The organism is Streptomyces sp. NPDC052910 (genome assembly GCF_055585605.1).
Window position 1 is genome coordinate 62,737 of sequence record NZ_JBVJJR010000006.1, and the last position, 115,343, is coordinate 178,079.

The 115,343-nt window shown below is 73.8% G+C and carries 97 protein-coding genes and 1 pseudogene (2 of these 98 only partly in view); 65 read left to right on the forward strand and 33 right to left on the reverse strand.

Annotation, left to right across the window (positions count from 1 at the left end):
* Positions 1-623 carry the 5' portion of an HAD family hydrolase gene (locus tag ACZ6X9_RS22115; protein WP_469779700.1) on the reverse strand. 58 nt of this gene lie to the left of the window's left edge, so only the first 623 of its 681 coding nucleotides appear in the window; its start codon is at positions 621-623; its stop codon lies off the left edge, out of view.
* Entirely contained in the window at positions 620-1,825 is a 1,206-nt protein-coding gene (locus ACZ6X9_RS22120; RefSeq protein WP_469779701.1) for a zinc-dependent alcohol dehydrogenase, read from the reverse strand. The genes ACZ6X9_RS22115 and ACZ6X9_RS22120 overlap by 4 nt, the downstream gene beginning before the upstream one ends.
* 278 nt (positions 1,826-2,103) lie before the next feature.
* Between ACZ6X9_RS22120 and ACZ6X9_RS22125 the strand changes: the two genes are divergently transcribed.
* From ACZ6X9_RS22125 to ACZ6X9_RS22135, 3 genes are all read left to right on the forward strand, one after another.
* Positions 2,104-3,672: an FAD-dependent oxidoreductase gene (locus tag ACZ6X9_RS22125; RefSeq protein ID WP_469780058.1), complete on the forward strand. Its 1,569-nt coding sequence runs from the start codon at positions 2,104-2,106 to the stop codon at positions 3,670-3,672.
* Positions 3,673-3,883: 211 nt separating this feature from the next.
* A complete protein-coding gene (locus ACZ6X9_RS22130) occupies positions 3,884-4,873 on the forward strand; it encodes a glycosyltransferase family 2 protein (protein ID WP_469779702.1) in 990 nt (329 codons plus the stop codon).
* Between the two features lie 123 nt (positions 4,874-4,996).
* A complete protein-coding gene (locus tag ACZ6X9_RS22135; RefSeq protein WP_469779703.1) occupies positions 4,997-5,764 on the forward strand; it encodes a 2OG-Fe dioxygenase family protein in 768 nt (255 codons plus the stop codon).
* A gap of 14 nt (positions 5,765-5,778) precedes the next feature.
* On the opposite strand, the gene ACZ6X9_RS22140 is transcribed toward ACZ6X9_RS22135, so the two are convergent.
* From ACZ6X9_RS22140 to ACZ6X9_RS22155, 4 genes are all read right to left on the reverse strand, one after another.
* Positions 5,779-6,900, reverse strand: coding sequence for a carboxylate-amine ligase (locus ACZ6X9_RS22140; protein WP_469779704.1), 1,122 nt, complete (start codon positions 6,898-6,900; stop codon positions 5,779-5,781).
* Between the two features lie 109 nt (positions 6,901-7,009).
* Positions 7,010-7,789, reverse strand: coding sequence for an SDR family NAD(P)-dependent oxidoreductase (locus ACZ6X9_RS22145; RefSeq protein WP_469779705.1), 780 nt, complete (start codon positions 7,787-7,789; stop codon positions 7,010-7,012).
* Between the two features lie 59 nt (positions 7,790-7,848).
* Positions 7,849-10,236 carry a glycoside hydrolase family 65 protein gene (locus ACZ6X9_RS22150; RefSeq protein ID WP_469779706.1) on the reverse strand — a complete coding sequence of 796 codons (2,388 nt, stop codon included), beginning with the start codon at positions 10,234-10,236 and terminating at the stop codon, positions 7,849-7,851.
* The gene (locus tag ACZ6X9_RS22155) at positions 10,233-10,976 is read right to left on the reverse strand and encodes an HAD family hydrolase (RefSeq protein ID WP_469779707.1); all 744 of its coding nucleotides are present in this window, start codon (positions 10,974-10,976) and stop codon (positions 10,233-10,235) included. The genes ACZ6X9_RS22150 and ACZ6X9_RS22155 overlap by 4 nt, the downstream gene beginning before the upstream one ends.
* 409 nt (positions 10,977-11,385) lie before the next feature.
* On the opposite strand from ACZ6X9_RS22155, the gene ACZ6X9_RS22160 reads away from it, so the two are divergent.
* From ACZ6X9_RS22160 to ACZ6X9_RS22235, 16 genes are all read left to right on the forward strand, one after another.
* Positions 11,386-12,228 carry an SDR family oxidoreductase gene (locus ACZ6X9_RS22160; protein WP_469779708.1) on the forward strand — a complete coding sequence of 281 codons (843 nt, stop codon included), beginning with the start codon at positions 11,386-11,388 and terminating at the stop codon, positions 12,226-12,228.
* Positions 12,225-13,322 carry a class I mannose-6-phosphate isomerase gene (locus ACZ6X9_RS22165; protein WP_469779709.1) on the forward strand — a complete coding sequence of 366 codons (1,098 nt, stop codon included), beginning with the start codon at positions 12,225-12,227 and terminating at the stop codon, positions 13,320-13,322. The genes ACZ6X9_RS22160 and ACZ6X9_RS22165 overlap by 4 nt, the downstream gene beginning before the upstream one ends.
* 519 nt (positions 13,323-13,841) lie before the next feature.
* Positions 13,842-15,083: a hydroxymethylcytosylglucuronate/cytosylglucuronate synthase gene (locus ACZ6X9_RS22170; RefSeq protein ID WP_469779710.1), complete on the forward strand. Its 1,242-nt coding sequence runs from the start codon at positions 13,842-13,844 to the stop codon at positions 15,081-15,083.
* A 36-nt stretch (positions 15,084-15,119) separates the two neighbouring features.
* Positions 15,120-16,112: a cytosylglucuronate decarboxylase gene (gene blsE / locus ACZ6X9_RS22175; RefSeq protein WP_469779711.1), complete on the forward strand. Its 993-nt coding sequence runs from the start codon at positions 15,120-15,122 to the stop codon at positions 16,110-16,112.
* Positions 16,100-17,044 (forward strand): CGA synthase-related protein, encoded by a 945-nt coding sequence (gene blsF, locus ACZ6X9_RS22180; RefSeq protein ID WP_469779712.1) that lies wholly within the window; start codon positions 16,100-16,102, stop codon positions 17,042-17,044. Before blsE ends, blsF begins: the two co-directional genes overlap by 13 nt.
* A gap of 83 nt (positions 17,045-17,127) precedes the next feature.
* The gene (gene blsG, locus ACZ6X9_RS22185) at positions 17,128-18,303 is read left to right on the forward strand and encodes an arginine 2,3-aminomutase (RefSeq protein ID WP_469779713.1); all 1,176 of its coding nucleotides are present in this window, start codon (positions 17,128-17,130) and stop codon (positions 18,301-18,303) included.
* Complete coding sequence (locus tag ACZ6X9_RS22190) at positions 18,300-19,478, forward strand: DegT/DnrJ/EryC1/StrS family aminotransferase (protein ID WP_469779714.1); 1,179 nt, start codon at positions 18,300-18,302, stop codon at positions 19,476-19,478. The genes blsG and ACZ6X9_RS22190 overlap by 4 nt, the downstream gene beginning before the upstream one ends.
* Entirely contained in the window at positions 19,475-20,734 is a 1,260-nt protein-coding gene (locus ACZ6X9_RS22195; RefSeq protein ID WP_469779715.1) for an ATP-grasp domain-containing protein, read from the forward strand. Before ACZ6X9_RS22190 ends, ACZ6X9_RS22195 begins: the two co-directional genes overlap by 4 nt.
* 46 nt (positions 20,735-20,780) lie before the next feature.
* Positions 20,781-22,016 carry an MFS transporter gene (locus ACZ6X9_RS22200; RefSeq protein ID WP_469779716.1) on the forward strand — a complete coding sequence of 412 codons (1,236 nt, stop codon included), beginning with the start codon at positions 20,781-20,783 and terminating at the stop codon, positions 22,014-22,016.
* A 490-nt stretch (positions 22,017-22,506) separates the two neighbouring features.
* A complete protein-coding gene (locus tag ACZ6X9_RS22205; RefSeq protein ID WP_469779717.1) occupies positions 22,507-24,396 on the forward strand; it encodes a hypothetical protein in 1,890 nt (629 codons plus the stop codon).
* 135 nt (positions 24,397-24,531) lie between these two features.
* Positions 24,532-25,149 carry a class I SAM-dependent methyltransferase gene (locus ACZ6X9_RS22210; RefSeq protein WP_469779718.1) on the forward strand — a complete coding sequence of 206 codons (618 nt, stop codon included), beginning with the start codon at positions 24,532-24,534 and terminating at the stop codon, positions 25,147-25,149.
* Between the two features lie 19 nt (positions 25,150-25,168).
* Positions 25,169-25,735, forward strand: a complete 567-nt coding sequence (locus ACZ6X9_RS22215) for a nucleoside 2-deoxyribosyltransferase (RefSeq protein WP_469779719.1) — start codon at positions 25,169-25,171, stop codon at positions 25,733-25,735.
* Positions 25,736-25,909: 174 nt separating this feature from the next.
* Positions 25,910-26,707, forward strand: coding sequence for a class I SAM-dependent methyltransferase (locus ACZ6X9_RS22220; protein ID WP_469779720.1), 798 nt, complete (start codon positions 25,910-25,912; stop codon positions 26,705-26,707).
* Between the two features lie 92 nt (positions 26,708-26,799).
* Entirely contained in the window at positions 26,800-27,888 is a 1,089-nt protein-coding gene (locus ACZ6X9_RS22225; RefSeq protein ID WP_469779721.1) for a glutamate--cysteine ligase, read from the forward strand.
* Positions 27,889-28,077: 189 nt separating this feature from the next.
* Positions 28,078-29,091: a CapA family protein gene (locus ACZ6X9_RS22230; protein ID WP_469779722.1), complete on the forward strand. Its 1,014-nt coding sequence runs from the start codon at positions 28,078-28,080 to the stop codon at positions 29,089-29,091.
* 285 nt (positions 29,092-29,376) lie between these two features.
* Entirely contained in the window at positions 29,377-30,006 is a 630-nt protein-coding gene (locus ACZ6X9_RS22235) for a DUF1345 domain-containing protein (RefSeq protein ID WP_469779723.1), read from the forward strand.
* Between the two features lie 324 nt (positions 30,007-30,330).
* Here ACZ6X9_RS22235 and ACZ6X9_RS22240 read toward each other — a convergent pair whose 3' ends face one another.
* Positions 30,331-31,902: an adenosine deaminase family protein gene (locus tag ACZ6X9_RS22240; protein WP_469779724.1), complete on the reverse strand. Its 1,572-nt coding sequence runs from the start codon at positions 31,900-31,902 to the stop codon at positions 30,331-30,333.
* A 376-nt stretch (positions 31,903-32,278) separates the two neighbouring features.
* Here ACZ6X9_RS22240 and ACZ6X9_RS22245 point away from each other — a divergent pair, with 376 nt between their 5' ends.
* Complete coding sequence (locus ACZ6X9_RS22245) at positions 32,279-32,566, forward strand: DUF1876 domain-containing protein (protein ID WP_469779725.1); 288 nt, start codon at positions 32,279-32,281, stop codon at positions 32,564-32,566.
* A 175-nt stretch (positions 32,567-32,741) separates the two neighbouring features.
* On the opposite strand, the gene ftsH is transcribed toward ACZ6X9_RS22245, so the two are convergent.
* Entirely contained in the window at positions 32,742-34,649 is a 1,908-nt protein-coding gene (ftsH, locus tag ACZ6X9_RS22250) for an ATP-dependent zinc metalloprotease FtsH (RefSeq protein ID WP_469779726.1), read from the reverse strand.
* Between the two features lie 314 nt (positions 34,650-34,963).
* Between ftsH and ACZ6X9_RS22255 the strand changes: the two genes are divergently transcribed.
* Positions 34,964-35,368 carry a hypothetical protein gene (locus ACZ6X9_RS22255; protein WP_469779727.1) on the forward strand — a complete coding sequence of 135 codons (405 nt, stop codon included), beginning with the start codon at positions 34,964-34,966 and terminating at the stop codon, positions 35,366-35,368.
* 76 nt (positions 35,369-35,444) lie between these two features.
* On the forward strand, positions 35,445-35,984 hold the full coding sequence (locus ACZ6X9_RS22260) for a hypothetical protein (protein WP_469779728.1): 540 nt from the start codon (positions 35,445-35,447) through the stop codon (positions 35,982-35,984).
* A gap of 43 nt (positions 35,985-36,027) precedes the next feature.
* Here ACZ6X9_RS22260 and ACZ6X9_RS22265 read toward each other — a convergent pair whose 3' ends face one another.
* Both ACZ6X9_RS22265 and ACZ6X9_RS22270 read right to left on the reverse strand, forming a co-directional pair.
* Entirely contained in the window at positions 36,028-37,113 is a 1,086-nt protein-coding gene (locus ACZ6X9_RS22265) for a branched-chain amino acid aminotransferase (RefSeq protein WP_469779729.1), read from the reverse strand.
* 74 nt (positions 37,114-37,187) lie between these two features.
* Positions 37,188-38,768: a M28 family peptidase gene (locus tag ACZ6X9_RS22270; RefSeq protein WP_469779730.1), complete on the reverse strand. Its 1,581-nt coding sequence runs from the start codon at positions 38,766-38,768 to the stop codon at positions 37,188-37,190.
* A gap of 459 nt (positions 38,769-39,227) precedes the next feature.
* Between ACZ6X9_RS22270 and ACZ6X9_RS22275 the strand changes: the two genes are divergently transcribed.
* Both ACZ6X9_RS22275 and ACZ6X9_RS22280 read left to right on the forward strand, forming a co-directional pair.
* Entirely contained in the window at positions 39,228-39,770 is a 543-nt protein-coding gene (locus tag ACZ6X9_RS22275) for a DUF4232 domain-containing protein (protein WP_469779731.1), read from the forward strand.
* A gap of 373 nt (positions 39,771-40,143) precedes the next feature.
* Positions 40,144-41,028 carry an isocitrate lyase/PEP mutase family protein gene (locus ACZ6X9_RS22280; protein ID WP_469779732.1) on the forward strand — a complete coding sequence of 295 codons (885 nt, stop codon included), beginning with the start codon at positions 40,144-40,146 and terminating at the stop codon, positions 41,026-41,028.
* A gap of 130 nt (positions 41,029-41,158) precedes the next feature.
* Here the strand turns inward: ACZ6X9_RS22280 and ACZ6X9_RS22285 are convergent, their stop codons facing one another.
* Together ACZ6X9_RS22285 and ACZ6X9_RS22290 are read right to left on the reverse strand one after the other, a co-directional pair.
* Entirely contained in the window at positions 41,159-42,385 is a 1,227-nt protein-coding gene (locus ACZ6X9_RS22285) for an FUSC family protein (protein WP_469779733.1), read from the reverse strand.
* 650 nt (positions 42,386-43,035) lie between these two features.
* Positions 43,036-45,159 (reverse strand): nSTAND1 domain-containing NTPase, encoded by a 2,124-nt coding sequence (locus tag ACZ6X9_RS22290; RefSeq protein WP_469779734.1) that lies wholly within the window; start codon positions 45,157-45,159, stop codon positions 43,036-43,038.
* 311 nt (positions 45,160-45,470) lie between these two features.
* Between ACZ6X9_RS22290 and ACZ6X9_RS22295 the strand changes: the two genes are divergently transcribed.
* The 7 genes from ACZ6X9_RS22295 (at position 45,471) to ACZ6X9_RS22325 (ending at position 52,431) form a co-directional block, all read left to right on the forward strand.
* Positions 45,471-46,604 carry an HpcH/HpaI aldolase/citrate lyase family protein gene (locus tag ACZ6X9_RS22295; protein ID WP_469779735.1) on the forward strand — a complete coding sequence of 378 codons (1,134 nt, stop codon included), beginning with the start codon at positions 45,471-45,473 and terminating at the stop codon, positions 46,602-46,604.
* Positions 46,601-47,845 carry an 8-amino-7-oxononanoate synthase family protein gene (locus ACZ6X9_RS22300; protein ID WP_469779736.1) on the forward strand — a complete coding sequence of 415 codons (1,245 nt, stop codon included), beginning with the start codon at positions 46,601-46,603 and terminating at the stop codon, positions 47,843-47,845. The genes ACZ6X9_RS22295 and ACZ6X9_RS22300 overlap by 4 nt, the downstream gene beginning before the upstream one ends.
* A 19-nt stretch (positions 47,846-47,864) precedes the next feature.
* Positions 47,865-48,449, forward strand: coding sequence for a MaoC family dehydratase (locus ACZ6X9_RS22305; protein ID WP_469779737.1), 585 nt, complete (start codon positions 47,865-47,867; stop codon positions 48,447-48,449).
* Positions 48,446-49,747, forward strand: a complete 1,302-nt coding sequence (locus ACZ6X9_RS22310) for a preATP grasp domain-containing protein (RefSeq protein WP_469779738.1) — start codon at positions 48,446-48,448, stop codon at positions 49,745-49,747. The genes ACZ6X9_RS22305 and ACZ6X9_RS22310 overlap by 4 nt, the downstream gene beginning before the upstream one ends.
* 45 nt (positions 49,748-49,792) lie before the next feature.
* Positions 49,793-50,947: a glycine amidinotransferase gene (locus ACZ6X9_RS22315; RefSeq protein ID WP_469779739.1), complete on the forward strand. Its 1,155-nt coding sequence runs from the start codon at positions 49,793-49,795 to the stop codon at positions 50,945-50,947.
* 17 nt (positions 50,948-50,964) lie between these two features.
* On the forward strand, positions 50,965-51,894 hold the full coding sequence (locus tag ACZ6X9_RS22320) for a quinone oxidoreductase family protein (protein ID WP_469779740.1): 930 nt from the start codon (positions 50,965-50,967) through the stop codon (positions 51,892-51,894).
* 117 nt (positions 51,895-52,011) lie between these two features.
* On the forward strand, positions 52,012-52,431 hold the full coding sequence (locus ACZ6X9_RS22325) for a cold-shock protein (RefSeq protein WP_469780059.1): 420 nt from the start codon (positions 52,012-52,014) through the stop codon (positions 52,429-52,431).
* A gap of 341 nt (positions 52,432-52,772) precedes the next feature.
* Here the strand turns inward: ACZ6X9_RS22325 and ACZ6X9_RS22330 are convergent, their stop codons facing one another.
* Complete coding sequence (locus tag ACZ6X9_RS22330; RefSeq protein ID WP_469779741.1) at positions 52,773-53,990, reverse strand: FAD-dependent monooxygenase; 1,218 nt, start codon at positions 53,988-53,990, stop codon at positions 52,773-52,775.
* A gap of 192 nt (positions 53,991-54,182) precedes the next feature.
* Between ACZ6X9_RS22330 and ACZ6X9_RS22335 the strand changes: the two genes are divergently transcribed.
* The 4 genes from ACZ6X9_RS22335 to ACZ6X9_RS22350 all read left to right on the forward strand — a co-directional run bounded on the left by ACZ6X9_RS22335 (position 54,183) and on the right by ACZ6X9_RS22350 (position 57,936).
* On the forward strand, positions 54,183-55,409 hold the full coding sequence (locus ACZ6X9_RS22335) for an MFS transporter (protein ID WP_469779742.1): 1,227 nt from the start codon (positions 54,183-54,185) through the stop codon (positions 55,407-55,409).
* A gap of 76 nt (positions 55,410-55,485) precedes the next feature.
* Complete coding sequence (locus ACZ6X9_RS22340) at positions 55,486-56,571, forward strand: S-(hydroxymethyl)mycothiol dehydrogenase (protein WP_469779743.1); 1,086 nt, start codon at positions 55,486-55,488, stop codon at positions 56,569-56,571.
* Positions 56,571-57,200 (forward strand): MBL fold metallo-hydrolase, encoded by a 630-nt coding sequence (locus ACZ6X9_RS22345; RefSeq protein ID WP_469779744.1) that lies wholly within the window; start codon positions 56,571-56,573, stop codon positions 57,198-57,200. Before ACZ6X9_RS22340 ends, ACZ6X9_RS22345 begins: the two co-directional genes overlap by 1 nt.
* 103 nt (positions 57,201-57,303) lie before the next feature.
* Positions 57,304-57,936 (forward strand): pyridoxamine 5'-phosphate oxidase family protein, encoded by a 633-nt coding sequence (locus tag ACZ6X9_RS22350; protein ID WP_469779745.1) that lies wholly within the window; start codon positions 57,304-57,306, stop codon positions 57,934-57,936.
* A 79-nt stretch (positions 57,937-58,015) separates the two neighbouring features.
* Here ACZ6X9_RS22350 and ACZ6X9_RS22355 read toward each other — a convergent pair.
* Together ACZ6X9_RS22355 and ACZ6X9_RS22360 are read right to left on the reverse strand one after the other, a co-directional pair.
* Positions 58,016-58,420 (reverse strand): annotated as a pseudogene (locus ACZ6X9_RS22355) (L,D-transpeptidase); the annotation flags it as partial.
* A 212-nt stretch (positions 58,421-58,632) separates the two neighbouring features.
* Positions 58,633-58,950: a hypothetical protein gene (locus ACZ6X9_RS22360; protein WP_469779746.1), complete on the reverse strand. Its 318-nt coding sequence runs from the start codon at positions 58,948-58,950 to the stop codon at positions 58,633-58,635.
* 667 nt (positions 58,951-59,617) lie between these two features.
* Here ACZ6X9_RS22360 and ACZ6X9_RS22365 point away from each other — a divergent pair.
* Entirely contained in the window at positions 59,618-60,022 is a 405-nt protein-coding gene (locus ACZ6X9_RS22365) for a tautomerase family protein (RefSeq protein WP_469779747.1), read from the forward strand.
* A gap of 55 nt (positions 60,023-60,077) precedes the next feature.
* Positions 60,078-60,473, forward strand: coding sequence for an NUDIX hydrolase (locus ACZ6X9_RS22370; RefSeq protein ID WP_469779748.1), 396 nt, complete (start codon positions 60,078-60,080; stop codon positions 60,471-60,473).
* A gap of 38 nt (positions 60,474-60,511) precedes the next feature.
* Here ACZ6X9_RS22370 and ACZ6X9_RS22375 read toward each other — a convergent pair whose 3' ends face one another.
* Complete coding sequence (locus ACZ6X9_RS22375) at positions 60,512-61,489, reverse strand: sporulation protein (RefSeq protein ID WP_469779749.1); 978 nt, start codon at positions 61,487-61,489, stop codon at positions 60,512-60,514.
* Positions 61,490-61,772: 283 nt separating this feature from the next.
* Here ACZ6X9_RS22375 and ACZ6X9_RS22380 point away from each other — a divergent pair, with 283 nt between their 5' ends.
* The 3 genes from ACZ6X9_RS22380 (at position 61,773) to ACZ6X9_RS22390 (ending at position 65,393) form a co-directional block, all read left to right on the forward strand.
* The gene (locus tag ACZ6X9_RS22380; protein WP_469779750.1) at positions 61,773-62,111 is read left to right on the forward strand and encodes a hypothetical protein; all 339 of its coding nucleotides are present in this window, start codon (positions 61,773-61,775) and stop codon (positions 62,109-62,111) included.
* Positions 62,112-62,237: 126 nt separating this feature from the next.
* Complete coding sequence (locus ACZ6X9_RS22385; protein WP_469779751.1) at positions 62,238-63,509, forward strand: wax ester/triacylglycerol synthase domain-containing protein; 1,272 nt, start codon at positions 62,238-62,240, stop codon at positions 63,507-63,509.
* A 318-nt stretch (positions 63,510-63,827) separates the two neighbouring features.
* Positions 63,828-65,393, forward strand: coding sequence for a GMC oxidoreductase (locus tag ACZ6X9_RS22390; protein ID WP_469779752.1), 1,566 nt, complete (start codon positions 63,828-63,830; stop codon positions 65,391-65,393).
* Here the strand turns inward: ACZ6X9_RS22390 and ACZ6X9_RS22395 are convergent.
* Positions 65,341-66,156 carry a DUF72 domain-containing protein gene (locus tag ACZ6X9_RS22395; protein ID WP_469779753.1) on the reverse strand — a complete coding sequence of 272 codons (816 nt, stop codon included), beginning with the start codon at positions 66,154-66,156 and terminating at the stop codon, positions 65,341-65,343. The two genes, ACZ6X9_RS22390 and ACZ6X9_RS22395, sit on opposite strands and share 53 nt — an antisense overlap.
* 90 nt (positions 66,157-66,246) lie before the next feature.
* A complete protein-coding gene (locus tag ACZ6X9_RS22400; protein ID WP_469779754.1) occupies positions 66,247-67,005 on the reverse strand; it encodes a restriction endonuclease in 759 nt (252 codons plus the stop codon).
* Between the two features lie 590 nt (positions 67,006-67,595).
* Between ACZ6X9_RS22400 and ACZ6X9_RS22405 the strand changes: the two genes are divergently transcribed.
* The 3 genes from ACZ6X9_RS22405 (at position 67,596) to ACZ6X9_RS22415 (ending at position 71,069) form a co-directional block, all read left to right on the forward strand.
* Positions 67,596-68,045 (forward strand): HIT family protein, encoded by a 450-nt coding sequence (locus tag ACZ6X9_RS22405; protein ID WP_469779755.1) that lies wholly within the window; start codon positions 67,596-67,598, stop codon positions 68,043-68,045.
* Positions 68,046-68,145: 100 nt separating this feature from the next.
* A complete protein-coding gene (locus ACZ6X9_RS22410; protein ID WP_469779756.1) occupies positions 68,146-69,447 on the forward strand; it encodes a phosphoribosyltransferase in 1,302 nt (433 codons plus the stop codon).
* Positions 69,448-70,037: 590 nt separating this feature from the next.
* Complete coding sequence (locus ACZ6X9_RS22415; RefSeq protein WP_469779757.1) at positions 70,038-71,069, forward strand: hypothetical protein; 1,032 nt, start codon at positions 70,038-70,040, stop codon at positions 71,067-71,069.
* A gap of 64 nt (positions 71,070-71,133) precedes the next feature.
* Here the strand turns inward: ACZ6X9_RS22415 and ACZ6X9_RS22420 are convergent, their stop codons facing one another.
* Positions 71,134-71,883 (reverse strand): dienelactone hydrolase family protein, encoded by a 750-nt coding sequence (locus ACZ6X9_RS22420; protein WP_469779758.1) that lies wholly within the window; start codon positions 71,881-71,883, stop codon positions 71,134-71,136.
* A 227-nt stretch (positions 71,884-72,110) separates the two neighbouring features.
* Positions 72,111-73,178, reverse strand: coding sequence for a hypothetical protein (locus tag ACZ6X9_RS22425; protein ID WP_469779759.1), 1,068 nt, complete (start codon positions 73,176-73,178; stop codon positions 72,111-72,113).
* Between the two features lie 277 nt (positions 73,179-73,455).
* On the opposite strand from ACZ6X9_RS22425, the gene solA reads away from it, so the two are divergent.
* Both solA and ACZ6X9_RS22435 read left to right on the forward strand, forming a co-directional pair.
* Positions 73,456-74,616, forward strand: coding sequence for an N-methyl-L-tryptophan oxidase (gene solA, locus ACZ6X9_RS22430; protein ID WP_469779760.1), 1,161 nt, complete (start codon positions 73,456-73,458; stop codon positions 74,614-74,616).
* Between the two features lie 101 nt (positions 74,617-74,717).
* Positions 74,718-75,962, forward strand: a complete 1,245-nt coding sequence (locus ACZ6X9_RS22435) for an MFS transporter (protein WP_469779761.1) — start codon at positions 74,718-74,720, stop codon at positions 75,960-75,962.
* On the opposite strand, the gene ACZ6X9_RS22440 is transcribed toward ACZ6X9_RS22435, so the two are convergent.
* Positions 75,924-76,574, reverse strand: a complete 651-nt coding sequence (locus ACZ6X9_RS22440) for a TetR/AcrR family transcriptional regulator (protein ID WP_469779762.1) — start codon at positions 76,572-76,574, stop codon at positions 75,924-75,926. The genes ACZ6X9_RS22435 and ACZ6X9_RS22440 overlap by 39 nt on opposite strands.
* Before the next feature lie 122 nt (positions 76,575-76,696).
* Here ACZ6X9_RS22440 and ACZ6X9_RS22445 point away from each other — a divergent pair, with 122 nt between their 5' ends.
* The 9 genes from ACZ6X9_RS22445 (at position 76,697) to ACZ6X9_RS22485 (ending at position 88,550) form a co-directional block, all read left to right on the forward strand.
* A complete protein-coding gene (locus ACZ6X9_RS22445; protein ID WP_469779763.1) occupies positions 76,697-78,187 on the forward strand; it encodes an MFS transporter in 1,491 nt (496 codons plus the stop codon).
* Positions 78,188-78,572: 385 nt separating this feature from the next.
* A complete protein-coding gene (locus ACZ6X9_RS22450) occupies positions 78,573-78,809 on the forward strand; it encodes a phosphopantetheine-binding protein (RefSeq protein ID WP_469780060.1) in 237 nt (78 codons plus the stop codon).
* Positions 78,725-83,293, forward strand: coding sequence for a non-ribosomal peptide synthetase (locus ACZ6X9_RS22455; protein ID WP_469779764.1), 4,569 nt, complete (start codon positions 78,725-78,727; stop codon positions 83,291-83,293). Before ACZ6X9_RS22450 ends, ACZ6X9_RS22455 begins: the two co-directional genes overlap by 85 nt.
* A 71-nt stretch (positions 83,294-83,364) precedes the next feature.
* A complete protein-coding gene (locus ACZ6X9_RS22460) occupies positions 83,365-84,054 on the forward strand; it encodes a thioesterase II family protein (RefSeq protein ID WP_469779765.1) in 690 nt (229 codons plus the stop codon).
* Positions 84,055-84,145: 91 nt separating this feature from the next.
* Positions 84,146-85,198 (forward strand): LLM class flavin-dependent oxidoreductase, encoded by a 1,053-nt coding sequence (locus ACZ6X9_RS22465; RefSeq protein ID WP_469779766.1) that lies wholly within the window; start codon positions 84,146-84,148, stop codon positions 85,196-85,198.
* Positions 85,195-86,859, forward strand: a complete 1,665-nt coding sequence (locus ACZ6X9_RS22470; protein WP_469779767.1) for a (2,3-dihydroxybenzoyl)adenylate synthase — start codon at positions 85,195-85,197, stop codon at positions 86,857-86,859. Before ACZ6X9_RS22465 ends, ACZ6X9_RS22470 begins: the two co-directional genes overlap by 4 nt.
* Positions 86,859-88,154, forward strand: a complete 1,296-nt coding sequence (locus ACZ6X9_RS22475) for a DegT/DnrJ/EryC1/StrS family aminotransferase (RefSeq protein WP_469779768.1) — start codon at positions 86,859-86,861, stop codon at positions 88,152-88,154. The genes ACZ6X9_RS22470 and ACZ6X9_RS22475 overlap by 1 nt, the downstream gene beginning before the upstream one ends.
* On the forward strand, positions 88,145-88,333 hold the full coding sequence (locus ACZ6X9_RS22480) for a tautomerase family protein (protein WP_469779769.1): 189 nt from the start codon (positions 88,145-88,147) through the stop codon (positions 88,331-88,333). The genes ACZ6X9_RS22475 and ACZ6X9_RS22480 overlap by 10 nt, the downstream gene beginning before the upstream one ends.
* A complete protein-coding gene (locus ACZ6X9_RS22485; RefSeq protein ID WP_469780061.1) occupies positions 88,320-88,550 on the forward strand; it encodes a flavin reductase in 231 nt (76 codons plus the stop codon). Before ACZ6X9_RS22480 ends, ACZ6X9_RS22485 begins: the two co-directional genes overlap by 14 nt.
* Positions 88,551-88,716: 166 nt before the next feature.
* On the opposite strand, the gene ACZ6X9_RS22490 is transcribed toward ACZ6X9_RS22485, so the two are convergent.
* From ACZ6X9_RS22490 to ACZ6X9_RS22500, 3 genes are all read right to left on the reverse strand, one after another.
* A complete protein-coding gene (locus tag ACZ6X9_RS22490) occupies positions 88,717-89,586 on the reverse strand; it encodes a hypothetical protein (RefSeq protein ID WP_469779770.1) in 870 nt (289 codons plus the stop codon).
* Between the two features lie 9 nt (positions 89,587-89,595).
* Positions 89,596-90,156 carry a papain-like cysteine protease family protein gene (locus ACZ6X9_RS22495; protein ID WP_469779771.1) on the reverse strand — a complete coding sequence of 187 codons (561 nt, stop codon included), beginning with the start codon at positions 90,154-90,156 and terminating at the stop codon, positions 89,596-89,598.
* Between the two features lie 537 nt (positions 90,157-90,693).
* The gene (locus ACZ6X9_RS22500; protein WP_469779772.1) at positions 90,694-91,386 is read right to left on the reverse strand and encodes a TetR/AcrR family transcriptional regulator; all 693 of its coding nucleotides are present in this window, start codon (positions 91,384-91,386) and stop codon (positions 90,694-90,696) included.
* A 102-nt stretch (positions 91,387-91,488) separates the two neighbouring features.
* Here ACZ6X9_RS22500 and ACZ6X9_RS22505 point away from each other — a divergent pair, with 102 nt between their 5' ends.
* Together ACZ6X9_RS22505 and ACZ6X9_RS22510 are read left to right on the forward strand one after the other, a co-directional pair.
* Positions 91,489-92,418, forward strand: a complete 930-nt coding sequence (locus ACZ6X9_RS22505; protein ID WP_469779773.1) for a zinc-binding dehydrogenase — start codon at positions 91,489-91,491, stop codon at positions 92,416-92,418.
* 195 nt (positions 92,419-92,613) lie between these two features.
* Positions 92,614-94,572 (forward strand): ABC transporter ATP-binding protein, encoded by a 1,959-nt coding sequence (locus ACZ6X9_RS22510; RefSeq protein ID WP_469779774.1) that lies wholly within the window; start codon positions 92,614-92,616, stop codon positions 94,570-94,572.
* A 364-nt stretch (positions 94,573-94,936) separates the two neighbouring features.
* Here the strand turns inward: ACZ6X9_RS22510 and ACZ6X9_RS22515 are convergent, their stop codons facing one another.
* Positions 94,937-96,196, reverse strand: a complete 1,260-nt coding sequence (locus tag ACZ6X9_RS22515; protein ID WP_469779775.1) for an MFS transporter — start codon at positions 96,194-96,196, stop codon at positions 94,937-94,939.
* Positions 96,197-96,242: 46 nt separating this feature from the next.
* On the opposite strand from ACZ6X9_RS22515, the gene ACZ6X9_RS22520 reads away from it, so the two are divergent.
* Entirely contained in the window at positions 96,243-96,641 is a 399-nt protein-coding gene (locus ACZ6X9_RS22520; protein WP_469779776.1) for a MerR family transcriptional regulator, read from the forward strand.
* Positions 96,642-97,321: 680 nt separating this feature from the next.
* On the opposite strand, the gene ACZ6X9_RS22525 is transcribed toward ACZ6X9_RS22520, so the two are convergent.
* Positions 97,322-98,407, reverse strand: a complete 1,086-nt coding sequence (locus ACZ6X9_RS22525; RefSeq protein WP_469779777.1) for a tyrosine-type recombinase/integrase — start codon at positions 98,405-98,407, stop codon at positions 97,322-97,324.
* Between the two features lie 64 nt (positions 98,408-98,471).
* On the opposite strand from ACZ6X9_RS22525, the gene ACZ6X9_RS22530 reads away from it, so the two are divergent.
* On the forward strand, positions 98,472-98,957 hold the full coding sequence (locus tag ACZ6X9_RS22530; protein ID WP_469779778.1) for an NUDIX domain-containing protein: 486 nt from the start codon (positions 98,472-98,474) through the stop codon (positions 98,955-98,957).
* Between the two features lie 122 nt (positions 98,958-99,079).
* The gene (locus ACZ6X9_RS22535) at positions 99,080-100,705 is read left to right on the forward strand and encodes a purple acid phosphatase family protein (RefSeq protein WP_469779779.1); all 1,626 of its coding nucleotides are present in this window, start codon (positions 99,080-99,082) and stop codon (positions 100,703-100,705) included.
* 176 nt (positions 100,706-100,881) lie between these two features.
* Here the strand turns inward: ACZ6X9_RS22535 and ACZ6X9_RS22540 are convergent, their stop codons facing one another.
* Entirely contained in the window at positions 100,882-101,559 is a 678-nt protein-coding gene (locus tag ACZ6X9_RS22540; protein WP_469779780.1) for an HAD family hydrolase, read from the reverse strand.
* Between the two features lie 497 nt (positions 101,560-102,056).
* On the opposite strand from ACZ6X9_RS22540, the gene ACZ6X9_RS22545 reads away from it, so the two are divergent.
* Positions 102,057-102,923 (forward strand): hypothetical protein, encoded by an 867-nt coding sequence (locus ACZ6X9_RS22545; protein ID WP_469779781.1) that lies wholly within the window; start codon positions 102,057-102,059, stop codon positions 102,921-102,923.
* 55 nt (positions 102,924-102,978) lie between these two features.
* Here the strand turns inward: ACZ6X9_RS22545 and ACZ6X9_RS22550 are convergent, their stop codons facing one another.
* On the reverse strand, positions 102,979-103,197 hold the full coding sequence (locus ACZ6X9_RS22550; protein ID WP_004941996.1) for a hypothetical protein: 219 nt from the start codon (positions 103,195-103,197) through the stop codon (positions 102,979-102,981).
* Between the two features lie 193 nt (positions 103,198-103,390).
* Here ACZ6X9_RS22550 and ACZ6X9_RS22555 point away from each other — a divergent pair, with 193 nt between their 5' ends.
* Both ACZ6X9_RS22555 and ACZ6X9_RS22560 read left to right on the forward strand, forming a co-directional pair.
* Positions 103,391-104,755: a cryptochrome/photolyase family protein gene (locus ACZ6X9_RS22555; protein WP_469779782.1), complete on the forward strand. Its 1,365-nt coding sequence runs from the start codon at positions 103,391-103,393 to the stop codon at positions 104,753-104,755.
* A 147-nt stretch (positions 104,756-104,902) separates the two neighbouring features.
* Positions 104,903-106,645: a pyruvate dehydrogenase gene (locus tag ACZ6X9_RS22560; protein ID WP_469779783.1), complete on the forward strand. Its 1,743-nt coding sequence runs from the start codon at positions 104,903-104,905 to the stop codon at positions 106,643-106,645.
* A gap of 122 nt (positions 106,646-106,767) precedes the next feature.
* Here the strand turns inward: ACZ6X9_RS22560 and ACZ6X9_RS22565 are convergent, their stop codons facing one another.
* Both ACZ6X9_RS22565 and ACZ6X9_RS22570 read right to left on the reverse strand, forming a co-directional pair.
* Positions 106,768-106,992 (reverse strand): hypothetical protein, encoded by a 225-nt coding sequence (locus ACZ6X9_RS22565; protein ID WP_469779784.1) that lies wholly within the window; start codon positions 106,990-106,992, stop codon positions 106,768-106,770.
* A 20-nt stretch (positions 106,993-107,012) separates the two neighbouring features.
* Positions 107,013-107,291: a hypothetical protein gene (locus ACZ6X9_RS22570; protein ID WP_469779785.1), complete on the reverse strand. Its 279-nt coding sequence runs from the start codon at positions 107,289-107,291 to the stop codon at positions 107,013-107,015.
* Positions 107,292-107,553: 262 nt separating this feature from the next.
* Here ACZ6X9_RS22570 and ACZ6X9_RS22575 point away from each other — a divergent pair, with 262 nt between their 5' ends.
* Entirely contained in the window at positions 107,554-108,234 is a 681-nt protein-coding gene (locus ACZ6X9_RS22575; RefSeq protein WP_436782766.1) for a response regulator, read from the forward strand.
* A 63-nt stretch (positions 108,235-108,297) separates the two neighbouring features.
* Here ACZ6X9_RS22575 and ACZ6X9_RS22580 read toward each other — a convergent pair whose 3' ends face one another.
* The 3 genes from ACZ6X9_RS22580 to ACZ6X9_RS22590 all read right to left on the reverse strand — a co-directional run bounded on the left by ACZ6X9_RS22580 (position 108,298) and on the right by ACZ6X9_RS22590 (position 113,537).
* Positions 108,298-110,739, reverse strand: coding sequence for a phosphoketolase family protein (locus tag ACZ6X9_RS22580; protein ID WP_469779786.1), 2,442 nt, complete (start codon positions 110,737-110,739; stop codon positions 108,298-108,300).
* Between the two features lie 340 nt (positions 110,740-111,079).
* Complete coding sequence (locus ACZ6X9_RS22585) at positions 111,080-111,550, reverse strand: hypothetical protein (protein ID WP_469779787.1); 471 nt, start codon at positions 111,548-111,550, stop codon at positions 111,080-111,082.
* 217 nt (positions 111,551-111,767) lie between these two features.
* Complete coding sequence (locus ACZ6X9_RS22590; protein ID WP_469779788.1) at positions 111,768-113,537, reverse strand: sensor histidine kinase; 1,770 nt, start codon at positions 113,535-113,537, stop codon at positions 111,768-111,770.
* Between the two features lie 298 nt (positions 113,538-113,835).
* Here ACZ6X9_RS22590 and ACZ6X9_RS22595 point away from each other — a divergent pair, with 298 nt between their 5' ends.
* On the forward strand, positions 113,836-114,516 hold the full coding sequence (locus tag ACZ6X9_RS22595; protein ID WP_469779789.1) for a vitamin K epoxide reductase family protein: 681 nt from the start codon (positions 113,836-113,838) through the stop codon (positions 114,514-114,516).
* A 331-nt stretch (positions 114,517-114,847) separates the two neighbouring features.
* Positions 114,848-115,343 carry the 5' end (the start) of an aa3-type cytochrome oxidase subunit I gene (ctaD, locus tag ACZ6X9_RS22600; protein ID WP_469780062.1) on the forward strand. Its footprint extends 1,208 nt past the window's final position, so only the first 496 of its 1,704 coding nucleotides appear in the window; the start codon lies at positions 114,848-114,850; its stop codon lies beyond the right edge, outside the window.

Genomic DNA, 115,343 nt, shown 5'->3' on the forward strand with positions numbered 1-115,343 from the left:
GGGTCGCGGTAGACCGCGATCGCGCCGGCCTCCTCCAGTTCCGCGCGCCCGATGCCGCCCGAGAGCAGGGCGACGCAGTCCACTCCGGCCTTCCGGGCCGCGTGGACGTCCCAGACGGTGTCTCCGAGGAACAGCGCGCGGTCGGGCTCCGCGCCGGCCTGTTCGAGGGCCTGCCGTACGGGGTCGGGGGCGGGTTTGCTCGCCTCGACGTCGTCCGCGCTGGTCGCGGCCGTGATGGCGTCGTCCGCGTCGATCGCCCGGCGCAGCGCGGTGAGCTCGGAGCCCTGGGCCGAGGTGGCGAGGACGACGCGCCAGCCGCGCCCGGCGAGGGCCCGGACCAGCTCCCGGGCGCCCTCGACGACCGGCAGCCGCTCGAACCACGTGGCGTAGAGGGTCTTGTGCGCGGCGCTGAGGGCCTCGTCGCCGTCGCGGTCGCGGTCCTCGCCGAGCAGCCGGTCGAGAAGCCGGCCGGAGCCCATGCCGATGGTGTGGTGGACGTCCGTCATCGCGACCCGGTGCCCGGCCTGGCGCAGCGCCTCGAACCAGCAGACGGTGTGCAGGTAGTTGGTGTCGACGAGGGTGCCGTCGACGTCGAGGAGGGCCGCGCGCGGCCGGCCGGTCACGCGGCGGCCCCGGGCTTGAGCAGGGTCTTGACCATGCCGTCCTCCTTGGCCTGGAACGTCCGGTAGGCCTTCGGCCCGTCCTCCAGCGGCAGTGTGTGGGTGGCGAAGCCCTCGACGCCGAGCGGGTCGGCGTCGTCGAGCAGCGGCAGGATGTCGTCCACCCAGCGGCGGACGTTGGCCTGGCCCATGCGCAACTGGATCTGCTTGTCGAACATGGTCATCATCGGCATGGGGTCGAGCATCCCGCCGTAGACGCCGGAGAGCGAGACGGTGCCGCCGCGCCGCACGGCCTGGATCGCCGTGTGCAGCGCGGCCAGCCGGTCGACGCCGGCCCGTTCCATCAGCTTCTGCGCCCAGGCGTCCGGGAGCAGCCCGACGAGCTGGTGGGCGGTCTTGCCCACGGGCGCGCCGTGCGCCTCCATGCCGACGGCGTCGATGACGGCGTCGGTGCCGCGGCCCTGGGTGAGGTCCCGGATGGCGGTGACGATGTCGTCGCCGCGCTCGGTGTGGGCGCGCAGGTCGAGGACGGTCACACCGCGGGCGGCGGCCCGGGCCAGCCGTTCGGGCACCAGGTCGACGCCGAGGACGAGACCGGCGCCGCGGTGCAGGGCGATGCGGGCGGCCATGTCGCCGATCGGCCCCAGGCCGAGGACGGTCACGGTGCCGCCGGGCGGGATCGCCGCGTACTCCACGGCCTGCCAGGCGGTGGGCAGGACGTCGGAGAGGTACACGTACCGCTCGTCGGGCGGCCCCTCCGGAACCTTGATCGGCAGGGTGTTGCCGAAGGGCACCCGCAGGAACTCCGCCTGCCCGCCGGGCACTTGCCCGTAGAGCTTGCTGTAGCCGAACAGCGCGGCGCCCATGCCGCGCTCACGTACCTGGGTGGTCTCGCACTGCGACTGGAGACCCTGTCCGCACATGTGGCAGGCGCCGCAGGAGACGTTGAAGGGCACCACGACCCGGTCGCCGGGCGCGAGGGCGGTGACGTCCGGGCCGGTCTCCTCGACGACGCCCATCGGCTCGTGGCCGAGGATGTCGCCCGGGTCCAGGTACGGTCCGAGTACCTCGTAGAGGTGGAGGTCGGATCCGCAGATGCCGGTGGAGGTGACGCGGACGATGACGTCCGTGGGCTCCTCCAGCCGGGGGTCGGGGACCGTGTCCACTCGGACGTCCCGCTTTCCGTGCCAGGTCAGGGCCCGCATGCCGTCTCCCTCGTGCTGCCGTTGCCGCCGTGTACTCCGGCGCGCCGCCTCGTGCGCGGGCCGCGCCCCACCCGGCCCTCCGCAACCCTCCGGAAGCCCCGGAAACCCCTGGAGCGACTCCGGGAGGCCGGGTTCCGGTTCCCCGGGTTCCCCGGCGCCGGGCGGGCAAACCGGGGCCCGGGCGGCTCGGCCGAACGGACGAACCGCGGACACGGGCCCGGGTACGTGCGCCGCGCGGGGGAATCCGTTCCTCCATGGCGCACCCTTCCGACCCCTCCATGAGCCCGTCCGGCGGCGGCCCCGCCGGCCCGCTCCTCCAGGGCGAGCCCGAGTCCTACTGGCTGTCCACCGCCCCCGCCTCCCCGGACTCCGCGTACCCCCCGCTCACCGGCACCGGTACGGACGTCGACGTGGCCGTGATCGGCGGCGGCATCGCGGGGCTCTCCACCGCGTGGGAACTGGCCCGCGCCGGGCGCTCCGTCGCCGTCCTGGAGGCGGACCGGATCGCCGCCGGGGTGACGGGCCACACCACCGCCAAGGTCACCGCCCTGCACGGCCTGGTCTACGCCCGGCTGCGGCGGACCCGCGGCCCGGAGGGCGCGCGGCTGTACGCGCGGTCGCAGTCGGAGGCGGTCGAGCACGTCGCGGAGGTGGCCGCGCTGCTGGAGGCCGACTGCGAGCTGGAACGCCGCCCGGCCTTCACCTACGTGACCCGCGCGGAGGGCCGCGGCGAGGTCCGCGAGGAGGCCAACGCCGCGGCCCAGGCCGGACTGGACGCCGCCTACGTGGAGCGGACCGGCCTGCCGTACCGGGTGGAGGCGGCCGTACGCCTCGACGACCAGGTGCAGTTCCACCCGCGCAAGTACCTGCTCGCCCTCGCCCGGGACCTGGTCGCGCGCGGCGGCGTCATCCACGAGCACACCCGCGTCACCGACCTGGACGAGGGCACGCCCTGCCGGGTGACGACCGCCGACGGCGCCGTGCTCACCGCCCGGGACGTGGTGGTCGCCACCCACTACCCCGTCTTCGACCGGGCGCTGCTGTTCGCCCGGCTGTCACCGCGCCGGGAACTGGTGGTCACCGGCACCGTCCCCGCCGACCAGGACCCCGGCGGGATGTACATCACCGAGGAGGGCGCCAAGCGGTCCGTCCGCAGCGCCCCGCACGCGGACGGCCGGCGGCTGCTGATCGTCACCGGCGAGAGCTTCAAACCCGGCACCGCCGACGTCGCGGCCCGCTTCGAACGGCTGGCCGCCTGGGCTCGTGACCACTTCCCCTCCCTCGCGTTCGACCGGCACTGGGCGACCCAGGACAACGACTCCACCGACACCGTCCCCCTGGTCGGCCCCTTCCACCCGCGGGCCCGGCACACCTGGGTCGCCACCGGCTTCGGCGGCTGGGGCATGAGCGGCGGCGTCATGGCGGCCCGGCTGCTCGCCGAGCTGATCGACGGGCGGCGGCCGCCGTGGGCCGACCTGTACGACCCGCGGCGGCTGTGGACCCAGGTCCGCGAGGCACCGCAGTTCCTCCGCCATCAGGCCGAGGTCGCCCGGCACTTCGTCGGCGACCGCCTCCGGCCCGGCGGCGCCGGCTGCGTCGCCGGCATCGCCCCCGGCACGGGCGAGGTGGTGCGCGTCAACGGCCGGCACTGCGCGGTGTACCGCGACGAGGACGGCGCCGCACACGCGGTGTCCGCCCGCTGTACGCACCTGGGGTGCCTGGTCGCCTTCAACGCGGCGGAGCGGGCGTGGGAGTGCCCTTGTCACGGCTCGCGCTTCGCGCCGGACGGCTCGGTGCTTCAGGGGCCGGCGGTGCGGCCGCTGGAACGGCGGGAGGTCGAGGAGTAGAGGCACCCCGGGCCCGCCCCTTCACCGCTACCGGAAGCGGCGGGCTCCCTTCCACGGATCCGCCGCTCGTCCTTTCACGGCTCCGCCGCTCGTCCTAGAACGCCGCTCGTCCCGTCCCTCGGGCGCCGGATGGCCGGAGGACCGGCCCGTCCGGGAGAGCGACCGGGGCACCCCACCGTTTGCGCCCCGGCGCAGCGGTTACCCAGGGACCGTGTGCCCCGCCCCCACCCCCCGCGCAGGCGTCGTCATCATCACCCGCGACCGGTGCGACCACCTGCTGCGCACCCTCCGCCATCTGGCCGAACTGCCGGAGCACCCCCCGATCGTCGTGGTCGACAACGGCTCCCGCGACGGCACCCCCGCCGCCGTGCGCGACCGGTACCCGCAGGTCCGCGTCCTGGAGACGGGCCGCAACCTGGGCGCCGTGGGCCGCAACCTCGGCGTCGCCGCGCTGGACACGCCCTACGTCGCGTTCGCGGACGACGACTCCTGGTGGGAGCCGGGCTCGCTCGCCGCGGCGGCCGAGCTGTTCGACGCCCATGCGCGCCTGGCGCTGATCGCGGCCACCATCCGGGTCGGTCCTGAGGGCCGGCCGGACCCCGTCAACCGGGTCCTCGCCGGCTCTCCCCTGGGCCGGGCGCCCGATCTGCCGGGGCCCTCCGTCCTCGGTTTCCTCGCCTGTTCGGCCGTCGTCCGGCGGGAGGCCTTTCTCGACGCGGGCGGTTTCGACCCGCTGCTGCACTTCGGCGGCGAGGAGACCCTGCTCGCCTGCGAACTGGCCCGCCGCGGCTGGGGGGTGGTCCACTGCCCGGCCCTGGTCGTCCGGCACCACCCGGACCCGGCGCCCCGCGCCGGCCGGCCGGCGCGGCTCCGGCGCAACGAGCTGCTGACCGCGTGGCTGTGCCGCCCCCTGCCGTACGCGCTGTCCCGCACCTGGGCGCTGGCGCGCGACTGCCCCGGGGACCGGGAGGCGCGCCGCGCGCTGGCCGGGGTGCTGCGCCGGCTCCCCGCCGCCGTGGCCCGCCGACGGCCCCTGCCGCCGGCCGTCGAGCGCGGCGCGCGCCTGGTCGAGGCGGGGTCAGGGCCCGGTTCCGCGCCCCGGCCGGCGCCGGAGCCCGCTCCGGGCGGCCCGCGCGGGGCGCCCGGGGGCGGGCCGCTGCCGACCGCCACCGCCCGCCGCGCGCGGGAGGACGAGCCGTGACCGACGCCCGCGCCTCGCGGGCCCGGCGCCACGCCGGCCGAGGACCGCGCGCCCTCACCCGAACGGCCGCTGTCGTGCCCCTCCCGGCTCGACCGCCCCCGGCCCGTCCCGCATCGTGAGTCCATGGACGATCTCGGCACCGACCTGCAGGCAACCGGGACCGCGCCCCTGGGCGGTGCGGCGGACGGAATGCCGGAGCACGTGCGCCGGACCCTCCCCGAGCGGGGTTTCTGCCTCGTCCCCTCGGCGGCCGTCCGGACGTGCCTGGGGGTGGACCCCCGGGGCTGGGCACGGTTCGCCGCCCACTGGGAGGACCTGGGGCCCGACCCGTACGCCGCCGAGACCGGCACCCGGCGTATGCGGCGCTACGGGCACCTGCTCCTGGCGCGCGGCGGCCGGCTGACGCCGCAGCCGCACGACGCCTTCGTACAGCCGGAGGACACCAACCGGCTCTACATCGGGACGGACCGCGCGTTCGAGCCGCTGACCGAGGCGTTCCTGGCCGATCCGCTGCTGACGTCCCTGATCCGCGTCCTGGGCGAGATCGCGGGCTGCCTGGCGGACCCGGACCGGTGGAGTGTGAAGGTGCACCCCTTCCGGGTCGTGGCCGCCGCGGACAGCGAGGGGCAGCCGACGCCGGAGGGCCGGCACCGCGACGGCGTGACGCTGGTGACCTCGCTGCTGGTGGACCGGCGGAACGTGACGGGCGGGACCAGCACGGTCTACGACGCCCAGGGCCGGGAACTGACCGCCACCACGCTCGGCGAGCCCGGTGAGCTGCTGCTCGGCGACGACCGCAACACGCTGCACAGCGTCTCCCCCCTGCGTCCCGTCGACGCCGGTCTGCCCGCCTACCGCGACGTCCTGGTGACGACCCTCACGGCGTGCTGATCACGGTGTGCTGATCACGGCGCACCGGTTCCGCCCCGCTCGGTGGCCTCCACCAGGCGGTCGACCACGCCCGTGAGCCCGCCGCCGGCCCGCGCCCACGACCGCTGCCGCCGCGCGCCGCCCCCGGTGTCCGCCAGCCGCCGCAGGAACGTTGACACCCGGGGCCAGTCCCCGTACGCCTCCAGGAGCGGGCGCGCCTGCCGCACCGCCCGGCGCGCCTGCTCGGCGACCGGCGCCACGTCCCCGGCCGGCACCTCGTCCCCGCCGTCCGGCCAGCCGTCCCTGGCCGCCCGCCAGCAGGCGGCCCGCAGGACCTCGGCGTCGACGCGCGGGCCGGGATCTCCCGCGGCCACCCGTTCGGCGGACAGCACGACCAGGGCCCTGACCAGGCCCGCGAGGGCGACGGTGTCCGCGATGTCCGGGGAGACGTCCATGCACCGCAATTCCAGGGTGGGGAGCCGGGGGTGCGGGCGCAGGTCCCAGAACGGCATCTCCGGTTCCAGCATCGCCCCCGTCTCCGCCACGGCGGCGGCCAGCCGCCGGTGGTCCTCCAGGGAGGCCGCGTAGGGCGGAGGGCCCAGGCACGGGAACCGCCCGCGGATGACGGCGCGCCAACTGGCGTAGCCGGTGTCCCGGCCCCGGTGGAACGGCGAGTTGGCGCCGGCCGCCACGAGCAGCGGCAGCCACGGGCGCAGGTGGTTGCCCGTCAGGACGGCCGGCTCGCGGTCGGGCAGGTGGACGTGGACGTAGAGGGCGCTGACGGAGAAGTCGTCCAGCATGGCCCGGTACTGTGCGAGCCCCGCCCGGTAGCGGGGGTGCTCGCCCGGCCGGGGCGGGCCGTCCGTCTCCAGCACCGGCGTCCCGGTGGCGCACAGCCGGACGCCCTCCTCCCGCGCCGCCGTCACGAGCGCGGCCCGTACGCGGGCGATCTCGTCGTGCAGTCGCGCCAGGTCCGTGCACGGCGGGGTGCGGCCTTCCACCTGGTGGGAGGCGAACTCCTGGGCGACGAGGTCTCCCACCGCCGCGGAAGCCCGCTCGACGACGCGTGCCCCGGCGGGCACGACGTCGCGCGTGACGGGGTCGACGAGGAAGTACTCCTCCTCGACCCCGATCGTCGGCGGATGCGAGCCGGTCACCCGTCCAGCGTGCCACTCCGGCCGGAAGCCGGCCCTCCGGCAGAGCCGCCGGGGGACGTGGCCGTCAGGAGACGCCAGGGGGCCTGCGGCCCGGCCCGGCGCACCGGCGTCAGTGGACCGAGAATCCCCCGTCCACGAACACCGACTGCCCGGTCACGTACGCGGAAGCGCGGCTCGCCAGGAAGACGACGGCCCCGGCGAAGTCCTCGGCGAGCCCGTTGCGGCCGGCCAGGGTGCGGTCGGCGAGGGCGGCCACCTTCTCCGGGTCGGCGGACAGGCGGGTGTTCAGCGGGGTCATGACGAAGCCCGGGACGAGGGTGTTGCAGGTGACGCCGTACGGCGACCAGGCCTCGGCCTGGGAGCGGGCGAGGGATTCCAGGGCGCCCTTGGAGACGCCGTACGCGCCGCTCCCCACGAACGCCCGGTGCGCCTGCTGCGAGGTGACGTGGATGATCCGCCCGTAGCCGCGCTCGGCCATGCCGGGGCCGAAGCGCTGCCCGAGCAGGAAGGGGGCTTCCAGGTTGACGGCCATGGTGGCGTCCCACACGTCCTCGCCGAGCTCGTTCATCGGCGGGCGCAGGTTGACGCCCGCGCTGTTGACGAGGATGTCGGGTTCGCCGAACGCCCGGGCGGCCTCCTCGGCGGCGGCCCGGACGCCGTCCCGGGTGCCGAGGTCGGCGCTGACCCGGGCCGCCCGGCCGCCGTGGTCGGCTATCTCGCGGACGGTGGCGTCGAGTCCCTCCTCCTTGCGGGCCACCACCACGACGCTCGCCCCGGCCCGGGCCAGGGCCACCGCCATGGCCCGGCCGATGCCGGAGCTGCCGCCGGTGACCACGGCGACCCGCCCGTCGAGCGAGAACAGTTCGGAAAGGTATGCGGATGTGCTCATGGCCGCACCCTAGGCGGCGGGGGCGCGGCGCCGCGCCCGCCCCGCGCCCCCGGGCCGTCTCACCGGTAGCCGGGAGGGGCCTCCGCCTCGGCGTGGGCGACCGCCCGGCGGCGCGCCGGGCTCCGGCCGGCCGGCTGGTCCGGTGCGGGCCGGACGGGCAGCTTCGGCACTTCGCGGGACTCGGACGAGGCGGGGGTGACGGTCAGCGGCTCGTCGCAGTGCCGGATGTCGATGGCCTCCCCTTCGAGGAGGGTGTACGTGGCCGTGGTGCCGGTGATCTCCACCCGGAGCCGGCGGCCCCTGACCTGCATGGTGAAGGCGAGCCTGCCCAGTTGCTCGGGCAGCCGGGGCGCGAAGGCGAGGACGTCGCCGTGGTCGCGCATCCCGCCGAACCCCATGACCAGGGCGAACCAGGTGCCCGCGAGGGAGGCGATGTGTATGCCGTCGCGGGTGTTCCCCTCCAGGTCGGACAGGTCCATCATGGCCGCTTCGCCCAAGTAGTCGTAGGCGAGCCGCATATGGCCCACCTCGGCCGCCATCACCGCCTGCCCGCAGGCGGACAGGGAGGAGTCGCGGACGGTCAGCGCCTCGTAGTAGGCGAAGTTGCGGGCCTTCTGCTCCGGGGTGAAGGCGTCGCCGCGCAGGCACATGGCGAGGACGAGGTCCGCCTGTTTGACGACCTGCTTGCGGTAGAGGTCGAAGTAGGGGAAGTGCAGCATCAGCGGGTACTGGTCCTCGCCCGTGTGCGCGAAGTCCCACATCTGGTGGCCGGTGAAGCCCACCGACTGTTCGTGGACGCCCAGTTCCTCGTTGTAGGGCAGGGTCATCCGGTGGGCGGCGTCGCGCCAGGCGGCGGTCTCCTCGTCGTCCACGCCGAGGGTGCCGGCGGCGTCCGGGTGGCGTTCGGCCGCGGCGGCGGCCGCGCGCAGGTTGTGCTGTGCCATCAGGTTCGTGTACAGGTTGTCGTCGCAGATGGCGCTGTACTCGTCGGGGCCGGTCACGCCGTCGATGTGGAAGTCGCCGTGGTGGTCGTGGTGGCCCAGCGACCGCCAGAGCCGGGCCGTCTCCACGAGCAGGGGAAGGCCGATCTCCCGCTCGAAGTCCTCGTCGTCGGTGGCGGACACGTAGCGCACCACCGCGTCCGCGATGTCGGCGTTGACGTGGAAGGCGGCCGTGCCGGCCGGCCAGTAGGCCGAGCACTCGTCGCCGTTGATGGTCCGCCAGGGGAACGCGGCTCCGCGCAGCCCGAGTTGGCGGGCGCGCGACTGGGCGGCCGGCAGGGTGCTGTGCCGCCAGCGCAGGGCCTGTTCGACGGCCTGGGGGGCGGTGTAGGTGAGGGCGGGCAGGACATAGGTCTCGGTGTCCCAGAAGCAGTGGCCGTCGTAGCCGGGGCCGGTCAGGCCCTTGGCGGGCAGGGCGCGGGCCTCGCCGCGGGCGCCCGCCTGGAGGACGTGGAAGAGGGCGAACCGGACGGCCTGCTGGATCTCGGCGTCCCCGTCCACCTCGACGTCGGCGCGGGCCCAGAAGTGGTCGAGGTAGGTGCGCTGTTCCTGGAGCAGCCCTCGCCAGCCGGTGCTGGTGGCGCCCGCGAGCGCGGCGTCCACCTGGTCGTGCACGGCGGACACCGAGCGGACGGCCGACCAGCCGTGGGCGACGAACTTCTCGACCCGCAGCCGCTCCCCCGAGCCCAGGCGCGCGGCCACGGTGAGCCGGCTGAGGTTCTCGCTGCTCTCGGACGACATCTCGGTCTTCTCGGGGCCGTCCACGACGTGGTCCGCCGAGACGGCGATCTTCAGGTCGCTGCGGGCGGTGCGGTGCAGCAGTCGCAGCCGCGAGCCGTGGGAGGCGCACTGCTCGGGGACGAGCGGGTCCTTGAGCTGGGACGCCGTCCGGGGGTCGCCGCCCAGGTCGGGCATCTCCTCGTTGGCCACCAGCTCCGACTGGACGACGATCCGCACGTCGCCGTCGAGGGGTTCGACCTCGAAGGCCACCGCCGCCACCGCGCGCTGGGTGAAGGAGACCAGCCGGGTGGAGCGGACGCGGACGCTCCGGCCGCTGGGCGAGGTCCATTCGGCGGTGCGGTGCAGCAGGCCGGTGCGGAAGTCCAGGACCCGTTCGTGCCGGTGCAGCTTGCCGTAGCGCAGGTCGAACGGCTCGTCGTCGACGAGCAGCCGGATGACCTTGCCGTTGGTGACGTTGATGACGGTCTGGCCGGACTCCGGGTAGCCGTAGCCGGCCTCGGCGTAGGGCAACGGCCGGAACTCGAAGACGCCGTTGAGGTAGCTGCCCGGCAGCCCGTGCGGCTCGCCCTCGTCGAGGTTGCCGCGCCAGCCGATGTGGCCGTTCGACAGGGCGAAGACCGACTCGCTCTGGGAGAGCACCCCCAGGTTGAGCTCGGTCTCGCGGAGGCACCAGGGCTCGACCAGAAAGGCCGGATGAGTGATCACGCCGTCTCCCCCAGAAGGTCCGAAAGATCGTCCACCACGACGTCCGCGCCGTGCCGGCGCAGCGCCTCCGCCTGGTCCGCCCGGTTGACGCCCACGACGTGGCCGAACTTCCCCGCCCGGCCGGCCTCCATGCCGGCCAGGGCGTCCTCGAAGACGGCCGCCTCGTCCGGGGCCACGCCGAGCGCCTCGGCGGCGGCGAGGAAGGTGTCGGGGTGCGGCTTGCCCGGCAGGTGCCGTTCCGCGGCCACGAGGCCGTCGATCCGCACCTCGAACAGGTCCTCGATGCCCGCCGCGATCAGGACGTCGCGGCAGTTGGCGCTGGACGAGACCACGGCCCGGCGCAGCCCGGCCGCGCGGACGGCCTCGAGGTAGCGGACGGAGCCCGGGTACGCCTCCACGCCCTCCTTCTTGATCTTCGCCAGGACCAGGGCGTTCTTGCGGTTGCCGAGACCGTGCACGGTCTCCCGTTCCGGCGGGTCGTCGTCGGTCCCCTCGGGGAGGGTGATGCCGCGTGAGGCGAGGAAGGAGCGGACGCCGTCGGCCCTGGGCATGCCGTCGACGTACGTGTCGTAGTCGGCCACCGGGTCGAACGGCCGGAAGTCCGGCCCGTCGCGTTCGGCGAGGTAGGCGTCGAACATCTCCTTCCAGGCCGCGGCGTGGACGGTCGCCGTCCGGGTGAGGACGCCGTCCAGGTCGAACAGGCAGGCGCGGACGGTGGCGGGCAGGCCGAGAGCGGTCACGGTGTTTCCCCTTTCCCTGGTCGCCGCACCGCCTGCCCACTAAGGAGACGAATCACTCGTTCGCCCGGGTCCGACGGGCGGGGCCGTCCTCCGCGCGGGCCGCGCGCGGTCCGCCGTGCGGTGCGCGCCGTCGCCCGCGAGGCGCGCGTCCGGTCGCCCGTACGGCGGTGCGCGCCGGTCCCGGGCCGCCTGCCCGGGGCCGCGCGCGCAGCGCCGTACGGGCCCCGGGCGTTCCCGGCCGCCGCCGGGGAGACCGGTCCCGACGTGGTGCGTTTGTCCCGTCCCGGGCGGGTACGCGGAGGCGGTACCGAGAACGATCCAGCCGACCCGCGGCCCCGCGGGCCCCGGCCGGGGCGGCCGAGCGCCGCGCCCGGCCGGGGACGCGGGGGCCGCGGAACGAGGAGGCAGCATGAGCAGCCAGCCGGCACAGCAGCAGGAGGTCCCGGGCGTCGAGAAGGAGCTGCGGCCCCGGGCGGACCACGGCGAGGAGAGCTACCGGGGGTCGGGGCGACTGAAGGGCAAGGTGGCGGTGGTCACCGGCGGCGACAGCGGCATCGGCAAGGCGGTGGCCATCGCCTACGCCCGGGAGGGCGCCGACGTCCTGATCTCCTACCTGGACGAGCACGAGGACGCCCGGGACACCGCGCGCTGGGTGGAGGAGGCCGGGCGGCGGGCCGTGCTGGTCCCCGGCGACCTCGCCCGGCCGGAGCACTGCCGGGCGGTGGTGGCCAAGGCCGTCGAGGAGTTCGGCCGGATCGACGTGCTGGTCTCCAACGCCGCGTTCCAGATGACCCACGAGACGCTGGAGGAGGTCTCGGACGAGGAGTGGGACCGCACCCTCGCCATCAACCTGAGCGCCATGTTCCACCTGTGCAAGGCCGCCTTGCCGCACATGGGTGCCGGGGCGTCGATCATCGGCAGCAGCTCGGTGAACTCCGACACGCCGGTGCCGACGCTGCTGCCGTACGACGTCACCAAGGCGGGCATCGCCAACTTCTGCGCCGCCCTCGCCCAGCTCGTCGGCGAGCGCGGCATCCGCGTCAACAGCGTGGCGCCGGGGCCCATCTGGACCCCGCTGATCCCCTCGACCATGCCGCCCGAGCAGGTGGAGAAGTTCGGGGAGGACACGCCGCTGGGCCGGCCGGGGCAGCCGGCCGAGGTGGCGCCGGTGTACGTGCTGCTCGCCTCCGACGAGGGCAGCTACGTCTCCGGCGCCCGTGTCGCGGTGACCGGTGGGAGGCCCATCCTGTGAGCGCGGCGCCCGGTGTCCCCTGGTATCCGCTGGAGCTGACGACGCCCGTCAAGCAGCACGTCTTCGGCGGTCGCGCCATCGCCGGCCTGCTGGGGCGCACCGGCCTGCCCTCGGGCCGGGTGGCGGAGACCTGGGAGGTCAGCGACGTGGACGGGGACATCGCCCGGGTCACCGACGGGCCGCTGGCCGGGCGGACGCTGCGCGCACTGTTCCTCGCGGACCCGGACGGTCTCGCCGGGCCGGGCCGGCACGGCCCGCACTTCCCGCTGCTCACCAAGTTCATCGACGCCCACGGCTCGCTCCCCGTGCACCTGCACGCCGACGACCGCACCGCCCGGCGGCTGGAGAACCAGCCGCACGGCAAGACCGAGGCGTGGCACATCCTGCACGCCGCCCCGGGCGCCACCGCGTACGTCGGCACCCGGGAGGGCGTCGGCCGGGACGCGCTGCGCCGGGCGCTGCTGCGCCAGGACTTCGACGCGGTGCTGCGCCGGCTTCCCGTCCGGGCCGGGGAGACGGTGTACGTGCCGGGCGGCACGGTGCACAGTTTCGGGCCGGGCACCCTCGTCTACGAGATCGAGCAGACCTCGGACGTCCAGCAGCACGCCATGCGCCACCGGATGGAGGACGGCTCGCCGCTCTCCGACGACGAGTGGCACGCCAACGTGGAGCGGATGCTGGAGCAGTGGGACCCCGCGCCGCGCCCCCGGTTCCTGCCCGGTCTGGTGCTGCCGGACCGGGGCGGGACGCGGACGCTGCTGACGGCGGGACCGTACTTCGCGCTCGAACGCTGGGCGGTCCCCGCCGGGGAGACGCTGCGGCACTCCTTCGCCGGCGCGCTGGTCGTCACCGTGCCGGGCGGTCCGGCGGAACTCCGCGTCCCGGGTCACACGCTGACCGTGGGCCGGGCCCGGACGGTCCTGCTGCCGGCGGCCCTCGGCGAGGTGGAGCTGCGGGGCCCCTGCTCGGCCCTGGTCGGATACCTCCCGGGCGATCTCGACCGGGACGTCCGCGCGCCCCTGCGGGCCGCCGGCCACGCGCCGGAGGCGGTGGCCGAACTGGTCGCCACCGGGCCGGAACCCGTGACGGACTGACGTCACCGGAGGCCCGGTCGCTCCGACCCGCCCGCGTGGCGGCGGGGATGGTGTGATCCTTCCCGGCTCGCGCATTCCGGCGCGTGCTGCCCTCGCGTCACGCGTTCGAGGCCCCGGCCCGCCGCCTCGAGCGCGTCCGGATCGCCGCTCCGGCCGGCCTCGCCTCCGCCGCCCGACGGCGGAATCCGGCCAGAGCGCACCCGACCGGGTGCGTTCACCGGCGCCGCGCGCCGGGAGCTCACCACCCGGGGGCGGCGGGCGCACCGCCGCCCCGGGAAAACCGTGCGTCCCCGGCGCCCCACCCGGCATTCCCCAAAGCCCCACACACCCCTAAAGACTGATTTAGCGTATATAGCTACTTTCCGACGGACTCTCCTTCTTGGCGGGAATCCCCCGGTTTCGGCCCTTGTGCTCGGTCGGCGGGGTGCGTGACCGTTGCCCCCGGCGCCGCCAACCGTCCGCCCCCCCCGGTCGCGCCGGCCGCAGTGCGGCCGGGGAACCCCGAGAAGGAACCAGTCGATGCGTTCTCTCCGCCCGCCGTCCCCGCCGCCCGCGACCGTCGCCGTCGCGGGCGTCGAGTTCGGCTGGGGCAGCGCGGGCAAGCTGAGCGCCGTCCTCGGCGCCCTCCGCCGGCCCGCCCACGAGTCGCCGCTGCGGTTCGTCGGCCTCGGGTCCGGTCTCGGCCGTCCCCTGCTGACGGCGCACGGCGTCGACGCGTGGTACGACCTGCCCGCCGGGGACGGTCTGCACCCGGCCGTCGCGGAACTCGCCCGGACCCAGCGACCGCGCGCCGCGCTGGTCGTCCTGGACGGGCGGCTCGCCTCGGCCCTGGAGGCCGCGGGCGTCCCCACGGTGTTCGTCGACAGCCTGCCGTTCCTGTGGACCGAGGGCGACCGGCCCTCGCTGCCGCTCGACGCGACGGCCTACTGTGCCCAGCGCTGCCCCGAACTGCCGCCCGAGTGCCGCGAGGTGCTCGCCTCCGTGCGCTCCCTGCGCTGGGTCGAGGCCATCGTCGGCGCCGGCCCGGACGGCCGGCCGGGCCGGCCCGGCGCCCGGCCGTGGCGCCGGGCGCTGGTCAGCCTCGGCGGCCTGCGCGCCCCGGGCCTGGCCGACTGGACGGCCTACCCCCGCGTCGTGGTGCCCGCCGTCCTGCGGGCGCTCGCCGCCCACGGCGTGCGCGAGGCGCGCCTGGCGGGCAACCTGCCGGCCGGCCTGCTCACCCGGCTCGCGGCGGACGCTCCCGCGGGCCCCCGGGTGACGGCCGGGCCGCTGCCGCACGCCGCCTTTCTCGCCGAACTGGCCCGCTGCGACGTCCTCGTGACCTCCCCGGGTCTGACGACGCTGCTGGAGGCCGGGACACTGCGGGTGCCGACGGTCTGCCTGCCGCCGCAGAACGTCAGCCAGATCCTGAACGCCCGGTTCCACACCCGGGCGGTCGGCGTGGACGTACGGGCCGGGTGGCCGGAGGACGTCCTGGACGAGGGCCGGGCGCTGGCCCTGCGCGCGGAGGGCGAGGAACACGCCCTGGCGCTCGTCTACGGCGCCGTGGCCGGGGCCGCCCGGTCCGGCGAAGGCGTGTCGGACGCCCTGGAGGAGGCCGTCCGCGCGGCGCTGCGGCGGGCCGGCGGCGTCACCGACTGGGGAGCCCTGGCCACCGCCGTCGGCACCGGAGGCGCCGCCCAAGTGGCGGACGTGGTACGGGAGATAGTGCGGCGGGGGTCCCGGCCCTGTCCGCCGGCCTCCGCGTCCCCCGGTTCGTGACGTCCCTCCCCGTACGGTCCGAAAGGTCGCGCGCCGATGCGCCAGCGTCACCGCTATCTGTTCATCAGGATCCTGGAAGCCTGCAACGCCGACTGTTTCATGTGCGAGTTCGCGCTGTCGCGCGACGCCTACCGCTTCTCTGTCGAGGACTTCGAGGAGTTGCTGCCGGAAGCCCGCCTGGCCGGGGTGCGGTACGTGCGCTTCACCGGCGGGGAGCCGCTGATGCACCGGGACGTGGTGGAGCTGGTGCGCATGGGCGCGGCGGCGGACCTGCGGATGTCCCTGATCACCAATGGGATGCTGCTGCCGAGGATGGCGCGCCGGCTGGCCGATGCCGGGCTGGCGCAGGTGATCGTCAGTCTGGACGGCGCCTCGGCGGCCACCCACGATGTCTACCGCCGGTCCCCTGGCATGTTCGACAACGGGCTGGAGGGCCTGCGCGCCGCAGCGGGGCTCGGCGTGCTGCCGCGGGTCAACACCGTCGTCGGGCCGCACAACTACACCGAGATGCCACTGTTGCAGAAGGTGCTCACGGACGCGGGGGTGCGGCAGTGGGAGCTGTCGGCGCTGAAACTGGACCGTTCCATCGCCTACCCGGACCCCGAGCACGTCCGGCAGGTGTGCGACCCGGTCTACGCCGCCGACCCGGCCGAACTGCTGGTGCCGCTGGGGAAGCGGTTCTACGGGGACACGCCGGAGGAACAGGAGCGGTACTTCGGGGAGTCGGTGACCCCGCGGGCGTCCCGGCCGCTGTGCCACGTCGTCGACGACGTCATCTACCTCGACGGGCGCGCCGGCCGGACGTACGCGTGCAGTTGCCTGCCGCACCGGGAGGGCGGCGAGGGCCCGTCGGCGGGCGCGCCGTTGCGTGAGGACGGCGCGGTGGCGCTGGACACGCCCGTCTTCCGCGCGCACGCGGACTTCTTCCGCGCGCACGGCCCCGAGCTGTGCGGGGGCTGTTCGACGACGGCGGCGGGGTACAGCGACGACGTCGCCCGACTGGGGGCGGTGCCGCCGTGGCGGTACTGACCCCGGCCGGCGGGGCGGTGTCACCCCCGCGGATGCGGGTGCGACTGGTGTGCCGGGAGCGGCAGTCGGACTCGGTCCTGGCCTGCCGCCGGATCGCCGCGCACCTGGGCGGGCTGACCACCGTCACCGGGGAACCCGACATGTCCGAGGCCCCCGGACCGCCCGCCGACGCCGCGCTGGTCTGCGACGACGAGGCGGCGACCGCGCGGCTGACCGCCCGGGGCGTCCCGGTGCTCCACCTGTACGCGGGCCACCTCACCGCCGTCCCGCCCCGCCCGGCCGGCCCGGCGCTGTACCGACTGCACCGGCCCGGCTGGCTGCCCGGCCCGGCCGGGACGGGGGACGGGAGCCCGGGCGTCCGCCCGACGGGCCTGCTGGCGCCCGCCCGTACGGCGAGGAGCCGGGAGCGCGCGGGCACCCTCGTCCTGCTCTCCCTGTGGGGCGTGCCCGACGAGGAGGCCGCGGCGTTCGCCCGGGGGCCGCTGGCCGCGCTGGTCCGTGCCGCGGCCGAGCGCACCGGCCGGTGCGACGTCGTCTGCGACACCGCCCTCACCGTGGTGCGCGCCGCGCTGGAAGGCGCGGCGGGCGGCCGCGCGGTGCCGGTGCACCGGGCGGCGGCGGTGGACGCGGACGGGCTGCACGCGGGCCGCGCGGTGCTCCTGGCGTCCCCGACGTACGGGGCGCTGGCCCTGGCGCAGGCGCGCCGGGCGCCGCTCGCGTTCCTGCCGCCGCTGGGAGGGGCCCAGACGGACCTGGCCGGACGGGTGGCACGGGCCGTCCCGGTGCCGGTGGCCGAGGACCCCGATGATCCCGCCCTGTGGGCGCCCCCGGAGCACGGCCCGTGGGACGCGCTCGCTCCGGGCGCGGACGACCTGCGGGGCGCCCAGCGCGTCGCCCGGAGCGTCCGTCAGCTCTCGCTCGCTCCCCCGTGACGCCGCCCGGCCGCCACCGGGATTTCACGCCCGCACCCACGCTCCCTCCCCGCCACCGACCGCCTGTCGTCACTGGAGCCGCCATGTCGGACGCCTCGGGCACGCCCCCGCCCCCCGCAGACACCGCAGATCCCGCCGGTTTTCGCCCCCGCGTCCCCGCGACGGAGTGGGACGACTGGCGCTGGCACATGCGCAAACGCATCAACACCGTCGAGAAGGCCCGGCGCTGGATCCGGCTGACGTCCGAGGAGGAGAAGGCCGTCGCGGGCGCGGCGGGAAAGTACCGCTGGAGCGTCACCCCGTACTACGCGTCCCTGATGGACCCCGACGACCCCTCGTGCCCGGTCCGGCTGCAGGCGGTGCCCGCGCCGGCGGAGCTGACGGAGTTCCCCGGCTCGGACGTCGATCCGGTCGGGGACATGTACTACCGCCGCACCAACCGGGTGGTGCACAAGTACCCGGACCGGGTGATCCTCCTGGTCACCGAGGCGTGCCCGGTCTACTGCCGGCACTGCACCCGCAAGTTCCACACCACCGACCTGTCCGGCACCTACTTCCGGGACGACGAGGGCGGGTCGTTCGAGGAGGATCTGAGGTACATCGCCGAACACCCGGAGATCCGGGACGTCCTGCTCACCGGCGGCGACCCGCTGTCGTACCAGGACGGCAAGCTGGAGGAGATCGTCTCGGGGCTGCGGGCCATCCCCAGCGTGGAGATCATCCGCATCGGCAGCCGGTTCCCGGTGCTGCTGCCGCAGCGCGTCACCGAGGGCCTGTGCGCCATGCTGGAGCGGTATCACCCGGTGTGGCTGAACACGCACTTCAACCACCCCAAGGAGATCACCCCGGAGTCCGCCGCCGCCGTGGACCGGCTGCTGCGGCACGGCATCCCGGTGGGCAACCAGACGGTGCTGCTGCGCGGGGTCAACGACGACGTCACCACCATGCGCACCCTGATGACGGAGCTGCTGCGCATCCGCGTCCGCCCGTACTACCTGTACCACTGCGACAACGTCACCGGCGTCTCGCACTTCATGACCTCCGTGGAGAAGGGCTGGGAGATCATGGAGGGCCTCCAGGGCCACATCACCGGCTTCGGCGTCCCGCAGTACGTGCTCACCACGAAGATCGGCAAAATCCCCGTCGCCAAGCCGTACTTCACCGTTCTCCCGGACGGCCTGCTGCTGCGCAACTACAAGGGGCAGGAGATGGTCGTCGACGCCGCCGCGTACCCGATCACGGAGTCTGATGCGTCATGAGCCTCGACAAGCGCCTGGGCCAGCGTTTCCTCCCCTACGGGGCCAACTACCTGGACTGGTCGGACCTGCACGAGCTGCGCGAGGCCGTCGGCCAGGGCGTGCTGTTCCGCTACCAGACCGAGGGCGAGTCCGTCGCCTCCCGGCTGGAGCGGCGGGTCGCCGAACGCCTGGGGGCCGGGCACGTGCTGGCCGTGCACAACGGCACCGAGGCACTGCGGCTGGTCCTGATCTCCACCCGGCCGCGCACCGGCGACCTGGTCCACATTCCGGCGGTGACCTTCGTGGCGGTCGCCGGGGCGGTGCTCGCCAGTGGGCTGGTCCCGGTGCTCGTGGACGTCGACGAGTCCCTCTCCCTGGACCCCACCCTGCTGCCGGCCGGCGCCGAGCGGGTGATCACCGCGCACATGGAGGGCACGGTGGCGCCCCTGCCGGAGGGCGTGCCCTTCGCCGTGGAGGACTGCGCCCAGGCCCTCGGGGCGCGGTTCCCTGACGGCCGGCACGTGGGGACGGCGGGGTACGCCGGAACGTTCAGCTTCCACCACAACAAGGTGCTCACCTCCGGCGAGGGCGGGCTGGTCACCACCAACGACCCGGCCGCCTGGGCCACCATGCGCCGTTACCACGACCACGGCTCCGCGCGGGTCCCCGGCCACTATCCGACGTGGGACCGGGACGCGCACTACGGGGAGAACTTCGTCACCAGCGAGGGGGTGGCGGCCATCCAGTTCCAGCAGTTCCGCCACCTCGACGAGCTGCTGGCCGGGCTGGAGCGGCACCACGCGATCGCCATGGACGGTCTGCCCTCCCGCACCGACCTGCGGGTGCTGCCGCGGGCGGCGGGTGATGTGAAGATCAGCCTACGGTTCCGCTGGGAGAGCCGGGAGTTGCGGGACGCGGCCGTCGCCGCGCTCACCGCCCGCTCCATCGCCAACTGGACACTCGGCAAGTACCTGCTGCCCGAACACCCCGTGCTCACCGGCCGGCGGTCGCTCTACACCGACGGCTTCCCCTGGAACCTGGCCCCCGAGGGCCCGCTCGCGCTCAGCCGCGACGGCTTCGCCCGCACCCGCGACCTGCTGGACCGCACCCTGTGCGTCCCCCTCTCCCCCGAACTGACCGAGGCCGAGCAGATCCTGGCCGTCAAGGACCTGCGGCAGACCCTGGAGGCGGTGTGAACGACCGGGAGCCGGTGCTGCTGCTGGCCGACGACCGGGCCTGCTCCTTCTCCCGGTACGCGGTGCGGGCGCTGCCCGGGCGGCTGGTGCTGCTGCGCTTCGCGGAGGCGCGCCGGGACCTGTCGGACGACTACCTGGACGAGACCGCGCACGTCCCGGCGTTCTGGGTGCGCGAGGGCGTCCCGCTGGAGGAGGAGGCCGTACGGTACCGGCGCTGGTCGGCCGGTCTGCCCGCCCGGCCGGACCGGTTCTGCAACCCGTCGGAGCCCCGGCAAGCCGTCGCCCAGCGGTTCGCGGAGCTCGTCGGGCTGCCGCACCTGACGCGGCGGCAGGTGGCGTGGGTACGGGACAAGCACGCCATGAAGAGCAGGTTCCGCGAACTGGGGCTGCGGACGGCCCGCTACGCGCGGGTGTCGGGACCGGCGGACGTCGAGCGGTTCGCCGAGCGCTGCGGCTGGCCGCTGGTGCTGAAGCCGGTGGACTCGTTCGCCTGTGTGGACACCCACCGGCTGACGGGTCCGGCGTCCCTGGCGGCGATCGACTTCGGCGCCCGGGAGTGGATGGCCGAGGAGTTCCTCGGCGGGACGGAGTGGGAGGTGTGCGCGCTGGTCCACGACGGGCTGGTGCCGGACGCCTGGCCCAGCGCGATGCCCTGCCGCCCGCTGGACATCGTCGACGGCGCCATGAACGCCAACATCAGCGTCGCCACGGACGAGGGCCCGCCGGTGGACCTGCGCGCCCTGGTGCAACGCGTCGTCACCGGCATGGAACTCGACCACGGCTATGTGCACATGGAGTTCTTCCTGGTGGACGGCGAGGTGTACGCGGGCGAGATCGGTGCGCGCCTGGCGGGCTGCGAGATCACCGCCAACCACGGTCACGCCTACGGTTTCGACGTCTTCGGGGCCACGCTGGACGTCTACCTGGGCCGCCGGCCCACCCTGCGGTACGGGCGGCGGCGCTGCGCGGGCGACCTGCTGCTGCCGCTGCCCGGCTCGGGGGTGGTGCGGTCCGTCACCTCCCCGGAGAAACTGGCGCGCATCCCCGGGGTCGTCGAAGCCGTTCTCAAGGTGGGCGTCGGCGAGGTGGTGACGGCCCGCCGCGCCTCGCACAACGCGTCGGGGTACGTCCATGTGACGGGCGCCTCGATCGGCGAGGTGGAGCGGCACATGCGCGCCGTCCTCGACGCCTTCGCCATCGACCTGGCGCCCGTGCCCGCGGCGGCCGGCCCGCGGGCCGGGGCCGTACACCCCTGACGCGCCGTCCGGCGCGGCGGGAGAGACCGGACGAGAGGCGAGGACAGTGACCAACGGGCTGCCGCACGGCTTCCGTGAGCTGATCAGGCGTCACCACGTCGCGGGCGCGGCCTGCTGGAGCGTCGTGGCCCGGCTGCCGGTGTACCTGATGTCGCTGGCCATGGTCCTCGTCGTCCGCGAACAGGGCGGCGGTTACGCCCGGGCCGGGTCGGTGGCCGCCCTGTACACCGTCGGGATGGCGGTCGGCAGTCCGCTGATCGCCCGGTTCGTGGACCGGAGGGGACGGCGGCCGGTGCTGCTGGCCACCGGGGTCGTCCACCCCGCGGCGCTCGCCCTGCTGGTGTGGGCGACCCGGCCCGGTGACTGGGCGCAGTTGGTGACGGCACTCGTCGCCGGTGTCGCGCTGCCGCCCGCCAACGCCTCGATCCGCTCCCTGTGGGCCCGACTGCCCCTCACGGAGGAGGAGCGCGAGACCGCCTATCTGTGGGAGGCGCTGCTTACCGAGGTGCTGATGGTGACCGCGCCGCTGCTGCTGGCCGCGCTGATGCTCCCGGGCTCCGCGGGGCTCGCCCTGACGACCGTGGCCGTCGTCGGCGGCGCGGGCGCGCTCGGCCTGGCCCTGGCCCGGTTCCCGGTGCCGGACGGCGGGGCGGCCGCCGCACCCGGCGGCGCGGCGGCGGGGCGGCGCCCGCTGGGACCGCTCGCGGAGCCCGCGATGCTGACGCTGATGGCGGTCATGGTGGTGTGTGCCGTGCCCGTCGGGCTGATGACGCTGGCCATTCCGGCGTTCGTCGCCGAGCACGGCTCACCCGGCGGGACGGGGCTGGTGTACGCCTGCTGGGGTGTCGGCAGCGGCGTCGGCGCGCTCTGGCTGGGCCGGTCGCAGTCGAAGGTCGCGGTGCACCGGAGGTTCCCGTGGCTGGTGACCGCGTACGCCGCCGGCACGGCGCTGCCGCTGCTCGCGGTGTCGCAACTGACGCTGGCGGCGGCGCTGGCCGTGGGCAGCGCGCCCATCGCCCTGGTGTCCGCCAGTGAGATGACCCTGGTCAGCAAAGTCGCCGACGGCCGGTACCTGGCGGAGGCGTTCACCTGGGCGTCGCTGGCCACGGTGGTGGGCGACGCGGCCGGCCAGCAGGCGGGCGGGCTCATGATGGACCCGCTCGGGCCGCAGGGGGTGTTCGCCGCCGCCGCGGGCGCGGCCGGGGTGGGCGCGGGCCTGGCGTTCGCCGGCCGGGGACTGCTGGGCCGGCGGTCGGTCGCGGTGCCGGAGCGGGCGGCATGACCGGGGGCGGGGGCGCGGAGGGGGCACGTGGACGGGGGCACCGGCGCGTGCCGTCGGCCACCGGCGTGCGCGGACGGGGTCGGCCACAGGGTGTGCGGACGGGAACGGGCGGGCGCGCCGCCGGCCGGAGGCACGCACCGGCGGAAACGGAGGTGCTCGCCGTCGGCTACAGACGTGCTCCCACGGGGGGCCCGCGGGCCACCGGCGGCGGGCCGAGGCGCGCCGTCCGGGAGCGGGCGCGCACGCGCCGGCGCGAGGGGCCGCCCGGCCCGCCGCGAGGCCGCGGGCGTCCGGACGCGGGCGTGGCCCACCCGCCGGCCGGTCCCGGTCCCGCACGGGGTCGCCGCGCTGCCGCCACCGCACCGGCCGCACCCGGGCGCGCCCCGCCCTTTTCCCCCGTCGGCCGCCCGGCGGCCACGGACCGGCCCCACGAACACCCGCCGTCCCGGCGCGGGACACGGATCACCGTACGAAGACGAGGTGCCCTCCCATGAACCCCACCGTCAGTGAACAGCGGCACGACCGGCCGTCCGCCGTGCCGGGCCCCGGAGTGTTCCGCCCGGTGGGCCCCGGGCGTTACCCCGAGGCCGTCACCGCGTTCCTGGCGGCCCCCGGCCGCACGCCCGTCCCCGTACCGGTCGACGGCCGTCCGGACCTCGCCGACGCCCTCGGCGCGGCCAACGGCCTGTACGCCGGCGTCCGTTCACCGGCGCCCCTGGACCTGGGCATCGTGCTCGGCCCCGGCGACCTGCCCCCCGGCACGGCCGAACTGGCCCGGCCGCTGGCCCGCCGGTGGCTGGACGAGCGGGAGCTCGCGGACGCCGCGGACTTCTCCGGCCGGCACCCCGGCGCCCTCCTCCTCGTCGGCGTCCACGGCCGGCTCCGCCTCTCCCCCGTCCGCGACCTGCTGCTGGCCACGTACCGGGGGGCCGAGCGCGCGCTCACCCTGCTGAGCGGGCGCGACGGGGCCTCGGTCGCCTGGAACGTCGCCAAGCAGTACGCCGCCCCGGCGCCGGACGTCGAGGCGCTGGGCCTGTTCACCGACACCGACCGGCCGCCCCGCCCGGCCGGCGTCCGGGTCTTCGACGACCGGGACTTCGAGCGCGCCGACATGCGGGGCGAGATCCTCGGCACCCGGTGGCGCCGGGTGGTCTTCCAGGGCCACGGCAAGGACGACAGCGTCAACCTGGGCGACTTCACCGTCTGCGGGCTCAACCCCGTCGCGCCCGCCGTCCCCGGCCTGCTGGGCCCGCGCTGCGCGTACGGCCTGCCCTGCTACAAGCCGGAGGACAAGCTGGTGCCGCTGCACCGGGTGGACGCCGTGGAGGTCGTGCTCAGCGCCTGCAACAGCGGCCCGCTCGCCGACCTGGCCCTCTACGACCCCAAGTACCAGTTGCTGCTCAGCGCCCTCGACGGGCCCGCGCGGACCGTCGTCTCCGCCGTCTCCGTCCACGACTCCGACCGCCCGGAGAACGTGGCCTGGATGCGGGCCGCCGTCACCGGCGCGGACTCGGTGGACACCCTCAACGCCAGCCTCGCCGGCTCCCACCCCTATCCGGCGTTCCTGCGCTTCGGCATGCCGGGCGCGCCGGACGCCACCCCGCCCGCGCCCCGGCCCGCCGACCACCGGCCCGACCCGCTCCTGCTCACCGCGGGCCGCCGGCTCACCGCCCTGCTCGCCTCCGGACTGCTGCCGCCCCGGCACCCGCTGCTGCCCCGGCTGACGAAGCTCGCCCGCAAGGTGGACCTGTGGGTGGCCCGCCCCACCCACCTCGCCGACCGTTCGCCGGCGGAGATCCGGGCCTCCCTCACGGCGGATCTGCAGTCCCTCGACCACGCCGTCGCCGAGCGGATCGCGGAACACCCAGAGGACGAGGTCATGAACTATCCGGCGCACTTCGGCGACCGCAGTTCCCTCGACCCCGCCGTGCGCGAGGTGCGGTGCCACTGCGGCCGCCCGGCCCAGGAGTTCACCCGGCGCGGGCTGCTCCCCCAGGTCCTCGACACCACGTGTGCGGTCTGCCTGCGCTGCGGCGACGTCACCTTCCGGGTGCCCGAGGCGCCCCGCCTGTGGGCGTACGCCGACGACGAGGCCGAGCAGGGCGGCGTCCTGGAGGTGCGGGCGGAGCTCACCGCCGCCCGGCCCGGGCCCGTGCGGCTCGGGCTGTTCGTCCCGACGTACCTGCGCGAGGACACCACCGTCGAGCCGCGCACCGTCAAGGTGCGCGGTGACGCGGGCGGGGCGCGCGAGGTCGCGTTCCGGGTGCGGTTCGCGCCCGGCTGCGCTCCGCAGGCGTACTACTTCACGGTCTACGCCGTGCAGGACCTGGCCGTCTCCACCGCCCGGCGCCACTTCGGGGTGGTGCCGCGGCGGGCTTGAACCCCGCGGTCTCCGGGACGGCCACACGACCCATCGACCGCACTGCTCACCGACCACACCGGCCATCACACCGGTCACCGCACCTCTCATCGCACACCCACCGCACCAGCCACCGCACGAAGGAAGGACGGACGCATGACCCAGCGGTCCAGCCCCGCCATCGAGCTCGTCGAGCAGGACGGCGAGGTGACGCTGAGCATCGACGGCGAACAGGCCATGCAGGCCTGGGAACGCGACCTGATGTGGGCGAGCGCCGACATGCTCTGCGAGTACGGCCACGACTTCTACGAGGTGGGCCTCGGCCTCGGGCTGTCCGCGCTGCGCATCGCGAACAACCCCGCCACCCGCAGTCACACGGTCCTGGAGCTCTTCGACGAGGTCGAGGACCTCTTCCGGGCCCGCCACCCCGAACTGCCCGGCAACCTGACCATCGAGCGCGGCGACTTCTTCCACCGCGTCTTCGAGCTGCCCTCGGAGAGCGTGGACGGCATGTTCTTCGACCCCGCCCTGGACATGGAGGTCTGGACCGACAAGGAGTTGTGGGCCGCCACCATGCCGCAGGTCGTCCGCGTACTGCGGCCAGGCGGCGTCTTCATCCCGTTCTTCAGCACCAAACCCGAGCTGCGGTGGCAGTACCTCCCGCACTTCCGCCGCATCCGGGTCGAGCGCCATCCCTACACGGCGTACGACACCACCACGTACACGCACGGCACCAGCGGTGACGCCTACATCCAGTGCTTCGTCAAGGACTGAAGGGCCGAGGACGACTGCCATGAGCGCTCCCCCGAACACGAGTGTGTCCCCGCCCGGCCCGCCGGAGGCCGGGACGGACATCCGCTCCGTCTTCCTCGCCGGTCCCTTCCTGCGGTTGCTGGACCGGACGACCGGCGAGATGCCGCCGGACGCGCGGACGCCCTTCGACGTCCTGATCAAGCACTTCGAGTCGCAGGGGCTGTCCGTGCACAACGCTCACCGCCGGGAGGCGTGGGGCGCCCGGCTGATGCGCCCCGAGGAGTGCACGCCCCTCGACCAGGAGGAGATCCGCAAGGCCGACGTCTTCGTCGCGTTCCCCGGCTCCCCCGCCTCGCCCGGCACGCACATCGAGGTGGGCTGGGCCAGCGCCTTCGGCAAGCCCGTGGTCCTGCTCCTGGAGCAGGGGCGCGAGTACACGTTCCTGATCCAGGGCCTGCACACGGTGGCCACGGTGGAGTACGTCGTCTGCGCGGACATCTGCGCGGACGTCGCCGCCGCCCTGCCCGCCGTCGACCGGGCCGTGCGCCGCGCGGTGGCCCGGTGCCGCGAGCGGGACCGGGCCGGCAGTCCCGTCCCGGCGGGCTGAGTCCGTACCCGCCCGGTCCCGCGGGGCGCCGTCCCGCGGGGCCGGGCGTGACGGGCGGACGGGCGCCGCGACACGCGGGCGGAAACGTGCCTGCGCGGCGGGGGCCGGAAGGCGCGGTGCCATGGCACGGGTGGGCGGACGGGTGGTGCGGGACATGGGAAGGGGTGACGCGTGATGTCGGTGCCGTCCGAGGACGCCGGCCGGGTGCGGGTGCTGGAGGTCGACAGCGCCGCGTACCGGCGGGCGTTCGAGCGCTTCCTGGCCGGAACGGACGAGAAGGAGGACATGGAGGCCCGCCTGGTCGCCCTCGTCGAGGGGCTCGGAAGGCGCCGGGTGTTCCTGGACGTGGGCGCGGGTGACGGGCGGACCACCGCCCGGCTGGCTCCGTACTTCGAGCGGACGGTCGCCGTGGAGCCCGGCGCCGCCATGCGGGAGGCGCTGCTGCGGGCGTGTCCCGGTGCCGAGGTGGTGGCGGAGCCCGTGGGCCGCGCCGATCCCGGCGTGCGGGCGGACCTGGTCCTCCTCTCGCACGTGCTGTACTACCTGCCCGAGGAGGAGTGGCCCGGCATCCTCGACCGGGTGTTCGACTGGGTGGCGCCCGGCGGCACTCTCGTCGTCCTGCTGCAGAACCCGGACAACGCGTGCATGCGTATGGTGCGGCACTTCACCCGGGCCCGGTTCGACCTGCGGCCCGCCACCCGGAGGCTGGTGGAGCGGCAGGGCGGGCGGGTGGCCGGCTGGTCCCTGGAGACGGTCGACAACCGGTACCGCACGGCCGACCCACGCGACGCCGTGGACACCGCCGAGTTCATGATCAACGTGCCGGGTCTGCGGGACGCCGACCCGCTTCCCGCCCGCGCGGACCTGGCCGCGTACGTGGAGAAGCACTTCGCCCGGCCCGACGGCACGTACGTCATCGGCCACGCCCACGACATCCTGCGCGTTCGCCGGGTGGCGGACCCGCGCGGCTGAGAGCCGCCGCGTTTCGTCGGCGCAATCCCGCCCGACCTGGGTATACGGGCTGCGAACGACAGGCGGAACCCTGGGAAGGGGCAGACGACAGCATGCGAAGCGTCGGAGTGGAAGAGGAGCTCCTCCTGGTGGATCCGGGCAGCGGCGAGCCGCGGGCCGTGGCCGGGACGGTGCTGGCACTGGAGGATCTGGCCCGCGGGGACGACCCGGAGCTGGAGAAGGAGCTCCAGCGGGAGCAACTGGAGACCGCCACGCGGCCGACGGCCGACATGACGGACCTGGCGGCGGAGATCCGGCGGCGGCGGGCCACGGCCATCGAGCGGGCCGGGGCCGTCGGTGCCGCGGTCGCGGCCCTGGCCACCTCACCGTTGCCGGTGGACCCGTCGCTGAGCGCGGGCCGGCGGTACCAGCAGGTGGCCGAGGAGTTCGGGCTCACGGCCCAGGAGCAGCTCACCTGCGGGTGTCATGTGCACGTGAGTGTCGAGTCCGACGAGGAGGGTGTGGCGGTCCTGGACCGGATCCGTCCCTGGCTGGCTCCCCTGCTGGCGCTGAGCGCCAACTCCCCGTTCTGGCAGGGCCACGACAGCGGGTACAGCAGTTACCGGAGTCAGGTGTGGGGGCGCTGGCCGTCGGCGGGGCCGGTCGAGGTGTTCGGCGGTCCCGAGCGGTACCACGCCCACGTCCGGCAGTTGCTCGACACCCGGACGCTGCTGGACAAGGGCATGATCTATTTCGACGCGCGGCTGTCGCGCAACTACCCCACCGTGGAGATCCGGGTGTCCGACGTGTGCCTGGACCCGGACGACACGGTGCTGGTGGCGGCGCTGGCCCGGGGCCTGGTGGACACCGCGGCCCGGGACTGGCGGGCCGGCCGCCCGCCGGAGCCGGTGTCCGTGGGGCTGCTGCGGCTGGCGTCGTGGCGGGCGTCGCGGTCCGGTGTGGCGGACGGGCTGGTGCACCCGGTGGACTGGACTCCGGCGCCGGCGGAGGCGGTGGTGCGGTCGCTGGTGGACCACGTCCGCGACGCGCTCTCGGACTCCGGGGACCTCGCCCTGGTGGAGGAGTCCCTTGACCGGCTGCTCGCCCGGGGCGGCGGCGCCGACCTCCAGCGCGCGACGCTGGCCCGTACCGGCGAGCTGCCGGCGGTCGTCAAGGAGGCGATCGAGCGGACGGCGTCGTGAGCGGCCGCTCCGCCGCCCCCGGGCGGTGAAGGTGCCCCTGCCCCGCTCCTCGTCACCGTTGTCACCGTTTCTCGCGGGAGCGCTTCTCGCGGGAGCGCACCCCAGTAACCCCGCTCCTCGCGGTCTTCCTTTTCGGTTTGCCCGGCGGCGGGCCCCGGCCGAGACTGAAGGGAGCGGGAGGTAACGCCGGTGACCGTGACCGTGGCCCTGGCCGGGGACACCATGCTGGGACGCGGCGTCGCCGAACGACTGGCGGCGGCGCCCGCCCCCGACACGCTGGTCTCCCCCGGAGTGCGGGAGGCCCTGGCCGAGGCCGACCTCTTCGTCCTCAACCTGGAATGCTGCGTCTCCGCGCGCGGGGAGCCCTGGCCCGCACCCGGCAAGCCCTTCTTCTTCCGGGCGCCCCCGGTGGCCGCGCGGGTTCTCGCCCGGCTCGGGGTGGACTGCGTCAACCTGGCCAACAACCACGCCCTCGACTACGGGGCCGACGCCCTCGCCGACACCCTGGAGCTGCTGGGCGAGGCGGGGATCGCGGTGGTGGGGGCGGGTGCCGACGCGGCCCGGGCCCGCGCGGGCGCGGTGCTGGAGGCGCGTGGGCGGCGGTTCGCCGTCCTCGGCGCCACCGACCACCCGGAGGACTTCGCCGCCGGCCCGGACCGCCCCGGCGTGGCCTGGGCCGACCTCCCTCACGGCCTGCCCGCCTGGCTGCGCGACGCGGTGGCGGCGGCCGCCCGGGACGCCGACGCGGTGCTCGTCACCCCGCACTGGGGGCCCAACATGACGTCGTCCCCGCCGGGTTACGTCCGCGAGGCCGCCGCCCGACTGCACGAGGCCGGCGCCGCCCTCGTCGCCGGGCACTCGGCCCACGTCTTCCACGGCGCCGGCCGGCGGACCCTGTACGACATGGGCGACTTCGTCGACGACTACGCCGTGGACCCGTTCCTCCGCAACGACCTCGGCCTCCTCTTCCTCGTCACCTTCGACGACGCCGTCCCGGTCCGCCTGGAGGCCGTCCCCCTCGAACTCGGCTACGGACACACGCAACTCGCCTCGGAGGGCGGACGGGCATGGGTCCACCACCGCTTCTCCCGGGCGTCGGCGGACTTGGGCACGACGGTCACCCTGGCGGAGGGCGGGCGACCGGCGGTCGACTGGGAAGCGCGCTCCGGTCCGCCCGGGGGCACCCCCTCCGGGGAAAGGTGAGGGCGACCGAGCGAGGCGGCTTCGCGCGCGGGCCACTCCGGCCGACGGCCCGGGATGGCGCCCGTCGTGTACCTGTGCGGCATCGGTGGAATCACCGCGAGACACGCCCTCGATGCCGCCGCCCGAACGCCTGAGCCCTCATACCATCGGCCGGGACCTTCCCCGCCGGGATCTTCCCCTGAGTCCCCTCAGCCCCCTCAGCCCCTCCGTCCCCCCTCCCCGACGACGACCGTCCAGAGAGGCCCGTCCGTGCACCGCTGGCTTTCCGAACGGCGACGATCGACGGTGAGCCTGGCCCTCGCGGCAGGCACGGCGGCGGTCCTCCCCCACCGCAGCGTGGCGGACGTCTCGGCGGCGGACACCGGCGTGTTCGTCCTCTTCGCCTACCTGCTCCCCTACCTCGTCATGACCTTGTCCGCCTTCTGGGGCGTCGACCCGGAACAGGTCCGGTCCTGGGCGCATCGCGAAGCTCGCGGCACGTTCATGCAGCGCTACGTCCTCGGAACCGCGCCCGGGCCCGGGGGGTCGCTCTTCATCGCGGCCTCCGCTCTGGTGGTGGCGGTGCTGTGGCTCCCCGGCCACCTCCCCACCGCCATCTCCGCCGTCCCCCGCACGCTGGTGGCGCTCGCGCTGGTCGTCGTCGCCTGGATCTGCGTGGTGCTGGCCTTCGCGGTCACCTTCCAGGCCGACAACCTCGTGGAGAACGAGCGGGCGCTCGACTTTCCCGGACAGGAGGCCCCGGCCTGGGCCGACTACGTCTACTTCGCCTTGGCGGCGATGACGACGTTCGGCACCACCGACGTCAACGTGACCTCGCGCGAAATGCGGCGGACCGTGGCGGCGAACACGGTCATCGCCTTCGTCTTCAACACCGTCACGGTGGCGAGCCTGGTGTCCGCCCTGGGCGGCCGCTAGCCACCGTGAACCACCGCGGCGGGAGCGCAGCGGCCGCCGGTACGACGGTCGGCGACGGGCCGCGCGGTCGGCGCCGGTGCGCGACCGCGTGGGTGGACGGGTCGCCGGCCGGCTCCGCGGTCTCCCGGCGATCCGCGGCCCGGCCGCCGGCAGGCCGGCGCTTCCCGCGGCCGCGCTCACCACCCGCGCCGGATACGCCCGGTGCCCGGCCGCGGTGTGCGCCGACGGCCGAACGAGCCCGGTCCGGACGCGGTGTCGCACCCGTGCGGACGCTCACACCGGCCGGCTCGGCCACGCGGGCCGCCGCGCGCGGACAAGCCTCGCTTACGGCAGCGTCCGCCCGCCGAAGCGCTCCTCGAAGCGGTTGAAAGCCGCTTCCTGTTTCCACTCCACCGCCGCCTTCGGACTGCCCGCGAGCAGCGCCGCGCAGGCCGGCCGCGGCCGGGCCGCACCGGGCCGGTCGTGCGCGCAGGCGGGCCCGACGGCGAACCCGCCCCGCGACCGCCACACGCTGCGCCCGGGCAGGAAGCCGTACTCCACCGAGGTCCGGGCGAGCTCCTTGAGCGCCCGGTACCCGAGCCCGTGAGCGGTCACGGCCCGCTCGTACTCGGCGGTGATGTCACTCCGTTCCACCCCCGCGTCGTCGGTGGCGAGAGCGACGGGCACCCCGTGCTCGCGGTACCGCGCGAAGGGGTGACGGTCCCCGTCCACGCCCAGGATCTGCGCGTTGCTGACGAGGGGGATCTCGACGAGGACGCGCCGTTCCGCCATCGTCGCCAGCAGTTCGTCGGAGGCGTCCTCCCAGCCGATGTCCACACCGTGCCCGATCCGCCGGGCGTATCCGGTGAGCACCGCCTGGCGGATGTGGGAGCGCAGGTCCTCCGGCCCGACCAGACCGGGGACCAGTTCGCCCGCGTGCAGGGTGACGGGAACGTCCGGGTACCAGTCGTGCAGCCGGCGCAGCATGCGCATGTGCAGCGCGTAGTCCCGCAGGGCCACGGCGCCGTCCTCGGGCGCCACGAGGTTGACGGAGACGAACCGCCGGTCGCGCCGGGCGAGTTCGAAGCCGAGCAGCAGCTCGGTGAAGACCTGCTCGGGGGCGGCGGAGCGGTCGACCTGGGTGATGAAGCGGACGGCCAGGCCGCAGCCCGGGTGGGGCCGCCGTGTCCCGCAGCGGGAGGCGGCGCGGAACTCGGCCCCGGCCCGGTCCATGGCGGCGCGGGCCCGCGCGACGAGCCGGCCGAGCCCGTCCCGGGCGAGCAGCCGGCCGCGCAGTCGGGCGAGGTCCGGGTCGAAGCCGGCCCGGGAGGCGAGCGCGGCCACCCCGGCGGTGGCATGGGTGACCATGGTCTCCAGGTAGAACTGGTGCTGGGCGGCGGCACGGTCGGCGACCTCGCTCAGCAGCCGGCCCATGTGCCCGGTCTCCACCGGCTCGAACTTCTCGAAGGTGGCGAAGAAGTGGTCGTGGCCGGACTCGCGGCCGCCGGGGCGGAAGTCCTGCATGGACCAGGCGCGGACGAGGTGCCGGTGGAACGCCCGGTCGGCGTGGACGTCGGCGGTCGGCCGGGCGCCCGCCGGGCAGGGCGGCGGCACGGCGCGCAGCCGCTCCTTCTCGATGCACAGCCCGTCCTGGGCGGCGAGGTCCACCAGCAGCTCGGTACCGGCGGCGCCGCCGAGGTGGTTGTGCAGGTCGGCGCCCTTGGGCAGGGCGCGGAGGAAGGCCCGCAGGGCACGCCGGTCGGTCCGTACGGCCTCCATGTAGGCGGCGGTCGCGGCCTCGGGGCCGGGCGGTGCGGCGGCCCGCCGGTCGCGGCCCGGAGGCCCCCAGGCGGGCAGCACGGCGGCGCAGAGGACGGCGGCCAGGGTGCCGCGCAGCAGCGTACGTCGTGAGCTCACGGAACCTCCTGGCGGCTGCCGTCGTCCGGTCCGGGTGATGACTCCGGCGATGACTCGGGGATGGCACTGGTCGTGACATGGGTGATGGCACTGGTCTACCGCCTGGTTACCGCCGTTCACCACGGCAACGCGGCATCACACGCACAACGGGCCTGACCGTCTTGCGCAGTTGACGTCCCGGACACCCGGCGTTCCACGAGAACGACGCTCCTCGGGTGAGGGTCACGGCCTGCCGCCGAACGATCCGCTCCGCACAGGGGACTGCCGCGCCGCGTACGCGAACCGTCACGCGCTGCGCCCGGACCGGTCGCGGACGGTCGCGTGGCCGCCGGTGGCGGCAGAATGGAAGCGGGGACACCCGAGCGAGGAGTGAGCCATGGAGCACACGACCGAGTGGCGGATCCGGCTGGACCTCTCCGAGGACGGCGGCACCACGAAGGCGCGCGCGGTCCTCGACACCGGCGCCGCCTCCCTCACGGGGCAGGGCGTCGCCCGCTGCGCACCGGGCGACCAGGACGTCCCGGTGATCGGTGACGAGTTCGCCGCGGGCCGCGCGCTGCGCGACCTCGGGGAGCGGCTGATCGGCACGGCGGAGCGGGACGTGGCGACGCGCGGGGCCGGGCCGGAGCCGCGGCGGTCGCCGATGTACGGCTGGGAGTTGTGAACGACTGGATCGGGGGGCACGGCGGTCCCGGCGCGGCCGGGCGGCTCGCGGACCGGGTGCGGGCACCCGTACGGCGTCCACGCGCTCCCGGAGCCGGCGGGGACCCGGCTCGCGCGCTCCCGCCCCCGCCCGTCACGCACGCCGCCACCGTCGGCGTCGCCGCCGCCGGACGACCTCACCCATGCTCCCGCCGGAGCACGTCCAGAACCACCGCGCCGTCCACGGTCTCCTTGGCGACCAGCAGGTCCGCCAGGTGGTCGAGGGCCGCGCGGTGCTCCCGGAGCAGGCCCAGCGCGCGTTCCTCGGCCTGCCCCAGCAGCCGGGCCACTTCCTGGTCGACGATCCGCTGGGTCTGCTCCGAGTAGGGCCTGCGCTGCAGCTCCTCGGCCGTCTCGCCGAGGAGTTGCTGCCCGGGCGCGGCGTAGCCGACCGGTCCCAGCACGCTGGACAGCCCGAACTCCCGCACCATGCGGGTGGCGATGAGGGTGGCGCCCGCCAGGTCGTTGGCGGCTCCGGTCGAGCCCTCGCCGAAGACGACCAGTTCCGCGGCCCGGCCGCCGAGCCGGACGGCGAGCAGGTCGGTGAGGTAGCCCTCGCTGTACAGGTGCCGTTCCGCCTCGGGGAGTTGCTCGGTGACGCCGAGGGACACCCCGGCGGGCAGGATGGTGACCTTGGCGACGGGGTCGGCGTGTTCGCAGAGGGCGGCGACGAGGGCGTGGCCGGACTCGTGGACGGCCACCGAGCGGCGTTCCTCGGGGAGCAGGGCGTTGGAGGTCTCCCGGCGGCCGAGGAGCACCCGGTCGCGGGCGGTGTCGAGGTCGTGGGCGGTGAGGACGGCGCGGTCCGCGCGGACGGCGTTGATGGCGGCCTCGTTGACGAGGTTGGCGAGGTCGGCACCGGAGAAGCCGGGGGTGGCGCGGGCGACGGTGTCGAGGTCGACGTCCGGGTCCAGGGTCTTGCCGCGGGCGTGCACGGCGAGGATGGCGGCCCGTTCCGTCTGGTTGGGCAGCGGCACGGTGACCTGCCGGTCGAAGCGGCCGGGGCGCAGCAGGGCGGGGTCGAGGGCGTCGGGCCGGTTGGTGGCGGCGAGGACGACGATGCCGGTGCTCTCGTCGAAGCCGTCCATCTCGGCGAGGAGCTGGTTGAGGGTCTGCTCGCGTTCGTCGTTGCCGCCGAGCCGGGTGCCGCCGCCGCGCCGGCCGCCGACGGCGTCGATCTCGTCGATGAAGATGATGGAGGGCGCCCGTTTGCGGGCCTCGTCGAAGAGGTCGCGGACCCGGGAGGCGCCGACGCCGACGAACATCTCGACGAACGCGGAGCCGGTCACGGAGAGAAACGGCACGTCGGCCTCGCCGGCGACGGCGCGGGCGAGGAGGGTCTTGCCGGTGCCGGGCGGCCCGACCATGATCACACCGCGTGGTCCCTTGGCGCCGGCCCGGGCGTACCGCTCGGGGCTGCGCAGGAAGTCGACGACCTCGCCGATCTCCTGTTTGACCCCGTCGTAGCCGGCGACGTCGGCGAAGCCGGTGGTGGGCCGCTCGGCCTCGATGATCTTCGCGCGGGAGCGGCCGATGGCGCTGATGCCGCCGGACAGCGAGCCGGCGGCACGGCGGGCGCCCCAGAGGAAGAAGGCGCCCAGGAACAGCAGCGGCAGGAACGCCAGCAGCACGGACAGCCAGGGGCTGCCCTGCCCGCTGCGGGAAGCGGTGATCTCCACGTGGTGGGCCTGGAGCCGCTGTTCGAGCTGCCCGGCGCCGAGGGCGGTCGGCAACTGGGTGGTGAACTCGGTGCCGTCCGTGAGCCGGCCGGTCACCGTGCCCTTGTCGCCGATGTCGACGCTCCGCACCCGCCCGGCGTCCACCGAGGCGACGAAGTCGCTGTAAGACCGTTCGCGGGTCTCCCCGCCGGGCAGGCCGCGGGCGAGCAGGACGATGATCACGAACAGCACCAGGACGAAGGCCAGCACCCAGCGGCCCCAGCTCGGCCCGGGCTGCGGCGGGGGGCGCCGGGGCGGCTCGGGCGGGGGCCCGGGGCGCCCGGGCGGCGCCAGGTGCCGGTGCGGCAGGCGAATACGTGTGATCACGGACCGCTCTCTCTCGTGGGCGGCACGGCCGGCGCCGTCCCGGTCGTCCCGGTTGTTCCGGTCATCCCATTCGTCCAGGATCGGGGATCGCAGCCCGACCCGGCAGGGCCGAACGGGGTCCCACTGGGCCACTCGGGGCATGCGCCCCAGCTCAGCGGGGTACTCGGCACGGACGCCGCGGGTGACCCGCCCGGACGGACCCGTCCCGGCGTGCCGGGCGCCCGGCCGTCCCGTACGGTCGAGCCGAGGCCCGGCGAGGCGGCAGCAGCCGACGGCGGACGACGGCACGACGGCACGACGCAAAGGAGCTCCCGGTGACCAACCCGGACAGCGCGGATCACGTCAGCGTCCATCTGACCAACTGCGGCCGGGAGACCGCCGACGCGGTCATCGCCGCCCTCGACGCCGCCTTCCCCACCTCCCCCGGCACCGTGCTCGCCGAGCGGAGCGAGGGCCGGGGGACGGCGCCGGGCAAGCCCGTCGTCTGGTGCACGGTGGTCGACACCCGCGCCCGCCGGCCGCGCACCGACCCCGGCCCCGTCCCGCTCGACGCCCCCGTGACCGTGGACCTCTTCGGCGCCGCCCAGCCCGTGCGGCAGGTGCGGGACGAGCTGGCCGGGGCCTTCGGCGTCGAGGAGCACGGCACCGTCCCGGGCGAGCACGAGCTGGAGGTCCGCCTCCTGCTGACGCCGGTCACCGGCGCCTCGTCCGCCGGCTGAACCGGCCCGCCGCGGGACGGCCGGAGCGGCGGACGCCCGGAGCGGCGGACGCCCGGAACCCCGTACCGTACGTCGCATGGCACAACAGACGGTTCCCGAGGACCGCCCCCCGGCTCCTCCCGCCCGGCGTCCGCGCCGGACACTGCCCGTTCTCCTGGTGTCGGTGGCCGCCTCCTCCCTCCTCCTGACGTCCTGCGGCACCGACCACGGCCCCCGCGACGACCTCCGGCGCCCCGGCACGACGGGCGGCGCGACCCCAAGCGCCGACGCGACACCCACCCACGCGGACGCGGACGAAGAGGCGGACGACACCCTCGACGAGGACGACGAGGGCGCCGGCGACGACATCCCCGACGACGCCGAGGACGACGAGGCGGCGGACCCCGACGCCGAGGACGAGGACGACGGAGAAGCCGACGAGGAGACCTCAGAGTCCGCCTACGACGACGGCTTCGACACCGGCCGGGACGTCCTGGAGGCCCGCGGCAAGGGCGCGGCCGTCCGCGAGGTCGTCTGGGGCGGCTGCGAGAAACGCGCCCACCAGGCCGGCACCGCCTACCCGGACGCCTGGACCCGCGGCTGCCGCAAGGGGGTACAGGCCGTCCGCGGGGAGTGACCCGGGCGCGCAGCGCCCCCGCTCGCGGCCCGTCGCGCGGGGGTCAGGTCACGCGGTGCAGCCAGCCGTGGCGGTCTTCCGTGCGGCCGAACTGGATGTCCAGGACGTGCTCGCGGAGGGCCAGGGTCTTCTTTCCCGGGGTGCCGTCGGCGATGGGGAAGGTGTGGTCGTCGCTCTTGAAGCCGACGATGGGGGTGACGACCGCGGCCGTGCCGGCGGCGAAGACCTCGGTGATGCGGCCGTCGGCGGCGGCGGTGCGGAGTTCGTCGAGGGTGACGGTCCGTTCGACGGGGGTGAGGCCGAGGTCCGGGGCGAGGGTGAGGACGGTGTCGCGGGTGACGCCTTCCAGGATGGTGCCGAGGGACGGGGTGACGAGTTCGTCGTCGGAGGTGATCAGGCAGAGGTTCATGGTGCCGGACTCCTCGAGGGTGCCCCGGCCCGCGCTGTCCAGGAACAGGACCTGGTCGCAGCCGTTGCGCTGGGCCTCGATCTGGGCGGCCAGGCCGCCGGCGTAGTTGCCGCCGCACTTGGCGGCGCCGGTGCCGCCCGGGGATGAGCGGGTGTAGCGGCTGCTGATCCAGAGGGTGACGCCGGTGACGCCGGAGGGGAAGTAGGGGCCCGCCGGACTGGCGATGACCGAGTAGCGGGCCTCCGCGGTGGGGCGCACGCCGAGGAACGCCTCGGAGGCGAACATGAAGGGGCGCAGGTAGAGGCTCTCCTCACCGGTGGGGACGGGGACCCAGGGTTCGTCGGCCCGGACCAGTTCCCCGACGCTCGCGAGGAAGTCCTCCTCGGGCAGTTCGGGCAGGGCGAGCCGCCGCGCGGAGCGGGCGAAGCGGCGGGCGTTGGCCTCCGGACGGAACAGCCAGACGCTGCCGTCGGCGTGCCGGTAGGCCTTCAGCCCCTCGAAGATCTCCTGCGCGTAGTGCAGGACGGCGGTGCTGGGGTGCAGGGTGAACGGCGTGAGCGGGCCGATGCCGCGGTCGTGCCAGCCGCCGTCCCGCGTCCACGTGGCGGTGGCCATGTGGTCGGTGAAGTACCGGCCGAAGCCCGGCGCCGCGAGCCGCGCGGCGCGCTCGGCCGCGGGGACGGGACGGGTCGTCCGGGTCAGGGGGAAGGCGGTGCTCATGGCCGGCTCCTCACGCTGGGCGGTCCCGCCATGGTAGGCGCGGTCGGGGGCGGGCGGACCGGGCGTGCGGTGGCTCAGCGGGCGCGGGCGGCCCCGACGTCGGAGACGTCCACGGCGAAGCGGCCCGTCGCCCAGGCCATCGCGTCGCCGAACTGGCCGAGGATCGTCCGGTCCAGGTGGGAGAGCGTGTCGCAGGTCTGGTGGTAGCAGGGGTCGGTGAGTTGTCCGGCGGTGCCGCCGAACAGCCGCTGCCACTCGGGGGACTTGAGGTGGTTGTAGCCGGCGGAGCCGCCCCCGGCGGGGATGCCGGCGGCCATGAACGGCGCGAAGTCGGACCGGCCGTCGAACTCCAGCGGGACGGTGGGCAGTCCGCGCCGGGCGAAGCGGTCGGTGAAGACCTTCTCGACGGTATCGGTACCGGGCGGCACGGCGCCGGTGCCGTGGTAGACCATCCGGGCGTAGTTGGGTGAGGCGATGGTCTCGAAGTTGAGGACGAGCGCGGTCTCCCGGCGCTCCTGGGCGCTCAGCCCGTCGACGTAGTGACCCGAGCCGATCATGCCCTCCTCTTCCGCGCCCCAGAAGGCGAACCGCACCCGGTTCCGGACCTCGCCGCTGTGCGGGGCGAGCCGCAGGGCGGTCTCCAGGACCATGGCCGCGCTGCTGCCGTTGTCGTTGAGGCCGGGGCCCTCGGTGGCGCTGTCCAGGTGCGAGCCGAGGACGACGGTGCGGTCGGCGCGGCCGGTGGGGGTGTCGGCGAGGAGGTTGTACGAGTCGGTGGTGACGGCCCGGCCGCGCAGGTCGAGGAAGAGCTCGACGGGCCCGCGGGCGGCGTCCGCGGCGAGCTGTTCCGCCTCGCCGCGCGGCAGGTTGGCGGTGGGGACACGGGCGACGGCGGGCGGCCGGACGGTGGAGCGGATGTTCATCTCCGCCGGCTGCTGGTCGACGTTCACCAGCAGGACGGCGGCGCCGGCCCCGGCGGCGAGTTCGGTCTTGCGGGCCAGGTCGCAGCCGCCGTACCGGGCGAGGACGGCGCGGCCGCGGACGTCCGCGGTGTAGTCCGCGGCGTCGCAGCCGGACGCGTTCCCCGGCAGGACGGCCAGGCGTCCGCGCCACCCGCCGTCCGGGGTGGCGGGCGAGAAGCGGGCGAGCAGCGGGTGCAGGGTGCGCCGGGCGGGGGCGGTGACCTCGGCCGTCTGGGCGACGGGCACGCTGTCGGGGAAGGAGAAGCGCTGGACGCGGACCCGGTAGCCGGCCTCGGTCAGCCGCCGGGTGACGTAGCGGGCCGACGCGTCGTACCCCTCGGTGCCGGCCGCGCGGACGCCGCCGTGGTCGTCGGCGGCGCGCTGGAACGCCTCCAGGTGGCGCCAGGCCCCGGCCGCGGTGACCTCCGCCGCTAGCCGTCCGGCCAGCCGCTCGGCGTCCGCCGCCGGTCCGGCCGGACGGCTGGCGGCGGCCGGACCGGCGGCGGACGCCGGGGCGGCGACGGCCTCGGGGGCGGCGGCGGTGGCCGCCAGGAGCGCGGCGCAGGCCAGGACGCGGGCCGGGGCCGTGGCCCGGAAGGGCGTGGGGAAGGGCGTACGAGCCAGGGCCGCGCGCCACCGGGCGCGCGCCGGGCGGTCGGGGACGGGACGGGCGCCGGACGCCTCGGGGGACACCGGGGCGGCGGGTGCTGTTCGTTGGGCACCGGGAACCGTCCGCCGCATCATCCGTCGCGATGACATCCGTCGCAAAGACATCTGGAGTCCCCCGATACCCGTCCGGTCCGCACCTGGTGTGGCGGGGCAGCCTAACGCGCCCGCCGGGGCGCGCAAGAGGACGAACGGCGGTTTCGGGCCGATGTCCGACAGGCCCGAACGGCCGCTCCGCGCCCTCCGTTTCGCCGATTGACCGCCTTCGGAAGGGCCGTGAGAATCGGAACATCCCGTTCACCTCGCGCCCGACCGTCGCCGGCCGTCGCTGGCCGTCCCCGGCCGGGCATGACCGAGCGGCGCCGGACGGTGCCGGGTGGCGCGTTCCGTACGCTCCGGCGCGTTCGGGGGGCGCAGGTGACGGGTAGGCGCAGCGAGCATGACAGCACGTGAAACTCAGGGGAAAACTCAAGGAGAGGACTGCTCGTGAAACGCCTCACCGCCACACGCCTCGTGGGGGTCGCCGCCGCCGCGGGGATCGCGCTCACCGCCGCCGGGACGGCCGGTGCCGTCCCGGACGGTACGGGGACGAAGACAGCGCCGGCCACACCGACGTGCGGCACCTCCGACCTGCGGATTTCATTCGCCGAGCGGCTCGGCGGCGGGATGAACCACGCCGGCGGCACGCTGGAGCTGAAGAACACCGGCCGCCGGACGTGCGCGCTGCGTGGTTACCCGGGCCTGGGCCTGGCGGACTCCCAGCGCAAGGCGCTGCCCTCGCGCACGGTGTGGGGCAGCACCTGGTACGCGGACGACCCGGGCAACAAGCTCATATACCTGAAGCCCGGCGAGGCCGGTCAGGCCAACGTCGCCTGGACGCACTCCGGCACGGACGCCCGCAAGGGTACGTACCTGCTGGTGACGCCGCCCGCCGCGCGGACCCATCAGGCGGTCCCCCTCGGCGACCTGGTGGACAAGGGCGAGCTGCACGTCACCGCCGTGGCGCACAAGGTGCCGGTCCGCGGCTGAACGCCACCCCAGGCGGGGGAGAACACATCGTCCCGGGCGATGCGCGCGCCGTTCGGCGCAAAAGCGTCGCATCACCCGGGACTTTACTTTTCCCTGATTGCTTCATGACCAACACTTGACTAGCCTCCGGACCGGAAGTGCGGGGCGCCACTCCGCCCGAGCGGGCCCCGACTCCCCTCCCCCGCACCGCCGTTCACTCCATGCGACGGACGCGACGGGACAGCGCCACCAGCACCAGCGGCAAACAGAAGACCCGGGGTACGCCGTCTTCCCACGGCGGACACCCGGGTCCTGGTCAGCGAACGCGCACAGCCGGTCACGAGCTTGGCGGCAGCGGTCGGCGGCGCGTTGCCCAACTCACCCGGAGGGTACCGTGAACCACCCGAATCGGCTACGCGCCGCGATAGCGGCCGACGGCACCACCCCGCTCATCGGCGTCTTCGACATGTTCTCCGCCTCCGTGGCGGCCCGGCACTACGACGGCATGTTCGTCTCCGGCTTCGGCTTCGCCGCCTCCCACTACGGGCTGCCCGACATCGGGTTCATCGCCTGGCCCGACCTCGTCGGCTTCGTCCAGCGGCTGCGCCAGGCGTTCCCCGCGCAGCACCTGCTCGTCGACATCGACGACGGCTACGTGGACCCCGAGACCGCCTGCCACGTGGTGCGTTCGCTGGAGCAGGTCGGCGCGTCCGGTGTGATCCTGGAGGACCAGAAGCGGCCCCGGCGCTGCGGGCACGTGGACGGCAAGCTGATCCTCCCGCTGGAGGAGTACCTGGAGAAACTCGCCATGGTGCTGGAGGCGCGCCGCGACATGGTGGTCGTGGCCCGCACCGACGCCACGGAGGAACCCGAGATCCTGCGGCGCGCCAAGGCGCTGGCGGCCACCGACTGCGACGTGATCCTGGTCGACGGGGTACGCAGCGTCGACCGGATCCGCAAGGTGCGCGACGTCATCGGCGACAAGCCGCTGCTGTTCAACCAGATCGCGGGCGGCAAGTCGCCGCGGCTGTCGCTGCCGGAGCTGTCGGCGCTGGGCGTGGACGTCGCCATCTACAGCACCCCCTGCCTGTTCGCCGCCCAGACGGCGATGGACGAGGCGCTGACCGGACTGAAGCGGGACGACGGGCGGCTGCCCGAGTTCACCCCGGAGTCGGTGGGGGTGGCCGACTGCCTGTCTCTGCTGGAGAGGAACATCTCCCGCCATCACGACCGGGAGCGGACCGGGGAGGCGGAGCCGGAGCCGGTGGCCGTCGGCTGACCCGGGCTCGCGGGACGCCGGGGTCCGTCGCGCCGCCGGGCGGCAGGACGGACCCCGGCCTGTATCCAGCATCCACGGGCCGGGCTTAAGGACTCCGGCGCCCGGCCCCCGGCCCCCAGCCCACGAACCGTCAGCCGCGGGTGCTGCGGCTGCCGAAGCGGCTGCGGACGATCCGCCGCTTGAGCCGGTGGAGGAGCGGCCAGCGGTCCCGGGACGCCCGGGAGTGCCGGTCCAGCTCCTCCGTCAGCCGCTCGGTGCGCTTCTCCACGTCGAGTTCGTCGAGGATGCGGTCGATCTCGGCGAGCAGCGAGCCGTGGAGCTGCCACTGTCCCGGGTGCTCGCGGACCTTGTCGAGCAGCAGGTGGGCGGCCCGGTCGCGGCTCTCCCGGCCGATGGCCAGATCCTCGACGAGCCGGGACTCGGCCTCCTCCGCGTTGGCGCTCACCTGGCTGGTGATCAGCACGGCGAAGCTCTCGAGGGCGCGGGCGAGGTGGTGCAGCACGTCGGTGAGCGCGGCGGCGACGTCCTCGGGGAAGAGGGGCTCGTCGGTGCGCTCACGCGCCAGGTCGGTCAGGGACCGGCACATCACCCGGACCACGACGGCGGAGATCTCCAGCGCGTCCAGCCCGGTGCGCAGCACGATCCGGGAGAGCAGGCCCTCCTTGACCCGGGGGTTGAGCCGGAGACTGTCCTCGGCCTGCCGGAGGGAGACGTCCACCTGGGCGACGTCGTGGTCGAGCCGGCGCGCCTCATGGAGCCGGGCGGCGGCCTCCGAGACGGGGGTGGGCCGGCCCACCTCGGAGCCGAGGTGGCGGAGGAGTCCGCTTATCCGGCGCGCCAGGTCCTGGATGGCGTCGCCGGCCGGCTCCACCCAGACGGGCGGTACCAGCAGCACGTTGAAGAGGAGTCCGACGACGGCTCCGATCACGGTCTCCAGGACCCGGTCCCAGGCGGTCTCCGCCACCCGGGTGACGCCGAGGACGAGCATGGCGCTGATCGCCACCTCGGGGACGAACTCCCCGACGTGGACGAAGCGCCCGATGACCAGTGACGCCAGGATGATCAGTCCCAGGCTCCACCAGGTGAGGCCGACCAGGACGCTGAAGCCGATGGCGATCATGACGCCGGCGACGACGGAGTTCACCCGGCGGATACCGGTGGTCAGGGTGGAGTACAGGGTCACCTGGACGACGAGCAGGGCGGTCAGCGGCGCGGTGAGCGGCGCCGGTTCCTTGCTGAGCGTCAGCGCCACCGCGTACGCGATGACGGCGGCGGCCGTGGACCGCACCGTCTGCGCGACGGCGGGCTCTCTGCCGCGTCGGACCAGGGTCGTCAGAGGTTCGGGAAGATCACGCACCGTAGACGCTTTCCCGATCACTCGCGCGGCAGACCCCGAGGTGAGGCACGCCACCCGGGTGGTCGCGGGGTGCTCTTGCGCCGTACGGCGGCGTGTGTCGCCGGTGGCGGGCGACCGGTACGGCGGGGGCCCGGCCGCGACCCGGCCCGGCCGTCACGAAGGGCGATGCGCCCGGGCGCGCTGCTCCGGCGGGTCCGGCATTCGGGACCTCGCGGCGGTGCGGCGGTGCGGCGGTGGCAGCTTGCCGTCGGCCGTCGTACGGCCCGGCCAGGGGGCCGCCGGACGGGTCCGTCGGTGAGGCTTCGTCAGACGGACGGGGCGGACGAGCCCAGACGAACCCAGACGAACGTTCGAGGCCTCGCGACGGTATCGCGGTGCCGGCGAGGCGGAACCCCTGGCCTGTCGCCGGTGGCCCCGCGGCCGGCCGGACGGCCGCCGGGCGGATCCTTCAGGGCGGATCCGTCAAGGCGGAACGGGATGGAAAAGCCCGCGTCCGAACAGGTGCGGGACGCGGCCACCCTCTGACGGGGCGTCCGGGCGGGCACAAGCCGTCCGGTGGTAACGGGCACGGCCGCCCCGGAGGCGCGGTGGCGCGGGCCGTTCGCAAGCGGACGACGACGGCCGTCGGACGCCCCACCGGGTTCCGTCCGTCAGCGGACCGCGAGCGGGAGGATCACGGCGGCCAGGGCGGAGACGGAGATCAGGAGGCCGGCCAGGAAGGCGATCAGGCGGCGCTGAGTGCGCAGTCGGGCGTCGCGGACCGCGTCCTGGAGGCGGCGGGCGCGTTCGGCCGACGCGCAGGCGGCGAGGAACTCGCGTTCCGGGCCGCTCGGCGGGTACGCCGTCGCCGGTCGGCCGGCCGGGACCTCCTGGGACCGGGACTCGGCAACGGGCACGGCTTCCCCGTCGGGCCCGCACCTGGCGCCCGTCACGGCCCCGGCCTCCATCCCGTCCTCGGCGCCGAGCGCGGTCCCGCCCCCGGCCTCGGCCCCGGCCGCGGTCCCGACCCTGATCCCGGCCGCACTTCCGTCCCCGACCTCGGCCTCAACGCCGACGGCGCCCCCGTCCCCGCCCCCGACCTCAGCCTCGACACCGCCCCCGGTCTTGACCACAGCCTCGACACCGACGGCACTCCCGTCCCCGAACCCGGCCACATCCCCGCCCTCGACCACAGCCCCGACACCGTCCCCGGTCCCGCCCTCACCTCCACCCCCGACCTCAACCTCGACACCGACAGCAGCCCCATCCCCAAACCCGGCCACACCCCCACCCCCGACCTCAACCTCGACACCGCCCCCGGTCCCGCCCTCACCCCGGGCCCCGATCTCAACCTCGGCGCCCACCCCGGCCCCGCCCTCACCCCCGGCGCTCTCACCGCCCCCGGCACCGGAGACGACGCCGGTCCCCGCCCCCGCGAGCCGTCGTCCTCGCCAGAGCGCCGCCGGGTCGCGGCCGGACTCCTTCCAGGCGCGGGCCGCCCGGGCCAGTCGGCGGGCGCGGTCGAGCGCCTCCGGGTTCTCGGCCGTCCAGGCGGCGAGCCGGGGCCAGCCCTGGAGGACGGCGGTGTGGGCGAGGACGGCCCGGTCGTGGTCGAGGGTGAGTACCCGGGCGGCGGCGAGCCGTTCGAGGACGGCGGCCGTGCCGGGGTCGTCGCCGAGTTCGCGGCGGTCGAGGGCGCGCGGCACGCCGTCGTCGCCGGGTTCGGTCAGGCGCAGCAGGATCTCCCGGGCGCGTCGCCGCGGGCCGTCGGCGAGTTCGGCCCAGACCGCCTCGGCGCCCTCGGTGACGGCCGCCTCGAAGCCGCCGGCGGCGTGGAAGCCGGCGAGGGTGAGCCGGTCGCCGTCCCGGTGCCGCCAGGTGGCGAGGAGGGCGGCGGAGAGCAGGGCGAGGCCGCCGGGTTGCCGGTGGGCGCCCGCGACGAGGACGGCGAGCAGGCGGTCCTCGACCGCGCAGTCGGCCGCGGCCGCCGGTTCGGTGACGACACGGGTGAGTTCCTCGGGGGACGGCGGGGCCACGGTCAGCGCCGGACGGGCCAGCAGGGGGTGGTCCGTGAGGCGGTGGTGGAGGTCGGTACGCAGGCCGATCGCCAGTCGGCAGGGAGCGGCGTGCAGGGCGTCGAGGAGGCGGCGGAGGTCCGGCGATGCGGCGGAGTGAAGACGTCCGGCCGGGGCCGGTCCCGGCGGGTGGAGCCGTTCCAACTGGTCGACGACGAGGACGGCGTCGGGGCCGGGGAGCCGGGCGAGGCAGCGGGCGAGTTCGGCGGCGGGGTCGGGACCGGGGACGAAGGTACCGACGGTGGGCGGATGCCCAGTGGTGGCGAGCCGGTGGCTGAGGCCGGCCTGGAGGAGCGAGGTGGTGCCCGCCCCGGAGGCGCCGGTGACGACGACGATGCGGTCCCGGCGTAACCGCTCCAGCGCCGCGTCCACCAGGCGCTCGCGGCCGAAGTAGCGGTCGCCGTCCGCCGCCGTGTACGCGGCGGGTCCGGTGTAGGGCGGCGGCCTGCGGCGGGCGAGGGCGGCGGCCACGGCGTGCCAGCGGTCCTCCCACTCGCCCACGTCGCCGCCGCAGGCACGGACGTACGCGCTGGTGACGGCGAGCGTCGGGAACCTGCGGCCGCCGGCGGCCACCGAGAGGCTGGCCGCCGAGGAGTGGGCGAGGAGGGCGAGCCGGCGGTAGGTGGGGCTGCCGGCCCGTTCGCGCAGGGCCCGCAGGTCCGCGGCGAAGCGCAGCAGGGGGCTGTCACCCGGGTCCAGGGGCCGTTCGCGCCGTGCCACTGCCCTGCCTTTCCAGCCGTGCCGCCCGGCGCCGGGCCGGGGGTGGGGCGGCGGCGCGAGCGAGCCGAACGAGCGGTGACCCTTACGGTAACGGCCCGGCAATGGCCAACAACACTCTGATTTCCGTCAATTCGACAGTGACAGTCCGGTCGGGAATGACCAATCCCGATTGTTCGGCGTTGTTCGGAGTTGTTGTTCGCAGCACGGGGAACGGTCTTGAACAGCCCGGGTGCGGTAGGCATGGAACCGCGGGGGCGGATCACGACGCCGCCGTGCCCTGCTCTCTTCCGCCGGCCCTCGTCGGAGATCCCATGAAGTACTCGCGGTACTGCAGGTCCCTGCTCTCCACTCCCGCCACCGCCGTCCACCGCTACGCCGCCGGCCACCGCTCCGGCGCCGACATCTCCATGGTTGATCTGGAGGATTCCGTTCCGCCGGCGCGCAAGGAGGAGGCGAGGAGACGGGCCGAGGGCTTCTTCACCCTCCCGACCGCCGCCGCGACCCGGTGCGCGATACGCATCAACTCCATCAGCGGGCCGGACGGCCTGCGCGACCTGCTGGCCCTGCGCCAGTACGCGGTCAAGCCGCCGCTCGTCCTGATCCCCATGGTGGAGTCGCGCCGTGACGTCGAGATAGTGGAGCACGTGCTGGGGCCGGAGTGCCCCCACACCGAGTTCATCGCCGTCGTGGAGACGCCGCGCGGCCTGGAGCACGCGTCCGGCATCGCCGCGTCCTCGCCCAGGCTGCGGGCCCTGGTCTTCGGTTCGGCCGACTACGCCTTCGCCACCGGCGCCCGGCTGACCTGGGAGGCCCTGGCCCACGCGCGGGGCGTGCTGGTCAACAGCGCACGGGCGGCGGGGATCGAGGTGATGGACGCGCCGTTCTTCGAGGTACACGACGACGGCGCGCTGCGCGGCGAGGCGGCGCGCGCCAAGGACATGGGCTTCAGCGGCAAGATCGCCGTGCATCCCCGCCAAGTCCCGCTGATCAACGAGGCGTTCTCCCCGGACGCCGTCACCCTCGGCCGCGCCCGCCGGATCGTGGCCGCCGGCCGGGAGAACGGCCGGGACATCACCGTGGTCGACGGCATGATGATCGGCATCCCGTTCTTCGAGGCGGCGCAGCGGCTGGTCGAGGAGTTCGGCGACGGATCGCCGCGCCCGTCCGGACCGCCGCCGGGACGGCACGGCGCACCCAACCCGTCGGAACCGCCGCCGGGAGGGAACCGCACGCCGGACCCGTCCGGTCCGCCGCCGGGAGGAAACGATACGCCGGGCTCGTCCGCGCCGCCCGCGAGGCCGGTGGGAGCGACCGCCCCGGCCGTCCGGCCGCCGGTCGTCCCCGCCACCCGGCCGCCGGCCGTTCCGGCCCCCGCCCGGGCCGCCCCCCACCCGTACCCCGACGCCCCGCGCTCCACCACCGCGACGCAGGAGAGGGAACAGTGACCGAGAACCCCCCGCCCGGCATCACCGGACCGCACCGCTACCGCAACAGCGCCACCATGATCCGCGCGGCCGACCCGGCCTGGCTGGGCGCCGCCCAGGCCGGGCTGATCGGCGTCGTCGCCGACTCCCCCGACGCCAACAACCACCTCGTCACCCCGGACGGGCACGCGTTCGTCAACATGTGCTCGTGCTCCTACCTGGGGCTCAACCACCATCCCGCCGTGGTGGAGGGAGCGATCGAGGCCCTCCGGGAGACCGGCGCCACCTCCCTCGTCATGCCCACCACCCGGGTCCGGCACCGGCTGCTCGCCCGACTGGAGGAGGAGCTCGGCGACCTCTTCGGCTGCCACGCCCTGCCCGGTGCCTCGTGCAGCGCCCTCACCGCCGGCATCCTGCCGCTGATCGCGTCGGGCCATCTGTCCGACGGACAGCCGCGCGTGATGGTCTTCGACCGGTTCTGCCACTTCTGCATGTCGTACATGAAGCCCGTCTGCGGTGACGAGAGCCTGGTCCTGACCTGCGACCACAACGACCTCGACCGGCTGGAGGAGATCTGCCGGACGTATCCGCGGGTCGCCTACGTCGCCGACGGCGCGTACTCCATGGGTGGCGCGGCGGCCCTGGACGGGCTGCGGCGGCTCCAGGAGCGGTACGGCCTCTTCCTCTACCTGGACGACTCGCACTCGCTCTCCATCCTCGGCGAGCACGGAGAGGGCTTCGCCCGCTCCCAGTTGGAGATGAACGAGCTGACCGTCATCACCGCCAGCCTCGGCAAGGCCTTCGGCACTGCCGGTGGCATCGCGATGCTGGGCAGCCGGGAGATGTTCGAGTTCCTGCACCGGCACGCGGGCCCGGTCGGCTGGTCGCAGAACATGTCCTTCCCCGTCGTCGGCGCCTCGCTGGCGTCGGCCGCCATCCACCGCTCCCCCGAACTCGGCGTCCTCCAGCGCCGTCTCCAGGAGAACATCGACCACTTCGACCGCGCCTTCCCCACCTCCTTCGCCGGAAACGGGCTGCCCGTGCGCCGCATCACCGTCGGCGAGCCGGAGGCGGCCGTGAAGCTGTCCGGCGAGATGTTCCAACGCGGTTTCTACTGCTCGGCGGTGTTCTTCCCCATCGTCCCCAAGGGCGAGGCCGGCCTGCGCATCATGATCCGCGCCGACCTGTCCCGGGAAAAACTGGACGAGTTCATCGGCCACATCAAGGACCTCACCGCCACGGACCTCACCACCACGCACTGAGAACGGACGGTACGCACCCATGGCGGACGACGCCCCGCCCAGCGGCTACGAGCGGCTGGGACCACAGCACTACCGGGAAGTGGTGGGCTTCCTCTACGAGGAGTTCACCGTCGGCGACGTGATCGAGCACCGGCCCGGCCGGACGGTCACCGAGATGGACAACGTCCTGATGAGCACGTTGTCGATGAACGACGCGCCCCTGCACATCGACGCCGCCTACTGCGCGGACACCCCCTGGGGCCGGCCGCTGGTCTCCAGCCTGGTCACCCTGAGCATCGTCGGCGGGATGACGGCCCGTTCCACCAGCGGCAAGGCCCTGGCCAACCTGGGCTGGGACCGCATCCGGCTGCCCAACCCGGTGTTCGCCGGCGACACCCTGTACGCCAGTACGGAGATCCTCGGCAAACGGCTCTCCCGCAGCCGGGCGGGCGAGGGCATCGTCTCCTGCCGGACGACCGGCACCAAGTCCACCGGCGAGGTCGTGCTCGTCTTCGAGCGCAGCTTCCTGGTGCCCTGCCGCGACCACGAGCCCGACGCCCCCGCCGCCGCGCCGCGGGCCGTTCCGCGGGCCGTACCCCGGGCCGTTCCGCGGAGGGACGGATGACGGCCCTGCTCGTCGGCAACAACCGGGCCGCCGAGATGGCCGGCGGCCCGGACGGCACCCCGGAGAGGCGGCGGCGGGCGGCCCGGGGCGCCCAGCGCCTGCTCTGGTGGGCCCGGGACGGCGACGTCCTGCTGCTGCCCGAGGCGCCCGACGCCGCCTACGCCGACCACGTCACCGGCCTCACCGGCACCGGCCGGACCACCCTCACCGTCGTCACCGCCGACCTCCCGCCCACCGGCACCCTGCCCGACGCGACGGTGGCCGCCGTCCGCGCGGCCCTGGCCGGCCGGGCCGTCGACCGGCTGGTGCCGGTGTACGCCGACACCGGCGTGACCGACCTGGCCCGCCGGCTCGGCGCCGAACGGGCGCTGCCCGGCTGGGCGTTCCACGCCCAGGGGGGCAGCGCCCTGGTCAACAGCAAGGCCGCCTTCCGCGCGGTGGCGGCGGGCACCGGTACGCCGGTCGCGGCCGGCACGGTGGCGGGCGACGCGGTGACGGCGGGACGAGCGGCGGCGGACCTGCTCGCCGCGGGCCACTGTGCCGTCCTCAAGCAGGCGTTCCACTCCGGCGGGCTCGGCAACGAGATCCTCACCACCGACCCGGCCGTCCGCCCCCTGGGCGCGCCCCGCGCCGTCGTCCTGACCGGACCGGACGCCGCCGGGGAGCACGTGGCCGGCCGCTGGGACCACCTGTCGTCGGGCGGACGGCACCCGGTGGTCGTCGAGCGGTACCACCCCGAATCGACGCCGGTGTACGCCGAGTTCGAGGTGGGCGACGACGGGGTCGCCCTGTCGGGCCACGGCGAGATGCTGATGGACCCCGTGGTGGTCGGCGAGACGGTGCCCGCCGCGCTGCCGCCGGCCGTCCTCGACCGGCTGATCACCGGCGGCCGGCGCCTGTGCGAGGCGTACCGGGCCCTCGGCTACCGGGGGACGCTGAGCGCCGACGCCGTCCGCACTCCGGCGGGCGAGCTGCTGTTCACCGAGGCCAACGGCCGGCTCACCGGCTCGTCGCATCTGCACACCGCGCTCGCCGGCCGGCTGGTCGGCGCGCCTCTGAGATCCCGGCGGGTCCTCCTGGAGACCGGCTCCTGGCCCGTGCCGTCGTTCGCCGCCGCCCTCGGCGCGCTGGAGCGCGCGGGGCTCGCCTTCGACCCCGTCTCCCGCACGGGCGTCGTCCTCGTCGGCGACTTCGTCCCGGCCGACGGCACGGTGGTCCCCTGCGTGATCGCCCCCGACCGGGCCGCCGCGCACGCCGTCCGGGCGTCCCTGCCGGCGTTCGCCGGCGCCCGCGTCTGACCCTCCCGCACCCCTGCCCCCTCGCCCGGACCGAAAGGCCGCAGCATGTCCCTGAACAGCTATGACAGTTGGTCCCCGTTGCGTGAAGTGGTCGTCGGCTCGGCCGAGAACTACTCCTCCCACGAGCGTGAGCTGTCCTTCGACCTGTTCTTCCACGACGAGATGCCGTACAGCCGGATGTACTACCCGCGCCACCGGGCGCCCGGTGAGGACGACAGCACCGACACGGGTGCCCGGCGCAGCCCGATCAAGCGGCGCTACATCGAGGAGCTCCAGGAGGACGTCGAGGGGATCGTGGAGACCCTCGTCTCCCTCGGCGTCACCGTGCACCGGCCCGCGCCGCTCGCGGAGAACGTCGAGGTGCGCACGCCCACCTTCCGCGCGGCCGTCATCCCGGCGCTCAACGTCCGTGACAACAGCATCGTCTTCGGCGACGAGGTCATCGAGACGGCCCCGCAGGTGCGCGCCCGCTACTTCGAGACGCAGTTGCTCAAGCCGGTCTTCGCCCACTACTTCCGGCGCGGCGCGCGCTGGACGGTGATGCCCCGGCCGCTGATGACCGACGCCTCCTTCGACCTGTCCTACGTCACGGCGCACACCGCGCCCGGCGAGCTGATGGAGCCCATCACCGATCCGCGGCCGTCGCCGTACGACGTCGGGTACGAGATGATGATCGACGGGGCGCAGTGCCTGCGGCTGGGCCGGGACGTCTTCGTCAACGTCTCCACCGCCAACCACGCCCTCGGCTGCGACTGGCTGGAGCGCCACCTGGAGGGGCGGTTCCGGGTGCACCGGCTGGACTCGCTGTGCGACAGCCACATCGACAGCACCGTGCTGGCGCTCCGCCCCGGGCTGCTGCTGGTGCGCACCCCGCAGATCGCCGAGCGGCTGCCGAAGCAGCTCCGCTCCTGGGACATGATCTTCCCGCCCGAGCCGGAGGACAACCAGTTCCCCGTGTACGACGACGAGGACCTGCTGCTCACCAGCCGCTACATCGACCTCAACGTGCTCTCCGTCGCCCCCGACACCGTCCTCGTCAACTCCGCCTGCCCGGAGCTGATCCGGACGCTGGAGGCGCACCGCTTCACCGTGGTGCCGGTGCGCCACCGCCACCGCCGCCTCTTCGGCGGCGGCCTGCACTGCTTCACCCTCGACACGGTCCGGGAGGGCTCCGCGCCCGAGGACTACCTGGGGGGCTGAGCGGTATGCGGGCGGTGGTGCTGCGTCGCTTCGGCGGGCCGGAGGTGCTGGAGACGGCGGAACTCCCGGAGCCGGCCGCCGGTCCGGGCGAGTCGGTGGTCGACGTGGTCCTGGCCGGGGTCAACTACGGCGACCTGGAGGTACGGGCGGGGATCTACCGGCCGCCGCGGCTGCCGGCGGTCCTCGGCGCGGAGGTCGTCGGCGTCCGCCGGCGGGACGGGCGGCGGGTGGCCGCGCTGCTGCGCGACGGGGGCGGTTACGCGGAGGTGGCCGTGGCCAGGGACGCGTACACCGTGGAGCTCCCGGACGGCATCGACGATCCTACGGCGGCGGCCCTGGTCGAGCAGGGCTGCACGGCGTACGCCGCCCTGGTCACGGCCGGCCGGCTGCGGCCGGGGGAACGGGTGGCGGTGGCGTCCGCCGCCGGCGGCGTCGGGCATCTGGCGGTCCAACTGGCCCGCGTCCTCGGCGCGTCGGTCGTCGCCGGGACGGCGTCGTCGGCGGCCAAGCGGGACTTCGTCCGGCGGCTCGGCGCGGACCACGCGGTCGAGGGCCCCGAGGAGTTGCCGGCGCTCCTTCCGGACGGTGTGGACTTCTACCTGGACTCGCTGGGCGGCCCGCGCGTGGCGGCGGCGCTCGCCGCCCTGGCCCCGTTCGGCCGGCTGGTCTCCATCGGCCACCGCGAGGAACCGGCCGTCGTCGCGGTGGACGCGCTCACCCGGCGCTCCCTCGGCGTGGTGACGCTGTGGATGCAGCAAGTCCTCGACACGCCCGGCCTGTTCGCGGAGGTGGCCGGGCGGGTCCTCGCCCTCGCCGGCGAGGGGCGGCTGGTCCCGCACGTCGACCGGGTCGTGCCGCCGGCCGGTGTGGCCCGCGCGCACGAGGCCGTCGCGGCCCGGGAGACGGCCGGGAAGGTGCTGGTCGACGTCCGGGCGGCGGAGTGGTGACCTGGGGACGGGGTGCGGTGTTGACACGGGGATTGTGTCGCGCTCCGGCGCTGGGTAAGGTCCCGACGGGCCCGCGACAGGGCCGTGATGGCACGCGGTGTAGGTGGGGAATTGTCTGTGGTCACGGGTAGGATAATCCGCTTCGACGAATTCCGGGGGTACGGGTTCGTCGCCCCGGACACCGGTGGTGAGGACGTGTTCGTGCACGTCAACGACGTTCAGGCGGACAAGCGCCTGATCGTCCCCGGTGCTGTCGTCGAATTCGCCGTGGAAGAGGGCGAGCGGGGGCTCAAGGCGTCCCGCGTCCGCCTGCTGGACCGGGCGTCCGGCCGCCCGGCCGAGGCTCCGGCGGAGGACTCCGTGCCCGGCCCGGCGGCTGACGACGGCGACTGCGACGTGCTGTCCGCCAAGGAGTTCACGGACGAGGTCACCGAACTCCTCCTAACCGCCGCCCCCGCCATGACCGCGGAACAGATCCTCCTCGTCCGCCGCCGCCTCGTCCGCCTCGCCGCCCACCACGGCTGGGTCGAGGCCTGATCACGGACCGGGCCGCGTCACCGGAAAGGCGGCGCCGGCCCACCCGTACCGCCGAAGGAACCAGCGCCACCAGTACCTCGCCCCACCCCGGCGCCCCTGCCGTCCACACCGTCACGGCCTTCGCGAAGGGGGACGACGTTCCGGCCGCCGACAGGGAACTCCCGGACGCGGACCCGGGGTTCCTCGCCGCTCCGTTCGGGATCCCGGTCGAGCGGTTCGTGGGCGTGCAGCCCTTGGAGGAGGCGCACCGGGCCGCGCTGGAGCGCACGGCCGGGCTCGTCTTCGACCCGGCCGCGTACGACTGCTTCCTCCACGTCACGGCCGCCGGGTAGCGGACGGGCTCAGCCCGGCGCCGGAGCGGCGTCCTCCCGCGCGGTGACCGCCGCCCCGACGGGGTCGTGCCCGTGGATCCAGGCGAGGCGGTCGGGCAGCCCGGCGAGGTCCGCGTCGCGCGCGGCGGCCCGGGGGCCGTCGGGGAGGTGGAGGCAGGCCGCGTTCTGCCGCGAACCGGCCTGGATGGCGCGGGTCCTGGGGCGGCGCGCCAGTTCGTAACGGCGCAGGGCGGCGGGCACCTCGTCCGGTGCCGCCCCGGCCAGCAGCGCGGCGAGGACGGCCGCGTCCTCCAGCGCCTGGTTCGCCCCCTGCCCGTGGTGGGGCAGCATGGGGTGCGCGGCGTCGCCGAGCAGGGTCACCCGGCCGTGCGTCCAGACGCGCCGCGGCTCGCGGTCGTAGAGCGCCCAGCGGCCGGGGCGGTCGACGGCGGCCAGCAGACGGGTGAGGGCCGGGTGCCAGCCGTCGAAGGCGGCGAGCAGGTCGGCCGTCCGGCCCTCGGTGACCCAGGACTCGACGGTCCACGCGGGGTCCGGGACGACCGCCAGGAGGTTGAGCAGGCGTCCGCCCGCGACCGGGTAGACCACCACGTGCCGGCCCGGTCCGACCCACAGCCACAGGACGGGTTCGGCGAGTTCGGGGAGGCCGGACAGGTGGCCGAGGGGGACGAGGGCGCGGTAGCCGCTGGTGCCGGAGAAGACCGCCTCGTCGGGGCCGAAGACGGCGTCCCGGACGACGGAGTGGATGCCGTCCGCGCCGACCACGGCGTCCGCCTCGGCCGCCGAGCCGTCGGCGAACCGGACGACGGCGCCGTCGGGGGTCTGCTCCACGCCGGCGCAGCGGGCGCCGAAGCGCACCGGTACCCCGTCGGCGGCGGCGAGCAGCGCGTCCTGGAGGGCGGAGCGTTCCAGGTGCCAGAAGGGGGCGCCGAACCGGCGCTCGTAGCTGCCGGCGATCCCGAGCCGGGCGACCGTCCGGCCCGTGGACCAGTGCCGGAACTCGACGCGCAGCGGGGCGACGGCCGTCGCCACGAGCGGCCCGTCGACGCCCAGGGAGCGAAGTACGCGGTGGCCGTTGGCGCCGATCGCGACTCCGGCGCCGGTGGCCGTCGGTTCCGGCGCCTGTTCGTGGACGACGGCGTCGACGCCGCTCCTCCGCAGTGCGACGGCGGCGGCCAGCCCGCCGATCCCTCCGCCGACGACGGCGATCCGGAGCCGTCTTCCGGCCATGGTCCCCCCTCCCGCCCGGCGGTCCGGTCCGCGTCCCGCCCGGACGCCGAGCCTACCCAGGGGTCCGGGGGACGCGCACGGGTCGGGTTCCGGACGATCAGCCGCCGGACCGGTCCGAACGTGGCGGGTTTCCGACAGGAGTTGGCACATTATCGGAAGCGGGACGTGTGAGGGAGCCGTCACGATCGGGGGGTGCCGAAGAATCGATCCGTCATCCCTCGCAACCGCCCGATCGCCCTGCTGTCCTCGGGGCACGCCTGCGTGGACGTCTACCAGGGAGCGGTGGCCGCCCTGGTGCCGTTCTTCGTCTCCGAGCGGGCCTACACCTACGCCGCCGCCTCGGGCGTCGTGCTGGCCGCCTCGCTGCTGTCGTCGGTGGTGCAGCCGCTGTTCGGGGCGCTCACCGACCGGTGGGCCATGCCGTGGCTGCTGCCGGTGAGCACCCTGCTGGCCGGGTCGGGCGTCGCCCTCAGCGGCCTCGGCGGCTCGTACGCGCTGACGCTGGCCGCCGTCGCCGTGTCCGGGATCGGGGTGGCCGCCTACCACCCCGAGTCCGCCCGGGTGGCGCGCCGGGCGAGCGCGGGCAGCCATGTGGCGATGGGCTGGTTCTCCCTCGGCGGCAACCTCGGCTTCGCCGCGGCCCCCTTGCTGGTCTCCGCCGTCGTCGCCACCGGCGGCCTGCGGGCGACGCCCCTGCTGGTCCTCCCGGCCGTCGTCGGCGCGGTCCTGTGCGCGGCGGCGCTGCGCACGGCCCGCGCGCCGGGGGACGCGGCGGGGCCCCGGAACGCGTCCCGCCCGGCCGGCCGGGACGACTGGGCGTCGTTCGGCCGGCTGACCGGGGCCGTCATGTGCCGTTCGGTCGTCTTCGTCGGCCTGAGCGCGTTCGTCTCGCTGCATGTGCGCCAGCGCACCGGCTGGGGGCAACTGGCCGGTACGGCCGCGCTGTTCGTGCTGTACGCCGGCGGCTCGGTGGGCACGGTGGCGGGCGGGAGACTGGCCGGGCGGTACGGCCGGGTCACGGTCGTCCGCTGGTCCTACGCCCTGGCGGTCCCGGCGGTGGCCGGCGTGGTCCTCGTCCCCGGCCCGGCGCTCTACCTGTTCGTGGCCCTGACCTCGGCCGCGCTGTACGTCCCGTTCTCCCTGCACGTCACGCTCGGCCAGGACTACCTGCCGCGCCGGGTGGGCACCGCGAGCGGCGTCACCCTCGGGCTGGCGGTCAGCGTCGGCGGTGTCGCGAGCCCACTCGTCGGCACCCTCGCCGACGCCGCGTCGCTGCGGGTCGCCCTGGCGCCGCTGATCGCGCTGCCCGCCGTCGGCTGGCTGCTGCTGCGCCGACTGCGCGAGCCCGACGCGCCGGAGGCGCCCCGCGCGTCCGGCGGGGCACCCGACGCGGCACGCCGCCTGCCTCGCGAGGCGTGAGCCGCGTCGTTGGACGCCGGGCGCCGTGGTGCGCGAGAGTGGTCCGAGACGTAATGATCAAGGAAGGGACAGTGCCGTGGCACAGGAAGTCCGGGGCGTGGTGGCGCCGGGGAAGAACCAGCCGGTGCGGGTCGAGACCATCGTGGTGCCGGACCCGGGGCCCGGCGAGGCCGTGGTGAAGGTGCAGGCGTGCGGCGTCTGCCACACCGACCTGCACTACAAGCAGGGCGGCATCAACGACGACTTCCCGTTCCTGCTGGGCCACGAGGCGGCCGGCGTGGTCGAGGCGGTCGGCGAGGGCGTGACCGAGGTGGCGCCGGGTGACTTCGTCGTCCTCAACTGGCGTGCCGTCTGCGGACAGTGCCGGGCCTGTCGGCGCGGCCGCCCGCAGTACTGCTTCGCCACGCACAACGCCCGCCAGAAGATGACCCTCACCGACGGCACCGAGCTGACGCCCGCCCTGGGCATCGGCGCGTTCGCGGAGAAGACGCTGGTCGCCGCCGGCCAGTGCACCAAGGTGAACCCCGAGGTCTCCCCGGCCGTCGCCGGGCTGCTCGGCTGCGGCGTGATGGCGGGCATCGGCGCCGCCATCAACACCGGCGGGGTGGGCCGCGGCGACTCGGTGGCCGTCATCGGCTGCGGCGGCGTCGGCGACGCGGCCATCGCCGGCTCGCGGCTCGCCGGGGCGGCGCGCATCATCGCCGTCGACATCGACGACCGCAAGCTGGAGACGGCCCTGCGCATGGGCGCCACCCACACCGTCAACTCGCGCACGGCGGACCCGGTCGAGGCGATCCGCGAGTTGACCGGCGGGTTCGGCGCCGACGTGGTCATCGAGGCGGTCGGCCGCCCGGAGACGTACGAGCAGGCGTTCTACGCCCGCGACCTGGCCGGCACGGTCGTCCTGGTGGGCGTCCCGACCCCCGAGATGCGCATCGACCTGCCGCTGCTCGACGTCTTCGGCCGCGGCGGCGCCCTGAAGTCCTCCTGGTACGGCGACTGCCTGCCCTCCCGGGACTTCCCCATGCTCGTCGACCTGCACCTCCAGGGCCGGCTCGACCTGGCGGCCTTCGTGACCGAGACCATCGGCCTGGGCGACGTCGAGCAGGCCTTCGACCGGATGCACCAGGGCGACGTGCTGCGCTCGGTGGTGGTGTTCTGATGGCGGCCCGGATCGACCACCTCGTCACCTCGGGGACGTTCTCCCTCGACGGGGGCACGTGGGACGTCGACAACAACGTGTGGATCGTGGGCGACGACCGGGAGGCGATCGTCATCGACGCGGCACACGACGCCGACGCCATCGCCCGTGCGCTGGGCGACCGCCGGCTGCTCGCCGTCGTCTGCACCCACGCGCACGACGACCACGTCAACGCGGCCCCCGCCCTGGCCGACCGCGCCGGCGCCCCCGTCCTGCTCCACCCCGGCGACCGGCCGCTGTGGGACCGCACCCACCCGGACCGCGCCCCGGACGGCGAGCTGGCGGACGGGCAGGTGCTGCGGGTGGCGGGCACGGAGCTCACCGTGCTGCACACGCCGGGGCACGCGCCGGGCGCGGTCTGCCTGCACGCGCCGGAGCTGGACACGGTGTTCACCGGGGACACCCTGTTCCAGGGCGGCCCGGGCGCCACCGGCCGGTCGTTCTCCGACTTCCCGACCATCGTCGCGTCGATCCGCGACCGGCTGCTGCCCCTGGACGCGGCAACGGTCGTCCGGACGGGCCACGGCGACACGACGACGATCGGCGCGGAGGCGCCCCATCTGGAGGAGTGGATCGCCCGCGGCCACTGAGCGGCGGGGTGCGGGGTGTGTGCGGCCGTCCGGTCCCGAAGGCCGGCCGCACGCCCGGGAAATCGAAGACGTCGCGGGCTGCCGCGGAACAGGGGGAACCACCATGGACATGACGGACTTGGTCGAGATCACCGAACCCGGTGAACTCACCGACCTGCTCGGGGAACCGCTCCCGCGCGTCCGCGACAAGGCCCGCGACCGACTGGGCGACATCGACCGGCGATGGCTGGAACGGTCGCCGTTCTGCCTGGTGGCGACCTCCGACGCGGACGGCCACTGCGACGTCTCCCCCAAGGGCGACCCGGCCGGCGGCCTGGCGCTCGTCCTGGACGACACCACGCTCGCGATCGCCGAACGCCCGGGCAACCGGCGGGCGGACGGCTTCCGCAACATCCTGGCCAACCCGCACGTCGGCCTGATCTTCCTGGTGCCCGGCCGCGGCGACACCCTGCGCGTCAACGGCCGGGCCCGGCTGGTGCGGGAGGCGCCCTTCCTCGACCGGATGACGGTCAAGGGACACCGCCCGGTCCTCGCCCTGCTGGTCGAGGTCGAGGAGGTCTTCTTCCACTGCACGAAGGCGTTCCTCCGCTCCGACCTGTGGAAGCCCGAGACCTGGCGGCCGGACGAGGTGCCGTCCCGGGCGCGCATCGCCCAGGCCCTGGAGCGGCCCGAGGACTCCCTGGAGGAACTGGAACGCTACTACGGGCCGCGATACGCCGACCACCTCTACGGCTGAGACGGCCGAGACGGCCGCCGGCGGGCGCGCCGCCGGGCCGGGGGTGTCCCGCGGCCCGGCCCGGCGGCGCGCCGGTCCGTCAGGTGCCGGGCTTGCGGCCGTAGACGAAGACGTCGTCGCCCTTGTGCAGCAGGTTCCAGTACGCCTGGGCGTCCTTCATCCGCATGTTGACACAGCCGTGCGAGCCGGGCGGCGAGTAGACGCTGCCGCTGATGGCGTGGAACGCCTGGCCCCCGTCGAAGAACTGGCTGTACGGCATGCTGACGTCGTACAGCGAGGAGCGGTGGTTCTTGTCGCGCCAGTAGACCTTCTTGAGGCCGGTGCGCGTGGCGAAGCCCTTTCTGCCCGAACGTATGTGAACCGGGCCGTACTTGATCTTCTTGCCGTCCTGTATCCAGCTCACCTGCCGGGTCAGGTCGACGCAGGCGATGCGGCCCTTGTCGGTCGGGCAGGAGACCTTGGCGGGCGCCTTGGCCGGGGCCTTGGCGGGAGCCGCCTCGGCGGCCCCGCCGGTGGCCACGGCCAGCGGGACGGCCAGCCCGGCGGCGCCCAGCACGACCCCGAGCCGGGTCCGCAGAGAGGTGCGTTTCATTGTCATGAACCGTAAGACCACCGACGGCCTCACTTGGTTGCATATCCCACGCGTCACTTCCGGCGGAAACCGGTTCTCCCGCGCCCTCGTTCGGCGGCCTCCGGTCAGCGGCCCCCGAAGCGGACGCTGGAGAACGTCGCCTTGTGCTCCGCCCGCTGCCCCGGGGCGAGCCGCACGGCCGTGCCCGTGCACTTCTTGCCGCTGTAGATCGTGGCCGGGGAACCCGTCCCGTTGTGCGCGCCGTGCACTTCCTGACTCATGGTGTAGCAGCGGTTGTCCGGCGGGTTCTCGACGTAGAACGGCCTGTCCCCGGGGCCCAGGAAGGTGAAGGGGCCCTTCGCGGCCACCGCCGCGTCCACGGGTCCGGCCATGGCGAGCGCGAGTCCGGCGAGTGCGACGACGATCGGGCGGAAGAGACGCATCTGCGGTCCTTGCTCCTGATAGTGGGTGATGAGTCCGGAATGACTTCACCGCCCTCAACGACGCCGCCGGGCACACGACACGTCCGGTGTCAACGGCCCGCCGCGCGGGGGACGGGCGCCGGCGTCGCGTTCACCGCCGCACCCGGTTGCGGACGGCGACCGTGGCGAGGCCCCGCAGGACGGGCGCGACCAGCCGGAACGTCCCGTCGACGCAGGTGCCGACGAGGTGAGGTCCGCGGGGGCGGAGCGCAGGGCGACGGTGTTCAGGACCGTCCGTACGGAGGTCTCCAGCCGGTCGCCCACCACCGGCCGCTCCGGTGCGGCCCGGACGGCGGCGGCCCGAGCGGCGGACGCGGCCCCGACGGCGGGCCGCTGCGGCCGCGGTGGGATGCCCCACAGGGCCGCCGCCGCGACGGTGGCCACCGCCGTGGCCACCGGCCGGAGCAGGGTCCGACCGGCGCGCGGCGCGTAGCCGGAGACGGCCCGGCAGAGGAGGAGCAGGGCGCGCCGGCCGTCCGTCCGTTCCCGGCGTGGCGGCGCATCTCCATCTCGCCGTGGTGGAAGTCGCCCGCGCCCGGGTGGTTCTTGCCGACACCCCGTCAGCCCACTGTACCTACTGGTATGTACACTCGCCGGGCAAGCAGCTCCCCGGCGAGAGGAACCCGCCATGCCCCTGGTCCGCATCGACGCCCTGGGAACCGACCGCGACCGGCTGGACGCGCTCGGCCGCGCCGTGCACGACGCCCTCCGGGAGACCCTCGGCATCCCGGACGACGACCTGTTCCAGATCCTCACCGGCCACGACGGCACCACCAGTACGCTCCGCTACGGCAGTTACCCGGGCGTGCGCCGGGACGAGGGCATCGTGTACATCGCGATCACCATGCGCGCCGGCCGTTCCCCCGAGCGGAAACGGGCGCTCTACCGGCGCATCGCCGACCTCGCGCACGCCTACGCCGGTACCGAGCCGCGGAACGTCTTCGTCACCGTGACCGAGAACGCGCCGGCCGACTGGTCGCTGGGCGAAGGGGAGGCGCAGTACGTGCCCGGGCCCGGCCCTGTGGTTGCATGACCCCTTCGCGCGGCACACCGGCCGCCGGACGGGAACGGAGAGGGAGCGGAGCGTCGTGCTGATCGACACGGTGGCCTGGGTGCGGATCGAGGACGGACGGGTCCTCTGCGCCCGGCCGCGGGGGAAGGACGTCTTCTACGTGCCCGGCGGGAAGCGGGAGGGCACGGAGAGCGATCTGGAGACCCTGCTGCGGGAGGTCGAGGAGGAGTTGACGGTCCTCCTCGACCCCGCGACCGTCGCCCATGTGGGCACCTACGAAGCGGCGGTACCGGAGCTGCCGGCCGGCACGGTGGTCCGGATGAGCTGTTACACGGGCGAGTACGGCGGGACGCTGACGGCCAGTGCGGAGATCGAGGAGGTGGCCTGGTTCTCGTACGCGGACCGGCCGCTCGTCCCGCCGGTCGACCGACTGCTGTTCGACGACCTCAGGGCGGCGGGCCTGCTGCGCTGACGCGCCGGGGCCCGTCGTCGGAACCCCGGCGCGCCGCCTCAGTCCTCGCCGCCGCCGTCCTCGTCCTCGCCCTCGAAGAAGTCGCCGATCTCGTCGACGACCTCGGCCGCCACCAGACCGCCGACCACACCGGCCGCGACGCCCGCCGCGCCGGCGGCGACGACGGTGCCCATGCCGGGCCCGGAGCGGTGGCAGCGGTCCTGGATACGGCCGTCCTGATGGATGCCGTGGTGCGCCCGCCGGGCACCGTGGTGCTCGATCATGCGCTGCACCCAGGACTCGACCTCCGCCGTCAGGTCGTGTCCCGCCGCCTCGTGGTGGGAGACGTGGAAGCGGGTGACGACGTCGTGTCCGCCGGAGAAGAGACCGCCGCGCTTGTCGGCCTCCAGCACGACCTCCATGCCGTCCGGCGCGGCCAGGAAGGTCACCTCGATCTCGTTGACGGCGTAGGCGTACTGCGGCGCCGGGGCGAACTCGATCTCCTGGTAGAAGGGCAGCCGCTGGCCGCTGCCGTGGATGTGGCCGAGCTCGAGGTCGGCCGAGCGGAGGGCGAAGCCGAGCCGGCCGAACGCCTCAAGGACCGCCTCCTGCGCGGGCAGCGGGCGCACGGTCAGCGGGTCGAGGTCGCCCTTGTCCCGCGCGCCGGCGATGGCGAGTCCGGTGCGCACGCCGAGGACGGTGCCCAGGGGGCGCCCGTACAGCTCGGTGACCGGCGTCTCCCAGGGCACCGGCGCCGCGAACGGGACGTCCCGCTCCTCGCCGGCGGCGAGGCGGAAGCCGCCGGTGACCGTGTGCCGGTCGAAGACCACGGTGCCGTGGTGCTCCTCGTCGCCCCGCTCGGCCTCGACGCGCGCCTCGAACTCCAGCGTGACGTGCTCGACGTCGAAGTCCGCCTTGCCGCCGCGCAGCCGGACGTGACCGGTCAGGTCGGCGCCGGGCAGCACCGGGCCGTCCAGGACCGTGTCGACCGTGGGGCCGCCCACTCCGAGCGACCCGAGCAGCTTCTTGAACACCATCGCGGCGTCCCCTACCTTCTGTTCCCTCTGTGTTTCCGTACCTCGTACGGCACCACCTTGCCCTGCCCGGGCGGGCCGGCGGAACACGGGGTGCCGGCCGGGGCCCGGCACCGCGCGCGCCGGGCCGGATCAGCCCGTTCCGCCGGCCGTCCGGCCGGACCGCCGGATTCCCCTGATCAGATGACCTTCCCGGGAAACGCCCTCCTTCCCTCCCGCCGGCCGGTCTACTGGCCGGCGACGGCCGCGTCATCGGGGCGCGGCGCACGGACGACGGGGAAGACCCATGGGACTCAAGAAGAAGGCCGGGACCGTACTCGCGGCCCTCGCTCTCGGCCTGGTGGCGGCGGCGCCCGCGCAGGCGGGGGTCGACGGGCACTGCGGCAAGTACCTGTGTGTGCTGACGGCCCATCACAACCGGTTCGTGCAGGACATCACCGTACGGACGAAGGACGGGCTGCCGGGCACGATCCGCGCCTACTGGGGCGACTACCGCTCGCCGAAGGTGAACGCGGCCTCCCACCGCTGGGCGGTGGGCCGGGAGCAGAAGGGCGCCAAGCTGGTCTGCGCCGGGCTGGAGCGTGACGGCCGGACCATCGAGGACGGTGTCTGCGTCACCATCTGACGGACGGGGCCCCGGGAGGCCTGTGTTCCTACCGGCCCGCGGCCGGGCCGGGCGCCATAGTGGCGGGACGGGCGGTGTCCCGCCCGCGACCGGCCACAGCGCAGGAACCGGAAAGGGTCTCCCGGCATGCTCGTGCTTCCCGCGGACCGCGGCCACGTCCCCGTCCCGTTCGGCCCGTCGGACAGGTACCAGTACCTGCGCGTCCGGACGACGGCGGACCCGGCCCGTACCCATGTCTGCATCGCGGCCCGGATGACGGGCGCGCCGCCGACCCGGGAGGAGCTGGAGCGGCTGGTGGCCGACCTGGTCACGCGGGTGCCCGCGCTGGGGTACCGGGTGGGCGGGTCGGGCCGCCGGGCGCGTTTCGAGCCGGTGGCCGGGCTGGACGTCTCGCGGCACGTCGAGGAGGTCGAGGTGCCCGCCGGGTGGCCGGTGGGCCGCTGCGCGCTGGACGCGCTGGCGGCTCCGCTGCCGGCCGGGCGGCCGCTGTGGGGCGTCCGGCTGGTCCGGGGTCACCGGGCGGACGAGTACCTGCTGGTGTACCGGGCGGCCCATCTGTTCCAGGACGGCCTGGCGATGGCTCAGGCCATGGGCGCCGCCCTGTCGGGGGCCCGGTTGCCGGCGCCCGCGCCCCGGCCCGCGCCCCGGGCGCCGTCGCTGCGGACGGTGCGTTTCTGCGCGCGTTTCCTCCCGCATCTGTTCGGGCGTACGGCGCGCTGGCTGCCGCCGTGCTCCGCCGTGACCGGCGAGCGGACGCTGCACACGGTGACGCTGGACCGGTCCGGGCTGGACGAGGTCACCCGCCGTACGGGCGCGTCGGCCGCCCAGGTGGCGCTGGCCGCGCTGGCCAGCGCCCTCCGGGCGTGGACGCCGGAGCACTGGTGCGGCGCGGCCGGCCGGCGGCAGCGCCGGGGGCTGCGCGTCTATCTGCCCGTCAGTCTGCGGCATCCCGGTGACCGGGCGGCCCTGGGCAGTGCGCTGGGCGTCATGCCGCTGACCCTGCCCTGCGCGGAGCCCTCCCCCGCGCGGCGCCTGGCGGCGGTCGTCCGGGACACCGGCCCGATGACGCTGTACCGGTTCCGGGAGCTGTTCGGTTATCTGCTGCGGGCGCCGGGGCCGGTGGCGTGGCTCGCCCACCGGGTCGTGCACCACTGCTCGCCGCCCCGGCTGGGGGTCACCGTCATCCCGGCGGACCTGCACGACGGCGGTCCGGGCATCACGGGGCTCGTCCCGGTGTCCCCGCCGCTCGGTTCGTCCCCGGGCGGCTGCGTCTTCGTCCTGGAGAAGACGCGGGTGTCCGTCTCGTTCCTGTTCGACGCCGGTGTGCCCGGCACGGACCAACTGCCGGAGCTGCTCGGCGCCGCGCTGGAGGAGCTGCGCGCGGCGGTCGCGGACTGACGGCCTGTCGGACGGCACGCGGACACGGTCGGCGAGTCGGCCGTGGCCGCGGCGGACGGGGGCGCGCCCGGACGTGCCGTCCGGCCCGTCCGGCGGCCGGCGGTGCGCGGGCTCGGGACGGCGATCCCGGGAAGCGGCGCAGCGGCTGCGCCGGGACACCCGTCGGGAGGCCGTCCGCCCGGGTACTCCGGGCGCGAGGCCGCTCGGCCGGGCAGGTCGTCCCGGGCGCTCGGCCGGGCGCGTCCCCCGCGCGGGTGCCGCCGGACGGCCGATGGTGTGGACGGAGTGAGACGCGGCGTGGACGAGCGGGAGGCAAGGATGGCGGGACGGAGCCGGCGCGAGGTGCTGGGCCTGGCGGCCCGGGGCGGTCTGGCGGGGCTGGGGGCGGTGGCCCTGGGGAGCCGGGCAGCGGCGGCGGCCGGGCGGACTCACTTCCGGGCGCTGGTGGTCGGTTCGGGGTTCGGCGGGGCGGTGGCGGCGCTGCGGCTGGGGCGGGCGGGGGTGGACACGGTGGTGCTGGAGCGGGGCCGGGAGTGGCCGGTGGCCCCGGCGAGACCGCTGTTCGGGTCGGCGCACGCGGTGACGGACACGATGTTCTGGTTCCGTCACACCGCCCGCTATCCGGGGATGCTGCCGGTGCCGGTGCGGCCGGCGCCCGGGGTGCTGGAGGTGGCGGAGGAGCCGGGACTGGACGTCTGGTGCGGGGCGGGTGTCGGCGGCGGTTCGCTGGTCTACACGGGGGTGACGGTGGCGCCGCCGCGCCGGTGTTTCGAGCGGTTCTACCCGTCCGGGCTGCGCTACGAGGAGTTCGCCCGCACCTGGTTCCCGCGGGCCCGGGCGATGCTGGGCGCCTCGCCGATGCCGCGTGACGTCTACGCGTCCTCACCGTTCCTCCACTCGCGGGTGTGGGACCGGCAGGTGACGCGGGCGGGGTTCCGGCCGGCGCCCCTGGACTCGACGTTCGACTGGGACGTGGTGCGCGGTGAACTGGCGCACCGGCTGCCGCTGTCCACGACGGTCGGCGAGTCGGACTTCGGCTGCGGCAACGGGGCGAAGAAGTCCCTGACGCGCAGTTACCTGCCCGCGGCCCTGGCCACAGGGAACGTGCAGGTGCGGCCGTTGCACGAGGTGCGGTCCGTCGGCCGGCGGCGGGACGGCCGGTTCCGGGTGGAGGTCCGCCGGCTGACGCCCGGCGGCGCGGTGCTGGACACCGAGGAGTTCACCTGCGATCTGCTGTTCGTGGCGGCGGGCACGCTCAACACCAACCGGCTGCTGGTCGCCGCCCGGGACCGGGGTGACCTGCCCGACCTGCCGGCGGCCCTCGGGGAGGGCGTCGGCGACAACGGCGACCAGGTGACCGTCCGTTCGCAGCCGCTGGTCCAGCACGGGGCGACGCAGGGATCGCCGTGCGCGTCGGGGGTGTTCGTCCCGGACGGCCTGGGACTGCCGCTGCGCGCGGAGAGCTGGGTGCTGCCGGAGTTCCAGGGGCTGCCGGCGGTCGTCACGCTGAGCGTGACGGCGGACGGCGATCACCGGGGCGCGTTCCGCTCCGATCCCCGGACCGGCCGGGTGCGGCTGACGGGCTGGGGCGGCGGGTCGACGGCGTCGGCGCGCGCCGCGCTGGCGTTCAGCCGGCGCGTCATCGCCGCCAACCCGGGCACCCTGCCGCTGACCGTGCGGCTCTCGCCCTTCACCGCGCATCCGGTGGGCGGGTGTGCGATCGGCCGGGTGACGGACCTGGAGGGGCGGGTCCGGGGCGTGCCGGGGCTGTACGTCGTCGACGGTTCGTTGCTGCCGGGGACGGTGGGCGGCGCCAATCCGTCGCTGACCATCACGGCGCTCGCCGAGCGCGCGCTGGCGGGGATCGTCGCGCGGGCGGGGTGACGGCCGGGGCGTCCGGGACCTCGGCGACGTCCAGCCCGGCGCGGGTGGCCGCGCGGGTGAAGACGGCCGCGTCGAGGACGGCGGCGCCGCCGGGGTCGTTGTTGAAGTAGGCGTGGACGACGGCCGGTCCTGGCCAGGTGCCGGCCACCCGCCCGGCCCAGGTGGCGAGGGCCTGCCGGCCGTAGCGGGGCCAGGGCCGGGCCCGGCCGCCGTGGAAGCGCAGGTAGCCCCAGTCGGCGGTGCGCCAGAGCGGGCCCGCGGGCCGGGAGCCAGCGTCGGCCCAGCACAGGGCCGCGCCCCGGCGTTCGAGGACGGCCCGTACCTCGTCCGTCCACCAGGTGGGGTGGCGGGGTTCGACGGCCACGCGGACGCCGGGTGGGAACGCGGCGAGGGCGGCGTCGAGCGTCGCCGGGTCGGCGCGCAGGGTGGGCGGCAGTTGGAGCAGGACGGGGCCGAGCCGGTCGCCGAGGCCGGCCGCGTGGCGCAGCAGCCGGGCGACGGGTTCGGCGGGGTCGCGGAGCCGTTTGATGTGGGTGAGGAAGCGGCTGGCCTTGACGGCCATCACGAATCCGTCGGGGGTCCGGTCGCGCCAGTCGGCGAAGGTCTCCGGGGAGGGCAGCCGGTAGAAGGCGTTGTTGTTCTCGACGGTGGCGAAGTGGCGGACGTACTCCTCCAGCCACAGTCGTTGGGGCAGTCCGTCCGGGTAGAGGCCGCCGCGCCAGTCTGCGTACTGCCAGCCGGATGTTCCGACGAGGAGGGGCATGGGGGGATGCCTGCCCGGAGCGGGCCGGTGGATCACCGAGGGGCGGGCACTTCAGCCCGTCCGGCGTTCGAGGACGAGCGGCGAAGCCGCTTACGGGCGCTCCCCGGGCGCCGGCCCGTACGCGTACCCCGCGTCCCCGCCGTCCGGCTCCGCGAGCGCACCCGCCTGCCGCCACGGGGGTGCGGCCCCGCCGTCCGTCCACGCCGCGAGCGCCCGGGCGTCGAGGCAGAGGATGCCGCTGCGGGCGGCGTACTCGAGGGCGGGGGTGGTGAAGTCGCTGGTGGTGACGAGGGCGGCGAGGTGGGCGCCGTGAATGGTGAAGCAGGTGCCGCCGAAGCGTTGCAGGTCCTGGGAGCCGACCTTGTGGTCGGGCCCGTACCGCTTGCACTGGACGACGAGGCGCCGCCCGTCGGGCGCGGTGGCGAGCACGTCGGCCCCGAGGTCGCCGGCGCCTCCGACGACCTGTACGTCCGTGCAGCCGTCGCGCTCGCACAGCCCGGCGATGGCCTGCTCGAACTCCGCGGGGTCCATGGCCGCGTAGTCCACCTCCACCACCGGAGGCACGGTGTCCGGTGGGAGCTCCGGCCGCTCCGCCGTCGCCCGGAAGGCAGCGCGCAGGTGGTGGCGGCCGCGATAGGCCACCGTTCCGGCGCAGCCGAGCGCGAGCAGGGCGACCAGGGCACCGGCCGGGTGCTCGGCGGCGTGGGCGGCGGCGGTCCGCAGCGTCAGACCGGCGCCGCAGACCACGATGGCGAGCAGCGCGAAGGCGAAGGCGGTCCGGCGGAGGGCGAAGGCCGTACGGTGGCCGGCACGGCCGCGCCGGGGGACGGAGGTCTCGGGCATCGACATCTTCGGCGGCTCCCCCCACGTCGGCTTTCAAGATCACCTGAGGGTGCGCTTGCCCCCGCGCGGGGGTTTCATGGGCCCTTCGCTGCCCTCCCGCCGATACACGCCTCGTCGGCTCTCGGCGCTAGGGCCCCATGGGCGCGGGCAGCGGGGGCGGCCGGGTCCGGAACGGGCCGTCGCGCCGCGTCCGGAAGAGGTCGTTCCAGGCGGTGGTGGCGGCGTGCTCGTGCGACGTGCGTCCCTTCGGGGGCGACGAGAGCCTCACCCCCGGCGTGGCCGAGCGGCAGCGCCGCCACGGCGATCGCCACGATCAGCAGCGCCGCGTGGGCCTCACGGCGCGGGCACAGGCGCGGGCACGGGCACGGACGTCGGGTCATCGTGTTTTCCCCGCTCCCCCGGCGACCCCCGTCGTTGTCCCCCGCCGGAATGGCCTGCGGCGGGCTGCTGCCCGTGGGGAGGGCCGCGGCGCCTCGTCCGCCGGGAGTCGGGGGCCTCGGGGGACGCGTGGCCGGAGAGGCATCACGACGGCCCGGACGGCGGGAGCGGGCGGGTCGCCGGCCCACCGGCCGAAGATCCCGTGGAGACTCGTCACCATGCGGGAATCACAGGGTCCCTCGGCGTCGGAGTGCGTCTTCTGCGCGATCGTGGCGGGCGGTTCGGCGGCCCACCGCGTGCTGGCGGACGAGGTGGCGGTGGCGTTCCTGGACGTCCGGCCGCTGTTCCCGGGGCATGTGCTGGTGGTGCCCCGGCGGCACGTGGTGACGCTGACCGACCTGCCGGAGACGGACATCGGGCCGTTCTTCGTACGGGTGCGGCGGGTCGCCGGGGCGGTGGAACGGGCGATGGGGGCGGCGGGGTCGTTCGTCGCGGCGAACAACAAGGTGAGCCAGTCGGTACCGCACCTGCATGTGCACGTGGTGCCGCGCAACCGGCGGGACGGGCTGCGGGGCTTCTTCTGGCCGCGCACGCGGTACGCCTCGGAGGACGAGGCCGGGGAGGTCGCGGCGCGGGTCCGGGCGGCCCTGGCCGACGGCGGCGGGTGAGCGCCGGGGCCGGGTTGGAGCGCACGGGCGGGGGTCGCATAGTGGAAGGGAGACCTTTCCCGCCCGCCGGCCGGGTGCGCCCCGGCTGCCGGAGGTGGACATGCGATTCGACGACCGAGTGGACGCGGGCCGGCGGCTGGCCGAGCGGCTGGAGCACCTGCGTGGGGACGATCCCGTCGTGCTGGGCCTGCCGCGCGGCGGCGTGCCGGTGGCCTACCAGGTCGCCCGGGCGCTGCGCGCACCGCTGGACGTGATCCTGGTGCGCAAGCTGGGGGTGCCCGCGCACCGGGAACTGGGTTTCGGGGCGCTCGGGGAGGGCGGCGTGCGGGTGGTGCGCGACGACATCATGCGGATGGGCCGGGTGGACGAGGACGACCTGGCGGAGGTCCAGCGGGCGGAGGAGCGGCATCTGCGGGAGCAGGCGGACCGGTTTCGCGGCGGGCGGCCCCGGGTGCCGCTGGAGGGCCGGACGGCCGTGGTGGTGGACGACGGGATCGCCACCGGTTCCACGGCCGCGGCGGCGTGCAAGGTGGCCCGGGCACAGGGTGCCCGGCGGGTGGTGCTGGCGGTGCCGGTGACCTCGCCGGACGCGGTGCAGTCGCTGCGCGGCGAGGCCGACGAGCTGGTGTACCTGTCGGCACCGGCCGGGTTCTCGGCGGTGGGCGAGTGGTACCGGGACTTCTCCCAGACGGCGGACGAGGAGGTGGTGGCGTTGCTGCGGCACGACACGGCGTCCGCGCCGCCCCGCGCGGGGGCGCACATCCACGGCCCGGCGCCGGTGATGCTGCCGGTGGACGACCGCACGGTCACGCTGGACGGTGATCTGACGATGCCGCCGGGCGCGCCGGCCGTGGTCCTGTTCGCGCACGGCAGCGGCAGCAGCCGGCACAGTCCGCGCAACCGTGCCGTGGCGGGGGTGCTCAACCGGGCGGGCCTGGGGACGCTGCTCTTCGATCTGCTGACGCCGGAGGAGGCGGAGGACCGGGCGAAGGTCTTCGACATCGGCCTGCTGGCCGGCCGGCTGGGCCAGGTGACGGAGTGGATGCGCCGCGAGTCCGTCCCGTTGTGCTACTTCGGTGCCAGCACAGGGGCCGCGGCGGCCCTGTGGGCGGCTGCGGAGGAGGGCCGGGAGGGCCCGGCCGCCGTGGTGTCGCGGGGTGGCCGCCCGGACTTGGCCATGGACCGGCTGGCGGGTGTCCGGGCGCCGACGCTGTTCCTGGTGGGCGGCCTGGACGAGGCGGTCCTGGATCTGAACCGGCGGGCGGCGGAGCGGCTGCGGTGCGAGAACCGGCTGGTGGTGGTGGACGGCGCCACGCATCTGTTCGAGGAGCCGGGGGCGCTCGACACGGTGGCGGAGCTGGCCTGCGAGTGGTTCACCGACCATCTCGCCACGACGGGCTGACGCGTCCGACCCGCGACGGCGGCTTGACGCGCATGACTCGCCACGGCGGTTGGCGCGCACGTCTCGCCACGGCGGCCTGACGCGGCGCCCGGCTGCGGCGACCCGGCGCGTCCGACCGGCTGCGGCGACCCGACGTGTTCCTGAGGGGCGGTGGCCTGCGCGTGCGCCTCGCCCTCGCTCCGACGGGCCGGCTCCCGTGCGCCTCGCCCCGCCACCGCCGCTTCCACGGGCGCGTCTCCGACCCGCCTCCGTCACGGGGGCAGGACCCGGCGGAGCCAACCGGTCGGCAGCCCTCGCTCCTCGCTCACAGCTCGCTCCTCGGTCCCGCCGCGACGGCCGGTGAGGCGTACCGCGCGGGACGGGCAGGGGCTCGGCTCCCGTCGGCCCACGCGCCGCACGGAACGGGCGGCGGTCCGACGGGCTCGCGTCCCCCGGTGACCGGGGTGCGGCCGGGATCCGACGGACCCGCGTCGGCCGGGACGCCTCGGCCGGATTCGCGCTTGTGCGCCCCCGCCGCGCACGGGAACGCTGTTGGCCCTCACCGGTGGCATATGCCCAACCGCCACACCACACCCTCAGGAGGAAACAGCATGCGCTTAAGACACACCGCCGTCGGCGCGTTCGTCGCGGGTCTCGTGCTCCTCGCCGCGCCCACCGCGACGGCCGCGACGGCCGCGACGGCACCCGCCACGGTGCTTCCGTCGGGTTGCACCAGCGTCCGACTGCCGGGCGGCGGCGTCCACATCGTCTGCACGGAGGGGCTCCGTTCCTCCGACGGGCCCCTCAACGGCACCGACAAGGCGGACGTCATCGAGGTCAGGGGCGGCGACGCCGACAGCGGTCACCTGTCCGGCACGGTCGACGGCCTCGGCGGGGACGACGTCATCATCGTCGACCGGATCCTCGCCGGCGGCGGGGACGTCCGCGGATCCGTCGACGGTGGCGACGGCGACGACGAGATCACCGTGACCGACAAGGACAAGTGGAGCGTCCAGGGCGCCGTCCTCGGTGGGGCGGGCAACGACACCATCACCACCGGCGAGGTGTCGTACCAAGGGCGCGTCGACGGCGGCGCGGGGGACGACGCGATCACCACGGGCCGCGTGTTCGGCGCCACGATCGACGGCGGCGACGGGAACGACACCCTCCACGTCGCCGCCTTCCGCGTGGCCGGATACGACAGGACACACCGACTCGACGGCGGGCCCGGCGACGACACGGTGACGGTCGGGGCGCTGGCGGGCCCGGTCCACGGCGGCCCCGGCGAGGACGAGATCACGGTGGACGGGACGCTCCCCGTGGAGTCCCGCCTGCCCAAGCCCGCGACCGTGGACGGCGACGAGGGCGACGACGTCATCCGCGTCCGAGGAATCAGCGCCGGCTCCGAAGCCCGCGCGACCTACGTCAGCGGGGGCGCCGGAGGCGATCTCATCGAGGTGCCGTCCGCCGGGCAGGACGGGTACGCCACGCTCTCCGGGGACGCCGATGACGACGTCATCCAGGGCCCGGGCGGCACGGCGGTCGTCCTCGGCCCGTACGCGACGGTCGACGGCGGCACGGGCGACAACCTCTGCCGCACCGACAACAGCGCGGGCGGCACGGTCACCAACTGCCGGGCGTGACAGGCGCCCTGCCCCCCTGCCCCCGCACGCCGCGCGCCGCACGCCGTCTTCCGCCGGCCCGGCCTCAGGCCAGGTGACGGGCGAAGAACCGGGCCGCGGCGTCGAGTTCGTACGCTGGGACGCCGGCGTGTCCGCCGAGATTGGCGTGCAGGGTCTTCTCCTCGGAGCCCAGGGCGTCGAACAGGCGCAGTGCGGCCTGCCGGTCGTTCCCTTCGTCGTCCCACTGCAGGAGGACCTGCAGCGGAACGGCGACCCGGCGGGCCTCCTCGAACATGGCGGCCGGCACGAGGCTCCCGGCGAAGAGGACGGCGGCCATGACGCGTGGCTCGGCCGACGCGAGGCGGATCCCGATGGAGATGATTCCGCCCTCGTACCCGACCGGGCCGCCGATTTCGGGCAGGGCCTGGAGGGCGTCCAGGGCGGTCCGCCATTCGGGGACCGCCTTTTCGACCAGGGGGAGGACGAGGGCGTCGATGATCTCTTCGCCGACCGGCTCGCCGGCCCGCGTCGCCCGGCGCAGGTCGGCGCGGGCCTGTTCGAGGGCGGCCCATCGGGGCCGTTCACCGCTTCCGGGGAGTTCGATGGTGGCCGCGGCGAAGCCGTACCGTGCCGCGTAGTGCCGGGCCCGCCCCGCCAGCCGTGGGTACATCGTGCGCAGTCCGAGCGGGGGGTGGCCGATCAGGATCAGCGGCACCGGTGCGGAAGCGGACGCGGTCGCGGGTGTCCAGAGAATGCCGGGGATCTCGTCGCGGGTGAACTCGCGCTCGACGACATCGTCGTCGAGACGCCGTTCGGACGTGACGGTGAGATACATGGTCGTGCCTTTCGGGAGCGCTCGTGATCGGCGCTCCCGGACGACCTATCGCCCGACCGTGACCCCGGAGGGGAGCACCCATGTCGATACTGCGTTCACGGGTACCACCTCCTCGTTCTCCTGCACGGTCGCCGGAAACGTACCAGGGGTGGCGCGGGGTCGCCAAACGGTTTTTCGCTCGGCCTCCCGGCCGGAGGGGGCCGGGAGCCGGGCCACGGCGCGGGGCGCTACTGGATGCTCCGGCGGTGCGGATGCCCGGGATCGTCCGGGCAGGCGAATATGTTGAGCCCGCCCCAGCGGCCGACGACGACCTGTGTGGGAGAGGCCCAGCGGTGGGCGGGCCGGTCCCGGTCCTCCAGCGGTCTCCAACTGCCGTTGCCGCCGTCCCATTCGGAGCTGTCGACGGTGAGGAGCAGGTGCATGGGTGTCGCGCAGGCCGGGCAGTTCACGGGGTACGGGTCCGTCGAGTGCCAGGAGGCGTAGCCGCCCACACGCCAGCCGGGCGGGATGGACAGGTCGTACTGGTAGCCCGGCGGCTCTGCCGTCCTTCCGTCGCCCCCAGTCCGCTCCGCTTCCTCTCCGAGGGCCTCCTCCTCCGCGAGGGCCTCCTCCTCACGTTCCCGCTCCCAGGCGTCGATCCGGGCGCACAGTTCCTCGGGCAGTTCGCCGGCGAACGGGTAGGTGACCACCTGTTCCGGGTACAGCACACAGGCCTCGGGCACGAAACCGTCGGCCCCGACGACCTGCGGCCGCGGTGGCGTGGCGAGTACCTCGCCGACCTCCCCCGACCGCCGCCAGCGCAGGCGGAGTTCCAGGTCGTACCGGCCCGGGCCGTGCGCGTCGAAGGGACACCAGAACACCTGCAGCAGGTCGCAGCCGTCCGGTCCCGCCGGCAGGTCGGGTACGTCCCGTCGGTACACCTGCGCGAGGCCGATCATCGGGAGCGGCTCGGTCGCGGACATCCCGGGGATCGGGTGTTCCCGGTGCAGTTCTTCCAGCAGCGCCCGTTCCTCGTCCGTCGGCCCGGGAGTCTCCTCGCGATCCCACGCGGCGGCCAGTACCCGCCGGTAGCGGCGGATGTCGTCCGGGCGCCGGCCCCGCGCGCGGCCGTGGGGTTCGGTGCAGACCGGCCACGGCTCGTCCGCGGGCCAGAGCATGGGACCGCCCACGGAACTGTCCGCCGCGCCCGGTGCGCCCGGGCGCGGGTGGAGACGGGTGGTCGTCCCCCGGAAGGCCGCCAGTTCCGGGAAGAGCGCCTCGACGTCAAGGGGGCGCGGGGGCGTGGTCCTCGTCATGGACGTGACCTTAAAGGCATGCCGGCTCCGTCCGTCGAGCGCCTCCGGGCGCCGCGCCCGCGCCGAGAGCGGAGGCGGGTCACGTCAGGACAATCGTGGAAACAGGTGACCGGCGACCGGAGGTTGCGGCCGGCTCGCGGCAGGGGATCGTACGCATCGCTCCGGGGAGCCCGCGGCCGTTTCCTGGCTTGATCGCGCCGTCAAGGCCACTGCGCCTGTGCGAGCCCTGGCTACGGTTGCCGGGTACTCGCAAGCCTTCACGGAGGTGGTGGGTGGGATGACGGTGAGCGGTTGGGACGCCGACGTCGCGGTGATCGGTCTGGGCGCCTGGGGGTCCGCCGCGCTGTGGCAACTCGCGGTGCGTGGCGTGGACGTGGTGGGGGTCGAGAGGTTCGCTCCGGGACACGCCTGGGGTGCCTCACATGGCGGGTCGCGGATGTACCGGACCACCTGCCTGGAGCATCCGGGCCTGGTACCGCTGGCCCGGCGCTCCGGCGAACTGTGGTGCGATCTGGAGGAGGCGTCCGGTGAGGATCTGTTCGTACGCTCGGGCGGGCTGCTGATCGGGCCGCCGGACGGCCCGATAGCCGGGGGGACACTGCGCGCGGCCGAGGCGCACGGGATCGAAGTGGAGACCATACCCGCCGCCGAGTTGGGTGACCGGTACCCGCTGCACGCGGCGGTCCCGGAAGGACACATCGGTGTTCTGGAGCCGAGCGCGGGCATCGTCCGGCCGGAGGCATCGATACGGGCCGCTGTCGGACTGGCCCGGTCGGCGGGTGCACGTGTGCTGACGGGCAGTCAGGTCATCGGTGTGTCGGCGGTGCACGGCGGTGCGGAGGTGGTGACCGCCACAGGCAGGCTGCGGGTCCGACGAGCCGTGGTCAGCGTGGGGGCGTGGCTGCAGACCCTCGTCGCGGGGCTGCCGCTGGAGACTGTCCGCATGCCGATCTGCTGGTTCCGTCCCGTCGACGGGAGCGGGGACGGCGGAAGGGAATTCGGTCTCGACCGCTTCCCGGTGTTCATGCGGGAGGTCGACGGCGGCCGGGTGCTGTGGGGCAACGGTTGCGAGAACGGACACGGCGTCAAACTCGGTTTGGAGTACGGCGGAAGCGGATTCCGGCCGGTGGATCCGGAGGACACCGACCGGTCCGTCGGTGCCGAGGACTGGTCGGATCTCGCGCGGCTGCTCGAGGTGTGCGTTCCGGGACTCGACCCGGTACCCGCCCGGGTGGCGGTCGGCATGTTCTCCCGCACGCCCGACGGCCAGTTCGTGATCGGCAGCCCTGGCGGAGACCCCCGCCTGGTCGTCGCGGGAGGATGCAACGCGCACGGCGGCAAGCACGCACTGGGGATCGGGGAAGCGCTGGCCGACCTGGTGACCGAGGGTGAAACCCGGATACCGCTCGCCTTCGCCCGGGTGGATCGCCTCTGCTGATCCGATGGCCCGCGCCTGGTGGGACGTACGATTCCGGTCACATTAGCGACCGCCGTTCCCAAATAGGTTAGCCTACCCTCACCTAGGTTTTGGGAGGGTGGATGACCCGGCGTGCGCGGCTGCTGGTTCTGACGGCACTCTATGCCGGCCAGTACCTGGCGATGAGTCCCCTGACCACCCTTCCGGCGATCCTGCGGAACGACGGAGCGTCGCTCCGTCAGGTCGGCGCGGTCTCTCTGGTGAACTTCATGATCATCGCGAAGGTGCTGTGGGCCCCGCTCGTCGACCGCTACGGCCGTCGCCCCAGTGGTCACTACCGCACCTGGCTGACTGTCACCCAGCCCTCCATCGTGGTGGTGCTGCTGGCGCTGGCCGCCGTGGACGTCCGCGCGGACTTCACCCTGCTGCTGATCGCAGCGTGTCTGCTGGGCGCGCTCATCGGCACCCAGGACATAGCCGCCGACGGGCTCGCGGTCCGCCTGATCGCCCCCGCCGACCGCGGTCGGGTCAACGCCGTGCAGGTCGGTGCGGGTTTCGCCGGCGCCGCCGTGGGTGGCGTGGGTCTGCTCACTCTCGTCGAGTACGCCGGATGGTCGTGGGCGGTCGTCGCCGTGGCCGGGCTCTGTCTGGTGCCCTTGGCCGCACTGCGCCACGTCGACGAGCCCGTGGTGCCGTTGCCCGGGACCGACGCGCCCGCCGGCCTTCCGGGGCCGCGGAGCGTACGGGAGTTGATGCGTCGGCCGGGTGTGGCCGCGTGGGCGGGTGTCCTGGTGCCGCTGGTATGGATGGGCATCATGCTGCCGCAGTCGCTCATCGGTCCACTGCTGGTGGACCGGGGCTGGCCGCTCGGGCGGATCGGACTGCTGACCGTTCTCCTCGGAGGGGCGGCCGGGATCGTCGGCGCGTCCGGCACCGGGCGGCTGGTCGGGCGGCACGGGCGCATTCGAGTGCTGGCCGGGGCCTGCCTGGTGCAACTGGCGGCGACCGGTGCGCTGTTGGCCGTCGCCGCCGGGGCCGGGAACACGGTGGCGGCGGTCGTGGTCGCTCCGCTGGGCCTTGCGCGAGGCGCACTCAATACCGTGATCTTCACGGTGTTCATGGACTTCTGCCGGCCGGAGACCGCGGGCACCGACTTCACCCTCCTGTCGGCGTGGGGGTTCGCGGTCGCGGTCGCGGCGCAGGCCCTGGGGCCGGCGCTCGCCGGAGCCGTCGGTTACGGGGCGGCCGTCGTGGTCGCGGGGGCGTTGACAGCGGCCGCGCTGGTGGGGCTGCGCGTGCTGTACGCCCGCCGGTCGCCGGCCGTCCTGTCAGTGCGGCCCGAGCATGCCGTTCAGGACGCGCGGTAGGGCCCAGACGAAGTCGTCCCGGGAGGTACCGGTGCCGTGAAGGCCGGAGACTCCCCCGGTGTCCGTGTCCTCGGCGTTCTCGGCGTCCTCGGCGGTGTTCCCGGTGCGCGCGTGGCCCACCGGGTGGACGTTGAGTACGTAGCCGAGCAGCAGGTGCCACAGAACGCGGTAGACGCGGGCAGGATCTGTGCGAAGTGCGTCCGTGCCGCCGGGGCCGGCGCCGGCCAGTGCGCCGAGCGCGTCGAGGGCGCTGTCGGTGAAGGACGACGCGCTGTCCGCCACGTGCTCGCCTTCGGCGATGATCCGGGCCGCCCAGCGGTGCCGGGACAGGTAGTCGTACGCGTCCAGCCACTGGCCGATGACCTGCTCGGCGGGGTCCGGGTGGTCCCGCGGCCCGGGAAGGTTGACCGCGACGTCCTCGGCGAGGAGGCGAAGCAGTTCGTCCCGGTCCCGGATGTGTCGGTACAAGGACGCCTGCCCGGTGCCGAGCCGCTGTGCGACGCGGCGCACCGTCAGCGCGTCAAGCCCCTCGTCGTCCGCTATCCGCCGCGCGATCGTGACGATGCGGGCACGGGAGAGGACGCGCGGTCGGCCGGGAGCACGTGCGTTCACGCGATCACCCTACCCGCACGGCCGCGGGGCAGGGCTTGTGGCCCGGGCGGGGGATCCCTATGCTCGCAATTAGCGAACAGCGGTCGCAAATTCGGGACCCCATCGACACACCGAGGTGATCATTGCCCGCCCCCGCCGCCCGGTCAGGCACGAAGGCCCTGGTCGCCCTCATCCTGGCCGTCCTGTCCTACTCCCTCGTCCAGACGATGCTGGTCCCCACGCTGGGCATCCTGCAGACCGCACTCGACACGAGCGCCGTCGGCGCCTCCTGGGCGGTGCTCAGCGCCACCCTGCTGGCCAGCGCGGTCTTCACGCCGCTCATCAGCCGCCTCGGCGACAGTCACGGCAAGCGGAGAGTGCTGCTGGTCACGCTGATGGTGCACCTGGCGGGCAACGTGGGCGCGGCGGCCGCGTGGAACGTCGGCTCGCTCATCGCCTTCCGCGCCGTCCAAGGCGTCAGCCTCGCCCTGCTGCCGCTCGCCCTGGGGCTGATCAGGGAAGTACTGCCCCCTCATCGAGTGGCGTTCGGCCTGGGCCTCACGTCAGGCCTGGTCGGCGGCGCGGCCGGCGCCGGCCTGCTGGTCGGCGGCCTGATCGTCGATCACACCTCGTGGCGGTGGCTGTTTGTCGCGGGAGCCGGCCTGGTCCTGCTGGCCCTGGTCTCGGTGGTGCGGTACGTGCCCGAGAGCCGCTCGACCTCGCCGACACCGCTGGACCTGCCCGGGGCGGCGCTGCTGGGTTCGGCCCTGGTGTGCGTACTGCTGGCGCTGACCGAGGGGCCGGTCTGGGGCTGGACCTCCGGCCGGGTTCTCGGGCTGTTCGCGGGCGGTGTCCTGTTCGCCGCCGTGTTCCTACGGTGGGAGCGCCGAGTGCCGCATCCGCTGATCGATCCGGCCCTGCTGCTCGGCCGCCCGATCGCGGGGGCCCACATCGGAGCCTTCCTGCTGGGCGCCACGCAGTTCGTCTTCTACGTCCTGGTCCCCAAGCTCGCCGAACTGCCGGCGGGGCTGCCTCCTCGGGCAGCTCGCCTCGTCGACTACGGCTTCGGGGCGTCCGTCACGGTGGCGGGACTGATTCTGATCCCCGGGACCCTCCTCGGCCTCCCCGCCAGCTCGGCGGTCGGGAGGGTGGAGAGGCGGCTGGGGCCCCGCGCTCCCCTGGCGCTCGGGCTCGCGGTGAGCGCGGCCGGCGGGGTGTCGATGGCCCTCTTCCACGCCCGGGAGTGGCAGGCCGTGACGGCCTACGGGGTGATCGGCACCGGGTTCGGGTTCGCCATGGGTGCGCTGCCGAAACTGATCCATGACGTCACCGAGCCGCGTTCCATCGCCACGGCCAACGGCATCAACACGGTGGCACGGACCGTGGGCGGAGCCGTCGGCAGCCAACTGGCCGCCGCGCTGCTGGCCTCACGCGCGATCCACGGCACGTCGCTGCCCGCCGACACGGGCTTCACGCTCGCGTTCTGGATCGCTGCCGGCATAGCCATGACGGGCGCCGTATATACCCTGGTCGGCAGCGGTCGCTCCCTTGCCGGAACGGAAATGCGACAGGAATTCATTGACGACCGAAAAGGAGCTTCCGATAGGGGAATGAAAGAAGAGAAAATGAGTTGACCAACGGCTCCACCGAGGGTTGACGGCGTCCTCAACTGAACATTCGACATCGAGGAAGTTGCAGGTGGAAGGCCCTACCCTGATCAAGTAAGGGCACCCTACCTTGCCATGGTCCAACTGTGATGTCAACCACCTCGACCGGTTCGTCCGAGCGAGAGGAATGCCGACGAGCAGGGCAACGCGAACGACGGTCGCAAACGATCTTTATCGTCTCTTGTCAGGCCCAGGATCTGTGTGCTGATACTTGGGTGCCCCGGGAAATTTCTTGCGCGCCGTAATCCCGGGATGCTCGAAAACACCGCACGGAAGCCTCTGGCCTGGAGGGATCTTGTCTGATTCCGTCCGCAGTACCGCGCTGTCCGCTCTTCCCGCGAGCCTCGACGAGTTGCGCGGCCTCGTCGCCCGCAAGCTTCGGGTGGACCCCTCGGAGATCGGTGACGGCGACGATCTCGTCGGCCTCGGTCTGGACTCCGTGACCACCATGGCGATGGTCGGGGCCTGGCGGCCACCTACCGCGAGTTCACCGAAAGCCCGACCGTGTCCGACTGGTGGACTCTGCTGGCCGGCCGCCTGTCCGACGGGTCGCCCACGATCGGCGGCCCCGTCGAGTCGGCCGTCGTGACCGAGGCCGGGGCTCCTTTCCCGTTGACGCCCGTCCAGCACGCGTATTGGATCGGCCGGAACGCCGGCCAGGTATTGGGCGGCGTCGCGTGCCACGGATACTTCGAGTTCGACGGGCCCGGTGCCGAACCGGAACGGCTGGAGAAGGCCGTCCACCGGCTGGTCGAGCGCCACGGGATGCTCAGAGCCGTGATCCGGGACGACGGCCGCCAGCAGATCATGGACCGGTCCCCCTGGCCCGGGCTGACCTGCCACGACCTGCGTGCTCTGCGCCCGGACGCCGCGGAGGAGCGTCTGCGGAGCATCCGGGACGAGCTGTCCCACCGCCTGCTCGACATCCGCTCAGGCGAGGTGTTCGACATCCGGCTGTCCCTGCTGCCCGGCGGGGGCGCGCGACTGCACCTCAACGTGGACCTGATCATCGCCGACGTCATGAGCGTCCAGGTTCTTCTCTCGGACCTCGCCGCCCTCTATCAGGGCGCCGTCCTCCCGCCGCTGACGCTGAGCTTCTCCGCATACCTGGCGGACGTCGCGGTCCGTCGCGGTGAGGAGTGGGAGCAGGCACGGGCCCACTGGCGCCGGCGAGCGGAGAATCTGAGGGTCGGCGGCCCGCGGCTGCCACTCGCCACCGACCCGGCCCGTGTGACCCGCCCCCGCTTCCGGCGCCGCTCCCACCTCGTGGAACAACGTCTCTTCGACCAGCTCAAGAGGCGCGCCCGCGCCCACCGCGTGACGCCCTCGATGGTGCTGGCGACGGCGTTCGCGCAGACCCTCGGCCAGTGGAGCGAGAACCGGCGGTTTCTGCTGAACGTCCCGCTGTTCGACCGGCAGCCCGGCCATCCCGATACCGAGCGTATGATCGCGGACTTCACGAACCTGCTGCTGCTGGAGGTGGACACCGGTGGCCCCGGCGCGTTCGTCGACCGCGTGCGCGCGGTGCAGGAACGATTCCGTCAGGACGCGTCGTACGCGGCCTACTCCGCGGTGGAGGTACTCCGGGACCTCGCCCGAGACCGGCCGGGGGAACCGATTTCCGCGCCCGTGGTCTTCGCCAGCAGTATCGGCGGACTCTTCGTGGACGACGACTTCCGCGACTGCTTCGGCGACCTGAGCTGGATGCTCTCGCAGACCCCGCAGGTATGGCTGGATCACCAGTTGTACGAGACACCGGACGGCCTGCTGCTCACGTGGGACACGGTGGATGCCTTGTTCCCCGACGGTGTGGTCGACGCGATGTTCGCGCGCTACACCGACCTGGTCCGGCGGCTGGCGGCCCCAGGCCCGGAAGGCGATGCGGCCTGGGGCGACCCCGTGCCGCGCACGCTGCCGCCCGCCCAGGCCGAGCGTCGCGCGCAGGTCAATGCCACCGCCGTGCCGGTACCGGAGGGACTTCTCCACGACGGCGTGGTCGCCCAGGCCCGGCGCGTACCCGACCGCGTCGCCGTCATCGCCGCCGACCGCAGCCTCACCTACGCCGAACTCCTCGGGCGCTCGGCGGCCGTCGCGCACCTGCTGCGGGAGCGATGTCGATGTACCACCGGCGAGATCGTGGCCATAGCCATGCCCAAGGGATGGCAGCAGATCGTCGGCGTACTCGGCACCCTGCTGGCCGGCTGTGCCTACCTCCCGCTCGACACCGCTCAGCCGCCCGCACGCCGCGACCGCATACTCCGTGACGCGGGCGTCCGCCAGGTCCTCGCCTGCGCCGACGGCCCCGGCCCGGGCGGCCTGCCCGAGGGAATCCGCGTCGAAACGGTTAACGACCCGGCCCCAGACGACGGTCTCGTCACCGGCTCCGCCCTCCCTGACGACGCACGGCCGCGGCCCGAGGACCTGGCGTACGTCATCTACACCTCCGGTTCCACCGGCGCGCCCAAGGGCGTGATGATCAGCCACCGCAGCGCGCTCAACACGGTCGCCGACATCAACACCCGTCACGGTGTGGCCGAGGACGACCGGGTGCTGGGTCTCGCCGGCCTCGGTTTCGACCTCTCCGTCTACGACATCTTCGGTCCCCTGGCCCGGGGCGGCGCACTGGTACTGCCCGACCCCGACCGGCGGGGCGACCCCTCTCACTGGGCGGCGCTGATCCACGAGCACCGCGTCACGCTGTGGAACTCCGTCCCCGCACAGCTACAGATGCTCGACGACTGCCTGGGCCCCGGCTACCACGCCACCGACGCGGAGTGGGACGTGTCCTCGCTGCGACTGGCCCTGCTCAGCGGCGACTGGATACCGGTCACACTGCCCGGCTCGGTGCGGGACAAGCTGCCCGGTGTGCGACTGGTCAGTCTGGGCGGCGCCACCGAGGCGGCGATCTGGTCCATCCACCACCCAATCGACAGCGTCGACAAGGAGTGGACCAGCATTCCGTACGGCACCCCGCTGAGCAACCAGACCTTCCATGTCCTGGACCCCGAGGACCCCGGGCTGGGCCCGTGCCCCGACTGGGTCACCGGCGAGCTGTACATCGGGGGCGCCGGAGTGGCCATGGGCTACCTGGGGGACCCGGAGCGCACGGCCGAGCGGTTCGTCCGCCACCCTGACACCGGCGAACGGCTCTACCGGACCGGCGACCTGGGGCGCTACCACCCGAGCGGGGTCATCGAGTTCCTCGGCCGGGCGGACTCCCAGGTCAAGGTGCTCGGACACCGCATCGAGCCGGGCGAAATCGAGTCGGCGCTGGAACGGCACCCCTCGGTCGGGAGCGCCTGCGTACTGGCCGAAGGCGAGCGTACCGACCGTCGGCTGATCGCCTTCGTCACGGGCAGCCGCCGTAGTCCGGCCGACGAGACCGCGAAGGACCTGGCGGCAGCCTCCGACACCGCCGGACGCTCGTCCGCGCAGCCGCCCGACGCGGACCGCATGCGGGCCTTCCACGCCGCGCTCGACGAAGCCGTACTGCTTACCGTCGGCCGGACGCTGCGCACAGCGGGGGCCTTCGCCGTCCGAGGACGCGGGTACACCGCGGACGAGGTACTGCGGCTGACCTGTGCCGTGCCCCGGCACCGGTGGATAGTGCGCCGCTGGCTCGGTCTGCTGCGTGACGCGGGCCGGCTGACCCATGACACGGCAACCGGTGCGTACACGGCCGTCGCCCCGTTGCCGGACGACGTATGCGAGGTCGAAGCCGCCTGGCGGCGGGTGCGGGAACTGCACGTCCTCGGTCACGACCAGTGGTCACCGGCGGCGGTGTCGCTGTTCGAACGCAGCGGAGCCCGTCTGCCCGACCTGGTCAGCGGTGCCGAGGACGAGGTTCACCTGCTGTTTCCCGAGGCCCGCGCGGACACCGCGGTGTCGCTGTTCACCGACAGCCTGATCGCCCGTTATACGAACGCCGCCGCGGCCGGAGCCCTGCGGGAGATCGCACGGGGGTACGGTCCGGACGATGGTCCGCTGCGCGTGCTGGAGGTGGGAGCGGGCGTGGGCGGCACCAGTACGGGCGCCTTCGAGGCGCTGGCCGACCAGGACGTGGAGTACCTCTTCACGGACGTGTCGCCGTTCTTCCTCAACGGAGCGCGGGAACGTTTCGCCGAGATCCCTTTCGTGGATTACGGCCTGTTCGACATGAACGCCGATCCGCGCCCCCAGGGCCTGTCCCCGAACTCCTTCGACGTGATCCTCGCCGCGAACGTGCTGCACAACGCGCACGACGCGGCCATGATGCTCGGACGGCTGCGGGAACTCCTCGCTCCCGGCGGGTGGCTGCTGTTCACGGAGCCTACGCGGGAGAGCCCGGAACTCATGATCTTCATGGCTTTCCTCATGGACGTGGGCGAGACGGGCGTCGGCTTCACGGACCTCCGGCGCGGCCGGGACCGCATGCTGCTGGACCGGCAGGAGTGGACGGACCTGCTGCGGCGGGCGGGGGCGGCCGAGACGTGGCACCTGACCGCGGTCACCGGACCGGACGCCGGTCGCCTCCCGCCGTCCCTCGGCCAGACGCTGCTCGCGGCCCGGTTCAAGACCGACCACGCCCGCGTGCGCCCCGGCCCCCTGGGCGCTTATCTCGCCGGGCAGTTGCCGGCCTACATGGTGCCCGCCCGCATCCACGTACTGGACACCCTGCCGCTGACCGCCAACGGCAAGGTGGACCGAGGGGCGCTGGCCTCCTGGCTGCGCGCGGCCCCCGAGCCGGAAGCCGCCGGCAAGGAGGTGCTCCTGCCCCGTGACGCGCTGGAGGCGATCATCGCCGAGCTGTGGGCACAGGTACTCGGCGTCGACGGACAGACCGGCGTCGACCAGGATTTCTTCGCGGTCGGCGGAGACTCCCTCCTCGCCGCTCAATTGACGGGCAGGATACGCGACCAGGTGCCGGGAGCCGACGCGCACGGCTTCGACGCGCTGTTGCGCTGCTTGATCGAACACCGCACCATCGCCGCCCTCGCCACGGCCGTACGACAGTCTCCCGCCCCGCTCGCCCCGGCCGAACCAGCGTCCGTCCCGCCCCGGCACACCGCCCCCGGCGCGGAGCCGAACCGGTGAGCGCCGTTCCTCCGAGCCGCTCAGGACTGCTGAAACGCCATACGTCCGGGCCTCGTTCCCGAGCCCGCCTGGTGTGCCTGCCGCACGCCGGAGCCGCACCCGGCATGTTCGTGCCCTGGGCCGGCGGTCTCGGCTCCGACGTCGAGCTCGTCTCGGTGCGGTACGCGAGCCCCGACTACGCCCCCGGCAGCGTGAGTGACCTCGCCGATCGCGTCGTCGCCGAGCTGGAGCGCCTTCCCCGGCGTGCGACCACACTGTTCGGCCACAGCATGGGCGGCATCGTCGCCTACGAGGTGGCCCGCCGCTGTACCCCCAGGGCAGGCCTGGTGCGACTGGTCGTGTCGGGGACGGTGGCGCCCGCCGATCACCTCCCGGGAGACACCCACCGGCTCGACGACGACGCGTTCGCAGCCGCGGTCATCGGTCTCGGTGGTACCGCCCCCGAACTGTTCGCGGATCCCGCGGCGCGAGCGGTCTGGCTGCCACCGATCCGCCGGGACTTCCATCTGATCGACACCTACCGGCACCGCTCCGGGCCGCCGCTGGCCTGCCCTGTCACCGCACTGGCCGGGCAGCACGACCACGAGGCACCGCCGGACCTCATGCGTCCTTGGCGGAACACCACGTCCGGCGATTTCGACCTGCGGGTCTTCCCCGGCGGTCACTTCTACCTGCTGGACGGCCGGCAGGCGGTCTTGGCCGAACTGCGGCGGCGCCTGGAGCAGCCGAGCGCCGCGCCGTCCGCTCCCGCCCTGCCCTGAACGGGCACCGGCACCGGCACCGACACCGACACCGACACCGACTTCAGGGCATCAGGCCACTCGATTCCCGCACCGCAAGGAGCTGTTTTCCGTGGACTTCGGCCTGAACTTCTTCCCCGTCATCGACCCGGCGCTCAAGAGCGCCCCGGAGTACTACCAGGAAACGATCAAACTGGCCGTGGCCGCCGAATCCCTCGGCTTCGAGCACGTACAGACAGTGGAGCACTACGGCTCCCCGTACGGCGGCTACTGCCCCGACCCGGTCACCCTCCTCAGCGCCATCGCCGCCAGGACCAGCGGTATCCGCCTCACCACGGGCGCCGTCATAGCCGCGTTCAACCATCCGTTGAAGACCGCGGCCAAGTTGTCCATGCTCGACAATCTCTCGGGAGGACGGCTCGACGCCGGCTTCGGACGGGGATTCCTGCCCGACGAGTTCGGCTGGTTCCAGGTGCCCATGGCCGAGAGCCGGGCCAGGGTCGCCGAGATGGTCGACGCGTGCACGGCCCTGTGGTCCCAGGACAGCGTCACCTGGACCGGGGAGTTCTACCGGTTCGGTCCGGTGTCGCTGCTGCCCCGCCCCGTGCAGCGACCGCATCCGCCGGTGTTCGTCGCATCCGCCACCAGCCCCGAGTCCTGCGCGGCCGCCGGCAAGGCGGGCCGTCATCTCCAGGTCGTGCCGTCCGTCACCTCGCGCGGGCAACTGCGGGAGATGCTCGCGGCCTACCGCGAGGCATGGGCGGCGAGCGGCCGTCCGAACCGGCCCCGCATCCAGATCAAGTACACCTGCTACCTGTCCGAGGACCGGGCCGAGGCCCTGGAGACGGCCGAGCGGTTCGAGCGCAACTACATCGATCACATGATGGGCGCCGTGGCAGGCTGGGCGGGCAACCGCAGCGACCAGTACCCCGGTTACGAGAAGTTCGTCGACAAGGTGCGCGGCTACGACTTCGACGCCGCGCTGGCCGCCACGAAGGTGCTGGCCGGCACGCCGGCCGAGGTCCGCGACCAACTCGCCGCCATCGCGGGGTGGTACGGCGACGACCTCACGGTCAGCATTCAGGTCAGCCCCGGCCACATGCCATACGAACGGAGCGAACGCACCCTGCGGCTGTTCGCGGACCAGGTGATGGGGGAGGTATGACGATGCTCGACGGATGTGTCGCCAGGCCGCAGGAGGAGATCGACCGCTACCGCGCGGCAGGCCACTGGACCGGCGAACCGCTCGGCGCCGCGCTGCGCCGGTGGGCCGCGGCCCACCGGGACCGCACCGCACTGGTCGGTGCGGGGCGACGGATCACCTACGCCGAACTCGACGCCTGGGCGGACCGGCTGGCCGCGGGGCTACGCCGGCTCGGGATCGGGCCCGGCGAGCGCGTGGTCGTGCAGTTGCCGAACGCCCCTGATTTCGTGGCCGTCTGCTTCGCCCTCTTCCGGATCGGCGCGGTGCCGGTGTTCTCGCTGCCGGCCCACCGGTCGTACGAGGTACGCCACCTGTGCGAGTCGTCCGAGGCGGTCGCCCACGTGGTGCCCGGATCGCAGCGGGGCTTCGATCACGTCGAGATGTCCGCGGCACTGCGCAAGGAGATTCCGTCCGTCCGGCACACCCTGGTGGTGGGCGCACCACGGCCCGGGGCACCGTCGGACATCGTCCTGCTGGACGCGCTCGTGGCGGACGCCGTACCGCGGCCCCCCGACATCGCGTTCCTGCCGGACACCACGGACGTGGCGTTCTTCCTGCTCTCCGGCGGTACGACCGCCCTGCCCAAGCTGATCCCCCGGACCCATGACGACTACGGCTACCAGGTCCGTGCCACCGCCGAGGTGTGCGGCCTCGGACCGGACACCGTCTATCTGGCGGTGCTGCCGGTGGAGTTCAACTTCACCTGGGGCTGCCCCGGGATACTGGGGACCCTGCACGCCGGAGGCACCGTGGTGTTCGCTCCCGATCCCTCTCCCGACACCTGCTTTCCCCTGATCGCCGCGGAGCGGGTCACCCTGACGTCCGTGGTGCCCACCGTCGCCCACCTGTGGATGAGCGGGGTCGAGCACGAGCGTCACGACCTCTCGAGCCTGGAGTGCCTGCAGATCGGCAGCGCCAAGCTGCACCGGCATCTCGCCGAACAGGTGCGCCCGGTACTCGGATGCGCGCTCCAGCAGGTCTTCGGAATGGCCGAGGGACTGCTCACCATGACCCGGCGCGACGACCCGGAAGACGTCGTTCTCGCCACCCAGGGCCGGCCCGTCTCACCGGACGACGAAATTCGCGTCGCCGACCCGGTGACCGGTGCGCCGGTCGCACCGGGCGAGGTGGGCGAACTCGTCACGCGGGGCCCGTACACGCTGCGCGGCTATTACAAGGCGCCGGAGCACAACCGCTGCGCGTTCACCGACGACGGCTTCTTCCGCTCCGGCGATCTGGTCCGGCTCACCGCACGAGGTGACCTGGTGGTCGAGGGCCGGGTGAAGGACGTGGTGATCCGCGGCGGCGACAAGATCTCCGCGACCGAGCTCGAAGGGCATCTGACCCACCACCCCCGGGTCGGTCAGGCAGCGGTCGTAGCCGTTCCCGATCCGTTGCTGGGTGAGGCGATCTGTGCCTGCGTCATGCCCGCCGGCGACCCGCCGAGCATCGCGGAACTGCGGCGTGTGCTGAAGGACCGGGGGGTGGCCGACTTCAAGCTCCCCGACCTGCTGGAGATCTACGACGCCTTCCCCCTCACCGGCCTGGGGAAGGTCGACAAGAAGGCACTCGCGGCCGACGCCGCCGGCCGGCGGACCGCGCGCGGTGAGGAGGACCACTGATGCGGGGCGACCGAAATCCGCCGGCGCGGGGCGAGCGGGTGTACGACGTGCCCTTCGCACGCCGGGGAAGCGTTCTCGACGATGCCGAGATACGGGCACTGGCCGAGGTCCTGGGTTCCGATGCCCCGCTGTCCATGGGAGCGTGGCGGACCGCGTTCGAGGAGAGGTTCCGTACCCTCGTCGGCGCCCGGCACGCACTCTCGGTCACGAGCGGGACCGTCGCCCTGGAGATCGCGATCGGGCTGCTTGACCTGCGGCCCGGTGACGAGGTCGTGGCCAGCCCGCAGACCTTCCAGGCAACCATCCAGCCCCTGCTCGACCTCGACGTCCGAGTGCGGTTCTGCGATGTCGACCCGTACTCGCTCAACATGGACCCGAACCGGCTGGCCGACCTGCTCAACGACCGGACCCGCGCCATCCTGCTCGTGCACTACGGCGGCTGGCCCGCCGACATGGAGGCGGTGACGGAGCTGGCGCGTGCCCGGGGGATCGCCGTCCTGGAGGACTGCGCGCACGCCCTCGGCGCCGACTTCCGGGGCCGGCGCCCCGGAGCCCTGGCCGACATCGCCTGCTTCAGCTTCCACTCGTCGAAGAACATCACCACTCTCGGTGAGGGCGGCATGATCACCACCGACCGGGACGACTGGGCGGAACGCGTCGAGCGGCGACGCTCCAACCAGATCGACGGCGTGTTCACCCGGTCCCCCGCCCCGGCCGGGGAGGTCCCCCCCTTGCTGCCCTGGATGCAGTTCTCCGCCCACGTCTACGGGCACCAGTGTCAGACGGTGCGCAGGGCGGGAACCAACGCCACCATGTCCGAAGCGGCAGCCGCCGTCGGCTCCGTCCAACTGGACAAGCTGGACGACTTCGTCGCCCGCCGCAGGGAGATCGCCGCCCGGCTGGACGAGGCGGCGGCGGCACACCCCGGAGTCCGCCTCCAGCGGCCCGGCCCCGGTGTCCGGCATGCGTACCACCTCTACACGTGCTTCGTTCCGGGCGGGCCCGAAACACGCACCCGGCTGGTACGGGCCCTGGACCGGCGCGGCGTGGAGATCCAGCTCCGGTATTTCCCGCTCCACCTCGTTCCGGAGTGGCGGGCCAGGGGCCACGGCCCGGGTGAGTGCCCGGTCGCGGAGCATCTCTGGTTCTCGGAGCAACTGAACCTGCCCTGCCACCCGGGCCTGACAGACCGGCAGGTGGACCGGATGGTCGAGTCGTTCGCGGACAGCCTGAACGACGTCATGCCTGTCGACGCCGTTTCCACACCACCAGGAGGTCGCCTCCGATGCCCCTGATCGAGGCCAAGTTGTACGAGAAGCGGCTCACCCCTCAGACCCGCCGACGGCTGATCGAGCGCCTGACCGACGCCGCGGTGGAAGTGCTGGGGGACGAGGTCCGGGAGCACACGTGGGTCGTCCTGTATCCGGTGCCGGAGAACGAGTGGGGAATCGGCGGCCGCCCTGGCGGCGACTGAACGCGCACCGAAGCCGTCCGCACTCGGCAGCCCCTTGCTCCCGGGGGCCGTGCTGTGGATCGATTGCCGGCTCCGGGAGACCCGAGTGCTTGGCGATCACGTCCTGGTGGTCGGCCGGATCGCAGCCCTGGAAGAACCCGCCCGGACGACGAACGCGCCTCTGGTCTTTCACGGTAACGCCCTCCACGCCCTTGCGACCGGAGCGGACACCGAGTGACGGGATCCCACTCGGCGGCACGTGCACGGCACCTGGCCGCGTGGGCGTCGGCGTGACGCGTCGGGGCCGGCGTGCCGTCCGGGACAGGGCTTCGCCCCGGTTCCGGCCGTGGGCGGCCGGGGACCGGGGCGAAACCTGGAGGGGAAGTACGGGTGCGTGCGCCGCGTCAGCGGAGACGGGCGCGCCTGCGGCGGCGGAGGCCGAAGGCGCCGCCGGCGAGGGCGAGTGCCGCGGCGCCCGAGCCGCCGACGATCAGCGGGGCCGAGGACGGCGAGGAGGGCCGGCGGCCGGTGTCGAAGCCGCTGGAGAAGCCCTTGGTGTCGTATTCGGAGCCGGGCTGCTTGTCGGCGTAGCGGGCCTTGACCAGCTTCTGGTAGTCGGCCAGCGACACCGACGGCTGACCGTTGAGCCCCTGCCGGGCGGCGTCGTTCAGCGGCTCGACGGTGGTGAGCTTGAGCTGGTAGTAGCCGTGGATCTGCGGCTCGCTGAACACCGTCGTCGCGAGGTCGGCCTTCCCGGCGTAGGTGGCGTCCGTGTCGCCTTCGCGGACGGCGGCCAGGTGCCAGCCGGTGGTGCCGGTGGGGGCGAGCAGGACGGTCGCGGTGCGGCCGCCGGAGGTGGTCACGCCGGCGACGGCGTAGGCGAGCTTGACCGCGTCGGCGAGGGTGGGCTGGGCGGTCCCCGCCGCGAAGGCGGGTGCGATCTCGTTCAGGGCCACCGGGTCCTTGATGGTGAAGGACGGCACGCCCTCGCACGGGTCGGCCTTGGCGGGGAGCGTCACCGCCGCGCCGGGCGACGCGCCGTTGGGCACCGGTGCGCTGAGGAAGCGGCAGACGGCGTTGTGGGTGGCGGTCGACTTCAGGGTGTCCAGCGCCGCCTGGAGGTTGGGCAGGTCGGCCGGGCCCTTGGCCGCGCCGGCCGGGCCGGCTCCCACCGACAGCAGGGCGGCCGCGCCGACGGCCAGGGCGACGGGGAGCCGGGAGATGCGGGAGAGCCGGGCGGCCCGCCGCGTCGTGGACGTTCTTTGGTCGCGCATGTCACGCTCCTAGCGGGAGATGCCGGTCCGGGAGTGGGTCCACTTGAACGAGCTGTTGCTCACGTAGTCGTTGTAGTTCCACCACGTGTACGTCGTCGTGTCGGGCCAGGGGTCGCCCACGCCGATGGTGTTGTTCGACGTGTCGTAGCCGTAGACGACGTTCATGTGCCCGCCGCCGGAGGTCCAGCCGATGCGTGCTCCGATGGGCCGGGCGGCCTTCACCTCGGTCTGGGCCTCGCTGAAGGTGGCCGCCCGGCTCAGCCCGGTTCCCGTGTGGGTCATGCCGAGGCTGCCCCAGCCCCTGGCCATGTCGTCGAGCGTGGCCGGCTGGTTGTTGCAGCCGTAGTACGGATTGGCCCGGGTGCAGAAGTCGCTCTGGGTCGAGCCGAATCCCTGGTACTTGGCGATCGTCAGCCCGGAGGCCACCCAGCACCACTGGGTCTTCTCCTGCTTGAGCATGGTGATGTCGTCGTACGCGGCGTCCGCGTGTGCCGCGGTGGCGGTTCCGAGGAGCCCGCACACGGCCAGTGCCAGGGACGATGCCGTGGTGGCGCGCTTGAGTCTGCTCATTTTCCTGCCTTCCCGTCGTGATGTGCGACGAGCGGATGGTCGGATCACCCGACCCCCTCCGAGGAGGGCAGTCATATGACAGCTCGCGTTGCCAAGGCTGACTAGCATCTATCGATTAGTTCAACCCCAAAGAGTGCTATATCTGCTTATCGCACTTCCCAAGAGTCTTTGCTTTCCCTTACACCGCGTTCCGCCACCCGGAAGTGATTCAGCCTGCCGAGACCCTCCTTCCCGCACTCCCCCAAGCAGCCCCTTCCCGAATGTGAACTCAACTAAAGATCGGGAGGGTTGCCCGCGACAGGGTGTTGTCGAAAACCGGATATCTGTCTTCCGCAGGCGCTTCGATCTTGATCGCACAATGATCGGGAAGGACGTGATCCGGCCGAGCCGGTCAGCCGCTTTTCCGCGAATACCGGCGACCCTTCGCCCACATCGACTGCCTACGGATCTCGCGCACGTCGAACAACCCGGTCCGGCGCCGGAGCGGCCGCCCCCGCTCCGGCTGCCGCCCGGGCCCGGCCGGTGCCGCTCGCCCGTCTACGCGGGCCTCGGCTCCGCCGAGAAAGCCAAGGCGCCCGGGACCGCTTCGAACGCGCGCCGCAGCTCGTCCGCCAGGGCGTCGCGGCCCGGCTCGCCGGGGAGGACGACCCACGCCTCCAGCGCGTGGCGGTGGGCGGCGACGAAGAAGTCGAGGGCCAGCCGGAGGCGGAGGACGTCGCCGGGCTCGTCGACGCGCATCCGCCGCCGCAGGATGTCGGCGGCCCCGCGTACCGTGCGGTCGCAGAAGTGCAGGCCGTGGGCGTCCATGGACGGCGTCTCGGCGGCCAGTCGGCGGCTGAGGCGGACGCGCCGCGCCCATCCCGCGTCGGTCATCCGCGCCAACGCGGCGCTCAGTGACGCCCGCAGCAGTTCCAGGACCGTTCCGCCGCCCGGCTCGCGGGTCTCCAGGTCGTCGAGGAACCCCGCCCACAGGTCCTGGGTGGGCGCCATCGCCACGTCTTCCTTGCTGGTGAAGTAGCGGAAGAAGGTGCGCTTGGACACCTCGACGGCGTCGCAGAGTTCGTCCAGCGTCGCCCCGTCGAAGCCGCGTTCCGTGAAGAGCTCCAGGGCCGTGTCGATCAGCGCCTGACGGGTGCGCAACTTCTTGCGTTCGCGCAGCGGGAGACGTTCCGGGGAGGCGCCGGCGGGGGTCCCCGCGGGGAGGCCGGTGCGTGCGTCGGTGGCGGTCATCACCCTCAGTGTAGCGAGGGCGCTTATGCCCCTTGTAGGTTTATGCCACTGAGAGGCACAATCGGTTTCCGCACCGACGACCCCACGAAGGGCAGCCCCGCCATGCGCGCACTCCTCGTCGACCCCACCGCCCCCGCCCGCCTGCGCCTCGGCGAGGCGCCGGACCCCGAGCCCGCGCCTCACCAGGCACTCGTCCGCACCACCGCGACCTCGCTCAACTTCGGCGAGGTCAAGCACGTCCTGGCCGAGGCGCCCGCCGGTGCCGTACTCGGCTGGGACGCGGCGGGCGTCGTCGAACGGGCGGCGGCCGACGGCTCCGGCCCCGCCGCCGGCACCCCGGTCGTCACCCTGTCCGACGACGGGGCCTGGGCGGAGCTGCGCGCGGTCGACACCGACCTCATCGGCACCGTGCCCGAGGGCGCGGACCCCGGCGCGATCAGCACCGTCCCCGTGGCCGGCGCCGGCGCCCTGCGCGCGCTGCGGCGCCTCGGGCCGGTCCTCGGCAACCGCGTCCTCATCACGGGAGCCACCGGCGGAACCGGCCGGTACGCCGTCCAACTCGCCCGCCGCGCCGGGGCGTACGTCGTCGCGTCGACGGGCGACCCCCGCGCGCACGGCGACAGCCTGCGCGCACTCGGTGCGCACGAGGTCGTGACCGGCCCCGAGGACCTCACCGAACCGGTGCACGGCATCGTCGACATGGTCGGCGGACGGCACCTGGTCGAGGGGTACGCCCGGCTCGCCGAGCACGGCACCCTCGTCTCCGTCGGCCGGGCGGCGCACGAACCCGACGTCTTCCCGGCCGGCGCCTTCCTCGGCGCCCCGTCCGGTCACGACCGGGCCCTCGTCAGCTTCTACCTGATGCGCTGCACGGGCCTCGGCGCGGATCTGACCCTGCTGGCCGGCCTGGTGGCCACCGGCGAGCTGGACGCGCGGATCGCCTGGCGGGGCGCGTGGGACAGGGCGGCGGACGCCATCGACCTGCTCCTCGGCCGCCGTCTGCACGGCAAGGCGGTCCTGGACCTCTCCTGACCTCCCCGCCCGGCGCCGCCCTGAGCTCCTCCCGGCCCCCTCCCTGCTCCTTCCCGGTTCCCTCGACCCCGCCTCCCGGCTCGCGTACGCCCGAAAAAAGTCTCCCGGCAGGCCGTGTCCCTCCGGATGCGCGACCGGTTAGGCACCGGGTGCTCTCGACCGGGCGCTCTTTACCCAGGGGAGGGAGAACGAAAGGTGGAGAAATCATCCGGCGGTAAACCGGGCAGCGAACGGGCAGTCGGCAGGCAGGCGGGCAGCGAACCGGCGGGCGGCAAAGCGGCCCGCACCCTGGAACGCCCCCCGATGCCGGAGCCGGCGGCGCTCACCTACCAGGGGCCGAACCAGCGGAACGTGCTGGAGGAGCACGGACTGCTCGAACTGCTGCGCAGGGTTCCGTTCCTGCTGGCGCGGTTCCTGCGCATGGCGTGGGCGGCGGACCGGAGGGCCGTCGTCGTCCTGTTCGCCGCCGAGATCGCGGGCGGGGCCGGCGCCGCGGTGCTCCTGACCATGACGGCCAAGGCCATGGGGCCGCTCGTCGGCACCGGCACCGTGTCCTTCCGCGTGCACACGGCCATGCCGTACCTCATCGGCGCCGGCTGCGCGGCGGCCTTCGCGCGCGGCGCGCACGCCTTCGGCCAGTGGGCCGAGGACCGGCTCCGTCCGCAACTGCTCACGGCGGCGGACCGGGCACTCATCGACGCCGCCCTGTCGGTACGGCTGGAGGTCTACAACGACCCGTCGTTCACCGAGGACCGCGAGAAGGCCGAGACGGGGGTGGTGCGCTCCGAGCGGCTGGTGACCGAAGTCCAGGTCTTCCTCGGCTCGTTCATCCGGCTGGTCGCGGCCGGCGGGGTCCTCGCCGGGCTGCATCCGCTGATGCTGGGCGTCCTGCTGCTCGCCGTGCTCCCCTCCGGCGTCGGGGCCGTGGTGCGGGCGCGGATCGAGTACCGCACCCACCTGGCCGTCGCGGCCGGCCGCACGGTCAAACAGATGATGCGCGGCTACACCACCAACCGGTACTTCGGCGACGAGATGCACGGCAACGGCATGATCCCGTACCTGAAGTTCTGGTACGACCGGCTCACCGACACCATCGACGAGAAGATCCTCGCGCAGACGCCGAAGCAGCTCCGCACGGACCTGCTGTCCTACACGGCCGGCGGCGTGTGCCTCGCCGGAGCGTACGGGGTCCTGGCCTGGCTGACGGTGTCCGGCCGGGTCTCCCTCGCGGTGTCGGCGACGGTGATCGTGGCCGTCCGGCAGGCCCTGGCGTCCATCCGCGACCTGCTGGCCTACACCGTCGGCCTCTTCCGGCACTGCCTCTACCTCGCGGACTGGGAACGGTTCGTGGCCAACGGCCGCGCCCCGGAGCGGACGCCGCGCGCGCACGGCAGGACGGTGCCGCCGGTGGTGGAGCGGGTGCGCGTGGAGAAGGTCTCCTACTGGTACCCCAACAAGACGGCCCCCGCCCTGGACGACGTGTCGCTGACGTTCCGGCGGGGCGACGTCGTGGCCGTCGTCGGGGAGAACGGCTCGGGCAAGTCCACCCTCGTCCGGCTCCTCCTCGGCCTGTACACGGCCGAGAAGGGGACCGTCTCCTGGGACGACGTCGACCTGGCCGAGGCCAACCAGAAAACGCTCTCGGACCGGACGGCGGTGGTCCCGCAGAGCTTCGCCTGCTGGCCGCTGTCGGTACGCGAGAACGTCACCCTGGGCCAGCCCCGCACCTGGGACGACGACGCGGTGTGGGAGGCCCTGGACCGCGTCGGCATGACCGACGCCGTCCGGGAACTCCCCCGGGGACTCGACACGCTCCTGGCCCGCGAGCTGTGGGGCGGAGTCACCCTCTCCGGCGGCCAGTGGCAGCGCATCGCCTGCGCCCGCGCCCTGTACCGGCAGCCGGCGCTCCTGGTGCTGGACGAGCCCACGTCCGAGATGGACGCCCGCGGCGAACACCAGATCTTCACCGAACTGAAGAAGGTCGCCCGCGACCGCATCACCGTCGTCGTCACCCACCGGCTCGACAACACCCGGATCGCGGACCGCATCGTCGTCATGGAGCACGGCCGGGTCACCGAGCACGGCACTTTCGACCAACTGGTGGTGGGTGGCGGGCTCTTCCAGGAACTGTACGAACTGTCGCAGGACCGATGAGGGGAGGTCGGCCATGTCGCGTCTTCGCGGCGGCGAACACCGGGCCGAGCCGGAACCGCAGGGCACGGCGGCCCTGATCGTCAACGCGCGCGGAGAGTACCTGCTGCACCTCCGCGACAACATCCCCGGCATCTGCTGTTCTGTGGGGGTTCTGCGTACGACTGCCTGTATCGCCGTCATCTTCGCAGCTCAGAAGGTTGTTGCACGCACCGTAGCGACTGCAACACATGTGGTGCAAGTGGACGGGCCGCGACTCCCTGGGCGGTGGGCAGTCAGCGTCGCCGGACACAGCCTGGGTGCCGTGGTCCAAGGACGATCTGCCTGCGGGCGATGCCCGCGCCGGACCGCAGTGGAGAGCCGTTTCTCAATCGGCTCTCGAATCCGCCCGGTGCTTGCCCCAGAGCCTCACCACGATGGCGACGACGGCAAGGGCGAGCGTCGCGCCTCCCGAAGCAGCGAGCACCTGCCGGGGCCCCATGGCTGCGACGAGGGGGCCGCCGAGCGCAGTGCCCACCGGAGAGGCGGTGAGAAGGGCGGCACCTCGAGCGGCCAGGACCGTGGTCAGCCAGGCCGCCGGCGTGCGGTCCTGGAAGAGCGTGAAAGACAGTGCTGTGAAGGGTCCGTAGATCACGCCGCCCACAGCGAAGCAGACGAGGGAAACGGTGACAGGCCCGCCCAGCCCGAAGGGCAGGAGCATCAGGCCCCAGCCTGCCACGATGCCTAGAGTAACCGGCCAGAGCGGGAGCTTGCGCAAGGCGCCTGCAGCCAGGCCGCCGACAACGGCACCCACCCCGAACAGGGTCCAGTACAGACCGAGAAGACCCGCGCCCGAGTGAAGATCATCGGTGACATGCAGGGGCAACGCGACCTCGACGGGTCCGTAGAGGAAGTTGAAGAACCACGCGAGTGCGAGAACGCCGAGAAGTTCGGGCTGTCGGCGCAACAGGTGCAGACCGGCGGCCGATCGACCGGTGTCGATCGGCCCAGCCGTTGTCACGGCTTTGGCCGTACTGCCCAGCCGCCCGGCCTGGACGGCAAGGACGGCGAACGACACGGCGTCGAGGCCGATGATCCAGGCCGGGCTGACGGCTGTCGCCAGGAACCCGGCGAGTGCGGGACCGATGACGACAGACGCCGATGCGCTGGCACTCACCAGAGCGTTCGCGGCCAACCGTTGGTCGGGGGGCAGCATCTGGGCGAGCAAGGAGTACTTTCCCGCGCTTCCCCAGGCATGCAGGACCGACGAACCCGCCAGCAGGACGACGTACAGAACCGGGTGCAACACTCCCGCGGCCCAGGCCAAGGGAACACAACCGAGCAGTGACGCGCGCAGCCACCCGTCGGCGGCCAGCAGGCGCTGGGCAGGCAGGCGACGCAGCCAACGGCCGAAGACCAGCGCGCCGACAGCTCCGGGAAGGGCATACGCGGCAACGGCCGCACCGACGACCAGGCCGGACTGACCGGGCGGGGCGATCAGAACGGCCAGCCAAGCAACGGCGACCATGCTCATTCCGTCACCGGTGTCTGAGGCCACCAGTGCCGGCAGGAGCCGCCGGAACTCCAGATGGGAGAACAGCGGTTGATAGGTACGCAGCAGCAGACGAGTTGTGGGTGGGAGAGTCACGCGGTCAGACTGATGGTTCAAGCTCACTTGAAGTCAAGGGGGTTCAGTGCGGGAGCTGGGTATCGGGGACCTCGCGCGGCAGGTACGGATACGGCCCTCGGCCTTGCGTTACTACGAGAGCATCGGCTTGCTCCCGTCCGCCCGGCGGGTCGGAGGCCGGCGCGTCTATCCAGCAAGTACGGTGCGGCGGATCGCGCTGATCAAAATGGCTCAGCGAGCCAAGTTCACGCTGGCCGAAATCGGCCAGTTGCTGGACACCGCCCCCGACCGGGGCGTCACCCGGCAATGGCGTGCGCTCGCCGAGCGCAAGATCCCGGAGCTGGATCAGTTCATCCAGGAAACGCAGGCTCTGCGGAATGCCGTGGCCGACTGCCTCGCCTGCGGGTGCATGAACTTCGACCACTGCCAGCTTCTCTCCTCCGGCACGGCCGGAGACGACGTCTGAGGAAGAACGCGCGGCACACCCACCGAGGAGGGCGACGCTCTCCGGCGTTGCCCTGGGTGTCAGGCCCCGCAGCGTGACGTTGTTCATCTCCTCGATCGCCGGCTCCAACCGGCACCACGTCGTCCTGTCCAGGCGCGGGTTGTCTTGGAGTTCCTGCCCCCAGCGCGTCCCGTGGGCCTTGCAGAACCCGGACTTGGAGCCGTACCGGATGCGGTCGCATGCGACGACGTCGCACTCGCCAAATCCGGGCAGCGAGCTCACAGAGGGATCGGCGAGGAACTCCTCCAAGGTGATCTCGGGAGTGCGGTTCCGACGGTGGAGACGGGCTTCGCAGAGCGGGGTGAGGCTGCTCTTCCACGGCCGCTGGCAGCCGACGAGGCACCGGCCGACGCCCCGGCGACGCGCCACCCTCTGCGAGGCGAGGAACACGGCCGCGTCCTGCCCGCTCGCCGTGAAGTCACGCTCGCAGGGAAGGCACATCAGGGTCCGGCCGCGGGTCGGCATACCGCAGCCCATGACCTTGCAGGCCCGCCACCCGAGCAGCGGGTGGTCCATGGGCATGAACAGCACTTGGCGCTCCTCGTCCCAGCCGATCTCGGCGAGGAAGTCAGCAGGGATCAGCCTCCGCAGGACCTCGGCAGGATCATGGGCGGACGGTGCCGTGCGCAGTGTCGCCAGCGTCATCGCGGACCCTCCACGGCCATCCGCGGGCTGCCGACCCGGTCCACGGCGTCCCGCAGCCGCTGGCGACTCGGGTGCAGGTACGGCTTCGCCGAGGCGCGGGAACGTTGACCGAGCAGAGCCTGGATCACGTCGAGTTCACCGCCAGCGTCCGCGACATTGCTCGCGAAGCAGTGCCGGAGCATGTGGGGCGTGGTCACCCGGGAGAGGCCGGCGCGTTTCGACAGGGCGGTCGTCAGCGCGTTGACCGCGTCAGGACGCATCGGCGAGCCGATGGGCTCCCGGAAGAGGTTGACGAAGACGAAATCGCTCAGGTCGTCGCCGAGGAGGGCCCGGTGCTCGAAGACGTACTGGTCATGGGCTTGGACGACCAGCCGGTCGACGGGAACGACATGGGAGATCCGGGACTTCGACCAGGCACCGTTGATGTTCTGACGGCGGACGACATGAACGTGGGGGCCAGGGAAGTCATATCCCAGCGCCTTGGAGTTCAGCAGGAAGTGCATGTCCTCGCGGTGCAGGCCCAGCAGCTGACTGCGGCGCAGGCCGGACCGGTCCTTGAGGAGGATCAGGAAGAAGTCGCGGGCCGAACGGCACTCCTTCAGCAGGGCGACTGCCTCCTCGTCAGAGGCACGATCCACGGCCGCCTCCGGCTCCTTGACGCGATGCCGGGCCTTCAGCCGGTAGTGCAGGCCGCTGTCCGAGCCACTGGCCTCGGGCGGCAGGTCCCGGGTGTCGGCGATCTCGTAGATCTGCGAGATCGACGCCGGCGGGACGACGCCCGCTCCGACCGCGAACACCATCAGCCCGCGCACCGCGATGAGCACACGGTTGATGCGGCGCGGCCCCCGCACCGGCTTCGCACCCGGCCCTGGTGCCACCCAGCCTTCCGTCGGGGAGGCGGGAGCGTGCCGCAGCCACAGCATGAACGCTCCGAGGTGGGCCGCCGCCGTTCGCCAGTCCCGGCCCACCACCTCGCACCAACGAAGGAACAGAACGATGGACCTGGCGTGCGACTCCGTCGTCGACTCGGCACGGTCCTGGCCGAAACGAAGGTTCCGCAGGAACTGATCAGCGACCGGCACCACCCGCAGCTCGTGATCCAGGACGGTCCAGTAACAGTCGCCCGAAGGCGCGGACTTTGAACGCTTGCACGCACACTCTCTCTTCACTCGTAGCTGCAAGGACAATGACAAGCGCAACGTGCACGACACGGCAGGAGTGCCTGTGCACCTCAGCCCCTCGGACCGGCCTGCACAACAGCCCACCACACCGATGGAACCCCTACAGAACTGTGACCCCGGCACATGGTCGCTGCTCGGCGGGGGCAGGGAAGCCGGAGAGACACCCGAGGCGGCCATCGTCCGTGAACTCGGGGAGGAGGCGGGCCTGGTCGTGCCGGGGCTGACGAAGTACACCGTTCTGCCCGCGCATCGGGACGCGCCCGACGACCTGATCACGGTCTTCCTCGGGCAGTGGGACGGCGCGGCGGAGGAACTGCCCCTGACGGAAGGGGTACTGCTGCGCTGGTTTCCGTATGCGATGGTGCCGCGCCTGGTCATGTGCCCGTGGGCGCGGGAAGTTGTCGAGCGGCACCGGGGGGAGGCGGCGGGTCGGGGAAGGCGGTGGGGATGAAGCCGCGCGGTGGCGGGCCCGAAGGACCGCCGCCGGATGCACGGAATCGTCATGGGCAGATCAAGCGGTGATCATCTACAGTGCCCAGCACCACCGACTTCCCCACCGGAGCAAGGTGTCACATGGCGATCACACGCAGATCCGTTCTCAAGGGCTCGTCGGCCGCGGCGGCCGTCCCCCTCGTCACCGGCGCCTCCGCCGAGGCCGCCGCCGGTCCGTCGACGGCGGCGGCCTCCCCCGGGCCACTGCCGCAGAGCCGGCCGCACCGGCTGGGCGCGCCCGGAGTGCTGGGCGTGCACCTGCAGTTCGGCTCGGACCCGGCCACGGAGATGACCGTCTCCTGGATCACCCCGCAGTCGGTCCGCCGGCCGCAGGTGCGGCTCGGTTCGCCGGCGGGCGGGCACGGCGGCCGGGCCGTCGAGGCCGAGACGCGTACCTATCGGGACGGCCTGTCGAAGGAGGAGGTGTACGTCCACCACGCCCGGATCACCGGCCTGCACCCCTCGACCACCTACCTGTACACGGCCGGACACGACGGCGCGACCCCCGAGACCGGTTCCTTCACCACGGCGCCCCGCGGCCGCGCCGCCTTCACCTTCACCAGCTTCGGCGACCAGGCGACGCCGAACCTGCGGCGGATCGTCCACCTCCCGGACGGCGTCCCCTCCCCCGTCAACCGCTACCCGCTGCACACCAGCAGCCAGGTCGGCTCGCCCGCCTCCGCGGACATCGTCGCGGCCGTCGAGCGGGTCGCGCCGCTGTTCAACTTCGTCAACGGCGACCTGTGCTACGCCGCCATCGCCGGCGCCTGGGGCACCAGCCGGGTGGCGACCTGGGCCGACTGGTTCATCAACAACAGCCGCTCCACCCGGCTGCGCCCGTGGATGCCCTGCGCGGGCAACCACGAGAACGAGAAGGGCAACGGACCCATCGGGGCGGCCGGTTACCAGACCTACTTCGCGCTCCCGGCGTCGTCCGCCTCCTCCGACGAGGAGACCCGGGGCATGTGGTACGCGTTCACCGTCGGCGCGGTCCGCTTCATCAGCCTCGCCAACGACGACGTGGCGCTCCAGGACGGCGGGGACACCTACATCAGCGGTTACTCGGGCGGCGCCCAACGCCGCTGGCTGGAGCGCGAGCTGAAGGCCGCGCGCGCGGACCGGGGCATCGACTGGATCGTGGTCTGCATGCACCAGCCGATGATCTCCAGCCACCGCAGCGCGGGCAGCGACCTCGGGGTACGCCGGGCCTGGGGCCCGCTGTTCGACGCGTACGGCGTCGACCTGGTGGTCAGCGGGCACGAGCACCACTACGAACGCTCCCACCCGGTCCGCGGCACCCTTCCCAACGACGCCCGCACCCCCGTCCCGGCCTCCACCCGCACCGACCTCGTCGACACGGCCAAGGGCACCGTCCACATGGTCATCGGCGCCGGCGGCAACATCGCCACCAGCCAGGACGACCTCTTCGACACACCGCGGGCCCGGGTCCTCGTCGGCCTCAAGGACGACAAGACCTCCTCCGGCCACCGCGAGCCGGTGTGGATCCCCGAGGAGGCTCCCTGGGCGGCAGTCCAGGACCGCGAGCACAACCGCGGCTTCGCCGCGTTCGACGTCGACCCCGGCGACCGCCGCGAAGGCATCACCCGCATGCGCGTCACCTACTACACCTTCGACGGCCCCCACGGCGACCTCACCCCCGTCGACACCTTCACCCTCCGACGCCCGCGCTCGGACGCGCGCCGCTGAATCCTCCTCGGCCTCAATCCTCGGCCTCGGGACCCGGGCCTCTTCGCCGGAGCGGCCGGGCCTTCGGCGACGGGGCCGCGCCCGGGGCCGGACGAGGGGCCGGACGCGGCCGGGACGAAGCTCATCTGCCGGGCATTCCCGACGGCGGGGCCGTCCGGCCGTGGGAGAGCTGCGGGTCAGCGGGCCGTGCCGCGTCCCAGCTCCCCGGCCCACTGCCGCACCGCGGGGTCGGTGAGACTGCCACCCAGCCAGTCGTGGTCGACATCGACTCCCCTCATGGACGGTACGACCGCGACGTAAAGCCCTGCGGTACGTGCCGCGGCGGCTCCCGTGGCCGAGTCCTCGAAGGCCACGGAACGTTCCGGGGCCACACCCAGCGTCGCGCAGGCCGTGAGGTAGAGCTCCGGCGCGGGTTTGGGGGAACTCACTTCGTCGGCGGCGAACGAGTACGTGAAGCAGTCGGCGAGGCCGGCGGACCGCAGGGCCGTGTCCAGCAGTTCACGCGGGCTGTTACTGGCCACGGCGACGGGCACGGCCGCCGCCAGGCAGGCGTGCACCAGTTCCACGGCACCGGGGAGGGCCGCGGCGCCCCGGGAAAGCCGCTCGCGGACCGCGGCGAGGAGTTCGGCGGCGAACTCGGGCCCGGCTCCCGGGTGTCCGAGGTACCGGGCCATGGCCTCCCCCGCGGCCTCCAGGCTCCGGCCGATGAGGAGAGCCTTCTGTTCGGGACCGAAAGGACGGCCATGCGCCGCGAAGACGGCCGATTCCGCCACGCTCCAGCAGGTCTCGGTGTCGACCAGCAAGCCGTCGCAGTCGAAGACCACCGCTTGGGCACCGGTGGGGAGCGGGTGCACGGGGATGTCCTTTCGCTTCCGGTGACGTGACCGGGTGGGTGCGCGCACGGTTCGAGGACACGGTGTCTCCGTCGCGCCCGCAATGATCACGACGTGACCCTAGGCCGGAGCGCGGGAGAACGTCCATGTTCCTGCCCGGAATCGGGCAGGAACGGCAGCGTTACGGCAGGAGATCGCGTGCGGGGGCGGAAGCCTCGGTGCGGCTGTAACGCACCGGGACCGGCCGGCTTGAGGTGAGTCCCGCCGCGGTCCCGGTCGTTCGTCGGCCGGGACCGCTTCTCCGTCCGCGGTCCGGACGAGTGTCACACTCCAACTTCCCGGCCCCCTGAACGAGGTTATCCGGTCGGGCACCCTCACGACCGGCGCTTCCGCGAACGCGGCAGGAGCCCGGAAGCAGCGCCCTTCGCCCTGCGCGTCCACCGACTTGATCACTTGAGTACCGGAACTGAGTACGAACGCTCAGGTCCGAGCACCCGCCCGGGCCGCAGGATGGCGGCATGACCACACCGCCGTTCACCGGACCCCAGGCCGGCCTCCAGCTCCCCCCGTTCCCCGGCTTCCCGCCGCCCCTGCCGCCGGTCCCGCCCGTGCGGCCGCGGCGGAGGCGGGCGGTGGTGGCCGGGGCCGTCGCCCTGGCCGTGCTGGCCGGTGGTACCGCGGGGGCCTGGTGGCTGACGCGGGACGGTGACGACTCCCCGCTGGCCGGACGGCCGCGGGTGACGGACGGTGCGTCCGGGCTGTCCTACGCCATCCCCGAAGGCTGGGAGCAGGACCGGAAGCAGAAGCTCATCGACGCCTTCACGACGTCGATCGGCAGGAAGAAGCAGGACGGCGACCACCGGATGGCCGTCGTCCTCACCGGCCGCTCCGGCGCCATCCCCCGGGACCGGCTGCGCCTGTGGGCGGAGCGGTCGGCCCGCTCGAACGCCGAGTTCTTCTACCCGGACCGGCCCGTCGCACTGGACGAGTCCCGGCCGACCACCGTGGACGGGCACCCCGCCCACACGGTGGCCCTGCGGGTGGACGCCGAGCAGGACGGGCCGGCCCACCTGCGGATGACCCTCCTGGAGGTGGACGCGACGCGGGCCGCCTTCCTCCTGGGCATCGACCAGCCGGCCGGCGGACCGGCGCAGGAGGAGGTGGACCAGGTACTGGAGAGCACCAGGGTGACGGGGGGACACTCGGATCCTGACACCGGAGCCGACAGCGGAACCGGCACCAGCGGCGGCAGCGGCAGCACCGGAACAGGCACCGGCCACGACCCCGGCCCCGGCACCCGGACGGAGGCACTTCCGCCGCACGGCGGCCGGGACGGGGCCGCCCCGGTGGTACGGGCGGCCGTCGCCGACCGCCGCCGTTTCTGACCCCCGGCGGTCCCCGGCGTGACCGCACCGCTCCCCCAGCGCTCTCTACGCCCCCTCACTCCTCGAAGAACTCCCGCACCACCCGTTCGGCCGCCTCGTCCGCCGCCGCCGCGGGCGACAGCTCGCTCAGGGTGTCCAGATCGGTGTCCTCGCTGAGTTCGGCCTCCCAGGCGGCGGCCAGTTGCTCCTGCCGCTCGCGCGGCTGGCTCTCGACCTTCTTCCGGCTCGCGGGGCTCAGGGCCGCCAGGAAGCGGGGCAGTTCGTCGGCGGGCATACGGGCCTCTCTCGTCGCGGTCGCTCCTCCCCCGCCGCACCCGGGGCGCGCGGGGATTCCTGGTCAGGTGTTCCAGGCCCCGGCCCGGCATCCCTGCCCGGGGCCGCCCGCTCACCCGAACGGCCCCCGCGCCGCGCCCCGGCGCGCCACCGCGCGTCCCCGGCCGCCGCGCGGTGCGCCGTAGCCTGACGGCATGCGCGTCGCCATCGCCCTGTTCACCTCCGACCTGCGGCTGTACGACAACCCGGTGCTGCGGGCGGCCGTGCGCGCCGCCGACGCGACCGTCCCGCTGTTCGTCGTGGACAGCGGCGTCGCCGACGCCGGTTTCGCCGCCCCCAACCGGTCGGCGTTCCTCGCCGACTGCCTGGCCGACCTCGACGAGGGGCTGCGGGCGCGCGGCGGCCGGCTGGTCGTCCGCCGGGGCGACGTGGTCGAGGAGACCTGCCGGGTGGCCGCCGCGACGGACGCGGCGGAGGTGCACGTCGCCGCCGGGGTGAGCGCCTACGCGCACCGCCGCGAGGAGCGGCTGCGGACCGCGCTGGAGGCGGACGGGCGGCGGCTCCGCGTGCATGACGCGGTGGTCACGGTGATGGCCCCGGGCGAGGTGGCGCCCGTCGGGAAGAACCACTTCGCGGTGTTCACGCCGTACTTCCGCCGCTGGTCGGCGCAGGCGCCGCGGGCGGTCGCGGACCCGCCCCGGCGCGTCACCGTGCCGGAGGCGGACGGGCTGCCCGTGCCCTCGGCCGCCGATCTGGGGGCGAGCGGCACGGCACCCGGTCTCCCCAAGGGCGGTGAGCGCGAGGGCCGCCGCCGGCTGACGGCCTGGCTGCGCGGCGGCGTGCACCGCTACGCCGAGCTGCACGACGACCTGGCCGCCGACGCCACCTCCCGCCTCTCCCCCTACCTGCACTTCGGCTGCCTGTCACCGCTCGAAGTGGTGACCCGGGCGCGCGGGGACGCGCCCGGCGCGGAGGCGTTCGTCCGCCAGTTGGCCTGGCGGGACTTCCACCACCAGGTGCTGGCCGCCGTCCCCCGGGCCGCCGCCCGTGACTACCGGACGCGTCACGACATCTGGCGCCGGGACGCCGACGAGTTCGACGCCTGGCGGTCCGGCCACACCGGCTACCCGGTCGTGGACGCGGCGATGCGCCAGCTCGCCCACGAGGGCTGGACGCACAACCGGGCGCGCATGATCGTCGCCTCGTTCCTCACCAAGACCCTGTACCACGACTGGCGGGAGGGCGCCCGGCACTTCCTCCGCCACCTGGTCGACGGCGACCTGGCCAACAACCAGCTCAACTGGCAGTGGATGGCCGGCACCGGCACGGACACCCGCCCCAACCGCGTTCTCAACCCCGTCGTCCAGGGCCGCCGCTTCGACCCCGACGGCGCCTACGTCCGCCGCTGGGTCCCCGAACTGGCCGGCGTCCCCGGGCCCGCCGCGCACGAGCCGTGGAAGCTGCCCGCCGCCGCCCGCTCCCGGCTGCGCTATCCGGAACCGCTCGTCGGCCTCGCCGAGGCCCTGGCCCGCTTCCGGGCGGCACGCGGCCTGGACTGAACCCACGGGACCCCGTCGCGCGGGAAGCGCGCCGCACGAAGATGCACGACCAGGTGTTCCGTGGGTGGATTGGGGCAGGGGCGCGGGAGACCGGCGTGCGTCGCCGCGCCGGTCGCGTACGACTCGGCGGAACGGAGGAGCCTTCTCATGGCCAAGCAGACGGTGGCGGAGCAGTTCGTCGACATTCTGGCGCGGGCCGGGGTGCGGCGGCTCTACGGGGTCGTCGGCGACAGCCTCAACCCGGTCGTGGACGCGGTGCGCCGCAACGCGGCCATCGACTGGGTGCACGTCCGCCACGAGGAGGCCGCCGCGTTCGCCGCGGGCGCGGAGGCCCAGTTGACCGGGAAGCTGGCGGCCTGCGCGGGGTCCTGCGGCCCCGGCAACCTGCACCTGATCAACGGCCTGTACGACGCCCACCGCTCGATGGCCCCGGTGCTCGCGCTGGCCTCGCACATCCCGAGCGGCGAGATCGGCACCGGCTTCTTCCAGGAGACCCACCCGGACCGGCTCTTCCAGGAGTGCAGCCACTACTGCGAGATGGTGTCCACCCCGCAGCAGATGCCGCGGGTGCTGCGCACCGGCATCCAGAACGCGGTCGGGCGCGGCGGCGTAGGCGTCATCGTGCTGCCCGGGGACGTCGCGGGGCAGCCGGCCGCCGCGCCCACCGGGGACCACGCGCTGGTCACCACCCGGCCGTCGGTGCGCCCGGGGGACGCGGAGATCGACGCGCTGGCGCGGATGGTGGACGAGGCCGGGAAGGTGACGCTGTTCTGCGGCGCCGGCACGGCGGGGGCGCACGACGAGGTGATGCGGTTCGCCGAGAAGGTGAAGGCGCCCGTCGGCCACGCGCTGCGCGGCAAGGAGTGGATCCAGTACGACAACCCGTACGACGTCGGCATGAGCGGGCTGCTGGGCTACGGCGCCGCGTACGACGCCACCCACGAGTGCGACCTGCTGATCCTGCTGGGCACCGACTTCCCCTACAACGCCTTCCTGCCGGACGACGTGAAGATCGCCCAAGTGGACGTGCGGCCGGAACACCTGGGCCGGCGGTCCGCGCTGGACCTGGCGGTATGGGGCGACGTGCGCGAGACCCTGCGCTGCCTCACGCCGAAGGTGCAGGTCAAGAGTGGCCGGAAGTTCCTCGACAAGATGCTGAAGAAGCACGCGGACGCCCTGGAGGGCGTCGTCAAGGCGTACACGCGGAAGGTCGAGAAGCACACGCCGATCCACCCGGAGTACGTGGCGTCGATCCTGGACGAGGAGGCGGCCGACGACGCGGTGTTCACCGTCGACACCGGCATGAACAACGTCTGGGCCGCCCGCTACCTCACCCCCAACGGCCGTCGGCGCGTCATCGGCTCGTTCACCCACGGTTCCATGGCCAACGCGCTGCCGCAGGCGATCGGGGCGCAGTTCCTCGACCCGGACCGGCAGGTGGTGTCGATGTCCGGGGACGGCGGGTTCTCCATGCTGATGGGCGACTTCCTGACGCTGGTGCAGTACGGGTTGCCGGTGAAGGTGGTGCTGTTCAACAACTCGTCGCTGGGCATGGTGGAGCTGGAGATGATGGTGGGCGGCCTGCCGTCGTACGGCACGGCCAACCGCAACCCGGACTTCGCGGCGCTCGCCACGGCGGCCGGGGCGTACGGGGTGCGGGTGGAGAAGCCCAAGCACGTGCGGGGCGCGCTGCGGGACGCGTTCCGGCACAAGGGACCGGCGCTGGTGGACATCGTGACCGACCCCAACGCGCTCTCCATGCCCCCGAAGATCAGCGCGGACATGGTGGGCGGATTCGCCCTCTCGGCCGGAAAGATGGTGCTGGACGGGGGCGTGGGCCGGATGGTGCAGATGGCCCGCTCGAACCTGCGCAACATCCCTCGGCCCTGACTCCCGCCTCTCACTCCCGTTCCTGAGTCCCGTCCCGACTCTCCCGGTGACCCGTCCGGCGGCCCGTGCGCATCCGCCGGACGGGCCCGTCCACTACCGCCGTCGCCGCCCGTCGGCGGTCGCTAGCGCCGGGTCAGCCGGGGCCCGCCGGACGCGTCCTCCACCCGGTAGCGGTCGGCCAGCGTCGCGAGGGGTTTTCCCACGCACTCCTCAGGGACCGCGAATTCCGCCGTCTTGCGGTCGTCACCGGGCACCGGGCGGACCCCGACGCGATCGTCTCCCTCCTCCACGATCTCCGCCAGGGCGAGGATGTCCCCGTTCTCGTCGAATACCGCGTGCACGCGCATGAGCGAACCGTCCGTTTCCGTCACGGGGTCACCAGGACGAGGGTGAAGAAGAACTCGGAGTTCCCGGTCGCCCGGAGGGTCAGCCCCCAGAACGGCGGGATCGGGTCGTTGAAGTCCCAGAACGAGAACTCGGACACGTACTCCAGTTGCGCGTTCCGGTCGCTGAACGACGTGTGGTTCACACAGGGCCGGATCCAGGAGGTGCCGGACGGGACTTTGCCGAAGTCGAAGGCGAAATTGTTCTGTTGACCGTTGCCGAGGAACAGCAGGCCGCTGCTCTTGACTTCCAGACCGGCCATGTTCCACCGCCTTTCCCAAATCGCCGAGGGGCAAAGGGGACGCTGTGGGCCCAGCGTGCGCCCGGCCTTCGGCACCCGGGAACGGCCGTGACGCCGACACCACCCGTTCGGCTCCACAGGACGGGACGGCGGTGGCCCGTGTGCCGGGCGGGCACCGTGCTGAGGTGGGGCCGTTCGGCCCATGGCACCACCCCGTACGATCGACCACGATCGATACGAAGCGTGACCGGCACGACCGGCGCGGACGGTGACAGGAGGGGCAGTGGAACAGGCAAGGGTCTTCTCTCCGGAGAAGCCGATCCGGGTGTTCCTCCTGGACGACCACGAGGTCGTCCGGCGGGGCATCCAGGACCTGCTGGACGCCGAGGACGACATCACGGTGGCCGGCGAGGCCGGCACGATCGGCCAGGCCCTCGCCCGGGGTCCCGCGCTGCGGCCCGACGTCGCCGTGCTGGACGTCCGGCTGCCCGACGGCGACGGCATCTCCGTCTGCCGGGAACTGCGCTCGCGGATGCCGGACCTGGCCTGCCTGATGCTCACGTCGTTCGACGACGACGACGCCCTGCTCGACGCCATCATGGCGGGCGCCGCGGGCTACGTACTCAAGCAGATCAAGGGCTCCGACCTGGTCGCGGCGATCCGGACGGTCGCCTCCGGTCAGTCCATGCTCGACCCGGCCACCACCGCCCGGCTGATGAGCAGCCTGCGCGGCGACGAGGGCGCGCACCCGGAGGACGACCGGCTGGCCGGCCTGTCGCCACGCGAGCGCGACATCCTGGCGCTCATCGGCGAAGGCATGACCAACCGGCAGATCGGCCGGCAGCTCTTCCTCTCCGAGAAGACGGTCAAGAACCACATCTCGCGGCTGCTCGCCAAGCTGGGCGTGGAACGCCGCATCCAGGCCGCGGTGATCGCCTCGGAGGCGGCCCGGGCCGGGAGCTGACCCACCGCGGCCCGGGCCGGGAGCCGACCCTCCGTGGCCCGGGCCGGGAGCCGAACCGCCGGTTCACCCCTCCCAGGTCCACTCCTCCACCTCCGGCAGGTCCGTGCCGTGGGCGCGGATCCAGGCGTGGTGGCGGGTCCGGACGTCGGCCATCGCCTGCCGCACCGCGGCGGCGCGGACACCGAGCCCGGGGACGCGGTCGATGACGTCCATGACGAGCCGGTAGCGGTCGAGGTCGTTGCTCACCAGCATGTCGAAGGGCGTCGTCGTGGTGCCGCTCTCCTTGTAGCCGCGAACGTGGAGATTCCGGTGGCCCGCCCGCCGGTAGGCGAGACGGTGGATCAGCCACGGATAGCCGTGGTACGCGAAGACGACGGGCCGGTCGGTGGTGAAGAGGGCGTCGAACTCGTGGTCCGGCATGCCGTGCGGATGCTCACCGTGCGGCATCAGCCGCGCGATGTCCACGACGTTGACCACGCGGACGGCCAGGTCGGGCAGGTGCCGGCGGAGCAGGGAGGCGGCGGCCAGGGTCTCCTCCGTCGGCACGTCCCCGGCGCACGCCAGCACCACGTCGGGCTCCCGCCGGCCGTCCTCCGTACCGGCCCACTCCCACACGCCCGCGCCCCGGGCGCAGTGGGCGCGGGCCTGGTCGAGGGTGAGCCAGTCGAAGCAGGGCTGTTTGCCCGCGACGATCACATTGACGTAGTCGCGGCTGCGCAGGGCGTGGTCGGCGACGGACAGCAGGGTGTTGGCGTCCGGCGGCAGGTACACCCGGACGGCCTCCGGGCTCTTGTTGAGGACGTGGTCGACGAAGCCGGGGTCCTGGTGCGAGAAGCCGTTGTGGTCCTGCCGCCAGACATGGGACGTGAGCAGGTAGTTGAGGGAGGCGATGGGCCGCCGCCACGGCAGCCGCCGGGAGACCCGCAGCCACTTGATGTGCTGGTTGACCATCGAGTCGACGATGTGCGCGAACGCCTCGTAGCAGGAGAACAGCCCGTGCCGCCCGGTGAGGAGGTACCCCTCCAGCCACCCCTGGCAGGTGTGCTCGGAGAGAATCTCCATCACCCGCCCGTGCCGGTCGAGATGCTCGTCGGTCGGGACTGTCTCGGCCTGCCAGGCCTTGCCGGTCGCACCGTAGACCGCCTGGAGCCGGTTGGAGGCGGTCTCGTCGGGACCCACGAGACGGAAGTCGCGACGCTCGGCCGTCGCGGCCATGACGTCGGCGAGCAGGTCGCCGAGCACGGCCGTCGGCTCGTGCCGCCCGGCGCCCGGCCGGTCCACGGCCACCGCGTGCCGCTCCGGCGGCGGGAGGGGCAGGTCGCGCAGGAGCAGCCCGCCGTTGGCGTACGGGGTGGCCCCGAGCCGCCGCGCCCCCTCGGGCACGCACTCCAGCACCCGGGAGACGGGCCGGCCGTCACCGTCGAACAGCTCCTCCGGCCGGTAGGACCGCAGCCACGCCTCCAGTTGCCGCAGGTGCTCGGGGTTGTCCCGGATGCCGGACAGCGGCACCTGATGGGCACGCCAGGTGCCCTCGACAGGCACCCCGTCGACCTCTCCCGGCCCGGTCCACCCCTTGGGCGTGCGCAGCACGATGACGGGCCAGGAGGGCCGGTCGGTGACGCCCTCCTCGCGGGCCGTACGCCGGATGGCGGCGATGTGGTCCAGCGCGGTGTCCATGGCGGCGGCCATGGCCCGGTGCACGGCCGCCGGGTCGTCACCCGTGACGCGCAGGACGTGATGCCCGTACCCGTGCAGCAGCCGATCGAGCTCGTGCTCGGGGAGCCGGGCGAGGACGGTGGGGTTGGCGATCTTGTAGCCGTTGAGGTGCAGGATGGGCAGCACGGCCCCGTCCCGCACCGGATCGAGGAACTTGTTGGAATGCCAGGAGGCGGCCAACGGCCCGGTCTCCGCCTCCCCGTCCCCGACCACGCAGGCCACGAGCAGGTCCGGCCGGTCGAACGCGGCCCCGTAGGCATGCGAGAGGGAGTACCCCAGCTCCCCGCCCTCGTGGATCGACCCCGGCGTCTCGGGCGCGACGTGGCTGGGCACCCCGCCCGGGAACGAGAACTGCCGGAACAGCCGTGCCATCCCGTCCGCGTCCCGGGTGACATCGGGATACGTCTCGCTGTAACTCCCCTCCAGCCACGAGTTGGCCACCACGGCCGGCCCCCCGTGCCCCGGCCCCCACACACAGAGCGCGTCGGTCCCCCGCTCCCTGATCACCCGGTTGAGGTGGGTGTACACGAGATTCAGCCCCGGCGACGTCCCCCAGTGCCCGAGCAACCGCGGCTTGATGTGCTGCGGCCGCAACGGCTCGGTCAGCAGCGGGTTGTCCAGCAGGTAGATCTGCCCGGCCGCCAGATAGTTGGCGGCCCGCCAGTGGGCGTCCAGGGCGGCCAGTTCCTTGTCGTCGATCCCGGCCTGACGGGCGGGCCGCCGCGCATCGTCGACACGTTCCGCGCCTCGGCGCTCCTCGGACCGCTGGGACTTCTCGGGCTCCGGCATGCCTCCACGGTTCCACTTCCCACGGCCGGACGCCATGGGACGCGTGCCGGGCGGGGCCTTCGAACCCCGCTCCGATTGCACGGCCGCCGGTGGGCGCCGCCACCTGTCGGCGGGGCAGGCTGAACCTCCCGGGCGGGCCGGACGGTGGGGGCATCGCACGGGCCGATCTCTTCCGGCCGCAAAGTGACAGCGACGCTTCCACGCCACCGGGGCGGGGAACCGGCATGCTTGGCGGCGGCCACTCGACGACATCGAGGTCGTCGACTCCCGCCGGAGGCCCACCGGACGTTTCCTGGTGGGCCCCGGAAGCCACACTGATCGAGGAGCGGAAAAAACCGAATCAATCAGACCGAACAAGGTCGGAAAGACCGACCAGGTACCGATTGATCCTCAACCCTTCGTGAGCACCATGGAGCACCGACAAAGCGGAACCCGAAGCGCGTCTCGCGACTTCCCTGAATTCATCCCAGGAGACCCGCGACACGACACCGGAGAAGCTGTAGGAGATCTCCACCTCGTCACCCCGCCGCACGGCCGCAATTGAATCCTGGGACTGCGAGGATTCCACGACCGACGCACCAGATGACGCGACTTCCCGGCACAACTGAACGACCATCAGGACGAAGTCGACCACAGGCAAGCCCGGCGCCCTCAGGACAATCTCATTCTCACCGTCGTGAATCACCACATCGACGTTGAAGTAGTGAAACGTCAGGTCATCGGCGGTCAGCGCCTGAGCCGGCCGACCCAAGAGGCCGCCGACACCCCAGGAAGGATCGTCATCTCGGGGAACAAAGCTGAACGCAACCATCAGGCCCCCGGTAAACGAATCTCGGCATTGCGGTCACAAAGTTCCCCGCCCCATCGGCTGACATCCTCATACCGATTTACCCCGTCACATCGACTTCAGCATCTCCGCAGTCCTGGATTTGCCATCTTCCCCGCCTTGCGGTGGCACCCCCAGGCGAATGCTGGGGTGTGGTGATCACGAGCGCGTGGTGTCGGGCGTGCCGTGGGGACGGTGAGGGTTATCGTCCGCCGGTGGCTCTTCCGACCGCCGGGGTGTGGGTCACCGGGCAGCCGCCGGTGGTGCCGGAACCGCCGTTCGTCAGGGGGATGCGCCATTCCAGGAGCGTTCCGCCGTCCGTCGGGGTGGACAGGGTCAGGGTGCCGCCGTGGCGCTCGGCGCGTTCGGCGAGGTTGCGGAGGCCGCTGCGGCGGCCTCCGGTGGAGGGCACGCCCACGCCGTCGTCCGCGACGGTCAGCGCCAGTTCACCGCCCTCGTTGACGACGGCGACGTCGACCGCGCCGGCCGCCGCGTGCCGGGCGACGTTGGCCAGGGCTTCGGCGAGGACGGCGACGGCGTCGTCGGCGGCCTCGCGGGGGACCTGGGTGTCGAGCAGGCCCTCCATCCGGAGGCTGGGGGCGAAGCCGAGGGCGGTGCCGGCCTCGGCGACGGCGCGGACGGCGCGGGTGCGCAGGCCGTGCTGGGGGGCGGTCTCGCGGGAGCGGAGGCCGAAGATGGTGGAGCGGATGATTTTGATGGTCTCGTCGAGGTCGCCGACGGCGCGGCGGACGCGTTCGGCGGCTTCGGGGTGGTCGATGAAGCGGTCGGCGCTCTGCAGGGTCATGCCGGTGGCGAACAGCCGCTGGATGGCGAGGTCGTGGAGGTCGCGGGCGATCCGGTCGCGGTCTTCCAGCAGGGCCAACTGGGCGGTGTCGGCCCGGCGTTCGGCCAGCTCCATCGCCAGTCCGGTCTGGCCGGCGAAGGCCAGCAGCGGTTCGGTCTCCCACTCCGGGAAGTCGCCGGCGGCCGCCGCCCGGACGAGCAGCAGCACGCCGTGTACGACGTCGTCGCCGGAGGTGACGGGTACGGCGAGGGCGGAGCCCGGGCCGGCCGGGCCCGCCGGTACCTCGTCGGCGCGGCCCCGGGCGGGGCGGCCGGCGGTGAACGCGGCGCCGCTCAGGGTGCCTTCGAGGGGCAGGACCAGGTGCCGGAGCGCGTCGGCCGCCGCGCCGGTGGCCGCCTCGACGGTCAGGGCGCCGTCCCCGGCCTCGGGCAGGGAGAACACCGCGAGGGCGGATCCCGTGATCTCGCGGGCGAGTTCGGTGATGCGGGCGGTGACCTCGGCGCGCGGCCGGTCGGACATCAGGGCGGTGGTCACCTCGGCGCCGGCCCGCAGCCACCGCTCGCGCCGGGTGGACTCCTCGTACAGCCGCGCGTTCTCGATGGCGATGCCGGCGGCGACGGCGAGGGTGGCCAGCACCTCCTCGTCCTCGTCCTCGAAGTCCGCTCCCCCGCGCTTCTCCGTGAGGTACAGGTTGCCGAAGACGTGGTCGCGGACCCGGATGGGCACGCCGAGGAAGGTGTTCATCGGCGGGTGGCCGGGCGGGAAGCCGTACGAGGCGGGGTGGTCGCAGATCTTCGGCAGCCGCAGCGGTTCCGGACGGCGGATCAGTTCGCCCAGAATGCCGTGGCCGCAGGGGTACGGGCCGATGGCCGCGATCTCCTCGTCGGTGAGTCCGACGGTGAGGAACTGGGACAGCCGCCGGCCGTCGGGACCGATGACGCCAAGGGCGCCGTACCGTGCGTCGACCAGCACCACGGCCGCCTCGATGATGCCGCGCAGCACCTGTTCGAGGTCCAGGCCGCGGCCGACCGACAGCACGGCCTCCAGCAGTTTGTGCACGCGGTCGCGGGTGCCGCGGGCGGCGTCGAGCCGGGCCTGGACCTCGTCCAGCAGTTCGTCCAGTCTGAGCTGCGGCAGCCGTACCGCCGCCGACCCGGTGTTCTCCACGCCTCTCCTCGCCTCTCCCGGGCTCGCCGCCGCCCTGCCGACCGGGGGGCCGGAAGCGGCCCTTGACGGCCGGTCGGCCCTGTTCAGACCCCCGCACACCGTATCGCCGTGTCCTCGGGTGGGGCCGACCGGCCCCTGTCCGGGGCCGCCGCGGCCTCGTTGAATGGACGCGACGGGTCCGCCGCCGAGTGGCGCGGCGGCGGGCCCGCTCCGCCCTGCCCGGCGGCCCGTCGTCCCGCCGGGGAGGGCGGGCCCGCCGGCGCGGGAGCCTCGTGCCCAGGGACCAGGAGGGACAGCCATGACGGATACCGCGTTCGACCGGGCGGCCGACGGGGACGTCCGGGACCCGGACCGGGCGGCGGGACCGCCGGACCGGGCTCCCGGGGATGCCGCCGGGGCCTCCCGGCGCGGCGCCGGTGCCGGCCGGGCCTTCGCCTGGCTGCTGGTCGTCGCCGGGACGCTGGGGCTGCTCGCCTCCTTCCAGATCACCGTCGACAAGATCCGGCTGGCGGAGAACCCGGGTTTCCGGCCCGCGTGCAGCCTCAACACCGTGGTGTCGTGCACCCCTGTGATGCTGAGCGACCAGGCGTCGGTGTTCGGCTTTCCCAACCCGCTGATCGGCCTGGCCGCCTACGCGGTCGTCGTCGCTCTCGGTGTCGTGCTGCTGACCGGAGCCCGCCTGCCGCGCTGGTGCTGGCTGACGTTCCATCTGGGGACGCTGGCCGGGGCGGTGTTCTGCATGTGGCTGATGTCGCAGGCGCTCTACGCGATCGGGGCGCTGTGCCTGTGGTGCTGTCTGGCGTGGGCCGTGACGATCGCCCTGTTCTGGTACACGACCGCGCACAACCTCCGGCACCGGTTCCTGCCCGCGCCGCGTGCGCTGGTCCTGGGGGTGCTGGAGTTCCACTGGGCCGTGCCCGCCGTCTGGTACGGGCTGATCGCGCTGCTCGTGGTGGGGCGGTTCTGGGCTCCTTGGTGAGCCTGTGGGGCCGGGCGGCCCGGGTGGGGGCAACCGGGACGGGCTCTGTGACCGCGCCGGGACAGGCCCTGGTGGGCGCGCCGGGACAGGCCCGAGTGGGCCCGCGGGAGCGGCTCCCGGTGAGCCCGCGAGAACGGCTCCCGGTGGGCGCGCCGGCGCGGAGAGGGCCGTTCGGCCCTCCTCCGGGCCCCGCCCGGCCCCTGCTCCGGCCCCCGGCCGCCGCCGATCATGAACGAGGCCGGACGGGCCCGTGACCCCCACGGCGCAACCCCTCCGGTCCGCGAAGAACTTCGGCAGATGCGGAGCAGGTGTGCCAGTGGACGGCGTCGGGATGCGGAGCGGCGAGAAACCCCTGACGGAGCGCCCCACCGGGGAGGCGACCGTGGGTCACCGGCCGAGGAGTTCACCCGTCGAGTGGCTGACGACCACCGACCACAAGCGGATCGGGACGCTCTACCTCGTCTCCGCGTTCGTCTTCTTCATCGTCGGCGGGGTGCTGGCGCTGCTGATGCGCGCCGAACTGGCCCGCCCCGGCTCGCAGATCATGTCGAACGAGCAGTTCAACCAGGCGTTCACCATGCACGGCTCGATCATGCTGCTGCTGTTCGCGATGCCGCTGTTCACCGGCTTCGCGAACTGGATCATGCCGTTGCAGATCGGCGCGCCCGACGTGGCGTTCCCGCGGCTGAACATGCTGTCGTTCTGGCTGTTCCTCTTCGGCTCGCTGATCGCCGCCGCCGGCTTCCTCACCCCGCAGGGCGCCGCCGACTTCGGCTGGTTCGCCTATACGCCGCTGTCCGACTCCCAGCACTCGCCCGGCCTCGGCG

Bases quoted from the DNA above. Each gene is read 5' to 3' on its own strand.
- ACZ6X9_RS22585 (WP_469779787.1), bottom strand. From the start codon at position 111,550: ATGGTTGCGTTCAGCTTTGTTCCCCGAGATGACGATCCTTCCTGGGGT.
- ACZ6X9_RS22265 (WP_469779729.1), bottom strand. From the start codon at position 37,113: ATGAGCACCGCCTTCCCCCTGACCCGGACGACCCGTCCCGTCCCCGCG.
- ACZ6X9_RS22310 (WP_469779738.1), top strand. From the start codon at position 48,446: ATGACGGCCCTGCTCGTCGGCAACAACCGGGCCGCCGAGATGGCCGGC.
- ACZ6X9_RS22395 (WP_469779753.1), bottom strand. From the start codon at position 66,156: ATGCCCCTCCTCGTCGGAACATCCGGCTGGCAGTACGCAGACTGGCGC.
- ACZ6X9_RS22425 (WP_469779759.1), bottom strand. From the start codon at position 73,178: ATGACGAGGACCACGCCCCCGCGCCCCCTTGACGTCGAGGCGCTCTTC.
- ACZ6X9_RS22260 (WP_469779728.1), top strand. From the start codon at position 35,445: ATGGCACAACAGACGGTTCCCGAGGACCGCCCCCCGGCTCCTCCCGCC.
- blsE (WP_469779711.1), top strand. From the start codon at position 15,120: ATGCGCCAGCGTCACCGCTATCTGTTCATCAGGATCCTGGAAGCCTGC.
- ACZ6X9_RS22580 (WP_469779786.1), bottom strand. From the start codon at position 110,739: ATGCCGGAGCCCGAGAAGTCCCAGCGGTCCGAGGAGCGCCGAGGCGCG.
- ACZ6X9_RS22205 (WP_469779717.1), top strand. From the start codon at position 22,507: ATGAACCCCACCGTCAGTGAACAGCGGCACGACCGGCCGTCCGCCGTG.
- ACZ6X9_RS22245 (WP_469779725.1), top strand. From the start codon at position 32,279: ATGGAGCACACGACCGAGTGGCGGATCCGGCTGGACCTCTCCGAGGAC.
- ACZ6X9_RS22550 (WP_004941996.1), bottom strand. From the start codon at position 103,197: ATGCCCGCCGACGAACTGCCCCGCTTCCTGGCGGCCCTGAGCCCCGCG.
- ACZ6X9_RS22375 (WP_469779749.1), bottom strand. From the start codon at position 61,489: ATGGTGTTCAAGAAGCTGCTCGGGTCGCTCGGAGTGGGCGGCCCCACG.
- ACZ6X9_RS22560 (WP_469779783.1), top strand. From the start codon at position 104,903: ATGGCCAAGCAGACGGTGGCGGAGCAGTTCGTCGACATTCTGGCGCGG.
- ACZ6X9_RS22190 (WP_469779714.1), top strand. From the start codon at position 18,300: ATGAGCCTCGACAAGCGCCTGGGCCAGCGTTTCCTCCCCTACGGGGCC.
- ACZ6X9_RS22565 (WP_469779784.1), bottom strand. From the start codon at position 106,992: ATGCGCGTGCACGCGGTATTCGACGAGAACGGGGACATCCTCGCCCTG.
- ACZ6X9_RS22555 (WP_469779782.1), top strand. From the start codon at position 103,391: ATGCGCGTCGCCATCGCCCTGTTCACCTCCGACCTGCGGCTGTACGAC.
- ACZ6X9_RS22295 (WP_469779735.1), top strand. From the start codon at position 45,471: ATGAAGTACTCGCGGTACTGCAGGTCCCTGCTCTCCACTCCCGCCACC.
- ACZ6X9_RS22145 (WP_469779705.1), bottom strand. From the start codon at position 7,789: ATGAGCACATCCGCATACCTTTCCGAACTGTTCTCGCTCGACGGGCGG.
- ACZ6X9_RS22330 (WP_469779741.1), bottom strand. From the start codon at position 53,990: ATGGCCGGAAGACGGCTCCGGATCGCCGTCGTCGGCGGAGGGATCGGC.
- ACZ6X9_RS22380 (WP_469779750.1), top strand. From the start codon at position 61,773: ATGGGACTCAAGAAGAAGGCCGGGACCGTACTCGCGGCCCTCGCTCTC.
- ACZ6X9_RS22415 (WP_469779757.1), top strand. From the start codon at position 70,038: ATGCGCTTAAGACACACCGCCGTCGGCGCGTTCGTCGCGGGTCTCGTG.
- ACZ6X9_RS22135 (WP_469779703.1), top strand. From the start codon at position 4,997: ATGGACGATCTCGGCACCGACCTGCAGGCAACCGGGACCGCGCCCCTG.
- ACZ6X9_RS22315 (WP_469779739.1), top strand. From the start codon at position 49,793: ATGTCCCTGAACAGCTATGACAGTTGGTCCCCGTTGCGTGAAGTGGTC.
- ACZ6X9_RS22220 (WP_469779720.1), top strand. From the start codon at position 25,910: ATGTCGGTGCCGTCCGAGGACGCCGGCCGGGTGCGGGTGCTGGAGGTC.
- ACZ6X9_RS22350 (WP_469779745.1), top strand. From the start codon at position 57,304: ATGGACATGACGGACTTGGTCGAGATCACCGAACCCGGTGAACTCACC.
- ACZ6X9_RS22420 (WP_469779758.1), bottom strand. From the start codon at position 71,883: ATGTATCTCACCGTCACGTCCGAACGGCGTCTCGACGACGATGTCGTC.
- ACZ6X9_RS22505 (WP_469779773.1), top strand. From the start codon at position 91,489: ATGCGCGCACTCCTCGTCGACCCCACCGCCCCCGCCCGCCTGCGCCTC.
- ACZ6X9_RS22360 (WP_469779746.1), bottom strand. From the start codon at position 58,950: ATGCGTCTCTTCCGCCCGATCGTCGTCGCACTCGCCGGACTCGCGCTC.
- ACZ6X9_RS22405 (WP_469779755.1), top strand. From the start codon at position 67,596: ATGCGGGAATCACAGGGTCCCTCGGCGTCGGAGTGCGTCTTCTGCGCG.
- ACZ6X9_RS22435 (WP_469779761.1), top strand. From the start codon at position 74,718: ATGACCCGGCGTGCGCGGCTGCTGGTTCTGACGGCACTCTATGCCGGC.
- solA (WP_469779760.1), top strand. From the start codon at position 73,456: ATGACGGTGAGCGGTTGGGACGCCGACGTCGCGGTGATCGGTCTGGGC.
- ACZ6X9_RS22120 (WP_469779701.1), bottom strand. From the start codon at position 1,825: ATGCGGGCCCTGACCTGGCACGGAAAGCGGGACGTCCGAGTGGACACG.
- ACZ6X9_RS22385 (WP_469779751.1), top strand. From the start codon at position 62,238: ATGCTCGTGCTTCCCGCGGACCGCGGCCACGTCCCCGTCCCGTTCGGC.
- ACZ6X9_RS22400 (WP_469779754.1), bottom strand. From the start codon at position 67,005: ATGTCGATGCCCGAGACCTCCGTCCCCCGGCGCGGCCGTGCCGGCCAC.
- ACZ6X9_RS22490 (WP_469779770.1), bottom strand. From the start codon at position 89,586: ATGCGCGACCAAAGAACGTCCACGACGCGGCGGGCCGCCCGGCTCTCC.
- ACZ6X9_RS22595 (WP_469779789.1), top strand. From the start codon at position 113,836: ATGACGGATACCGCGTTCGACCGGGCGGCCGACGGGGACGTCCGGGAC.
- ACZ6X9_RS22535 (WP_469779779.1), top strand. From the start codon at position 99,080: ATGGCGATCACACGCAGATCCGTTCTCAAGGGCTCGTCGGCCGCGGCG.
- ACZ6X9_RS22500 (WP_469779772.1), bottom strand. From the start codon at position 91,386: ATGACCGCCACCGACGCACGCACCGGCCTCCCCGCGGGGACCCCCGCC.
- blsG (WP_469779713.1), top strand. From the start codon at position 17,128: ATGTCGGACGCCTCGGGCACGCCCCCGCCCCCCGCAGACACCGCAGAT.
- ACZ6X9_RS22345 (WP_469779744.1), top strand. From the start codon at position 56,571: ATGGCGGCCCGGATCGACCACCTCGTCACCTCGGGGACGTTCTCCCTC.
- ACZ6X9_RS22215 (WP_469779719.1), top strand. From the start codon at position 25,169: ATGAGCGCTCCCCCGAACACGAGTGTGTCCCCGCCCGGCCCGCCGGAG.
- ACZ6X9_RS22305 (WP_469779737.1), top strand. From the start codon at position 47,865: ATGGCGGACGACGCCCCGCCCAGCGGCTACGAGCGGCTGGGACCACAG.
- ACZ6X9_RS22225 (WP_469779721.1), top strand. From the start codon at position 26,800: ATGCGAAGCGTCGGAGTGGAAGAGGAGCTCCTCCTGGTGGATCCGGGC.
- ACZ6X9_RS22160 (WP_469779708.1), top strand. From the start codon at position 11,386: ATGAGCAGCCAGCCGGCACAGCAGCAGGAGGTCCCGGGCGTCGAGAAG.
- ACZ6X9_RS22365 (WP_469779747.1), top strand. From the start codon at position 59,618: ATGCCCCTGGTCCGCATCGACGCCCTGGGAACCGACCGCGACCGGCTG.
- ACZ6X9_RS22210 (WP_469779718.1), top strand. From the start codon at position 24,532: ATGACCCAGCGGTCCAGCCCCGCCATCGAGCTCGTCGAGCAGGACGGC.
- ACZ6X9_RS22495 (WP_469779771.1), bottom strand. From the start codon at position 90,156: ATGAGCAGACTCAAGCGCGCCACCACGGCATCGTCCCTGGCACTGGCC.
- ACZ6X9_RS22390 (WP_469779752.1), top strand. From the start codon at position 63,828: ATGGCGGGACGGAGCCGGCGCGAGGTGCTGGGCCTGGCGGCCCGGGGC.
- ACZ6X9_RS22480 (WP_469779769.1), top strand. From the start codon at position 88,145: ATGCCCCTGATCGAGGCCAAGTTGTACGAGAAGCGGCTCACCCCTCAG.
- ACZ6X9_RS22545 (WP_469779781.1), top strand. From the start codon at position 102,057: ATGACCACACCGCCGTTCACCGGACCCCAGGCCGGCCTCCAGCTCCCC.
- ACZ6X9_RS22475 (WP_469779768.1), top strand. From the start codon at position 86,859: ATGCGGGGCGACCGAAATCCGCCGGCGCGGGGCGAGCGGGTGTACGAC.
- ACZ6X9_RS22470 (WP_469779767.1), top strand. From the start codon at position 85,195: ATGACGATGCTCGACGGATGTGTCGCCAGGCCGCAGGAGGAGATCGAC.
- ACZ6X9_RS22410 (WP_469779756.1), top strand. From the start codon at position 68,146: ATGCGATTCGACGACCGAGTGGACGCGGGCCGGCGGCTGGCCGAGCGG.
- ACZ6X9_RS22170 (WP_469779710.1), top strand. From the start codon at position 13,842: ATGCGTTCTCTCCGCCCGCCGTCCCCGCCGCCCGCGACCGTCGCCGTC.
- ACZ6X9_RS22570 (WP_469779785.1), bottom strand. From the start codon at position 107,291: ATGGCCGGTCTGGAAGTCAAGAGCAGCGGCCTGCTGTTCCTCGGCAAC.
- ACZ6X9_RS22125 (WP_469780058.1), top strand. From the start codon at position 2,104: ATGAGCCCGTCCGGCGGCGGCCCCGCCGGCCCGCTCCTCCAGGGCGAG.